The 112,526-nt window shown below is 63.6% G+C and carries 108 protein-coding genes and 1 pseudogene (1 of these 109 cut by a window edge); 51 read left to right on the forward strand and 58 right to left on the reverse strand.

Annotated elements, in window-relative coordinates:
• Positions 1 to 36: 36 nt before the first annotated feature.
• Together R9B85_RS08180 and rhlB are read left to right on the forward strand one after the other, a co-directional pair.
• On the forward strand, positions 37 to 693 hold the full coding sequence (locus tag R9B85_RS08180; RefSeq protein ID WP_112250269.1) for an alpha/beta hydrolase: 657 nt from the start codon (positions 37 to 39) through the stop codon (positions 691 to 693).
• Positions 694 to 794: 101 nt separating this feature from the next.
• Complete coding sequence (gene rhlB / locus R9B85_RS08185; protein WP_207877960.1) at positions 795 to 2,252, forward strand: ATP-dependent RNA helicase RhlB; 1,458 nt, start codon at positions 795 to 797, stop codon at positions 2,250 to 2,252.
• Positions 2,253 to 2,382: 130 nt separating this feature from the next.
• Here rhlB and moaE read toward each other — a convergent pair whose 3' ends face one another.
• From moaE to R9B85_RS08210, 5 genes are all read right to left on the reverse strand, one after another.
• Entirely contained in the window at positions 2,383 to 2,829 is a 447-nt protein-coding gene (gene moaE / locus R9B85_RS08190; RefSeq protein ID WP_025340575.1) for a molybdopterin synthase catalytic subunit MoaE, read from the reverse strand.
• A gap of 2 nt (positions 2,830 to 2,831) precedes the next feature.
• On the reverse strand, positions 2,832 to 3,077 hold the full coding sequence (gene moaD / locus R9B85_RS08195) for a molybdopterin converting factor subunit 1 (RefSeq protein ID WP_061552451.1): 246 nt from the start codon (positions 3,075 to 3,077) through the stop codon (positions 2,832 to 2,834).
• The gene (moaC, locus tag R9B85_RS08200; RefSeq protein ID WP_112250263.1) at positions 3,077 to 3,547 is read right to left on the reverse strand and encodes a cyclic pyranopterin monophosphate synthase MoaC; all 471 of its coding nucleotides are present in this window, start codon (positions 3,545 to 3,547) and stop codon (positions 3,077 to 3,079) included. Before moaC ends, moaD begins: the two co-directional genes overlap by 1 nt.
• Before the next feature lie 198 nt (positions 3,548 to 3,745).
• Positions 3,746 to 5,140 carry a PhoH family protein gene (locus tag R9B85_RS08205; protein ID WP_013974146.1) on the reverse strand — a complete coding sequence of 465 codons (1,395 nt, stop codon included), beginning with the start codon at positions 5,138 to 5,140 and terminating at the stop codon, positions 3,746 to 3,748.
• A 307-nt stretch (positions 5,141 to 5,447) separates the two neighbouring features.
• Positions 5,448 to 6,575: a polysaccharide deacetylase family protein gene (locus R9B85_RS08210; RefSeq protein WP_423770960.1), complete on the reverse strand. Its 1,128-nt coding sequence runs from the start codon at positions 6,573 to 6,575 to the stop codon at positions 5,448 to 5,450.
• Between the two features lie 137 nt (positions 6,576 to 6,712).
• Here R9B85_RS08210 and yaaA point away from each other — a divergent pair, with 137 nt between their 5' ends.
• Positions 6,713 to 7,492, forward strand: coding sequence for a peroxide stress protein YaaA (yaaA, locus tag R9B85_RS08215; RefSeq protein ID WP_112250259.1), 780 nt, complete (start codon positions 6,713 to 6,715; stop codon positions 7,490 to 7,492).
• Positions 7,493 to 7,602: 110 nt separating this feature from the next.
• On the opposite strand, the gene R9B85_RS08220 is transcribed toward yaaA, so the two are convergent.
• From R9B85_RS08220 to R9B85_RS08245, 6 genes are all read right to left on the reverse strand, one after another.
• Positions 7,603 to 8,784 (reverse strand): efflux RND transporter periplasmic adaptor subunit, encoded by a 1,182-nt coding sequence (locus tag R9B85_RS08220; RefSeq protein WP_181457304.1) that lies wholly within the window; start codon positions 8,782 to 8,784, stop codon positions 7,603 to 7,605.
• A gap of 28 nt (positions 8,785 to 8,812) precedes the next feature.
• Complete coding sequence (locus R9B85_RS08225; protein WP_423770961.1) at positions 8,813 to 10,276, reverse strand: TolC family protein; 1,464 nt, start codon at positions 10,274 to 10,276, stop codon at positions 8,813 to 8,815.
• Entirely contained in the window at positions 10,269 to 11,441 is a 1,173-nt protein-coding gene (locus R9B85_RS08230) for an ABC transporter permease (RefSeq protein WP_423770962.1), read from the reverse strand. Before R9B85_RS08230 ends, R9B85_RS08225 begins: the two co-directional genes overlap by 8 nt.
• The gene (locus R9B85_RS08235) at positions 11,434 to 12,081 is read right to left on the reverse strand and encodes an ABC transporter ATP-binding protein (protein WP_112250251.1); all 648 of its coding nucleotides are present in this window, start codon (positions 12,079 to 12,081) and stop codon (positions 11,434 to 11,436) included. The genes R9B85_RS08230 and R9B85_RS08235 overlap by 8 nt, the downstream gene beginning before the upstream one ends.
• Before the next feature lie 14 nt (positions 12,082 to 12,095).
• The gene (locus tag R9B85_RS08240; protein ID WP_146742821.1) at positions 12,096 to 12,884 is read right to left on the reverse strand and encodes a hypothetical protein; all 789 of its coding nucleotides are present in this window, start codon (positions 12,882 to 12,884) and stop codon (positions 12,096 to 12,098) included.
• Between the two features lie 85 nt (positions 12,885 to 12,969).
• Positions 12,970 to 13,410 (reverse strand): hypothetical protein, encoded by a 441-nt coding sequence (locus R9B85_RS08245; RefSeq protein ID WP_112250247.1) that lies wholly within the window; start codon positions 13,408 to 13,410, stop codon positions 12,970 to 12,972.
• Between the two features lie 93 nt (positions 13,411 to 13,503).
• On the opposite strand from R9B85_RS08245, the gene R9B85_RS08250 reads away from it, so the two are divergent.
• From R9B85_RS08250 to R9B85_RS08320, 15 genes are all read left to right on the forward strand, one after another.
• Positions 13,504 to 13,818: a hypothetical protein gene (locus R9B85_RS08250; protein WP_207877947.1), complete on the forward strand. Its 315-nt coding sequence runs from the start codon at positions 13,504 to 13,506 to the stop codon at positions 13,816 to 13,818.
• A gap of 527 nt (positions 13,819 to 14,345) precedes the next feature.
• Entirely contained in the window at positions 14,346 to 15,662 is a 1,317-nt protein-coding gene (locus R9B85_RS08255; RefSeq protein WP_112250245.1) for a nucleotide sugar dehydrogenase, read from the forward strand.
• Between the two features lie 73 nt (positions 15,663 to 15,735).
• The gene (locus R9B85_RS08260; protein ID WP_085614376.1) at positions 15,736 to 17,217 is read left to right on the forward strand and encodes a glycosyltransferase family 2 protein; all 1,482 of its coding nucleotides are present in this window, start codon (positions 15,736 to 15,738) and stop codon (positions 17,215 to 17,217) included.
• Positions 17,218 to 17,253: 36 nt separating this feature from the next.
• Positions 17,254 to 18,420, forward strand: coding sequence for an alginate biosynthesis protein Alg44 (locus tag R9B85_RS08265; protein ID WP_112250243.1), 1,167 nt, complete (start codon positions 17,254 to 17,256; stop codon positions 18,418 to 18,420).
• Positions 18,421 to 18,432: 12 nt separating this feature from the next.
• On the forward strand, positions 18,433 to 19,860 hold the full coding sequence (algK, locus tag R9B85_RS08270) for an alginate biosynthesis TPR repeat lipoprotein AlgK (protein WP_423770963.1): 1,428 nt from the start codon (positions 18,433 to 18,435) through the stop codon (positions 19,858 to 19,860).
• Positions 19,857 to 21,335 (forward strand): alginate export family protein, encoded by a 1,479-nt coding sequence (locus R9B85_RS08275; RefSeq protein ID WP_013974153.1) that lies wholly within the window; start codon positions 19,857 to 19,859, stop codon positions 21,333 to 21,335. Before algK ends, R9B85_RS08275 begins: the two co-directional genes overlap by 4 nt.
• A 22-nt stretch (positions 21,336 to 21,357) precedes the next feature.
• Positions 21,358 to 22,917: a mannuronan 5-epimerase AlgG gene (gene algG / locus R9B85_RS08280; protein WP_207877941.1), complete on the forward strand. Its 1,560-nt coding sequence runs from the start codon at positions 21,358 to 21,360 to the stop codon at positions 22,915 to 22,917.
• 13 nt (positions 22,918 to 22,930) lie between these two features.
• Positions 22,931 to 24,373 carry an alginate O-acetyltransferase gene (locus R9B85_RS08285; RefSeq protein WP_112250239.1) on the forward strand — a complete coding sequence of 481 codons (1,443 nt, stop codon included), beginning with the start codon at positions 22,931 to 22,933 and terminating at the stop codon, positions 24,371 to 24,373.
• 7 nt (positions 24,374 to 24,380) lie between these two features.
• Positions 24,381 to 25,484: a mannuronate-specific alginate lyase gene (locus R9B85_RS08290; protein ID WP_112250237.1), complete on the forward strand. Its 1,104-nt coding sequence runs from the start codon at positions 24,381 to 24,383 to the stop codon at positions 25,482 to 25,484.
• 184 nt (positions 25,485 to 25,668) lie between these two features.
• Positions 25,669 to 27,126, forward strand: coding sequence for an MBOAT family O-acyltransferase (locus R9B85_RS08295; protein WP_112250235.1), 1,458 nt, complete (start codon positions 25,669 to 25,671; stop codon positions 27,124 to 27,126).
• Positions 27,127 to 27,136: 10 nt separating this feature from the next.
• Positions 27,137 to 28,294: an alginate O-acetyltransferase gene (locus R9B85_RS08300; RefSeq protein ID WP_112250233.1), complete on the forward strand. Its 1,158-nt coding sequence runs from the start codon at positions 27,137 to 27,139 to the stop codon at positions 28,292 to 28,294.
• 19 nt (positions 28,295 to 28,313) lie between these two features.
• Positions 28,314 to 28,961: an alginate O-acetyltransferase AlgF gene (locus R9B85_RS08305; RefSeq protein WP_087500486.1), complete on the forward strand. Its 648-nt coding sequence runs from the start codon at positions 28,314 to 28,316 to the stop codon at positions 28,959 to 28,961.
• A gap of 35 nt (positions 28,962 to 28,996) precedes the next feature.
• Positions 28,997 to 30,451: a mannose-1-phosphate guanylyltransferase/mannose-6-phosphate isomerase gene (locus R9B85_RS08310; protein ID WP_112250231.1), complete on the forward strand. Its 1,455-nt coding sequence runs from the start codon at positions 28,997 to 28,999 to the stop codon at positions 30,449 to 30,451.
• 235 nt (positions 30,452 to 30,686) lie between these two features.
• Positions 30,687 to 31,151 carry a multidrug transporter gene (locus R9B85_RS08315; protein WP_215520829.1) on the forward strand — a complete coding sequence of 155 codons (465 nt, stop codon included), beginning with the start codon at positions 30,687 to 30,689 and terminating at the stop codon, positions 31,149 to 31,151.
• A 150-nt stretch (positions 31,152 to 31,301) separates the two neighbouring features.
• On the forward strand, positions 31,302 to 32,114 hold the full coding sequence (locus tag R9B85_RS08320) for an SDR family oxidoreductase (protein ID WP_207877936.1): 813 nt from the start codon (positions 31,302 to 31,304) through the stop codon (positions 32,112 to 32,114).
• Between the two features lie 130 nt (positions 32,115 to 32,244).
• On the opposite strand, the gene R9B85_RS08325 is transcribed toward R9B85_RS08320, so the two are convergent.
• From R9B85_RS08325 to R9B85_RS08345, 5 genes are all read right to left on the reverse strand, one after another.
• Complete coding sequence (locus R9B85_RS08325) at positions 32,245 to 33,039, reverse strand: SDR family NAD(P)-dependent oxidoreductase (protein WP_423770964.1); 795 nt, start codon at positions 33,037 to 33,039, stop codon at positions 32,245 to 32,247.
• 140 nt (positions 33,040 to 33,179) lie between these two features.
• Entirely contained in the window at positions 33,180 to 34,628 is a 1,449-nt protein-coding gene (locus R9B85_RS08330) for an efflux transporter outer membrane subunit (RefSeq protein WP_112250224.1), read from the reverse strand.
• Positions 34,625 to 35,686 (reverse strand): HlyD family secretion protein, encoded by a 1,062-nt coding sequence (locus R9B85_RS08335; protein ID WP_112250223.1) that lies wholly within the window; start codon positions 35,684 to 35,686, stop codon positions 34,625 to 34,627. Before R9B85_RS08335 ends, R9B85_RS08330 begins: the two co-directional genes overlap by 4 nt.
• Before the next feature lie 28 nt (positions 35,687 to 35,714).
• The gene (locus R9B85_RS08340) at positions 35,715 to 37,256 is read right to left on the reverse strand and encodes an MFS transporter (protein ID WP_112250222.1); all 1,542 of its coding nucleotides are present in this window, start codon (positions 37,254 to 37,256) and stop codon (positions 35,715 to 35,717) included.
• 235 nt (positions 37,257 to 37,491) lie between these two features.
• Positions 37,492 to 38,400, reverse strand: a complete 909-nt coding sequence (locus R9B85_RS08345) for a LysR family transcriptional regulator (RefSeq protein ID WP_112250221.1) — start codon at positions 38,398 to 38,400, stop codon at positions 37,492 to 37,494.
• 271 nt (positions 38,401 to 38,671) lie between these two features.
• On the opposite strand from R9B85_RS08345, the gene R9B85_RS08350 reads away from it, so the two are divergent.
• Positions 38,672 to 39,121: a universal stress protein gene (locus R9B85_RS08350; protein WP_207877933.1), complete on the forward strand. Its 450-nt coding sequence runs from the start codon at positions 38,672 to 38,674 to the stop codon at positions 39,119 to 39,121.
• A gap of 85 nt (positions 39,122 to 39,206) precedes the next feature.
• Here the strand turns inward: R9B85_RS08350 and R9B85_RS08355 are convergent, their stop codons facing one another.
• The 4 genes from R9B85_RS08355 to R9B85_RS08370 are packed head-to-tail and all read right to left on the reverse strand — an operon-like array spanning position 39,207 to position 43,986.
• A complete protein-coding gene (locus R9B85_RS08355) occupies positions 39,207 to 40,067 on the reverse strand; it encodes an HlyD family secretion protein (protein ID WP_133975355.1) in 861 nt (286 codons plus the stop codon).
• 10 nt (positions 40,068 to 40,077) lie between these two features.
• The gene (locus R9B85_RS08360) at positions 40,078 to 40,278 is read right to left on the reverse strand and encodes a DUF1656 domain-containing protein (RefSeq protein WP_008097766.1); all 201 of its coding nucleotides are present in this window, start codon (positions 40,276 to 40,278) and stop codon (positions 40,078 to 40,080) included.
• Between the two features lie 4 nt (positions 40,279 to 40,282).
• Entirely contained in the window at positions 40,283 to 42,460 is a 2,178-nt protein-coding gene (locus R9B85_RS08365) for an FUSC family protein (RefSeq protein WP_423770965.1), read from the reverse strand.
• Complete coding sequence (locus tag R9B85_RS08370; protein WP_207877930.1) at positions 42,457 to 43,986, reverse strand: efflux transporter outer membrane subunit; 1,530 nt, start codon at positions 43,984 to 43,986, stop codon at positions 42,457 to 42,459. The genes R9B85_RS08365 and R9B85_RS08370 overlap by 4 nt, the downstream gene beginning before the upstream one ends.
• 190 nt (positions 43,987 to 44,176) lie before the next feature.
• Between R9B85_RS08370 and R9B85_RS08375 the strand changes: the two genes are divergently transcribed.
• Together R9B85_RS08375 and R9B85_RS08380 are read left to right on the forward strand one after the other, a co-directional pair.
• Positions 44,177 to 45,124 (forward strand): LysR family transcriptional regulator, encoded by a 948-nt coding sequence (locus tag R9B85_RS08375; protein WP_112250215.1) that lies wholly within the window; start codon positions 44,177 to 44,179, stop codon positions 45,122 to 45,124.
• A gap of 179 nt (positions 45,125 to 45,303) precedes the next feature.
• Complete coding sequence (locus R9B85_RS08380) at positions 45,304 to 46,278, forward strand: 2-hydroxyacid dehydrogenase (protein ID WP_207877928.1); 975 nt, start codon at positions 45,304 to 45,306, stop codon at positions 46,276 to 46,278.
• Positions 46,279 to 46,414: 136 nt separating this feature from the next.
• On the opposite strand, the gene R9B85_RS08385 is transcribed toward R9B85_RS08380, so the two are convergent.
• A complete protein-coding gene (locus R9B85_RS08385; protein ID WP_112250213.1) occupies positions 46,415 to 47,317 on the reverse strand; it encodes a DMT family transporter in 903 nt (300 codons plus the stop codon).
• Positions 47,318 to 47,581: 264 nt separating this feature from the next.
• On the opposite strand from R9B85_RS08385, the gene R9B85_RS08390 reads away from it, so the two are divergent.
• Positions 47,582 to 48,457: a helix-turn-helix domain-containing protein gene (locus R9B85_RS08390; protein WP_112250211.1), complete on the forward strand. Its 876-nt coding sequence runs from the start codon at positions 47,582 to 47,584 to the stop codon at positions 48,455 to 48,457.
• A gap of 90 nt (positions 48,458 to 48,547) precedes the next feature.
• On the opposite strand, the gene R9B85_RS08395 is transcribed toward R9B85_RS08390, so the two are convergent.
• The 6 genes from R9B85_RS08395 to R9B85_RS08420 form a co-directional block, all read right to left on the reverse strand.
• Entirely contained in the window at positions 48,548 to 50,938 is a 2,391-nt protein-coding gene (locus R9B85_RS08395) for a TonB-dependent siderophore receptor (RefSeq protein WP_112250209.1), read from the reverse strand.
• A gap of 218 nt (positions 50,939 to 51,156) precedes the next feature.
• The gene (locus tag R9B85_RS08400; RefSeq protein ID WP_423770966.1) at positions 51,157 to 52,140 is read right to left on the reverse strand and encodes a FecR family protein; all 984 of its coding nucleotides are present in this window, start codon (positions 52,138 to 52,140) and stop codon (positions 51,157 to 51,159) included.
• Positions 52,137 to 52,712, reverse strand: a complete 576-nt coding sequence (locus R9B85_RS08405; RefSeq protein WP_252378686.1) for an RNA polymerase sigma factor — start codon at positions 52,710 to 52,712, stop codon at positions 52,137 to 52,139. The genes R9B85_RS08400 and R9B85_RS08405 overlap by 4 nt, the downstream gene beginning before the upstream one ends.
• A gap of 4 nt (positions 52,713 to 52,716) precedes the next feature.
• Positions 52,717 to 53,043: a DUF3325 domain-containing protein gene (locus R9B85_RS08410; RefSeq protein ID WP_112250203.1), complete on the reverse strand. Its 327-nt coding sequence runs from the start codon at positions 53,041 to 53,043 to the stop codon at positions 52,717 to 52,719.
• Positions 53,043 to 54,620, reverse strand: coding sequence for a PepSY-associated TM helix domain-containing protein (locus R9B85_RS08415; protein WP_423770967.1), 1,578 nt, complete (start codon positions 54,618 to 54,620; stop codon positions 53,043 to 53,045). Before R9B85_RS08415 ends, R9B85_RS08410 begins: the two co-directional genes overlap by 1 nt.
• The gene (locus R9B85_RS08420; protein WP_112250199.1) at positions 54,617 to 54,922 is read right to left on the reverse strand and encodes a DUF3649 domain-containing protein; all 306 of its coding nucleotides are present in this window, start codon (positions 54,920 to 54,922) and stop codon (positions 54,617 to 54,619) included. The genes R9B85_RS08415 and R9B85_RS08420 overlap by 4 nt, the downstream gene beginning before the upstream one ends.
• A gap of 232 nt (positions 54,923 to 55,154) precedes the next feature.
• Between R9B85_RS08420 and R9B85_RS08425 the strand changes: the two genes are divergently transcribed.
• Positions 55,155 to 55,502, forward strand: coding sequence for an HPF/RaiA family ribosome-associated protein (locus R9B85_RS08425; RefSeq protein ID WP_003260689.1), 348 nt, complete (start codon positions 55,155 to 55,157; stop codon positions 55,500 to 55,502).
• Positions 55,503 to 55,625: 123 nt separating this feature from the next.
• Positions 55,626 to 55,916, forward strand: coding sequence for a DUF3509 domain-containing protein (locus R9B85_RS08430; protein WP_112250197.1), 291 nt, complete (start codon positions 55,626 to 55,628; stop codon positions 55,914 to 55,916).
• A 3-nt stretch (positions 55,917 to 55,919) separates the two neighbouring features.
• Here R9B85_RS08430 and R9B85_RS08435 read toward each other — a convergent pair whose 3' ends face one another.
• Positions 55,920 to 56,390 (reverse strand): phosphate-starvation-inducible protein PsiE, encoded by a 471-nt coding sequence (locus R9B85_RS08435; protein WP_112250195.1) that lies wholly within the window; start codon positions 56,388 to 56,390, stop codon positions 55,920 to 55,922.
• 448 nt (positions 56,391 to 56,838) lie between these two features.
• On the opposite strand from R9B85_RS08435, the pseudogene R9B85_RS08440 reads away from it, so the two are divergent.
• The 3 genes and pseudogenes from R9B85_RS08440 (at position 56,839) to R9B85_RS08450 (ending at position 57,877) form a co-directional block, all read left to right on the forward strand.
• Positions 56,839 to 57,082 (forward strand): annotated as a pseudogene (locus tag R9B85_RS08440) (hypothetical protein).
• A 157-nt stretch (positions 57,083 to 57,239) separates the two neighbouring features.
• Entirely contained in the window at positions 57,240 to 57,503 is a 264-nt protein-coding gene (locus tag R9B85_RS08445; protein ID WP_112250191.1) for a DUF3077 domain-containing protein, read from the forward strand.
• Positions 57,504 to 57,613: 110 nt separating this feature from the next.
• The gene (locus tag R9B85_RS08450) at positions 57,614 to 57,877 is read left to right on the forward strand and encodes a YebG family protein (protein ID WP_112250189.1); all 264 of its coding nucleotides are present in this window, start codon (positions 57,614 to 57,616) and stop codon (positions 57,875 to 57,877) included.
• 124 nt (positions 57,878 to 58,001) lie between these two features.
• Here the strand turns inward: R9B85_RS08450 and R9B85_RS08455 are convergent, their stop codons facing one another.
• Complete coding sequence (locus R9B85_RS08455; protein ID WP_112250187.1) at positions 58,002 to 59,021, reverse strand: Leu/Phe/Val dehydrogenase; 1,020 nt, start codon at positions 59,019 to 59,021, stop codon at positions 58,002 to 58,004.
• Between the two features lie 125 nt (positions 59,022 to 59,146).
• Here R9B85_RS08455 and R9B85_RS08460 point away from each other — a divergent pair, with 125 nt between their 5' ends.
• Positions 59,147 to 59,953, forward strand: a complete 807-nt coding sequence (locus tag R9B85_RS08460) for a SirB1 family protein (protein ID WP_112250184.1) — start codon at positions 59,147 to 59,149, stop codon at positions 59,951 to 59,953.
• Here R9B85_RS08460 and maiA read toward each other — a convergent pair.
• The 3 genes from maiA to hmgA are packed head-to-tail and all read right to left on the reverse strand — an operon-like array spanning position 59,947 to position 63,189.
• Complete coding sequence (maiA, locus tag R9B85_RS08465; RefSeq protein ID WP_112250182.1) at positions 59,947 to 60,579, reverse strand: maleylacetoacetate isomerase; 633 nt, start codon at positions 60,577 to 60,579, stop codon at positions 59,947 to 59,949. The two genes, R9B85_RS08460 and maiA, sit on opposite strands and share 7 nt — an antisense overlap.
• A 12-nt stretch (positions 60,580 to 60,591) precedes the next feature.
• A complete protein-coding gene (fahA, locus tag R9B85_RS08470) occupies positions 60,592 to 61,884 on the reverse strand; it encodes a fumarylacetoacetase (RefSeq protein ID WP_423770968.1) in 1,293 nt (430 codons plus the stop codon).
• 3 nt (positions 61,885 to 61,887) lie between these two features.
• Positions 61,888 to 63,189: a homogentisate 1,2-dioxygenase gene (gene hmgA, locus R9B85_RS08475; protein ID WP_112250179.1), complete on the reverse strand. Its 1,302-nt coding sequence runs from the start codon at positions 63,187 to 63,189 to the stop codon at positions 61,888 to 61,890.
• A 174-nt stretch (positions 63,190 to 63,363) separates the two neighbouring features.
• Here hmgA and R9B85_RS08480 point away from each other — a divergent pair, with 174 nt between their 5' ends.
• Positions 63,364 to 64,146: an IclR family transcriptional regulator gene (locus R9B85_RS08480; RefSeq protein ID WP_112250177.1), complete on the forward strand. Its 783-nt coding sequence runs from the start codon at positions 63,364 to 63,366 to the stop codon at positions 64,144 to 64,146.
• Between the two features lie 353 nt (positions 64,147 to 64,499).
• Here R9B85_RS08480 and R9B85_RS08485 read toward each other — a convergent pair whose 3' ends face one another.
• From R9B85_RS08485 to R9B85_RS08500, 4 genes are all read right to left on the reverse strand, one after another.
• A complete protein-coding gene (locus R9B85_RS08485; protein WP_112250175.1) occupies positions 64,500 to 65,414 on the reverse strand; it encodes an SDR family oxidoreductase in 915 nt (304 codons plus the stop codon).
• A 120-nt stretch (positions 65,415 to 65,534) separates the two neighbouring features.
• Positions 65,535 to 66,440 (reverse strand): alpha/beta fold hydrolase, encoded by a 906-nt coding sequence (locus R9B85_RS08490; RefSeq protein ID WP_112250174.1) that lies wholly within the window; start codon positions 66,438 to 66,440, stop codon positions 65,535 to 65,537.
• Between the two features lie 176 nt (positions 66,441 to 66,616).
• Positions 66,617 to 67,303, reverse strand: coding sequence for an LrgB family protein (locus R9B85_RS08495; protein WP_024087732.1), 687 nt, complete (start codon positions 67,301 to 67,303; stop codon positions 66,617 to 66,619).
• Entirely contained in the window at positions 67,293 to 67,679 is a 387-nt protein-coding gene (locus R9B85_RS08500; protein ID WP_112250172.1) for a CidA/LrgA family protein, read from the reverse strand. Before R9B85_RS08500 ends, R9B85_RS08495 begins: the two co-directional genes overlap by 11 nt.
• A 96-nt stretch (positions 67,680 to 67,775) precedes the next feature.
• Here R9B85_RS08500 and R9B85_RS08505 point away from each other — a divergent pair, with 96 nt between their 5' ends.
• Entirely contained in the window at positions 67,776 to 68,672 is an 897-nt protein-coding gene (locus tag R9B85_RS08505; protein WP_112250170.1) for a LysR family transcriptional regulator, read from the forward strand.
• Positions 68,673 to 68,800: 128 nt separating this feature from the next.
• On the opposite strand, the gene R9B85_RS08510 is transcribed toward R9B85_RS08505, so the two are convergent.
• The gene (locus R9B85_RS08510) at positions 68,801 to 69,256 is read right to left on the reverse strand and encodes a flavodoxin (RefSeq protein ID WP_112250168.1); all 456 of its coding nucleotides are present in this window, start codon (positions 69,254 to 69,256) and stop codon (positions 68,801 to 68,803) included.
• 129 nt (positions 69,257 to 69,385) lie between these two features.
• Between R9B85_RS08510 and R9B85_RS08515 the strand changes: the two genes are divergently transcribed.
• A complete protein-coding gene (locus R9B85_RS08515; RefSeq protein WP_112250166.1) occupies positions 69,386 to 69,814 on the forward strand; it encodes a PAS domain S-box protein in 429 nt (142 codons plus the stop codon).
• A 56-nt stretch (positions 69,815 to 69,870) separates the two neighbouring features.
• Positions 69,871 to 70,488 (forward strand): hypothetical protein, encoded by a 618-nt coding sequence (locus tag R9B85_RS08520; protein WP_112250164.1) that lies wholly within the window; start codon positions 69,871 to 69,873, stop codon positions 70,486 to 70,488.
• On the opposite strand, the gene R9B85_RS08525 is transcribed toward R9B85_RS08520, so the two are convergent.
• On the reverse strand, positions 70,473 to 71,408 hold the full coding sequence (locus R9B85_RS08525; protein WP_423770969.1) for a MerR family transcriptional regulator: 936 nt from the start codon (positions 71,406 to 71,408) through the stop codon (positions 70,473 to 70,475). The two genes, R9B85_RS08520 and R9B85_RS08525, sit on opposite strands and share 16 nt — an antisense overlap.
• 216 nt (positions 71,409 to 71,624) lie before the next feature.
• On the opposite strand from R9B85_RS08525, the gene R9B85_RS08530 reads away from it, so the two are divergent.
• The 4 genes from R9B85_RS08530 to R9B85_RS08545 are packed head-to-tail and all read left to right on the forward strand — an operon-like array spanning position 71,625 to position 73,596.
• Entirely contained in the window at positions 71,625 to 72,185 is a 561-nt protein-coding gene (locus R9B85_RS08530) for an antibiotic biosynthesis monooxygenase (protein WP_423770970.1), read from the forward strand.
• A gap of 33 nt (positions 72,186 to 72,218) precedes the next feature.
• Entirely contained in the window at positions 72,219 to 72,956 is a 738-nt protein-coding gene (folM, locus tag R9B85_RS08535; RefSeq protein WP_112250158.1) for a dihydromonapterin reductase, read from the forward strand.
• A gap of 9 nt (positions 72,957 to 72,965) precedes the next feature.
• Positions 72,966 to 73,262 (forward strand): DUF1244 domain-containing protein, encoded by a 297-nt coding sequence (locus tag R9B85_RS08540; RefSeq protein ID WP_423770971.1) that lies wholly within the window; start codon positions 72,966 to 72,968, stop codon positions 73,260 to 73,262.
• The gene (locus R9B85_RS08545) at positions 73,255 to 73,596 is read left to right on the forward strand and encodes a HopJ type III effector protein (RefSeq protein ID WP_112250156.1); all 342 of its coding nucleotides are present in this window, start codon (positions 73,255 to 73,257) and stop codon (positions 73,594 to 73,596) included. The genes R9B85_RS08540 and R9B85_RS08545 overlap by 8 nt, the downstream gene beginning before the upstream one ends.
• Positions 73,597 to 73,722: 126 nt before the next feature.
• Here the strand turns inward: R9B85_RS08545 and R9B85_RS08550 are convergent, their stop codons facing one another.
• The 4 genes from R9B85_RS08550 to R9B85_RS08565 all read right to left on the reverse strand — a co-directional run bounded on the left by R9B85_RS08550 (position 73,723) and on the right by R9B85_RS08565 (position 77,052).
• Positions 73,723 to 74,631 (reverse strand): alpha/beta fold hydrolase, encoded by a 909-nt coding sequence (locus R9B85_RS08550; protein ID WP_313856487.1) that lies wholly within the window; start codon positions 74,629 to 74,631, stop codon positions 73,723 to 73,725.
• 167 nt (positions 74,632 to 74,798) lie between these two features.
• Positions 74,799 to 76,010, reverse strand: a complete 1,212-nt coding sequence (fabV, locus tag R9B85_RS08555; protein WP_112250152.1) for an enoyl-ACP reductase FabV — start codon at positions 76,008 to 76,010, stop codon at positions 74,799 to 74,801.
• A 245-nt stretch (positions 76,011 to 76,255) separates the two neighbouring features.
• Complete coding sequence (locus R9B85_RS08560; protein WP_112250150.1) at positions 76,256 to 76,789, reverse strand: cytochrome b/b6 domain-containing protein; 534 nt, start codon at positions 76,787 to 76,789, stop codon at positions 76,256 to 76,258.
• Positions 76,786 to 77,052 carry a PepSY domain-containing protein gene (locus R9B85_RS08565; protein WP_085692244.1) on the reverse strand — a complete coding sequence of 89 codons (267 nt, stop codon included), beginning with the start codon at positions 77,050 to 77,052 and terminating at the stop codon, positions 76,786 to 76,788. The genes R9B85_RS08560 and R9B85_RS08565 overlap by 4 nt, the downstream gene beginning before the upstream one ends.
• Positions 77,053 to 77,228: 176 nt before the next feature.
• On the opposite strand from R9B85_RS08565, the gene R9B85_RS08570 reads away from it, so the two are divergent.
• Positions 77,229 to 78,407, forward strand: coding sequence for an acetyl-CoA C-acetyltransferase (locus R9B85_RS08570; RefSeq protein WP_112250148.1), 1,179 nt, complete (start codon positions 77,229 to 77,231; stop codon positions 78,405 to 78,407).
• 147 nt (positions 78,408 to 78,554) lie between these two features.
• On the opposite strand, the gene R9B85_RS08575 is transcribed toward R9B85_RS08570, so the two are convergent.
• Together R9B85_RS08575 and metE are read right to left on the reverse strand one after the other, a co-directional pair.
• On the reverse strand, positions 78,555 to 79,274 hold the full coding sequence (locus R9B85_RS08575) for an SDR family NAD(P)-dependent oxidoreductase (RefSeq protein ID WP_112250147.1): 720 nt from the start codon (positions 79,272 to 79,274) through the stop codon (positions 78,555 to 78,557).
• A gap of 177 nt (positions 79,275 to 79,451) precedes the next feature.
• Positions 79,452 to 81,743: a 5-methyltetrahydropteroyltriglutamate--homocysteine S-methyltransferase gene (gene metE, locus R9B85_RS08580; protein ID WP_112250146.1), complete on the reverse strand. Its 2,292-nt coding sequence runs from the start codon at positions 81,741 to 81,743 to the stop codon at positions 79,452 to 79,454.
• Between the two features lie 334 nt (positions 81,744 to 82,077).
• Here metE and R9B85_RS08585 point away from each other — a divergent pair, with 334 nt between their 5' ends.
• The gene (locus R9B85_RS08585) at positions 82,078 to 83,565 is read left to right on the forward strand and encodes a methylenetetrahydrofolate reductase C-terminal domain-containing protein (protein ID WP_423770972.1); all 1,488 of its coding nucleotides are present in this window, start codon (positions 82,078 to 82,080) and stop codon (positions 83,563 to 83,565) included.
• Here the strand turns inward: R9B85_RS08585 and yjiA are convergent.
• The 3 genes from yjiA to R9B85_RS08600 form a co-directional block, all read right to left on the reverse strand.
• A complete protein-coding gene (gene yjiA / locus R9B85_RS08590) occupies positions 83,525 to 84,502 on the reverse strand; it encodes a GTPase (RefSeq protein ID WP_207879359.1) in 978 nt (325 codons plus the stop codon). The two genes, R9B85_RS08585 and yjiA, sit on opposite strands and share 41 nt — an antisense overlap.
• 185 nt (positions 84,503 to 84,687) lie before the next feature.
• The gene (locus R9B85_RS08595) at positions 84,688 to 84,885 is read right to left on the reverse strand and encodes a YbdD/YjiX family protein (protein ID WP_016713459.1); all 198 of its coding nucleotides are present in this window, start codon (positions 84,883 to 84,885) and stop codon (positions 84,688 to 84,690) included.
• A 13-nt stretch (positions 84,886 to 84,898) separates the two neighbouring features.
• Positions 84,899 to 86,926, reverse strand: coding sequence for a carbon starvation CstA family protein (locus R9B85_RS08600; protein WP_423771059.1), 2,028 nt, complete (start codon positions 86,924 to 86,926; stop codon positions 84,899 to 84,901).
• Between the two features lie 217 nt (positions 86,927 to 87,143).
• On the opposite strand from R9B85_RS08600, the gene R9B85_RS08605 reads away from it, so the two are divergent.
• Complete coding sequence (locus R9B85_RS08605) at positions 87,144 to 87,506, forward strand: PilZ domain-containing protein (RefSeq protein WP_207879366.1); 363 nt, start codon at positions 87,144 to 87,146, stop codon at positions 87,504 to 87,506.
• 263 nt (positions 87,507 to 87,769) lie between these two features.
• Entirely contained in the window at positions 87,770 to 89,287 is a 1,518-nt protein-coding gene (locus R9B85_RS08610; protein WP_112250140.1) for a nucleobase:cation symporter-2 family protein, read from the forward strand.
• 177 nt (positions 89,288 to 89,464) lie between these two features.
• Here R9B85_RS08610 and radA read toward each other — a convergent pair whose 3' ends face one another.
• The gene (gene radA / locus R9B85_RS08615) at positions 89,465 to 90,835 is read right to left on the reverse strand and encodes a DNA repair protein RadA (protein WP_003251626.1); all 1,371 of its coding nucleotides are present in this window, start codon (positions 90,833 to 90,835) and stop codon (positions 89,465 to 89,467) included.
• A gap of 176 nt (positions 90,836 to 91,011) precedes the next feature.
• On the opposite strand from radA, the gene mscL reads away from it, so the two are divergent.
• Positions 91,012 to 91,431 (forward strand): large-conductance mechanosensitive channel protein MscL, encoded by a 420-nt coding sequence (gene mscL / locus R9B85_RS08620; RefSeq protein ID WP_112250138.1) that lies wholly within the window; start codon positions 91,012 to 91,014, stop codon positions 91,429 to 91,431.
• Positions 91,432 to 91,642: 211 nt separating this feature from the next.
• Here mscL and R9B85_RS08625 read toward each other — a convergent pair whose 3' ends face one another.
• On the reverse strand, positions 91,643 to 92,419 hold the full coding sequence (locus tag R9B85_RS08625) for a ferredoxin--NADP reductase (protein ID WP_207879368.1): 777 nt from the start codon (positions 92,417 to 92,419) through the stop codon (positions 91,643 to 91,645).
• Positions 92,420 to 92,631: 212 nt separating this feature from the next.
• On the opposite strand from R9B85_RS08625, the gene R9B85_RS08630 reads away from it, so the two are divergent.
• Both R9B85_RS08630 and R9B85_RS08635 read left to right on the forward strand, forming a co-directional pair.
• Complete coding sequence (locus tag R9B85_RS08630) at positions 92,632 to 93,339, forward strand: autoinducer binding domain-containing protein (protein ID WP_112250136.1); 708 nt, start codon at positions 92,632 to 92,634, stop codon at positions 93,337 to 93,339.
• 96 nt (positions 93,340 to 93,435) lie between these two features.
• Positions 93,436 to 94,560, forward strand: coding sequence for a methyltransferase (locus R9B85_RS08635; protein WP_085664462.1), 1,125 nt, complete (start codon positions 93,436 to 93,438; stop codon positions 94,558 to 94,560).
• 117 nt (positions 94,561 to 94,677) lie between these two features.
• Here the strand turns inward: R9B85_RS08635 and R9B85_RS08640 are convergent, their stop codons facing one another.
• From R9B85_RS08640 to R9B85_RS08650, 3 genes are read right to left on the reverse strand one after another with little or no spacing between them, the layout of a single operon-like run.
• Complete coding sequence (locus R9B85_RS08640) at positions 94,678 to 94,833, reverse strand: DUF2474 domain-containing protein (protein ID WP_008094148.1); 156 nt, start codon at positions 94,831 to 94,833, stop codon at positions 94,678 to 94,680.
• 9 nt (positions 94,834 to 94,842) lie between these two features.
• On the reverse strand, positions 94,843 to 95,850 hold the full coding sequence (gene cydB / locus R9B85_RS08645) for a cytochrome d ubiquinol oxidase subunit II (RefSeq protein WP_207879370.1): 1,008 nt from the start codon (positions 95,848 to 95,850) through the stop codon (positions 94,843 to 94,845).
• 3 nt (positions 95,851 to 95,853) lie between these two features.
• Positions 95,854 to 97,290, reverse strand: coding sequence for a cytochrome ubiquinol oxidase subunit I (locus R9B85_RS08650; RefSeq protein WP_112250130.1), 1,437 nt, complete (start codon positions 97,288 to 97,290; stop codon positions 95,854 to 95,856).
• A 344-nt stretch (positions 97,291 to 97,634) separates the two neighbouring features.
• Between R9B85_RS08650 and R9B85_RS08655 the strand changes: the two genes are divergently transcribed.
• From R9B85_RS08655 to trmA, 3 genes are all read left to right on the forward strand, one after another.
• On the forward strand, positions 97,635 to 98,855 hold the full coding sequence (locus tag R9B85_RS08655) for an MFS transporter (protein WP_423770973.1): 1,221 nt from the start codon (positions 97,635 to 97,637) through the stop codon (positions 98,853 to 98,855).
• A gap of 280 nt (positions 98,856 to 99,135) precedes the next feature.
• Positions 99,136 to 100,431: an NCS2 family permease gene (locus R9B85_RS08660; protein WP_015271803.1), complete on the forward strand. Its 1,296-nt coding sequence runs from the start codon at positions 99,136 to 99,138 to the stop codon at positions 100,429 to 100,431.
• Positions 100,428 to 101,513: a tRNA (uridine(54)-C5)-methyltransferase TrmA gene (trmA, locus tag R9B85_RS08665; protein WP_112250126.1), complete on the forward strand. Its 1,086-nt coding sequence runs from the start codon at positions 100,428 to 100,430 to the stop codon at positions 101,511 to 101,513. Before R9B85_RS08660 ends, trmA begins: the two co-directional genes overlap by 4 nt.
• Before the next feature lie 140 nt (positions 101,514 to 101,653).
• Here trmA and pcaG read toward each other — a convergent pair whose 3' ends face one another.
• Together pcaG and pcaH are read right to left on the reverse strand one after the other, a co-directional pair.
• A complete protein-coding gene (pcaG, locus tag R9B85_RS08670) occupies positions 101,654 to 102,259 on the reverse strand; it encodes a protocatechuate 3,4-dioxygenase subunit alpha (protein WP_015271805.1) in 606 nt (201 codons plus the stop codon).
• Positions 102,260 to 102,269: 10 nt separating this feature from the next.
• Positions 102,270 to 102,989, reverse strand: a complete 720-nt coding sequence (pcaH, locus tag R9B85_RS08675; protein WP_003251597.1) for a protocatechuate 3,4-dioxygenase subunit beta — start codon at positions 102,987 to 102,989, stop codon at positions 102,270 to 102,272.
• A gap of 224 nt (positions 102,990 to 103,213) precedes the next feature.
• On the opposite strand from pcaH, the gene ypfJ reads away from it, so the two are divergent.
• Both ypfJ and R9B85_RS08685 read left to right on the forward strand, forming a co-directional pair.
• Complete coding sequence (gene ypfJ / locus R9B85_RS08680) at positions 103,214 to 104,101, forward strand: KPN_02809 family neutral zinc metallopeptidase (RefSeq protein WP_025340648.1); 888 nt, start codon at positions 103,214 to 103,216, stop codon at positions 104,099 to 104,101.
• Positions 104,102 to 104,398: 297 nt separating this feature from the next.
• Positions 104,399 to 106,318 carry a HAMP domain-containing methyl-accepting chemotaxis protein gene (locus R9B85_RS08685; RefSeq protein ID WP_423770974.1) on the forward strand — a complete coding sequence of 640 codons (1,920 nt, stop codon included), beginning with the start codon at positions 104,399 to 104,401 and terminating at the stop codon, positions 106,316 to 106,318.
• Between the two features lie 117 nt (positions 106,319 to 106,435).
• Here R9B85_RS08685 and ggt read toward each other — a convergent pair whose 3' ends face one another.
• The 3 genes from ggt to R9B85_RS08700 all read right to left on the reverse strand — a co-directional run bounded on the left by ggt (position 106,436) and on the right by R9B85_RS08700 (position 109,829).
• Complete coding sequence (gene ggt, locus R9B85_RS08690) at positions 106,436 to 108,103, reverse strand: gamma-glutamyltransferase (protein WP_375149741.1); 1,668 nt, start codon at positions 108,101 to 108,103, stop codon at positions 106,436 to 106,438.
• A 117-nt stretch (positions 108,104 to 108,220) separates the two neighbouring features.
• Positions 108,221 to 109,117: a LysR family transcriptional regulator gene (locus R9B85_RS08695; RefSeq protein WP_112250120.1), complete on the reverse strand. Its 897-nt coding sequence runs from the start codon at positions 109,115 to 109,117 to the stop codon at positions 108,221 to 108,223.
• Between the two features lie 121 nt (positions 109,118 to 109,238).
• Positions 109,239 to 109,829: an NAD(P)H-dependent oxidoreductase gene (locus R9B85_RS08700; RefSeq protein WP_112250118.1), complete on the reverse strand. Its 591-nt coding sequence runs from the start codon at positions 109,827 to 109,829 to the stop codon at positions 109,239 to 109,241.
• Positions 109,830 to 109,984: 155 nt separating this feature from the next.
• Here R9B85_RS08700 and R9B85_RS08705 point away from each other — a divergent pair, with 155 nt between their 5' ends.
• On the forward strand, positions 109,985 to 110,299 hold the full coding sequence (locus R9B85_RS08705; protein ID WP_112250116.1) for a putative quinol monooxygenase: 315 nt from the start codon (positions 109,985 to 109,987) through the stop codon (positions 110,297 to 110,299).
• Here the strand turns inward: R9B85_RS08705 and R9B85_RS08710 are convergent.
• Positions 110,289 to 111,053: a sulfite exporter TauE/SafE family protein gene (locus tag R9B85_RS08710; RefSeq protein ID WP_112250114.1), complete on the reverse strand. Its 765-nt coding sequence runs from the start codon at positions 111,051 to 111,053 to the stop codon at positions 110,289 to 110,291. The two genes, R9B85_RS08705 and R9B85_RS08710, sit on opposite strands and share 11 nt — an antisense overlap.
• Positions 111,054 to 111,130: 77 nt before the next feature.
• On the opposite strand from R9B85_RS08710, the gene R9B85_RS08715 reads away from it, so the two are divergent.
• The gene (locus tag R9B85_RS08715; RefSeq protein ID WP_423770975.1) at positions 111,131 to 112,012 is read left to right on the forward strand and encodes a LysR substrate-binding domain-containing protein; all 882 of its coding nucleotides are present in this window, start codon (positions 111,131 to 111,133) and stop codon (positions 112,010 to 112,012) included.
• Positions 112,013 to 112,292: 280 nt separating this feature from the next.
• Positions 112,293 to 112,526, forward strand: partial view of a CDP-alcohol phosphatidyltransferase family protein gene (locus R9B85_RS08720; RefSeq protein WP_313856516.1) — the 5' end (the start) only. 372 nt of this gene lie beyond the right edge of the window; 234 of the gene's 606 nt are visible here — the first part of the coding sequence; it begins with the start codon at positions 112,293 to 112,295; the stop codon falls past the right edge of the window.

Consider the following 112,526-nt stretch of genomic DNA (forward strand, 5'->3'; position numbering starts at 1 on the left):
ACGCCATAACAAGACCCGCACACTTTCGGAGCAGTCATGACCAACCCGCTGATTCTCGAACCGCAGAAAACCGCAGATGCCTGTGTGATCTGGTTGCACGGCCTGGGTGCCGACCGTTACGACTTCCTACCAGTCGCCGAATTCATGCAGGAGCGCCTGCTTGGTACCCGTTTCGTCATGCCCCAGGCTCCCACCCGCCCGGTAACCATCAACGGCGGCTACGCCATGCCTAGCTGGTACGACATCAAGGCCATGACCCCGGCCCGCGCCATCGACGAAGCGCAGCTGGAAGAATCGGCCGAGCAGCTCATTGCCCTGATCAAGGCCGAGCAGGCCAAAGGCATCAGCTTGTCGCGGATCTTCCTGGCCGGCTTCTCCCAAGGTGGCGCGGTGGTACTGCACACTGCGTATATAAAGTGGCAGGAAGCGCTGGGTGGCGTGATCGCCCTGTCCACCTACGCCCCCACTTTCAACGACCAGCATCAGTTGAGCGCCTGCCAGCAACGCACCCCGGCCCTGTGCCTGCACGGCGTGCACGACCCGGTGGTCATCCCTTCCATGGGCCGCACCGCCTTCGAGTACCTGAACACCTGGGGCGTCGCCGCCCGCTGGCATGAATACCCGATGGAACATGAAGTGGTGGTGGAAGAGCTGAACGACATCCACCACTGGCTGGCCGAACAACTGCAATAAGCCGCAGCCGCCTGTAGTTGTAAGGCTATTCCACTACGCCGCGCCCGAAACTTGCATTACACTGCCCGGCGTACATTCCTTAACCAGTTGACGAGACGATCGTGCTCAAGGCACTCAAGAAAATTTTCGGCAAGGGAGACGCCGCGCCACAGGCCGTCGCTCCTGCTGCCAGCGTGTCGCCGCCTGCGCCCGCCAGCGATGCCAGGCCTGCGGCAAAACCGGCCGCGCCACGCGCCAACCCCGCTCCCCTGGCCGAACAGCCTGCCGCCGTTACGCCAGCCGCCGACAAGCCGGCCAAGGACAAACCGCGTCGCGAGCGCAAACCCAAACCACAGGCCAGCCTGTGGAAACCGGAAGACTTCGTGGTCGAGCCGCAGGAAGGCAAGACCCGCTTCCACGACTTCAAGCTGTCCAACGAACTGATGCACGCCATCCACGACCTGGGCTTCCCGTACTGCACGCCGATCCAGGCACAGGTGCTGGGTTACACCCTGCGTGGCCAGGACGCCATCGGCCGGGCCCAGACCGGTACCGGCAAGACTGCGGCGTTCCTGATCTCGATCATTTCCCAGCTGCAGCAGACGCCGCCGCCGAAGGAACGCTACATGGGCGAGCCACGCGCGCTGATCATCGCGCCCACCCGCGAGCTGGTGGTACAGATCGCCAAGGATGCCGTCGCCCTGACCAAGTACACCGGCCTGAACGTGATGAGCTTCGTCGGCGGCATGGACTTCGACAAGCAGCTCAAGGCCCTGGAAGCGCGCCATTGCGACATCCTGGTGGCCACTCCGGGCCGCCTGCTGGACTTCAACCAGCGCGGTGAGGTGCACCTGGACATGGTCGAGGTGATGGTGCTGGACGAAGCCGACCGCATGCTCGACATGGGGTTCATCCCCCAGGTGCGCCAGATCATTCGCCAGACGCCGCCGAAAAGCGAGCGCCAGACCCTGCTGTTCTCCGCCACCTTCACCGACGACGTGATGAACCTGGCCAAGCAGTGGACCACCAACCCGGCCATCGTCGAAATCGAGCCGGAGAACGTTGCCAGCGAAACGGTGGAACAGCACGTCTATGCGGTGGCCGGCAGCGACAAGTACAAGCTGCTGTACAACCTGGTGACCCAGAACAAGTGGGAACGGGTGATGGTGTTCGCCAACCGCAAGGACGAAGTGCGGCGCATCGAGGAAAAACTCGTGCGCGATGGCATCAACGCCGCGCAGTTGTCGGGCGATGTGCCGCAGCACAAGCGTATCCGTACCCTGGAGAGCTTCCGCGAAGGGCGCATCACCGTGCTGGTGGCCACCGACGTGGCGGGGCGTGGCATTCACATCGATGGCATCAGCCACGTGATCAACTTCACCCTGCCGGAAGACCCGGACGACTACGTGCACCGCATTGGCCGGACCGGCCGTGCAGGCACCAGTGGTGTTTCGATCAGCTTTGCCGGTGAAGACGACTCGTACCAGCTGCCGGCGATCGAAGAGCTGCTGGGGCGCAAGATCAAGTGTGAAATGCCGCCGGATGAGCTGCTCAAGCCGGTGCCGCGCAAGCACCATTAACTTGTGCCGGCCTCTTCGCGGGTAAACCCGCTCCCACAAAGTACTCCACAGCTTTCGAAACCTGTGCAGTACCTGTGGGAGCGGGTTTACCCGCGAACCGGGGCAAAGCCCCGGCCATCAAACGAAGAACTCACCAGCGCCCAGCGGCATCCTGGTCACTCTGCTTCCCTTCTACCCACCGCGCCCCTTCCTGGGTATTTTCCTTCTTCCAGAACGGCGCCCGGGTCTTCAGGTAATCCATGATGAAGTTGCAGGCATCGAACGCCGCCTGCCGATGAGCACTGGCCACGCCGACGAACACGATTGGCTCGCCCGGTTCCAGCGCACCGATGCGGTGCAGCACCTCCACCTTGAGCAGCGGCCAGCGCTGCTCGGCCTCGACCACGATCTTGGCCAGGGCCTTTTCGGTCATGCCCGGATAGTGCTCGAGGAACATCCCCGCCACTTCGCGGCCATCATTGAAATCCCGCACGTAGCCGACAAAACCGACCACCGCGCCCACGCCGACATTTGCCGCGTGCATGGCATTGGTCTCGGCCCCCGGGTCGAACGCGCCCTCCTGTACTCGCACAGCCATGTTCAGCCTCCGGTCACCGGTGGGAAGAACGCCACTTCATCGCCCTCTTCCAGAGGCTCATCGAGCTTGCACAGCTCTTCGTTGCGCGCACACATCAGGTTCTGCTCGGCCAGCACTTCGTAATGCCCACCCTTGGCCACCAAGGCCTGGCGCACATCGTCGAGCACCTTGAACGCGCCCTCCACCCGCTCGGCATCCACGCCCAGCAGTTCGCGGTAACGGGCGAAGTACATCACCTTGACCTTCATCACGCCTCCACCTTGTAGTGACCGCTCTTGCCGCCGAGTTTTTCCAGCAGGCGCACCTGCTCGATGACCATGCCCTTATCCACAGCCTTGCACATGTCATAGATCGTCAGTGCGGCCACGCTGGCGGCGGTCAGCGCCTCCATCTCCACGCCGGTCTGCCCGGCCAGCTTGCAGCGGGCGACGATGCGCACGGCGTCCAGCCCCTCGGCGCTGAGCTCGACCTTGACGCTGGTCAGCATCAACGGGTGGCACAGCGGGATCAGATCGCTGGTCTTCTTCGCCGCCTGGATCCCGGCAATGCGCGCCACGGCGAACACGTCGCCCTTGGGGTGTTCACCGTCGACGATCATCTGCAAGGTCTGCGGCAACATGCGCACCCGCGCCTCGGCGGTGGCCTCACGCTCGGTCACGGCCTTTTCAGTGACGTCGACCATGTTGGCCCGCCCCTGGGAATCAAGATGTGTCAGCACTGCTCTGCTCCTGTGAAGGGAACTCGCAGTGTAAACCTGTGAGTCAGGTTTGAGCAGAAGTATGTTTCGGCAGGTTCGGCCACTTCGCGGGCACGCCCGCTCCCACAGGTACAACACGGGACTCGAGGACAGCGCATTACCTGTGGGAGCGGGCGTGCCCGCGAAGAGGCCGGGCGGCGAACCGCCCGGCGGTGAGGGTTACAGATGCGACTCGGCGTACTCGGCCAGCACCGAGCGTGGCACGCCCTGCAGGGTGATGTGCACGCCATGGGGGAAGTCCTTGAAGCGCTCGGTCAGGTAGGTCAGGCCCGAGCTGGTCGCGGACAGGTAAGGGGTGTCGATCTGCGCCAGGTTGCCCAGGCAGACCACCTTGGACCCGGAGCCGGCACGGGTGATGATGGTTTTCATCTGGTGCGGCGTCAGGTTCTGGCACTCGTCGATCAGGATCAGGCTCTGCTGGAAGCTACGACCTCGGATGTAGTTCAGCGACTTGAACTGCAACGGCACGCGTTCGAGGATGTATTCCACGCTGCCATGGGTGCTTTCGTCATCCATGTGCAAGGCTTCGAGGTTGTCGGTGATGGCGCCCAGCCAGGGCTCCATCTTCTCGGCCTCGGTGCCCGGCAGGAAGCCGATCTCCTGGTCCAGCCCCTGCACGCTGCGGGTGGCGATGATGCGCCGGTAGCGCTTGCTGACCATGGTCTGTTCGATGGCTGCGGCCAGGGCCAGGATGGTTTTGCCGGAACCGGCGGCGCCGGTCAGGTTGACCAGGTGGATATCCGGGTCGAGCAGGGCGAACAGCGCCAGGCTCTGGTGGATGTCCCGCGGTTTCAGGCCCCAGGCTTCCTGGTGCAGCAGCGGTTCCTGGTGCAGGTCGAGCAACAGCAGCTCATCGTTGCGGATACCCTTGATCCAGCCGACGAAGCCCTGTTCATCGATGATGAACTCGTTGACATGAACCGCCGGCAGGTTGTCGATCAATTGCACGCGATGCCAGGTGCGGCCGCGCTCCTGGCGGGTATCGACCTTGCTCACCCGGTCCCAGAACGAGCCGGTGACCGAATGGTAGCCCTTGGACAGCAAGGACACGTCATCGACCAGTTGGTCGGTGCTGTAGTCCTCGGCCGCGATGCCACAGGCACGCGCCTTCAGGCGCATGTTGATGTCTTTGGTGACCAGCACAACGTCCAGGTCGGTGCGCCGGGCCCGTACTTCGAGCAACTGGTTGATGATGATGTTGTCGTTGAGGTTTTCCGGCAGCAGCTTGTTCGGCTCGTTGCGCGGAGTCATCAGGATTGACAGGAAGCCCTTGGGCCCGCTCTTGCCACGCTGGATCGGCACGCCCTGCTCGACATCGCTGGGAGAGGCGTCACCAAGGGTCTGATCGATCAGGCGAATGGCCTGGCGGCATTCGGCGGCGATGGTCTGTTTGCCGGTCTTGAGCTTGTCGAGTTCCTCCAGCACCGTCATCGGGATGGCGACATGGTGCTCCTCGAAGTTCAGTAACGCGTTGGGGTCGTGAATCAGGACGTTGGTATCGAGCACATACAGGATAGGCTTGCTGGAGGAAGGGTTGCGTCCTTGGTCATCCATACTCGGTCACCTTATGTCGAAGCCACACGGCGTGGTCTGTTACGCCGCAGAGTGACTGCCGCTGTCCCCGTATCCGCGTTGTTACGGGCGGGAAGCGAACCTGGCTAGGTGGGCCTGGATGACGCCACCTGTGCTGCAGGAATCGGCTGTCTGGTTTCTTCATACAGCAAAAATGATGACTAAAAAAAGTCTTTTTACGTGCAGGTGAAGTTTATTTTTCCAAATGACGAACAGGGGTTGGCGAGGGGGCGCGTGGGGGCTACAGTAAAAATTCAGGCTGGCATTGATGGGGGCCGCTTTGTGGCCCCTACCCACTCAAGCCATAAGCTTGGCAATCTTCCCAACCAATCCCGCTCTGCGCCGTATTGCGCAACAACCACTCCACCGCTGGCTGCGCCTTGGGCAAGCTGTCATGGAACTGGATCACCCCCTTGCGCCACAGCAGCATCAAGGTCAGCACCCGCTGGGCCGAGGCCTCGGCGCTCAGTGCGCCATCGTCCTGGGCATCGATATCCCACAACGACACCTGCAACTGCTGGCTGGCCATGAACGCTTCGCCATCGGCCCGGCGCTGCCCGTAAGGCGGGCGGAACAACGGCACAAATTGCTGCGGCAGGTCGGCCTGCACCAGCGCCTGGCTGCGCCGCAACGAGTCCTGCCAGCCGGTCCACTGCGCATGGGAGCGGTACTCCCAACCCTGGATCCCCACGCACTGCCCGCCATAGAGCTGGCGCAAGGCATCTGCCGAGCCGGCATCGCGGCGTTGCTGCAGACGGTTGCCAAGCACGAAGAACGTACCTTCAAGCTTTTGCCGACGCAGGTAATCAGCCAGCAGATCTGTGCTGCCGCCATCCGGCCCGGGGCCGCCGACGAAGGTCAGCAGGAACATGCGGTCGTTCAGTTCATCCCCATTGCGCTCGCCCGGGGACAACCGCTCCACCTCGCTGCTGGTCTGTGGCAGCAACGCAGCCTTGCGCAGTTGGTCGTCCAGATAACGGACATGGAACTGATGGCTAGGCTCGATCCAGCCCGTATAGAACGTGCCGACATCAGCGGCGAACGTCGCTGCCTGCGTACGCAATTCCGCCATCGACGTAACCGGATAGCAGAACGACGCATCCTGTTCGCAACTGCGCTGCGCCTGTTGATACCCTTCCCACAAACGCTGCCACATGCGCGCCCGCACCTGGCGCACCTTCTGCAGGTTGACCTGCCGTAGCCCCAAGCGTGCCGCCAGCGTCGCGTCGTCAAGCAGTTCGCTTTCGTGCAGTACCTGGGCGAACGAGAGGATCTCGGCCCGCGAGGCCACATCGAACAACGCCGGGCTGTCCAGCTGTTCAGGCCACAGGCTGCGGTCCAGGCTCAGCTGGGGTGAAGGGGCGGCTTGCGCGGCCAGGCTCAGCAGAGCGGCCAGCAAGGCAGAGGCAATACGCACGGTTGAAGGCTCCGCAACGGCGAAACGCGCACTATAGCCTCTGCATCGGCCATGGTCTGTGACTATCGTCGCCATAGTTTGGAGTTGAACTGTCCAGCCCGTAGAATTCCCGGCCAACGATGCCAGGAGCCGACCCGATGCTGACGGTGATTTCACCCGCCAAGACCCTCGACTACGACACCAAGCCTGTGACCGAGCGTTTCACCCTGCCCCAGTACCTGGACGACTCCCAGGAGCTGATTCAGCAGCTGCGCGACCTGTCGCCGGCGCAGATCAGCGAACTGATGCATCTGTCCGACAAGCTCGCCGGCCTGAATGCCGCGCGCTTCGGCAGCTGGACCCCGGATTTCACCCCGGCCAATGCCAAGCAGGCGCTGCTGGCGTTCAAGGGTGACGTGTACACCGGCCTCGACGCCGAGAGCTTGAGCGAGGATGACTTCAGCTACGCCCAGCAGCACTTGCGCATGCTTTCGGGCCTGTACGGCCTGCTGCGCCCACTCGACCTGATGCAACCCTACCGCCTGGAAATGGGCACCAAGCTGGCCAACGCCCGCGGCAAGGACCTGTACGCCTTCTGGGGCACGCGCATCAGCGAATGGCTGAACCAGGCCTTGGCCGAGCAGGGCGATGACGTCCTGCTGAACCTGGCCAGCAACGAGTATTTCAGCGCGGTAAAACGCAGCGCATTGAAGGCTCGGGTGATCAACGTCGATTTCAAAGACTTGAAGAACGGCCAGTACAAGATCATCAGCTTCTATGCCAAGAAGGCACGGGGGATGATGAGCCGCTTCGTGATCCAGCAGCGCATCAGCGAACCGGAACAACTCAAGCAGTTCGATGTGCAGGGGTACTACTACAGTGCCGAGCAGTCGAAGCCGGACCACCTGGTGTTCCTGCGCGATCATCCTGCCGAGTGAGCCTGGAACGCCCTCTTCGCGGGTAAACCCGCAAGTTCCCCATTGCACTCGAGGCCAGTGCAATACCTGTGGAGCGGCGTGCCCGCTCCCACAGGCTGCCCCGCGGGCCTTCAGGGTAATTGCACGAACCCCGACTGCAGCCCGTTCACCTCGACACCTTGCGCAACGGTAATACCAACAGTGACCGGAACCTTGCGCGGCGCCTGCTCATCTCCCTCGCGAAACACCACATAAGTCCTGCCTGCCTCATCCCGCCGCAGCGCCTCGGGTGGAAGCACTATCGCCTGCTCTCGGCGCTGCAATAACAGCGCCAGCTGCGCGCCCATGCCCAGCCGTAAACCTAGTTCCGAGGACACTACAGGCAAATTCAGGTCCACCACGACGTCATACCATGCCCCCTGCCCTGTATCGTTTCGCGGCTGCTGCCCAATCTGACTCAGCCGACCGACAAGCAGATGACCAGCGATGATGGCCCCGACTTCCATGCCTTCACGCAAGCTTCCCACATCGCGCTCCTCCACGCCGGCATTCACCTGCAACCGCTCAAGGTCGCTCAAGACCAGCAGTGGCATGCCTTGCGTCAGTGCCTGCCCCTCCTGCAGTGGCAGCGCCGTGCTCGCACCACCATTGCCTACACGTGCCAGCAGGCCATCGAACGGCGCCCTGAGCACTCTCTGTTCGCGCATTGCCGCCAATGCCTGCCACCGCGCTTCGGCGTTCTCCAGCTCCATTTCGGCAATAGCCAGTACATCGCCCTGCCCCCGTGCCCGGGTCAGTTGCAGCTCCTGCTGCGCATCCAGCACCGCTTCACGTTGCGCTTGCTGCAACTGCTCAAGGCTATCGACTTCCATGCGCGCAACGATCCCGCGCTCGAACAGCCGTCGGGTTTCATCCAGCGCCGCCTGGCCAGCAGCAAGCGCGGCGCGCGCCGCGCCTAGCACACGCAGACTGCGAGCGACTTCGGGGCTGGCAGGCCATGTTCGCAACTGAGTAACCAGGGCTCTGGTCCTCAGGCGCTCAGCCTCGGCCTGGCGCAACTGGATGTCGATTTGCCTGGTATCGAGCCGCATCAGGGGCTGGCCCGCAATAACCCGCTGCCCCTCCTGCACCAGAACCGACGCCAACGCGCCATCGAACGGCGCGCTTAGGATCACCTGACGGCCCGACTGCACCTTGCCGACCAAGCCCAGGCGACTTTCCAGCCGCTGCGGCTGGACCTGCACCCAGTGTTGCGTACCCTGCCCGGCAGCATCGGGCCATACCTGCCAGAGCGACACACCCAGCAGGCTCAAGAGCCCACCCAGCGCCAACCAGCCTCTCCTAGTCATTGAGTGCCACATCCCAGCGTTCCAGCGTGGTCCCCAGTACCTGATCCAGAACCACCTGGGCATCGAGGTAATCGAGGGAGGCATCGAGATGGGTACTTTGCGCATGCCGCAGGTCGCCCTCGAAACTCAACACTTGAAAGTTGCTGGAGCGTCCCGCAGCAAGTTTCTCCTGCTCGATATCCAGCTTGCGCTGCGACAAGGCCAGGGCACGCTCGGCAATTTCCAGTTGCCGCCAGCGCACCTGGATATCGCGCACGGTGCTGATCACCTCGCGTTGCAGTTGCTGACGGGATTCGGCCAGGCTCAATGCCTGGCTATCCACCGCCACCTGCGCACGTACCTTGGCCTGACGCCGGCTGAGGTCGCCAATCGGCACATCCAGTTCAAGACCCAGATAATGCTCCCAGGAGGCCTGGTCGCCTGGTCGTTCGCGCAACTGGCTGGCACCGCCGACCAGCGACAGATCCCACCACTGCGCATTGCGCGCCACCCGCAAGTCGATTGCTGCCTGTTCACCAGCCAGCAACTGCATCAGATAGGCCGGTTGAAGCGCCTGCGCCCGAGCCAGTGCCTGTTCGGTGTCCACCTGTACATGCTCGATGCGTAAAGACTCCGCTGCTCTGAGTTGCGTCGAAAGGTCTATCCCCAATAGCTGTGCCAGCGCCAGACGGCTTTGCTGCAACTGGTTGCGGCTGCCTTCGCGGGCCAGTTCCTGGCTTGCGACTTCGGCCTCTGCCTGGACGATTTCAAACGCGGCCATACGCCCGGCAGCAATCAGCGCCCTGTTCACCTCGACCAGCTTGCGTGAACGAGCCAGACCATCGTCAGCGATGCGCAACTGCTCCTGAGCACGTAACAGACCGCGATACAGCAGGATGGTGCGGGTGATGACATGGGCCACGTTGTCCTTGAGCGCCAGGCGGTGCAACTGTTCGGCCAGCTGCGCCTGGCGCAGCGGCGCGCCGGCGATCTCGCGCCCGGCGCCACGTAACAAGGGCTGGATAACCATCAGGTTGGCGCCATCCCGGTAGCGCCGGCCCGCGCTATCGGCGCGGGTATTGCCGTAAGCCCAGTCAAGGCTCAAGCGTGTACCGTAGGGTGTGAGCAAGCTGGCTGCGGGCGCCAGCTGCGCCTCCCGATAGCGGTCCGCGTGATTGCGGTTGCCCAGGTAACGCGCCTTCAACGACAGCTGCGGGGCGAACTGGTCACGGGCTACGCGCAAGTCGAATTTCTGCGCGATACGCTCAAGGTAGGCACTGCGAATTGCCCGGTTGTCGCGCAAAGCCAAGGCAATGGCATCGGCCAGCTCGATATCCATGGGCTCGCCGTGCATGGCTGACAGGGCACTCACTGGTAAACGGTTCTGCACAGCCGGACGGGACGGCCGCAGGCCGTTTTCGGCCATGGCCACCCACGGTAGCGATAATGCGCAGGTCATCGCCAGCCACCTAGTCATCACGCAATGCCACTACCGGCTGTAGCCGCGCGGCGGCCAGCGCAGGCTGCAGGCCGAAGAAAAGTCCCAGCACCAATGAAATGCCCATGCTCACAGGCAGCGACCCTGCATCGAGTGCGAAACTCCAGCCGGAAGCCAGGGTGAACAGCCAGGCACCGGCCAACCCGAGCAGCACACCCAGCAGCGCCCCGGCTACCGAGAGCAACAGCGCTTCAAGCACGAACAGCCAGGCGATATCGCAACCACGCGCCCCAAGGGCCATGCGTACGCCGATCTCACGGCGGCGCTGCACCACGTTCATCACCATGACATTCATCACGCCGACACCACCAAGCAGCAGCGCGATGACAGCTGTGCTCGCCAACATCCAGGTCATCATCCGTGACTGCCCGGCCAGGCTCTCCAGCATTTGCCGCGGCAGTTGAACATTCACTTCATGCCTCGGCAACCGTGATTGCAGGTACTGATACAGCGAACGAGCGGCCTGGGGCAGGCTCATCGCATCCACACCCAGCGCGACCAGCGTCCCGACATCCGGCGGAGGGTTCAGACGACGAACGCCGGGCAGTGGCATCAGCACGGCGTCGTCGAAATTGACCGGCAACATCGGGTTGTACCCCTGCGGCGCAAGCACACCCACTACATCGAACCCATAGGCGCCCAGCTGCAAGCGATCGCCGCTGCTCACACGCAGCTGGCGCGCCAGAGAAGCCCCCAGCAGAACATGCGTGGCCAGTTCATCGTAACCGGACAGCAATCGGCCCTGATCTACCTGCAACCGCAGCACTTCGTTCAGGTACGTGGTGCTGCCGACGACCATCGTCTCGATGCTCTCCCCGTTGAATCGCACGGTGGCCACGCTGACCGCCAACGGCGCTGCGGCACGTATGCCCGGCGGCAGATCGACAGGCTCCAGCGCCATCGGCTCAAAGCCCCGTTCGACCGTCGCCTCAAGGTTGGCAACCAACAACTCGCTACCCAAGCCCTGGAACAACTGCCGGGTATGCTGCGCCGCACTGTGGCCGATGTTCATCAAGGCCACCAATGCGGCACAACCGACAGCGATGCCAAGCAGCGCCAGCACGGCCCGAGCGCCTGATTGCCTCACGCTGCCCAGCGCCTCGCCGATGCGTTGTGGCCAGCTTGGTCCATAGGCTTCAGGCATCGAACACGGCACCGTCACGCACCCGCAGGCGCCGGTCAAGGCACTGCGCCATGCCCGGGTCATGGGTGACCATGAGCAAGGTCATTGCTTGCTCGCGGTTCAGGCTCGATAGCAGCGCCATGATGTCTTGCGCCGTATCGCCATCCAGGTTTCCCGTTGGCTCATCGGCAAGCAGTATTCGCGGCCCGGTAACCAGCGCCCGAGCGATCGCCACACGCTGGCGCTGGCCGCCGGACAGATCAGCGGGCCGGCTCAAGGCACGATGGGCCAGGCGGACTTTTTCCAGTTGAGCCTTCGCGGCCTGCCGTGCCGAGGCCAGGCGGATACCCCGGTAAGTCAGCGGCAGCGCGACATTGTCCAGAACGGACAGGCGTGGCAGCAGGTTGAAGCTCTGGAACACGAAGCCCAGCGAGCGATTGCGGGCGATGGCGCGTTGGTCCGCATTTGCCTGCGTCATGTCACAACCGTCCAGTATCAGACGTCCCCGACACGGCTGGTCGAGCAGGCCGATCAGGTTGAGTAGCGTGCTTTTACCTGAACCAGAGGCGCCGACGATGGCGCATGACTGGCCTGCGGGGAGCGAAAACGATACATCACACAAGATTGCTTCGTTGCCCAGCAGACGTGTAATGCCTTGCATGGCGATAATCGGATTCACTCTTTTCCGCCCTCCATAATAGCTACCCCCTCCCTGCGCTCGAACGGCACCGACGACGTTTCCTCCGCCCTCCATTCTTTTGCGACCATGTCGATCAATGACGTATTGAATTCTGGCCATTCAACTTCGGACTGGGAAAGCAGCATCATGTAGTCAATTTCCCAGTTACTTTTAATCTGCGCCTCTTCTATAGGTGGGAGCGCCCTGTAATAGTCCATGATTTCGTAAATACCATGCTCTGCCCGCCCCGTTTGCTGACGCTCGCCATCCATTTTATGGGTGATGTAGAACTGCCACTCCGAGCGTCGATCTGCCAATTCAAACCTCGCCGCCCGTCGCTCATTAACTGTAAAATCTCCCCCTTCATCATAGGTAATCAAACTCAATTGATCCGCGGACAAACCCGCAAATGGGTTTGGGCCTCGACCATTGGTAAAGTCCGTGGCTCGCCGAGCTCGATCAAGCAATTCAGCATCATCTGTATTCGGTAAGAAAGCATCATGCGATGATTTGCTAAATGAGTAGCTTGCCCCTGAAAGCCGGTCCAGGATTCGCGCAGCCAGGGCTGATAACTCGCTTCGCGAAAGTTGGCTATCCCGCAAAGCCGCGCGTTGAGCCGCCGCGCTGAGCTGGCGAGATAGGCTGGAAAGCTCCGAATTTTCATGCTTCTGATCGCCTTCAACCTTGAGGCCCTGCGTATTCACTTCAACATCTGGTACATGCCTGACCGGTGTTGTTCCGGTGATATCCGTTTTTGCGAAGCCCATACTTTTTGGAAAGTGCACTGTTCACCTCGGCGTCCGATACAACCGACCCGACAACAGCACGCAACAAAGGCATCGTGCTGTTGCCCACCTCAAAGCGTCATCATTACTTCATGGTAAATTCAACAGCCCATGAATTATCTGCATTCATACGGGTGATGTTGGCCGTGCACGTAGCACCGCCACTGGGTGTTGCAGTTTTAGTCCACTCAGGCACTTTGATCCCACCCGGCATCAACCTCATCTGAAAAGTTGTGCCGAATGCGCAAGTCTTACGTCCTTGGGTATAACGCACCATTGCCGCATTCACATCGGGACTCACAATGCGTTGCACATCGAAATTTATTGTCTTTGTCGATGGCACCGTGTTGTCAGGTTTCGGGCTCGCTATCTGGTAGGTGCTGCTCTCATTGGAAGTGACGATTTTTAGTATGGCGTCTTCCGCGCCAAGATTTTTGAACGTCACGTTAACCTTCGGCCCTGCCTGGACCATGCCAGCAATCAGCAACGAAACACTGGCCATCAGGACCTGCGATGTCTTCTTCATTTTTAGCTATCTCTCATCTCTTCCATGTGGTTTATGGATGAGACGCCCTTGGTGACCTAGGGTCCCAAGGCTGCCCAAGACGCTCCTTCGTTCATGGACGGCTCCATAGAGCGCCCAGATGGGGTAACGGCAGGCAACGGCAAAGCCTTAGCTTTCTTGTGGTCTTGGTATATTTCTGCATGTGTCGTCGCGTTGGCCCCAGAAAGGGGCACACCTCATATCGCCATCACGCCACAAATCCGACGCCAAAAAATCGACACATCGCAACTTATAGCCAAACGCCATAAGACCGTTCGTAGCTTTTTTGACGAATTTTTCAAAATATTTTTTGATGCTGGCACAAAAATATCTCGCAACAGTTTCGCCCTTTATATATCGGGGCAAAACACCCGTGTGCTATCAGATTGAAATTGTCGGCCACTGAAAAAATATTTAGAAATCTTTCATCCGCGCCGAACCCACCCCGGAACTTCTGCTACGACGAATCGCTCATAGTGCCGTAACGATTTTCCTGCCTCCGGGCTGTGAGAGATGACTTACAGATGACAACGGCAGGTATCCACTACCAGCCCCAACAACTTCGACAGGTATGACGGCAACCCCCGAAGACCCTGTCCACGCAGGAGAGACGCGTCCCTTACAATTCGTCCTAGTGGTTGATTTCAAAGGATTTTTCCACTTGAAAAAACAAGCACAGCAAAGCGCCATGTAGCGCATTGCAATAAAGACGGCTGCATTCCAGGGCACGTTTTTTAATTAATGGCTTTTTACTGCCACATTTGAGTGCATAACTTTTTGCGCTCCGGATTTATTTTGCCTGCGCTCGGCGAAGTGTGCATTTCGCCATGGATCCGTGCGCCCGAAAACTGTTGTTAATCAACCCAGCTCGGCTCTCTCCGGAGGCGCCGGCGTGATAAACACATGAGGTGATAGCGATGCGTATCAGCATCTTTGGTTTGGGTTATGTGGGTGCAGTCTGTGCAGGCTGCCTGACGGCGCGAGGCCATGAAGTGATCGGTGTGGACGTATCCAGCACCAAGATCGACCTGATCAATCAGGGCAAGTCGCCCATCGTCGAACCTGGCCTGGAAGCACTGCTGCAACAGGGCATCGCCAACGGCCGCCTGCGCGGTACTACCGATTTCGCCGAAGCCATCCGTGCCAGCGACGTATCGATGATCTGCGTGGGTACCCCAAGCAAGAAGAACGGCGACCTGGGCCTCGAATACATCGAGTCGGTTTGCCGCGAGATCGGCTACGTGCTGCGTGACAGCGAGCGCCGCCACACCATCGTGGTGCGCAGCACCGTGCTGCCGGGCACCGTGAAGAACGTGGTCATCCCGATCCTCGAAGACTGCTCGGGCAAGAAAGCCGGTGTCGACTTCGGCGTCGCGGTCAACCCGGAATTCCTGCGTGAAAGCACCGCGATCAAGGACTACGACCAGCCACCGATGACCGTCATCGGCGAACTGGACAGCGCCAGCGGCGACATCCTGCAGGCCCTGTACGAAGAGCTCGACGCACCGATCATCCGCAAGCCGATCGAAGTGGCCGAGATGATCAAGTACACCTGCAACGTGTGGCACGCCACCAAAGTCACCTTCGCCAACGAGATCGGCAACATCGCCAAGGCCGTAGGCGTGGATGGTCGTGACGTGATGGACGTGGTCTGCCAGGACAAAGTGCTGAACCTGTCCCAGTACTACATGCGCCCTGGCTTCGCCTTCGGCGGCTCGTGCCTGCCCAAGGACGTACGTGCCCTCACCTATCGTGCCGCCAGCCTCGATGTACGCGCACCGCTGCTCGACTCGCTGATGCGCAGCAACGAATCGCAGGTGCAGAACGCCTTCGAGCTGATCGAAGCCCACGACAAGCGCAAGGTCGCACTGCTCGGCCTGAGCTTCAAGGCCGGTACCGACGACCTGCGTGAAAGCCCGCTGGTGGAGCTGGCCGAACGCCTGATCGGCAAGGGCTACCAGCTGGACATCTACGACGAGAACGTCCAGTACGCCCGCGTCCACGGCGCCAACAAGGACTACATCGAGTCGAAGATCCCGCACGTGTCGTCGCTGCTCAACGCCGACTTCCAGAAGGTGATCGACAACGCCGACATCATCGTCCTGGGCAACCGTGACGAGCAGTTCCGTGAACTGGCCCAGCAAGCGCCGGCCGGCAAGCACGTGATCGACCTGGTCGGCTTCATGAGCAAACCGACCTGCGCCACCAGCCGTACCGAAGGCATCTGCTGGTAAGTGCTGGCCGGGCAGCGGGGGCCTCCCCACCCCCGCTGCCCACCTTTTCCCGAATTCTCGACGGATGCTGAACATGCAAAGGATCCAGACAGTGCTGTTGCAGTGCGCCGGTTGGCTGCTCTACATGAGTCTGCTCATGCTGATCGCCCTGGCCCTGCCAGCCGATATCTTCGACTCGCAGTCGAAGCACTTCATCTTCCTGGTCGGCGCAGTCGGCATCTGGCGCTATTCCATGGGCGCCACCCATTTCATCCGCGGCATGATCTTCCTCTACGGCGTGTACCCGTACCTGCGCCGCAAGGTGCAGAAGATGGGCAAGGACGCCGACCCGTCCCACGTGTACCTGATGGTGACCAGCTTCCGCATCGAAGCACTCACCACCGCCCAGGTGTACAGCTCGGTGATCCGCGAGGCGATCAACTGTGGCTTCCCCACCACCGTGGTCTGCTCGCTGGTGGAGATGTCGGACGAACTGCTGGTGAAAAGCCTGTGGGCCAAGTACAACCCGCCAGCCCACGTGAAGCTGGACATCGTGCGCATCGCCGGTACCGGCAAGCGTGACGGCCTGGCCTACGGTTTCCGTGCGATCTCGCGCATGCTGCCGGACGAGAACGCCGTGGTGGCGGTGATCGACGGCGACACCGTGCTGGGCGATGGCGTGGTACGCAAGACCGTGCCGTGGTTCAAGCTGTTCCCCAACGTCGGCGGCCTGACCACCAACGAGTTCTGCGAAGTGCGTGGCGGCTACATCATGAGCGAGTGGCACAAGCTGCGCTTTGCCCAGCGCCACATCAACATGTGCTCGATGGCCCTGTCCAAGCGCGTGCTGACCATGACCGGGCGCATGTCGATGTTCCGCGCCAGCGTGGTGACCAACCCCGAGTTCATCGCCGACGTCGAAAGCGACTCGCTGATGCACTGGCGCCTGGGCCGCTTCAAGTTCCTCACCGGTGACGACAAGTCCAGCTGGTTCAGCCTGATGCGCCTGGGCTACGACACCTTCTACGTGCCGGACGCCGCCATCAACACCGTCGAGCACCCGCCGGAGAAGAGCTTCCTCAAGGCCAGCCGCAAGCTGATGTACCGCTGGTACGGCAACAACCTGCGGCAGAACTCCCGTGCGCTCGGCCTGGGCCTGCGCCGCCTGGGGCTGTTCACCAGCATCGTGCTGTTCGACCAGCGCGTGTCGATGTGGACCAGCCTGCTGGGCCTGACCGTGGCGGTGATCGCCAGCCTCAAGTTCGGCCTGGGCTTCCTGCTGGTGTACCTGCTGTGGATCGGCATCACCCGCCTGATCCTAACCATCATGCTGCTGTGCTCCGGCCACAACGTCGGCCCGGCCTACCCGCTGATTCTCTATTACAACCAGATCGTCGGCGCGCTGATGAAGATCTACGTGTTCTTCCGCCTCGACAAGCAGTCCTGGACGCGTCAGCCCACTGCCCTCAAGCGTGACCTCGCCAGCTTTCAACAATGGTTCAACACCTGGTCCTCGCGGACCATGACCTTCTCGGCTGCCAGCATCTTCGTTGCTGTGCTGTTCATGGTCGTGTGAGCCCAACCCGGATCGGAACTAACAGGAACAAAACACATGAATACCGCCGTGAACGTCAACGTCGTGCATGAGTCCGAAGCCCAGCGCCAGCATGCCCGGGTACGCATCCCCGCCAAGCTGCGGTTCCTAGACCCTCAGCGCCAGGCCCACGATGTGAAGGTCGACGACCTCTCCGCCGGTGGCCTGAGCTTCCACACCAAGCAACCACTGTCGGTTGGCGACGTGCTCCGCGGACGGCTGCAGTTCACGGTCGACAACCTCGGCCTGTCGATGGACATCGAGTTCCAGGTGCGCTCCTTCCACCCGGACAGTGGCCGCACCGGCGCGCAGTTCCAGAACCTCGAGCCACGTGACATCGCCACCTTGCGCCACATCATCACTTCGCACCTGTCGGGTGAGCTGATCACCGCTGGCGATGTGCTCAGCACCTTGCAGCGCGACAACTTCACCAAGGCACGCAAGCAGAAGGACGGCGGTGCCGGCCTGAGCGCCTTCGGCCGCCTCAAGGCGGTCACCGTCACCCTCGGCGTGTTCGTGGTCGGTGTAGCCGCCTTCGGCTTCATCGCCAAGTCGCTGTACGGCATGTACTTCGTCAGCCATGCCGAAGCCGGCGTGGTCGCGGTACCCACCACCAACGTCACCATGCCGCGCGACGGCACCGTGAACAGCTTGGTCGAAAGCGGTGGGCAGATCGCCAAGGGCGCGCCACTGGCCAGCTTCACCACCAGCATGCTGGACATGCTCAAGGGCAACCTGGAAGACGCGCAGCTGGAACCGGCGAAGATCGAGGAACTGTTCGGCAAGCAGCTGTCCGGCACCCTCACCAGCCCCTGTGATTGCGTGGTTGCCCGCCAGCTGGTGGACAACGGCCAGTACGCTGCCAAGGGCCAGCCGATCTTCCAGCTGATCCCACGCACCACCAACCCGATGATCGAGGCGCGCTTCACCTACCGCCAGTTCGACGAGGTCAAGCCAGGTACCCAGGTCAACTTCCAGGTAGCCGGCGAAGACGAAGTGCGTACCGGCCAGATCGTCAGCAGCGCCAGCCTCAACAGCGAAGACCTGGCCGCCGACATCCGCGTGCAGATCAAGCCCGACAGCGCCCTGCCCGCCGAACTCGCCGGCCGCCCGGCTTCGGTCAACAGTGACCGTGGCCCATCGCTGAACTGGCTGATCGACAAAGCCATGGCCCGTGGGCTGTAAGAGGATCACGACATGATTCCCCACAAGAAAAGCGCCAGCCTGGGCCTGTGTGCCCTGGCTGCAGCCATCACCCTGGCGGGCTGCGCAGGCCTGCCGGACCAGCGCCTGGCCAACGAAGCCATGAAGCGCGGTGACACGGCACTGGCCGAGCGCAACTACAAGGCGCTGGCCGACCTGGGCTACAGCGAAGCGCAAGTGGGCCTGGCCGACATCAAGGTCGCCACCCGCGATCCGGCGAAAATCAAGGAAGCCGAGGCCACCTACCGCGCCGCGGCCGCCATTTCGCCGCGTGCCCAGGCGCGCCTTGGCCGCCTGCTGGTGGCCAAGCCTGACAGCACCCAGGCCGAGCGCGAAGAAGCCGAGACCCTGCTCAAGCAAGCCGCCAAGCAGGGCGAAAGCAACACCCTGATCCCGCTGGCGATGCTCTACCTGAGCTACCCGCAGAGCTTCCCCAAGGTCAACGCGCAGCAGCAGATCGACCAGTGGCGCGCCGCCGGCAACCCGGAAGCGGGCCTGGCCCAGGTGCTGCTGTATCGCACCCAGGGCACCTACGACCAGCACCTGGGCGAAGTGGAGAAAATCTGCAAGGCCGCACTGAACACCACCGACATCTGCTACGTCGAACTGGCCACCGTGTACCAGAAGCGTGGCCAGGCCGACCAGCAGGCTGCCCTGCTTGGCCAGCTCAAGGCGGCCTACGCCCGTGGCGCAGTACCGGCCACCAGGGTCGACAGCGTTGCCCGGGTACTGGCTGACCGCAGCCTCGGCCAGACCGACGAGAAAACCGCCAAGGACCTGCTTGAACAGGTGGCCCCGGTCAACCCTGCGTCCTGGGTCAGCCTGGCGCAACTGGTGTACGACTTCCCCGAGCTGGGCGATACCGACCAGTTGATGGCCTACATCGACAAGGGCCGCGAAGCCGAGCAGCCACGCGCCGAACTGTTGCTGGGCCGCCTGTACTACGAAGGCAAGACCCTGCCTGCGGATGCGGCCAAAGCCGAACAACACCTGCAGGCCGCCGCCGACGCCGGCGAAGTCAGCGCCCATTACTACCTTGGCCAGCTGTACCGCCGCGGCTACCTGGGCAACGTCGAGCCGCAGAAGGCCGTCGACCACCTGCTGGCCGCCGCCCGTGGCGGGCAGAACAGCGCCGACTATGCCCTGGCCCAGCTGTTCAGCGAAGGCCACGGCATTCGCCCGCAACCGGGCAACGCCTGGGTATTCGCCCAGCTGGCCCAGGTCAACCCGACTCCGCAGTCCGCTGAACTGCTGCAGCAGCTCGACCAGCAACTCACGCCTGACCAGCGCAGCCAGGCGCAAACCCTGCTCGCGCAAGAGAAGCAGGCCCGCGGCAGCATGAGCCAGGGCGCCAACAGCACCCTGGCCATCGAAGCCCTGCAAGACGACGAAAAAGAAGTAACCGGTGAGGACTCGCTATGACGCTCAATCCCTTCGTGAAAGCCGGCATCGGCCTGAGCTTCGCCCTGCTGTGGTCTTGCCCGACCCTGGCGGAAATGACCGCTGAAAAGAACTTCGGCCTGGATGTGAAAATCACCGGCCAGTCGGAAGACGACCGTGACCTGGGCACCCGCTCCGGCGGCGACGTCAACGGCCTGGGTCTCGACCTGCGCCCCTGGGTATATGGCGAGCGTGGCAACTGGAGCGCCTATGCCATGGGCCAGGCTGTCACCGCGACCGACACCATCGAAACCGACACCCTGCGCCAGAACGACGACGGCACCAGCACCGACACCGCTGCCGACGGCCGTGAACAGGACAAGAGCTACCTGGCCATGCGTGAATTCTGGGTCGGCTACAGCGGCCTCACTGCCTACCCCGGCGAACAGCTGCGTTTCGGCCGCCAGCGCCTGCGTAGTGATGATGGCATGTGGCGTGACACCAACATCGAGGCGCTGAACTGGACCTTCGATACCACCCTGCTCAAGGCCGACCTGGGCGTGGCCCAGCGCTTCAGCGAATACCGCACCGACCTCACCGAGCTGGCCCCGGAAGACAAGGACCGCACGCACCTCTACGGCAACGTTGCCACGCAATGGACCCCTGGCCACTGGGTCGGCGTACGCGCCCACCACACCCACGACGGCGGCAGCCTGAAGAACCCGGGCGAAACCGTCGATGCGCTGGACAAGACCCGCACCGGCGACCTCACCTGGCTGGGCCTGGAAGCGAACAGCGACGCCTACAACTGGCGCAACGACCACACCGTCAACTACTGGGGCAGCGTCACCTGGCTGACCGGTGATCGCGACACTCTCAGCAGCCAGGTCGTCGGTGACGAAACTGTGGCCACCGGCAAGCAGAGCGGTGACGTCAACGCCTGGGCCACCGACCTCGGCATCCGCCTGCGCCTCGACCCGCAGTGGCAGGTCGGTGCGGCCTACGCCCGTGGCAGCGGCGGCGGTGGCGACGACGGTTCGAGCAACTACGAGCAGACCGGCCTCGAGAGCAACCGCTCCAACTACACCGGTACCCGTTCGCGCGTGCACCGCTTCGGTGAAGCCTTCCGCGGCGAGCTGGGCAACCTGCAGGCGGCCACCCTGTTCGCCTCCTGGCAGCTGCGCGACGACTACGACGCCAGCTTCATCTACCACAAGTTCTGGCGTGTCGATGGCAACCAGAACATCGGTTCCAGCGGCATCAACGCGGTGGTCAACGACAACGGTGTGAACCGCCCGCTGGTCGATGGCGAGAAGGACCTTGGCCAGGAAATGGACGTGGTCGTGACCAAGTACTTCAAGCAAGGCCTGCTGCCGGCTTCGATGAGCCAGGCCATCGACGAGCCATCTGCCCTGGTGCGCCTGCGCGCCGGCGTGTTCAAGCCGGGCGATGCCTACGGCAAGGAAGCGGACTCGTACATGCACCGCGCCTTCGTCGACGTGATCTGGCGCTTCTGAGGCCGGTAGAGGACTTACCGTTATGAACCTTCACCCGCACTTACGTCACAGCCTGTTGGCCAGCGCCTTGCTGCTGGCCAGCGGCCTGGTGGCTGCAGCAGAGCCCAAGGTGATCGCCAAGGAGCTGCAGCAGGCCAAGACCTACACGGTCTCCAGCGCACCGGTCGAGCCGCTGCACATGGACCCGCCGAAGCTGCCCGACCTGACCGGCTACACCGCCGAGGCGGTGCAGAAGAAAATCGACCGCCGCCACAAGGGCAAGGTCAGCCTGCGCCGCATGTTCCAGGAGGACACCCTCAAGGAATTCGTCGGCGGCGACAACAAGGCGGCCGAATGGGTCCAGCGCCAGCATGGCATTCCGCAGGCGATCTTCGTCGATGACGGCCATGTCGACCTGGTCGAACTGAGCAAGAAGGTACCCAAGCAGTACCTCAGCGAAGTCGAGCCGGGCGTCTACCTGGCGCGTCTGCCGATCGTGGTCGGGCAGAAGGGCATCCTCGAGATCGACGGCAAGGTCAAGCAGCTGCGCCTGTCCCAGGAAGGCGGTTCGTTCCTGGTCAACGACGGCAAGCTGTTCGTCACCGACACCCAGGTGACCGGCTGGAGAGAAAAGGACAACGGCCCGGCGACCTTCCGCTCGCCCAAGGAATTTCGCCCGTTCCTGTTGTCGTGGGGCGGCACCGAGACCTACATCGTCAACACCAAAATGGCCAGCTTCGGCTACGCCAAGTCCAAGTCGTACGGCGTGAGCATTTCGCAGTACACGCCGAACATGGCCAAGCGCATGGGCCGCCCGGAACCCACCGGCTGGATCATCGGTTCTGAATTCAGCGACATGTGGTACGGCTTCTACTGCTACGAAACCCAGGACTTCGTGGTCAAGGACAGCACCTACCGCGACAACATCGTCTACGGCATCGACCCGCACGACCGCTCGCACCGGCTGATCATCGCTGGCAACACGGTGTACGGCACCAAGAAGAAGCACGGCATCATCGTCTCGCGTGAAGTCAACGACAGCTGGATCATCAACAACAAGAGCTTCGACAACAAGCTCTCGGGCGTGGTGATCGACCGTAACAGCGTCAACAACCTGATTGCCTACAACGAGATCTACCGCAACCACACCGACGGTATCACCCTGTACGAAAGTGGCGACAACCTGATCTGGGGCAACAAGCTGATCAACAACCGCCGCCACGGCATCCGCGTGCGTAACAGCGTGAACATCCGCCTGTACGAAAACGTCGCCATGGCCAATGGCCTGGTCGGCGTGTACGGGCACATCAAGGACCTGTCCGACACCGACCGCGACATCGCCCTCGACCCGTTCGACACCAAGGTGTCGCTGATCCTGGTCGGTGGCGAACTGGCGGCCAACGGCTCCGGCCCCTTGTCCATCGACTCGCCGCTGTCGGTCGAGCTGTACAAGGTAAGCATGCTCGCCCCGCGCAAGGCCAGCGGCATCAGCCTCAACGGCATCCTCGGCGAACGCCAGGACGAAATCCTCGACCTGCTGGTACGCCAGCAAAAGGCTGTGCTGATCGACCCGGTCGAACGCCAGACCGAAATGATCGATTAAGGAAGCCCAGACCATGACTCCACATCTGATGAAACTGCTGGGCCTGTCCGCTGCCCTCCTGGCAATCAGCCAGGGCGTGCGCGCCGAAGACGTCAAGGCCCCTACCTTCAGCGCCGAGCCTTGCTGCCAGCTGTGCCCTGAAGCGCATGACGCCAGCCGCTACACCACCCGTTACCAGCAGAACTTCACCACGCTGGTGCAAGCCCAGGGCGACTGGCTGTTCCGTACCCGCGAAGACCTGCGCACCGAGTTCAATACCACCCCGGCCGGCTACAAGCGCCTGCAGCAAGTGCACGACGCGTTCAAGAAACGCGGCGTGGAACTGGTGGTGGTGTACCAGCCGACCCGTGGCCTGGTAAACCGCAACATGCTCAACCCGGCGGAAAAAGCCGCCTTTGACTACCAGAAGGCCCTGGGCAACTACCAGGCCATGCTCAAGCGCTTTGCCAGCATGGGCTACAACGTGCCAGACCTGTCGCCGCTGACCAACGAACAGCTGGCCGCTGCCGATCAGGGCAAGGACTTCTACTTCCGTGGCGACCAGCACTGGACGCCTTACGGCGCCGAGCGCGCGGCAAAGATCGTGGCCGATACCGTGCACAAGATGCCGGCCTTCGAAGGCATCCCGCGCAAGGAATTCGAAACGAAAAAGTCCGGGCGCATGGGCAAGACCGGCACCTTGCATAACGTCGCCGGCCAAATCTGTGGCACCAGCTACGCAGTTCAGTACATGGACCAGTTCGCCACCGAGCCGAAAGGCTCCGACGGTGGCGGTGACGACCTGTTCGGTGACGCCGGCAACGCGCAGATCACTTTGGTAGGTACCAGCCACAGCGGCAAGAACTACAACTTTGCGGGCTTCCTGCAACAGTACATTGGTGCCGATGTCCTGAACGTGGCCTTCCCTGGCGGTGGCCTGGAAGGCTCGATGATCCAGTATCTGGGCAGCGAGGAATTCCAGAAGAACCCGCCGAAGATCCTGATCTGGGAATTTTCCCCACTGTATCGCCTGGACCAGGAAACCATCTGGCGGCAAATCCTTGGCCTGCTCGACGACGGCTGCGATGACCGCCCGGCCCTGATGAGCGCCAGCGCCACCCTCAAGCCCGGCAAGAACGAGCTGATGGTCAACGGCAAGGGCGGTGTGATCAAAGACCTGATCAACCGCAACATGCAGATGGACGTCAAGTTCGAAGACCCGTCGGTCAAGGTGCTGCAGGCCACCCTCTGGTACCTCAACGGCCGCCATGAGGACATCAAGCTGGAAAAACCGGAAACCTCCGACACCGACGGGCGCTTCGTCTTCCAGATGCGCGAAGACGAGGACTGGGCCAGCCAGAGCCTGCTGGCGTTCGAGGTACAGGGGCCGGAAAGCGGTACCCAGAAAGTCGAAGCCAAGCTCTGCAAACGCAACAACTTCGCCGTGCCCGCGCAGACTGCGCAGGCCGGCCAGTGAGGCGACCATGATCCCGTTCAAGCGAATTTCCCGCCCCGCCCTGCTTGCCCTGGCGTTGTGCGGCGGTGCCGCGCACGCCGCGCTGGTACCGCCCCAGGGTTACTACGAGGGGATCGAAAAGCTCAAGACCGGCGACGGCAACTTCCGCTGCGAGGCTGCCCCCAAGCCGTACACCGGTGCCCTGCAGTTCCGCAGCAAGTACGAAGGCTCGGACAAGGCGCGGGCAACGCTCAATACCGACTCGGAAAAGGCCTTTCGCAAGTCCACCGAAGACATCACCACCCTTGAGAAAGGCGTGAGCAAGATGATCGGCCAGTACATGCGTGACGGCCGCCCGGCGCAGCTCGACTGCACCCTGGCCTGGCTGGGCAGCTGGGCCCGCGCCGATGCGCTGATGTCCACCGACTACAACCACACCGGCAAGTCGATGCGCAAATGGGCGCTGGGCAGCATGAGTGGTTCGTGGCTGCGCCTGAAGTTCTCCAATTCGCAGCCGCTGGCCGCGCACCAGGCCGAGGCCGAGCTGATCGAAAAATGGTTCGCCCGCCTGGCCGAGCAAACCGTGCGCGACTGGAGCGACCTGCCACTGGAGAAGATCAACAACCACAGCTACTGGGCGGCCTGGGCGGTAATGGCCAGCGCCGTGGCCACCGACCGTCGCGACCTGTTCGACTGGGCCGTGAAGGAATACCGGGTTGGCGCCAACCAGGTCGACGAGCAGGGCTTCCTGCCCAACGAACTGAAGCGCAAGCAACGCGCCCTGGCCTACCACAACTACGCCCTGCCGCCGTTGGCGATGATCGCCAGCTTCGCCCAGGTCAATGGTGTGGATGTGCGCGGCGAGAACAATAACGCCCTGCAGCGCCTGGCGCAGCGGGTGCTGAACGGGTCGAAGGACCCCAGCGAGTTCAAAGCCCGCAATGGCGAGAAACAGGACATGAAAGACCTGAAGATCGACAGCAAGTACTCGTGGATGGAGCCCTACTGCAGCCTGTATGCGTGCAATGGCGACACCCTGCAACGCAAGCGCGGCATGCAACCGTTCAACAGCTTCCGGCTGGGCGGCGACCTGACCCGGGTCTATGACCCGAGCGCGGAATCGAAAAAGTAACGCAAAACCCTGTGGGAGCGGGTTTACCCGCGAAAAGGCCAGACCTGCCATGCGCGGTGCCTGTGCCGGCCTCTTCGCGGGTAAACCCGCTCCCACAGGAATCTAGGTAGCCCGCCACACTTGTTGTGTGGGGGGTTTGGGGGGCGCTTTGCCCCGGATGCTGTGAACAAAAAGGAGAACCGGGATGGTCTTCTCGTCCAACGTGTTCCTGTTCCTGTTCTTGCCGATCTTCCTCGGCCTGTACTACTTGAGCGGGCAACGTTATCGCAACCTGCTGCTGCTGGTCGCCAGCTACATCTTCTACGCCTGGTGGCGGGTGGACTTCCTGGCCCTGTTCGCCGGGGTCACCCTGTGGAACTACTGGATCGGCCTGAAAGTCGGCGCCGCCGGTGTACGCACCAAGCCCGCGCAGCGCTGGCTGCTGCTCGGCGTCGGTGTCGACCTGGCGATCCTCGGCTACTTCAAGTACGCCAACTTCGGCGTCGACAGCCTGAACGCGATCATTTCCTCGTTCGGCCTGGAGCCGTTCATCCTCACCCACGTGCTGCTGCCGATCGGTATCTCGTTCTATATCTTCGAGTCGATCAGCTACATCATCGATGTGTACCGCGGCGACACCCCGGCCACCCGCAACCTGATCGACTTCGCGGCGTTCGTGGCGATCTTCCCGCACCTGATCGCCGGCCCCGTGCTGCGCTTCAAGGACCTGGTCGACCAGTTCAACAACCGCACCCACACCTTGGACAAGTTCTCCGAAGGCTGCACCCGCTTCATGCAGGGCTTCATCAAGAAAGTGTTCATCGCCGATACCCTGGCGGTAGTGGCCGACCACTGCTTCGCCCTGCAGAACCCGACCACCGGGGATGCCTGGCTCGGCGCCCTGGCCTACACCGCGCAGCTGTACTTCGACTTCAGCGGCTACAGCGACATGGCCATCGGCCTGGGCCTGATGATGGGCTTCCGCTTCATGGAGAACTTCAAGCAGCCGTACATCAGCCAGTCGATCACCGAGTTCTGGCGGCGCTGGCACATCAGCCTGTCGACCTGGCTGCGCGACTACCTGTACATCACCCTGGGCGGTAACCGCAAAGGCACCTTCAACACCTATCGCAACCTGTTCCTGACCATGCTGCTGGGTGGCCTGTGGCACGGCGCCAACTTCACCTACATCATCTGGGGTGCCTGGCACGGCATGTGGCTGGCAATCGAGCGCGCGCTGGGCCTGGACACCAACCCGCAGCGCTTCAACCCGGTGAAGTGGGCCTTTACCTTCCTGCTGGTGGTGGTCGGCTGGGTGATCTTCCGCGCCGAGAACCTGGAAGTGGCCGGTCGCATGTACGGCGCCATGTTCAGCTTCGGCGACTGGCAGCTGTCGGAACTCAACCGCGCCCAGCTCACCGGCCTGCAGATAGCCACCCTGGTGGTCGCCTACATCACCCTGGCGTTCTTCGGCCTGCGCGATTTCTACCGCAACGCCCGGCCAACGCCCAAGGCCACCCCGGTGGAGATCAACAGCGACGGTTCGATCGGCCTGGACTGGACCCGGGTGATGACCCGCGCCCTGGTGCTGCTGCTGTTCGTGGCCTCGATCCTCAAGCTTTCGGCGCAGAGCTATTCGCCGTTCCTTTACTTCCAGTTCTGAGGTTGATGACATGACCCGGACATTACGCATTACCTATTCGCTGTCGTTCCTGGGCCTGCTGGTGGGCATGGGCGTCTGGTCCACCGGTGGCCTGCAAAGCTTCCAGCGTACCGAGCAGATGACCCTGCTCAACGGCAAGCTGGCCAAGGCCGCCGAGACCCATTACGACGAGCAGTTCCCGATCAAGCGCCTGGGCACCAACCTGTGGGCGGCAATGGACTTCAAGCTGTTCAACGAAGGCCGCCCCGGCGTGGTGCTGGGCCGCGACCAGTGGCTGTTCAGTGACGAAGAGTTCAAGCCCACCGCCGGTGCCGAGCAGCTGATGCAGGAAAACCTGGCGCTGATCCGTGGCGTGCGTGACACCCTGCAGCAGCACGGCAGCCAGCTGGTGCTGGCGATCGTGCCAGCCAAGGCGCGGGTGTACGCCGAGTACCTGGGCAAGGAGCTGCCGACCAGCCTGCATGACGACCTGTACAACCAGTTCCATGCCCAGGCACGCCAGGCCAACGTGTTCGCCCCGGACCTGATGGCCCCCATGGAGCAGGCCAAGGCCCGCGGCCAGGTGTTCCTGCGCACCGACACCCACTGGACGCCGATGGGCGCCGAAGTGGCGGCGCAGGCACTGGCTGAAGCAGTCAGCCGCCAGAGCCTGCTCAACGGCGACCCGCAGGCGTTCATCACCGAAGCCGGCAGCACCGCGCCATACAAGGGCGACCTGACCAACTTCCTGCCACTGGACCCGCTGTTCAGCAACCTGCTGCCGGCCCCGGACAACCTGCAGCAGCGCACCACTCGCCCGGTAGAAGCCGAAGGTGAAGCCGGTGACGCACTGTTCGCCGACACGCAGATCCCGGTTGCACTGGTGGGCACCAGCTACAGCGCCAACCCGCACTGGAACTTCCTCGGCGCGCTGCAGCAGGCCCTGCGCAGCGACGTGGCCAACTACGCCGAAGACGGCCATGGCCCGCTACTGCCGATGCTCAAGTACCTGCAAAGCGATGCCTTCAAGAATGCCGCACCCCAGGTGGTGGTGTGGGAATTCCCCGAACGTTATCTGCCAATGAAGAACGACCTCAGCAGCTTCGACCCGCAGTGGATCGCGCAGCTGAAGAACTCCCGTAAATCCGAAGAAAACCTGGCCTTGTCGTCCACCCGGACGAACCATTGATAAAGAGAGGAACACGCAAATGACTACCAAGACTTCCATTGCCAAAGCCCTCACCCTCGCGGCCGGCCTGTCCCTGGCCTCGATGCAGGCCTTCGCCGGCGCCGACGCCGCGCTGTACGGCCCGAGCGCACCGAAAGGCTCGACCTTCGTGCGCCTGTACAACGCCTCCAGCGCACCGACCGCAGCGTCGGTCGGCAACACCCAGATCAAGCAGGTTGGCGCCCAGGCCAGCAGCGACTTCAGCTTCCTGCCAGGGGGTGACTACACCGCCCAGGTCGGCGGCAAGAGCGTGCCGGTCAAGCTGGCTGCGGACAAGTACTACACCTTGGTCAACAGCGCCAGCGGCAACCCGCAGCTGATCGAAGAGCCGCCGTTCAAGAACAAGCAGAAAGCCCTGGTTCGCGTGCAGAACCTGAGCGACCAACAACTGACCCTGAAGACCGCCGACGGCAAGACCGAAGTGGTCAAGCCGGTGGCCGCCAACGGCCGTGGCGAACGCGAAATCAACCCGGTCAAGGTCAACCTGGCGCTGTACCAAGGAGACAAGAAAGTGGGTGACGTGAAACCCGTCGCCCTGGAGCGCGGCGAAGCCGCAGTGCTGTACGTAACGGGTTCCGGCAACGCCTTGTCGCCGGTGTGGGTAACTCGCCCCGTGGCTAGCAACTGATTCCCCTGCCTCTCAACGACTATTGGAGAAACATGATGATCCCGGTAATTCTTTCTGGTGGTAGCGGTTCCCGTCTGTGGCCTCTGTCGCGCAAGCAGTTCCCCAAACAGTTCCTGGCCCTGACCAGTGAACACACACTGTTCCAGCAAACCCTCGAGCGCCTGGTATTCGAAGGCATGGAGACGCCGATCGTGGTCTGCAACAAGGACCACAAGTTCATCGTCCAGGAGCAACTGGCCGCGCTGAAGCTGGAAACCCAAGGCATCCTGATGGAACCGTTCGGCCGCAACACCGCGCCGGCCGTGGCCATGGCTGCCATGAAGCTGGTCAACGAAGGCCGCGACGAGCTGATGCTGGTGCTGCCCGCCGACCACGTGATCGATGACCAGAAGGCCCTGCAACGCGCCCTGGCCCTGGCCACCGTGGCCGCCGAGCGCGGCGAGATGGTGCTGTTCGGCGTGCCGGCGACCAAGCCGGAAACCGGCTACGGCTACATCCGTTCCAGCCAGGACGCCCTGCTGCCTGAAGGCGTGGCGCGCGTGGCACAGTTCGTCGAGAAGCCCGACGAAAAACGCGCCGCCGAGTTCGTCCAGGCCGGTGGCTACTTCTGGAACAGCGGCATGTTCCTGTTCCGTGCCAGCCGCTTCCTCGAAGAGTTGAAGAAGCACGACGGCGACATCTACGACACCTGCGTACTGGCGCTGGAGCGCAGCCAGGAAGACGGTGATGTGCTGAGCATCGACGAAGCCACCTTCGCCTGCTGCCCGGACAACTCCATCGACTACGCGGTGATGGAAAAGACCCAGCGCGCCTGCGTGGTGCCGATGTCGGCCGGCTGGAGCGACGTGGGCTGCTGGTCGTCGCTGTGGGAAGTGCACGAGAAGGACGACAACGGCAACGTCACCAAGGGCGACGTGGTGGTGCAGGACAGCCACAACTGCATGATCCACGGCAACGGCAAGCTGGTGTCGGTGATCGGCCTGGAGAACATCGTGGTGGTCGAGACCAAGGACGCCATGATGATTGCCCACAAGGACAAGGTCCAGGGCGTCAAGCAGATGGTCAAGACCCTCGACGAGCAGGGCCGCAGCGAAACCCAGAACCACCTGGAAGTGTATCGCCCGTGGGGCTCGTACGACTCGGTGGACATGGGTGGCCGCTTCCAGGTCAAGCACATCACCGTCAAGCCGGGCGCCAGCCTGTCGCTGCAGATGCACCACCACCGTGCCGAGCACTGGATCGTGGTGTCCGGCACTGCCGAGGTGACCTGCGACGAGAACGTGTTCCTGCTGACCGAGAACCAGTCCACCTACATCCCGATCGCGTCGGTGCACCGCCTGCGCAACCCGGGCAAGATCCCGCTGGAGATCATCGAAGTACAGTCCGGCAGCTATCTGGGCGAGGATGATATCGAGCGGTTCGAGGATGTGTACGGCCGTACCTCCACGCCGATCGAGCGTGGTGTTTCGGTGAAGACCATCGCGCAGTAAGCAAGACCCGGGGGCCGCTTCGCGGCCCATCGCCGGCAAGCCAGCTCCCACAAGTACCGCGCAGAACTCAGGAATGTGCGATCCCTGTGGGAGCTGGCTTGCCGGCGATGGGCTGCGTAGCAGCCCTGTCAGCGCTATCTGACAGGCATTACGACAAAGCCCTCCCCGCTTTTGAGCCCACTCCCATTTCGGGCTACGATGGTCAGACCCCGCGCAATCAAGGTCTGCCCGCCCCATGATCATCGGTGCCTTCCTCATACTCACCTGGCTGGTGCTGCTGTTGCGCTACCCGGCCAAGGCCCTGCCGATCTCGCTGGCTGCCGTTTGTGGCCTGGGCCTGGTGGCCCTGTTCGTGGTCTGGCAGGACACCCGCGAAACCTCGCAACTGGCCCGCCTGGACCTGCGCCTGACGTATGCCCCCGAACACTGCCCTGCCGACCGAGCCCTGCAAGCAAGCGTAAGGAACGGCAACGAAGTGCCGCTCACCGAATTGCGCTGGCGGGTGGCGGCGTATGCGCCGGGCGATACCGTGAACCTGGCGGAGAACACCTACAACGCCCCGCGCTACCGTGGGCCGGGTGAACTGCAGCCAGGCGCCGAGTGGAAGGACTGTTTGCCATTGCCGCCACTGCGCTCCGGGTACCGGCCGCAGACTCTGGAGTTTCGCGCAGAGCACCTGCAAGGTGCGTTCGCCAATTAATGTATCGCCTGTGCCGGCCTCTTCGCGGGTAAACCCGCTCCCACAGATACTCCACAGCCTTCAAATTCTGTGGGGACTCTGTGGGAGCGGGTTCACCCGCGAATAGGCCAGCACAGGAAAAAACCAATCCCCTGACAACAGGCCCCAACCATGCCCACCGTCCTGATCACCGGTTGTTCCAGCGGCATCGGCCGCGCCCTGGCCGACGCCTTCCGAGATGCCGGCCACCACGTCTGGGCCACCGCCCGCAAACCTGAGGATGTCGAGCAACTGAACGCCGCCGGCTTCACTGCCCGGCAACTGGATGTGAACGATAGCGAAGCGCTGGACCGCCTGGCCGAGGAACTGGAAAACCTCGATATCCTGATCAACAACGCCGGCTACGGCGCCATGGGCCCGCTGCTCGATGGCGGTGTGGATGCCCTGCGCCAGCAGTTCGAAACCAACGTATTCGCCGTGGTCGGCGTTACCCGCGCATTGTTTCCACTGCTTCGCCGCTCACGGGGCCTGGTGGTGAACATCGGCAGCGTATCAGGCGTGCTGGTCACCCCGTTCGCCGGCGCCTACTGCGCCTCGAAAGCAGCCGTGCATGCCCTGAGCGATGCCTTGCGCCTGGAACTGGCGCCATTTGGTGTGCAGGTAATGGAAGTGCAGCCAGGAGCGATTGCCTCGCAGTTCGCCAGCAATGCCCAGCGCCAGGCCGAGCAGGTGCTGGCGGCGGATTCGGCATGGTGGCCGTTGCGCGAGCATGTGCAGGCACGGGCGCGGGCATCGCAGGACAAGCCGACCTCGGCGGCGGTGTTTGCCCAAGGCGTGTTGGCGGCGGTCGGGAGGTCGCCGGTGCCGGCGGTGGTGCGGTTGGGGAATGGCAGCACGGCGTTGCCGTTGATGGCCCGGCTACTGCCGCGGCGGGTGCTGGATTGGGCGTTGCGCAAGCGGTTTGGATTAATGCGCCCGCTCTGATTGATTGGTTGCCTGTGCTGGCCTCTTCGCGGGTAAACCCGCCCCCACAGGTACCCCACAGAGTTTGACACCTGTGCGATCCCTGTGGGAGCGGGTTTACCCGCGAAGAGGCCGGTACAGGCAAACCAGATCAGGCAATGGAACGCAGCACGCCGCCGTCAACCCGCAAGGCAGCCCCGGTAGTGGCACTGGCCTGCATCGACGCCAGATACACCACCATGTTCGCCACCTCCTCCACCGTCGCCAGCCGCTTGATCAGCGAGGTCGGCCGGTGCTCCGCCAGGAAGTTGGCTTCCAGCTCTGCAGTCGACACCCCCTGCTCCTCGGCCAGCTTGGCAAAGAAGTCGCCCACACCTTCCGAACGTGTAGGCCCCGGCAACACCGCATTCACCGTCACCCCTGTGCCTGCCAGGGTCTCGGCCAGCCCGCGCGACACCGCCAGCAACGCCGTCTTGGTCATGCCGTAATGAATCATCTCGGTCGGGATCTGCAGCGCCGACTCACTGGACAGGAATACCACCCGTCCCCAATTGCGCTCGGCCATGCCTTGGGCATAGTGGCGCGACAGGCGAACCGCACTGAGCACATTGACGTCGAAGAAACGCTGCCAGTCCTCATCCTCGATCTCGAAGAACGGCTTGGGCTCGAAGATGCCCAAGTTGTTGACCAGGATGTCGGTATGCGGCACCTGGTCGAACAGCGTCTGCGCCCCGGCCTGGGTACCCAGGTTGGCAGCGATGCCGATGATGCGCGCCTGTGGCAGACGCTCGCGCACAACTTTGAGGGCTTCGTCGACCCGGGCCTGGGTACGACCGTTGAGGACCACTTCGGCCCCCGCCTCGGCCAGGCCGATGGCGATGGCCAGGCCGATGCCCGCGGTGGAGCCGCTGACGATGGCGCGCTTGCCGTTCAGGGAAATGTGCATCTGTGCCTCCTCGTCTGTCTGGGAAATCGCAGGGGTCTGCTTTGCAGCCCATCGCCGGCAAGCCAGCTCCCACAGGAATGCCAGCGCTGTACCTGTGGGAGCTGGCTTGCCGGCGATGGGCCGCAACGCGGCCCCCGTCTTTATGCTTTCGCTGGCTGCTCATCAAACGCCTGCCAGCCACCACCCAGAGCCTTGTACAGCCCCACCAACGCCTGCGACACCGCCGCCGAACTGTCGATCCACTGCTCCTCGCTGGCCAGCAGGGCACCCTGCACCGTCAGCACATTGAGAAAGTCCACCGCCCCTTCCACATACTGGCGCTGGGCAGTTTCCAGGGCGATGCGGTTCTGCCGCACCGCCTCGGCCAAATGGTCGCGGCGCAACTGGCTGGCGTTGTACAGGCGTAGCACATCGTCGATTTCATGCCAGGCCCCCAGCACCACCTTGCGGTAGTTCAGCGCCGCTTCCTGCTGCTGCGCCTCGCGCAGTTCCAGGGTGCCCTTGAGCCGGCCACCCTCGAAGATCGGCAGCGACAGCTGCGGCCCGAAGGCGAAGCGGCGCGAATCCCAGGCGCCGAAATCGGACAGCTGCATGGCCTGGAACCCGACACTGCCCGACAGCCGGATGCTGGGGTAGAAGTCGGCCTTGGCCACGCCAATGCTGGCGGTGGCGGCATGCAGGCGGGCCTCGGCCTGGCGAATGTCCGGGCGGCGTTCGGCCAGTTCGGACGGCAGGCCAATGGCGAACTTCTGCTGCGGCGCAGGCAGTTCGCCGCCCTGCAGCAACTCGGCCTGCAGGCTGCGCGGCGGTTCGGCGGCGAGCAGGCTGAGGGCGTTGATCAAGTCATCGCGCCGCGCTTCCAGGCTTGGCAGGCGCGACTCGATCGAGGCGACCTGGGCACTGGCCTGGGCCACGTCCAGGCGCGTGGCGACCCCTTCGGCCTGGCGGTTCTCGGACAACTTCAGGCTGTGCTGGGCGACCTTGAGGTTGTCGCGGGTCACATCGATGGTGTGCTGCACGGCGCGCAGCTGGATGTAGTTGCCGGCGGTTTCCGAAAGCAATGCCAGCAGCACGCCGCGGCGGTCGTTCTCGGCCACTTCGACCGTGGCATCGGCAGCTTCGACCTGGCGCCGCACACGGCCCCACAGGTCCAGCTCCCAACCGGCCACCAAGTCGCCCTGCCAGAGGTTGAAAGCTTGCTTGCCCGCCTTGCCGGACGGGTCACTCAGGCCTTCGGCGCTGTTGCGCGCGCGGCTGTAGCCGGCGTTCACGTCCACCGCTGGTACTTCGTCGGCAGCCACGGTGCTGCGCAGGGCGCGGCTTTGCAGCAGGCGGGCACTGGCCATCTGCAGGTCGAGGTTGCGCTCGGCTACACGCTGGATCAAGGCACTCAGGCGGGCGTCGTGGAAGCTCTCCCACCAGCGCAGTTCCAGCGGTTCGGCCTGCGGCTGGCTGGCCGCCGCCTCGCCTTGCAGCGGCGCCCACTGTTGCGGTGCCTGGCTGTCAGGGCGCTGGAAGTCTGGGCCCAGGGTGCAGCCAGCCATCAACACGGCCAGCAGCAACGGGCTCAAGCGTAATGCCGGTTTCATCGTGCGCTTACCTCTTTGCCGTCCAGCTTGTCGCCACGGGTGTCGATGGTCGCTTCCACCGACATGCCCACGCGCAGGCGGGCAAGCAGCGGCTGGCCGTCATCGAAAACGATCTTCACCGGAATGCGCTGCACCACCTTGGTGAAATTGCCGGTGGCGTTATCCGGCTTGACCGCGGCGAAGGTCACGCCGGTGGCCGGGGCGATGCTTTCCACATGGCCTTGCAGCTTCTCACCGGCAAAGGTGTCGACGCTGATGCTCACGGCCTGGCCAGGCTGTACGTGGGTCAGCTGGGTTTCCTGGAAGTTGCCGACCACATAGGCTTGTTGCAACGGCACCACCGACAGCAGGCGGGCGCCCGGGTTGACGTAGGCACCGACACGCAAGGCGCGCTCGCCGACCATGCCGTCCACGGGCGCGGTGATGCGGGTATAGGACAGATCGAGCTGGGCCTTTTCCAGCCCCGCCTCTGCCCGCTTCAACTGCCCGTCGGCACTGGCCACCTGGGCGGTAAGGATATCCACCTGCTTGCGCGCCGCTACCAGTGCCGCCTGGGCATTGGCCAGGCGTGCGCGGGCCTGGTCGACCCCGCTGCGCGCCTGCTGGGCGTTCTGCACGGTGCCGGCACCCTGCTCGGCCAGGCGGCTGTAGCGGTTGACCTCATGATCAGCGAACGCTGCTTCGGCCTGGGCTGCTTTCACTGCAGCCTCAGCCTGGGCAATCAGCGACGCCTGGCGCTCGAGGGTGGCGCGGGCATCGGCGCTTTGCGCCTGGGCCACCAGCAACTGCGCCTGCGCGGCATCCAGCGCGGCCTGGTAGTCACGGGCATCGATGGTCGCCAGCAACTGGCCGGCCTTGACCTGCTGGTTGTCCTCCACCAGCACCTCCTTGATGAAGCCGGCGACCTTGGGCGCGACCACGGTGTAGTCGGCGACTACATAGGCGTCGTTGGTGCTCTGGCGGTGGTCGCTGCCGAACATCCAGGGGCCGACGATGCCGGCCAGGACAGCCACGGCAAGCACCGAGCCGATGAACAGGGTTTTGCGGTTGTTGGTCATTTCAGTGGTTCTCGAATTCATCCAGGGTTCAGGCCACCGCGCGCGGCGGATAGACCCGGGTAGGCACGAAAGGAATCAGGCAGATCAGGGCCACGGCAATGCAGGCCATGACCAGGTAGAGGTCGGCTGAGGTCAGCACCAGCGCCTGGTCGTGGATGCGCCTGGCCAGGCCGGCTGCGTTACCGTCGACCAGCGGGGCGTTGCCCAGGCTGTCCACCAGGTGGTTGGAATGAAAGTGCCGGCGCAGGGTGCCAAGGGCGTCCAGCAGGCCACCGGCGATCACCGCGGCCAGGCCCTTGACGGTGTTGAACCAGCTGGAGGCGAACGGGCCTTCCTGCGGGGTCATGCCGTTGGTGGACAGCATCAGCAGCGGCAGCACTGCCATTGGCTGGCCGAACACCTGCAGCAGGTAGAACGGGTAGAAGTCGCCACGGATCCACTCGCTGGTCAGCAGGCTGCTGCCGACACAGGACACCGCCAGCATCGCCAGGCCGATGCCCAGCACCCAACGGCAGTCCACCGCGCGGATGTTGCACAGCGCCGCCGTCAGCGGCAGGGCGATCAGCTGGGGCATGGCTACCAGCATCATCAGCGGGCTGGTCTGCGCCGGCCGGTAGCCCTGGATCTGCGCCAGGTAGGCCGACGGAATGCTGCCCACGCCCGAGAGCACGATCAGCACGCCGGCCAGCGTCACCAGGGCGAAACTCAGGTTGCGCCGCGACAGCATGCGCAACTGGAAGAACGGCAGCGGCTCGGACCATTCGTTGTACATGAACAGCACCAGCAACAGCAGGCCACCGCCAAGCAGCCAGCAGATCAGTGGCGAATCGAACCAGCCCCAGCGGTCACCCAGCGACAGGCCCAACACGATGCAGCTGATGGCGGGCAGGCCGAGCAGCACGCCGCGCCAGTCGAACTGCTTGAAGCGCTCCAGGCGCAGCGGGTCCTGCGGCAGGCCCCAGCCGACACAGAACATGGCCAGCAGCGAGGGCAGGATGATCTGCCAGAATGCCCACTGCCAGCCGACGTATTCGGTCCACAGCCCTGCCAGCGGCGTGCCGAGGTTGGGGCCGAAGGTGGCGGTGAGGGCATAGCAGGCCAGGCCATATACCTTGATGCCCGGTGGCAGGAAGCGCAGGGCCACGCTCATCAACATCGGTGGCAAGGCGCCAGAGGCGAAGCCCTGGAGTACACGCAGCAGCATCAGGCTGTGCAGGTTGGGGGCGAACGGTTGCAGCAGGCCGAGCACGGCGAACAGGCCGATGGCGCTCATGGTGAAGCGCCGCAGCGAGAACGTGGTGGCCAGCCATGGCGCGAAAGCCATGGCCGAGACCGAGGCGGCGCTGTAGACCGCCAGCAGCCAGGCGCCTTCGTCGGCGCCAATGCCCATGGCCCCACGGATATCGGCCAGGGAGATCTTGGTTACCGACTCGTTGAGACCCGCGCACAACACGGCCAGCAGCACACCGAACAGCCCGACCACTACCTGCAGGCCGAACGCAGTCTGCGCAGGCGCGGCCGGCGCGGGCGCGGCGGCAACCACAGCAGACGGGGCGGACAGGGAACTCATGGGCAGACATCTCCAGCAACAATTTGCGACTGGAGCAAGTCTAAGAAGGTCGAATGCTGACGAAAACTGACTTATCGGTAGGTTTATGTTGCGTCAGGCGCAATCCAGAGTAATACCGCATCGCCCTCTTCGCGGGTAAACCCGCTCCCTCAGGTACAGAGCCTCTCCCAAGACCTGTGATATCCCTGTGGGAGCGGGTTCACCCGCGAAAAGGCCGGCCCAGGCAGACCATCACTCAAGGGTCGACACTGCAGCAAGCCTTCAGGGTCTGCCGCAACCACCGATGCGCCGGGTCATTGTGAAACCGTGGGTGCCATGCCTGCAGCACGGTCACCCGCTCCAGCGGCACCGGGATCTCGAACGAGCGCAGCGGCAGCCCGAGCTTGTGCACGCTGTTGAGGATGTTGGCCGGCATCGGCAGGATCAGGTCGGAATCCGGTAACGAGAACAGCGCCGAGTGGAAACTCGGGGTGATCAGCGCCACCCGCCGCTGCACCTTGAAGTTGGCCAGTTCCACATCGATCGGCCCATTGGCCCGTCCACGACGGGACACGCTGATCTGTGGATAACTGGCAAAACTGTGCGGCGTGATCGGCTGCTCGAAAATCGGGTGGTCGCGCCGCGCCAGCCCCACGTAGTAGGTCTGGAACAGGCTCTGCACCTTGATCTCCGGCCCCAGGTCCACGGTCGAACTGATGATCAGGTCGGTACGCCCGTCGCGCAGCACGCTGTCATCATCACCGCCGGGGCTTTCCGGCACGAAGCGCAGCACCGTGCGCGGTGCCTGCTCGTGCATGCGCCGCAGCAGCTGCGCGCCGTACAGGGCGATGAACAGGTCGTTGGTGCGGATGTTGAAGGCCCGGTCAAGCTTGGGCAGGTCGACTTCGTCGGCACTGCGGAACACCTCGCCCGCCTGTTCCACCAACGCGGCCACCTGCTCACGCAGCGCCAGCGCCCGCGGTGTCGGCACCAGGCCGCGACCGGCGCGCACCAGGATCGGGTCACCCAATGCATCGCGGATACGCCCCAGGGTCCGGCTCATCGCCGCCGGGCTGAGGTTCATGCGCTGCGCCGCGCCGACCACGCTGCCTTCATCGAGCAGGGCGTCGAGGGCGACGAGCAGGTTCATGTCCGGGAGTTGCATGGCTGTTTTCCGTTACAGCTGTGGGGAATGGCGATGGTAGCAGGTTGCTGGATTGCACCAGACGCAATGCGCTCGTGCGTGGTGGGGCATTTATCCTGAGGGTGGGTTGAGCCAAGAATGAGGAACGGCAGGTTCGGCCTCTTCGCGGGTGAACCCGCTCCCACAGAGACTGCACAGATTCTGAATATTGTGGCGCACCTGTGGGAGCGGGTTTACCCGCGAAGAGGCCAGAACAGACAACCCCTCAGCCAGCCTGGAACAAGGATTCCACATGCCCAGCCCCGTCCTGATCGCCATCGATGCCTCCCCTGCATCCACCGCCCTGCTCACCCTCGCCCGCCGCTACTGCCGCCCCGACGAGCACGAACTGCACGTGCTGCTGACCATCGACTCTACCTTCGCCGTCCACGACCAGCCCGCGCCCTACACCGCCGAGGAACTGGAAGAATACCCCGCCGCCTGCGAAGAGCAGCACCAGGCCGACCAGGCCGTGGCCAAGGCGGTGCGCGAGCTGCAGCAAGCCGGCTTCGCCAGCCAGGGCTGCATGGTAGCCGGGCAGCCGGTCGAGGCGATCGTGGCCAAGGCGCAGGAACTGAATTGTGAACTGATCATCATGGGCCACCGCCACCTGTCGCGGCTGGGGCGGTTGCTGGACCCGTCGATCAGCGCCAAGGTGATTGATCGGGTGAAGGTGCCAGTGTTGGTAGGGGCTGCGAGCTAACTGCTCTGCGAGAAGTGTTCATTGCTCCTGGCCTCTTCGCGGGCAGCCCGCGAAGAGGCCAGGAGCCGCACTTCCTCACCCCGGCTCATCCCTCGCTCGGCTTCACCACCACCGTACAAGTCGTACCCGCCGCCAGCAAGAACCCGTCCGGCACTTCATCGATATGAATGCGCACCGGCACCCGCTGCGCCAGCCGCACCCAGTTGAAGGTCGGGTTCACATCCGCGATCAATTCGCGGCTCTGCGGGTTGTCGCGGTCGTAGATGCCGCGGGCGATGCTTTCCACATGGCCCCTGATTCGCTCGCCGCTCATCATCTGCAGCTCGGCCTGGTCGCCCACCTTCACATGCGGCAACTTGGTCTCCTCGAAGAACCCGTATACCCAGAACGAATTCTCGTCGACCACCGCCATCACCGCTTCACCGGTACGCGCATAGTCACCCTTGTGGATATTCAGGTTGGTCACGTAGCCGTCCACCGTGGCCACGATATGCGTGCGCTTGAGGTTCAGCTCGGCCGCCGCCAGTTCGGCAAGGGCCTGCTGGTAATCCGCCTGGGCGGAGTTGGCGATGTTGCTGGCGTCGTCGCGGTTTTCCTTGGAGATCACCAGGTTGTCCATGTCGGCACGGCGCTTGGCGTTGACCTTGCGCATCTCCCAGGTGGCCTTGCGCGATGCAACCTGCGCCTTGGCCTGGTCGACCGCCAGCTGGTAGTGCTCAGGGTCGATCTGGATCAGCAGGTCGCCCTTCTTCACCCGCTGGTTGTCCTTGACCGGCACGTCCACCACATAGCCAGGCACGTCGGCAGCGACGTTGATGATGTCGGCACGCACACGGCCGTCGCGGGTCCATGGCGTGGTCATGTAGTGCAGCCACAACTGGCGACCGATCACCACGGCAGCGGCAAGCACCAACAGGGTGGCGACCAGGCTGAAGAACTTTTTCATCGAAGGATTCTCACCAGTAGAGCGACAGCGCCAGGGCGCCGAACAGGCAGACGAACAGGCTCAGACGCAGCAGCGCCGGGTGCCAGAAGAAGCGGTAGCCATCATGGCTGGCAATGAACCGGTCCAGGCCCCAGGCCAGGCCCAGGGCGAACAGGAACATCAAGGTCATGGTGGGCATGTACACGCCATGGAAGGCGATTTCACGGGGCATGGTTTCACGGAGCATCGTGCAGTCCTTTCGCCGGTGCCAACGGCGACTGTGGGTCGAGCAGGGAAGAACGGATGAAGTGCAGGTAGCTTTGTGCGCGGCGCAGCACCGACGTGTCGAAGTGGCGGGCGAAGGGCTCGTCGGTGGCCTGCACGCGGGCGATGGCGTGGTCCACGGCCACCAGCGCGCGTTCGTGGTTGCTGGCGCTGGGCTGCAGGAACAGCCGGGCCAGGGCACGGCCCATCACGCGGATTGCCTGGCGCCAGGGCTGCGATTCGGCGTAGGCCGGGTGCACCGGCGCACGGGCCTGCTCCTTGCGCAGCTCGATGATGGCATGGCCGATTTCCAGCACGGTGAACATCCAGCCCATCAACTGGCTCTGTACCTGCGGCTTGCCGGCTGCCAGGCCATAGGCCTGGTGCAGCAGGTCGCGGGTGCGGCTTTCGAAGGCCGTGCCGATGCCGCGCAGGCGGCCGCTGATGGCGAACAGCACCTGCTCGCGCAGCTCCTGCTCCAGGCGGCTCCACAGCCAGCGGCTGTTGGGCGGCAGGATGATCGCACCGGCAGCGGCACAGACGAACATGCCGATGACCATGCCGATGTAGTCGTTGATGAAGGTGTACGGGTCATACACGGTGAGGTTGTTCGGCACCGAACCGATGGCGAAGAACACCAGCAGGCCGATGCCGTAGCCGGCGTAGGCCGGCCGTGACGAAAGGAACGCGCCCAGCACGAACACCGGCGCCAGCACCATGCACAGCAGCGGGAAACCGTCGATCCAGGGGAACACGAAGAAGGTTTCGAAGAAGCCGACGAAGGCACCGATCGCCGTGCCGCAGGCCATCTGGAACGACATGCGCTTGGGGTTCGGCGAGGCCGCCGACAGGCCCACGGTGACGGTGGCGATCAGGGTCATCATGGCGCCGCTGGGCCAGTCGCTGAACAGCCAGTAGCTGCCCAGCAGCAACAGCACCGCCGAGGCGCGCACACCGGCGGCCAACGATACCAGCCAGCTGGTCTGCGCCACGTAGGGCTCATCCCACTGTTCGCGTTCGTGCCGGTGCGCTGCCAGCGAGGCGTGGGTTTCGGCGTAGCTGTACATCTCGTCGACGAAGCGGTAGAGCAGCTCGAAGGCGGTGTGGAAGTCGAGCAGGTCGGACTCGCTCGGCTCGGTTGCCAGGTACTCGGCGCGCAGGCCGCGCACCTGTGCCTGCAGGCCTTCTTTGTAGGCGGCCAGCTCCAGGGTCAGGCGCAGCGCATCGGCGTCGGTCAGCGCCCGGCCCACATAGGGCTGCAACAGCTCCACCAGGGTGTTCAGGCCCGGCTCGATCGCGCCGACGATCTGCAGCGGGCCGCGGGCGCGCAAGCGCTCCAGCAAACGGTGCAGGGCATTGAAGCGCGTGGTGATGGCCATGAACTCGCCGTTCATGCGCACCAGGCGACCAGAGCGCCGGCGCATGTGCGGGTCTTCGAAAGCGGTGACGTTGCGCAGGCTCTCGAGGCCCACTGCTTCAGCGACGAAGCGCACGTTGCTGCTCTCGAAACGGTCCCGCTGGCTTTCGCCGCGCAGGGCCTCGACCACCACCCCGGCGAACACGCCGAAGCGCTGGTACAAAGCGTTGCGCATGGCGGCACTGGCCGACTGCGGCAGGATCGCGGCGCTGACGAAGGTCGACACCAGAATGCCCAGGGCGATTTCCAGTACTCGCCATACCGCCGCCATGAACGCCTGGTCAGGGTGCTCCAGCACCGGCAGGCCGATCATTGCCGCGGTGTAGCCGGCCAGCACGAAACCATAGGCGCGGAAGGTGCGGTAGCGCATGGCTCCAGCCGAGCACAGGCCTACCCACAGGGCCAGGCTGGGCAGGAACAGCTCGGTGTTTTGCGGGAAGATGGCGATCAGCGCCACCATCATCGCCGAACCGGCCAGGGTGCCGAGCACCCGGTAGAAGCTCTTGGCGAACACATGCCCGCTTTGCGGCTGCATGACGATGAACACGGTGATCATCGCCGTGCGCGGTTGCGGCAGTTCCAGGCGCATGGCCAGCCACAGGGTGATGAACGCAGCGGCCAGCACCTTGAAAATGTACACCCAGGTCACCCCGTCGGTGCGCGCCCAGGCAAAGAAGCCCCGGCGCCATTCCAGGCTCTGCAGCCAGCGCACGGGCAAACTGGAAGTGCTCATTCAGCGTTATCCGGCTTCTTGTCGAAAATGGCCAGGGTGGCCGGGGTTTTCGGTGCGGCCTGGCGCTCCTCTTTCGGCACGTCCTGACCAGCCTGCAAGCCGCCGCCCAGGGCGGTGACCAGCTCGGCATGGGCAATCAGGCGGTTGGCCTGCACCTGCTGTTGCACCTGCTGCTGGCGGAACAACAAGGTCTGGGCGTTGAGTACGTTGAGGTAGTCGGTAAGGCCACGCTGGAACGCGACCATGGCGATGTCGTAGGTTTTCTGCGCGGCCGCGACCGATTCGGCGGCGAAGTGCGACTGCTCCTTCATCGACTCACGGCGGATCAGCTGGTCGGAGATGTTCTTTAGCGCACCGACAACGGTCTGGTTGTAGCGCGCCACGGCCACGTCATAGCCCGCCGAGGCCACGCCGAGCTGCGAGCGCAGGCGGCCACCGTCGAAGATCGGCAGGCTGATGGCCGGGCCGACGTTGTAGTTGAACTTGCGCCCGGTGAGGAATTCCAGCGGGCCACCACCGGTTGCCATGAAGCCAAGGCTGCCGACCAGGTCTACGTTGGGAAAGAAGCCGGCGTGGGCTACATCGATGCCACGCGCCTGGGCAGCTACCTGCCAACGGCTGGCAACCACATCGGGGCGCTGGCCGACCAGTTCGGCCGGCAGGTTCGACGGCAGTTTCAGCGGCGCGGCCAGGGCCAGGCTCGGGCGCTGCAACTGCGCACCCTCCCCCGGGCCCTTGCCGGCCAGGGCGGCCAGCTGGTTGCGGGCCAGGGCAATTTCTTCGTCGAGGCTGTCGAGCTGGCGGTGGGTTTCCGGCAGCGGTGCTTCGGCCTGGCTGACCTCGAAGTGGGTGCCGATACCGGCATCCAGGCGGCGCTTGGCCAGGGCAAGGATCTGCTCCTGCTGTTCCAGCTCGGCCTTGACGATGTCGCGCTGGGCAAAATGCAGGCTCAGCTGGATGTAGGCGCGCACCACGTTGTTCTGCAGCTCCAGCTGCGCCTGGCGGGCTTCGGCCACGCTCATGTGCGCCTGGTCCACGGCCTGCTCGCTGGCGTTGCGTTCGCGGCCCCACAGGTCGAGCGCATAGCTGAAGCCAATTGCGGCGTTGTTGTCCCAGGTATTGGCGCCGGACAGCGCGCCCGGGCCGTAGAACTGGTCCTCAGGCCAGTTGTGGCGCTTGAGCGTGGCCTGGCCGTTGGCCTGGAGCTTTTCCGCCGACTCGACCACGCCGGCCATGGCCTTGGCTTCGCGTACCCGCGCTGCAGCCATGGCCAGGCTCGGGCTGCCAGCCACGGCCAGGGCAACCCAGCGGTCCAGCTGCGGGTCGCCATAGGCGCGCCACCATTGCTGATCGGGCCAATGGGCGTCGGTCGCGGCTTCGCGTATGGCCGCGTCGGTGGTCAGGGTGTTGGCTTGCAGCGTCTTGCTTTGCGGGGCGATGCCCCAGGTTCCGATACAGCCGCTCAGGGCGAGGGCAAGGGCACAGGCACTGAACGCATTGAGCGTTCTGATGATGCGACGCGGCACAGCTGCGATTTCCCGAGGAAGAGGTAAGAGGCCGGGCAATTCTAGGGGGCGGCAGCACTGGCGATAAGCGTGGATTCCTGCGAATCTTTGTTACCAAAACAGCGATAATCCGCCTTTGGTCGAAGGCAACTTTTCATCTCTTTTACGTTACTTCGTGACACAATTTTGTCCTCTACATCGAGAGTGACCCATGGACACCCTGCAAAACATGCGTGCTTTCAGTTGCGTAGCCCAACTCGGCAGCTTCACCGCTGCCGCCGGGCAGCTGGATACGACCACCGCGAACGTGTCGCGGGCGGTCTCCAATCTGGAAGCCCATCTGCAAACAAGGCTGCTCAACCGTACCACCCGCCGCATTGCGCTGACCGAAGCCGGCAAGCGCTACCTGATGCGTTGCGAACAGATTCTTACCTATGTCGAAGAAGCCGAGGCCGAGGCCAGCGACGCCCATGCCCGCCCTGCCGGGCAACTGAAGGTGCACTCGATGACCGGGGTCGGCCAGCACTTCGTGGTCGACGCCATCGCACGCTACCGCGAATCACACCCGGACGTGACCTTCGACCTGACCATGGCCAACCGCGTGCCCGACCTGCTCGACGAGGGCTATGACGTGTCCATCGTGCTGGCCACCGAACTGCCCGATTCGGGGTTCGTGTCCCAGCGCCTGGGCATCACCTACAGCATCGTCTGCGCCTCGCCTGCCTACATCGCCCGCCACGGCGTGGCGCACAAGCCTGCCGACCTGCTCAAGCACGCCTGCCTGCGCATGGTCAGCCCGGTGATCCCGTTGGAGAAATGGCTGTTCGACGGGCCGGAAGGCCAGGAAATGGTCAACATCACCAGCTCGCCGTTCATGGTCAATACTGCCGATGCCATGAAGACTGCGATCCGTAGCGGCATGGGCGTAGGCGTGCTGCCGATCTATTCGGCCATCGAAGGCCTGCGCGATGGCAGCCTGGTGCGGGTACTGCCCGAGTACCGGCTGCAGGAGCTGAACCTGTACGCCATCTACCCGTCGCGGCAGTACCTGGATGCCAAGATCAAGACCTGGGTGGAGTACCTGCGCAACTCGCTGCCAGAGATTCTGGCGGCCCATGAGGCGGACCTGAAAACCCATCAGGTGATGATCGCCAACTAAAAAGCTGCTGCATTGCGGGGGCGGACAATGGTAGGTTGCTAACCATTGCCGGCCTCTTCGCGGGTAAACCCGCTCCCACAGGTACACCACAGCCTTCCAGGCCTGTGCAATACCTGTGGGAGCGGGTTCACCCGCGAAGAAACCATCACCGCCCCACCGCCTTGCAGAGAAGTTGCCCGATGAAAAAGACCGTCCTGGCCTTCAGCCGTATCACCCCGGCCATGGCCGAGCGCCTGCAGCAAGACTTCAACCTGATCCTGCCCAACCCCAAGCTGGGCGACATCAGCGCCCAGTTCAACGAAGCCCTGCCCGAGGCCCACGGCCTGATCGGCGTTGGCCGCAAGCTCGGCCGGGCGCAGCTTGAAGGCGCGGCCAGGCTGGAGGTGGTGTCCAGCGTTTCGGTCGGCTACGACAACTACGACCTGGACTACCTCAACGAACGCGGCATCGCCCTGACCAACACCCCCGACGTGCTGACCGAAAGCACCGCCGACCTGGGCTTCTCGCTGATCATGGGCTGCGCCCGCCGCACCGCCGAGCTGGATGCCTGGACCAAGGCCGGCAACTGGCAAGCTACCGTAGGCCCGGCGCACTTCGGCAGCGATGTGCACGACAAGACCTTGGGCATCGTTGGCATGGGCAACATCGGTGCCGCCATTGCCCGCCGCGGCCGGTTCGGCTTCAACATGCAGGTGATCTATTCCGGCAACAGCCGCAAGACCGCACTGGAGCAAGAGCTGGGCGCGCAGTTCCGCAGCCTGGAGCAACTGCTGGCAGAAGCCGATTTCGTCTGCATCGTGGTGCCGTTGTCCGATGCCACCCGCAAGCTGATCGGTGCGCGTGAGTTGCAACTGATGAAGCCGAGCGCGTTCCTGATCAACATCGCCCGCGGGCCGGTGGTGGACGAGGCGGCGCTGATCGAGGCACTGCAGAGCGGCACCATTCGCGGTGCGGGCCTGGATGTGTACGAGAAAGAGCCGCTGAGCGACTCGCCGCTGTTCAAGCTGCCCAATGCACTGACCTTGCCGCACGTTGGCTCGGCCACTGCCGAAACCCGCGAGGCCATGGCCAACCGGGCAATCGACAACCTGCGCGCGGCGCTGCTGGGTGAGCGGCCGCGGGACCTGGTGAATCCTCAAGTGTGGAAGGGCTGATAGCCTTTTACTGCCTGCACCGGCCCTTTCGCGGGTAAACCCGCTCCCACAGGTATTGCACAGGCGCTGAGGTCTGTGGGGTACCTGTGGGAGCGGGTTTACCCGCGAAAGGGCCGGCACAGGCAACCCTTCATATCTATTTGGCCACCACAACACCCTCAGCCGCCCTGGCCTTGGGCTTGCGAAACACCAGCACATTCCCCGCCATCACCGCCACCAGCCCCAACAAGGCCGGTGCCGTCCACTGATACCCCTCAGCCACCGCCGACACATTCAGCGCCACCAACGGGAACAGCACCGTGCAGTACGCCGCCCGCTCCGGCCCCATGCGCCCGACCAGGGTAAGGTAGGCGGTAAAGGCGATCACCGAGCCCGGCACCACCAGGTACAGTAACGAGCCGATGTACCGCACGTTCCATTCCATGCTGAACGGCACGCCGCTGACCACGCAGAACACCGCCAGCATCACCGCCCCGTAGACCATGCCCCAGGCATTGGTGGTCATGGGTTTGAGCCCGGCCTTCTGCTGCATGCTCGACAGCATGTTGCCGGCAGAGAAGCACAGCGTGCCGAGCAGGGCCAGGCCGAGGCCGTACAGGGTTTCGCGGCTGGCCGCATGGTGCGCCAGCTCCGGCCAGAACAGCAGGCCCAGGCCAAGTAACCCCAGGGCGCCACCGCCAAGCACATTGCTGGCGATCTTCTGGCCGAAGAAGATCCGCGCGTTGAGCGCGTTCCACAGGGTTGCGGTGGAGAACACCACGGCGATCAGGCCGCTGGCAATCCACTGGCTGGCGCTGAGGAAGCAGATGAAGTTGACGCAGAACAGGCACAGGCCCTGGGCCAGGCAGATCTGGTGGCCACGCCGGTTCATCGGCTGCAGGCGCCGGGTGAGCAGCAGGAAGGCGAACAGGATCAGCCCGGCCAGGGCGAAGCGGTAGACAATCGAGACCGGAATGGCGACCACGCCCAACTGGAGTTTCAGGGCGATCCAGGTGGTGCCCCAGATCAGGACAGTGAGCAGGTAGAGTGACAGGTTCATGGTGGCGGTTCCTTGGGCCTTTCAAGTTCGGTGCCCGGCGCTTCGCGGCTAAAGCCGCTCCCACAGGGACCGTGCTGCTCTCGAAGCTGGCGCGGTCCCTGTGGGAGCGGGTTCACCCGCGAATCGAGGGCGCAGCCCTCGCCGAGGCATTTCAGTGTTCTCCTGTCGAACACCCACGCGCTTGCACAAACTTGCGCATTTGTCCCGCTGATGGCTGTAAGCCTGGCCAAGGCGCAGTAGGATGGCTGGCAAGAGGAACCGCCCATGACCCCACTTACCCAGCTGCAAGTGTTCAACGCCATGCACGCCTCGCCCCACGCCCGGCTGGAGCTGAGCGCGCACCTGGGCGACGGGCTGGCAGCGGCGCTGTGGAGCAACCGCGACGATGCCCGCGATTACCAGGCACCGAGCCATCACACCCTGTCGTGCTACATCGCCGACGGCACCGGCACTTTTCGTCGCCAGCGTCCCGGCGACAAAGGGGCACCCGACAAGCTGTGCGTGATGCCGGCCGGGCATGAATCGAACTGGGTGGTCAATGGCGCGATCCGCCTGGCACACCTGTATGTCAGCGAGGCCCAATTTGCCCTGGGCTGCGTGCGCCTGCTCGACCGAGAACCGCGTGAGCTGCAACTGCAGGAAGCGACCTTTCTTGATGACCCGCAGCAGGCCAAGCGCTTTCGCCAGCTGATAACCCTGGACTGGGACGAACCTGGTGAACGCTTGCTGGCCAGCAGCCTGGCGCACGATATCGTCGACCATGCGCTACTCAACCAGGTCGGGCTGCGCCAGGGCCTGCGCCTGAAAGGCGGGCTGGCTCCGAGCCTGCGCCGGCAAATGGTCGACTACATCGAAGCGCACCTTGACCAGCCCATCACCCTGGGTGAACTGGCCGTGCGCTGCAACCTGTCCGAATACCACTTTGCGCGCATGTTCCGCGCCAGTTTCGGGCTGCCGCCGCATCAATATCTGCTGGCCCGGCGGCTACATCGGGCTTGTCAGCTGTTGCGGTTGGGGGTGATGCCGCTGGGGGAGATTGCCCTGTCGTGCGGGTTTGCCAGTGCCAGCCATTTCAGCAACCGGTTCCGCCAGGCAGTCGGTGCAACGCCTGGCGAGTACCGTTCGGCCATTCGCGGCTAAAGCCGCTCCCACAGGGGCCGCGCCAACCTCAAGGGCAGTGCAGTACCTGTGGGAGCGGCTTTAGCCGCGAAGAGGCCGGTACAGGCTGGCCTAGAACTCGAAGGTACTGGACAAACTCACCTGCCGCGCATCCCCGATAGCGACAAAGTACTGGTTCACCGCCGAGCTGTAGTAAACCTTGTCGAACAGGTTCTTCACGTTCAGCTGCAACAGCACCTTGTGCTCATCGAGCCGGGTCTCGTAGCTGGCAAAGGCATCGGCCACGGTATAGGACGGCAGGTCGAAGGTGTTGGTCGAGTTACCAGCCCGCTCGCCTACGTAGCGTGCCCCAGCGCCAAGACGCAACCGGTCGCCGCCGAACAGGCTGCCGTAGTCATACACCGCCGACAGCGAACCACTGTGCCGGGCTACGTTCTGCAGGCGGTTGCCCTGTAGATCAGGGTCCTTGGTCACCTTGGCATCGGTGAAGGCATAGCTGCCAATCAGGCTCCAGCGGTCGCTGAGCTGGCCAGTCAGGTCCAGTTCGACACCCCGCGAGCTGACCTCCCCGGCATTGCTGTACACAGTCTCGCGGGTGCTGGCATCAAAGTCGGAAACCAGCACGTTGCGCTTGGTAATGTCGAACAGCGCCAGAGTGCCGGTAACGCGGCCTGGCATGTCGAGCTTGGCCCCCAGCTCCCACGACTTCCCTTCCTCTGGCGCCACCGACGAGTCAAGCACCACATTGCCGGTCAGCGGCGCGATCGTCGAGTTGGGCTTGAACGACTCGCTGTAGCTACCATAGAAGGACAGCTGGTCATCGACCTTGTAGACGATACCGGCATGCGGCACCCAGGCCTGACCACTGATGTCGGTGTTGGCCTTGAACGGTCGGCCACGGCCAGCGTACTGGTCGTACTGCTGGAAGCGCGCACCGGCCACCAGGATCCAGTGTTCGTCCAGGTGCAGCGCGTCCTGCACGAACAGTGCATCAGTGCGCAGCTTATCGGTCTGGTCGCTGTCACTGGCCTTTACCGTTGTGCCCTCCACTTCCTGGCCGTAGACCGGGTTCACATAGCTGAAGGTGGATTGTGCCGTCTGCCGGATCAGGTCGCCGCGAAAGATCTTGCGGTCTTCATGATCGACACCGAACAGCAGGTCGTTCTGCATCCCGGCCAGTTCCACATTGCCGGCCAGGCTCAGCGTGGCGAACTGGTCACGGCTCATGGCGTTGTGGGTGCCGTCGATGCTGCGCGACAGCGTGCCGCTTTTTTCATTCACGCCGGTCACCCGCACCTGGCTGGCATCATAGGTTTCGCGGTTGAAGCTGTAGCCGAAGTGCAGCTTCCAGTCATCGGCCAGCTGGTGGTCGACTTCCAGACGGTACAGGTCGGAACGCCCTTCCATGTCGTTGAAAGGCTCGTCCAGGCGACGCGTGGCAGGGATGTCCAGCGGGTGGCCGTTGCTGCCGAACGCCGTGCCACGGTCGAAGGGGTAGAGAAACTCGCGGTGCTCGTAGGCCAGGACCACCTGGGTGTCTTCGCCCAGCCAGGCCAGCGACGGCGCCACCAGCGACTCACGGTGCACGCCGTAGTTGCGCCAGTAGTCCTCATCTTCGTGGTCGACGATCAGGCGATAGGCAAAGTTGCTGTCGCCCAGCGCGCCGGTACTGTCGAAGCCGCCACCGCTGCCGTTCTTGCCGCTGCCGTAGGTGGACCCGCGCACGTTCAGGGCGTTGTACTGCTCGAGTTGCGGGCGCTTGCTGACCACGTTGATCACCCCGCCCGGGTCCTGGATGCCGTACAGCAGCGAGGCCGGGCCCTTGAGCACTTCGACCCGCTCGGTGCTGGCGTTGAGGCTGCGGCCCTGCACGATGGGCATGCCATCGCGCATGATCGAGCCGTCGCGGTTGTCGCCGAAGCCGCGCTTCATCACCGTGTCGGAGGTGCCACCGAAATTGTTGCCCTGGGTGATGCCGCTGACATTGGCCAGGGCGTCATCGAGGTTGCGGGGGGCCTGGTCCCGGATGACCTGGGCCGGTACCACGTTGATCGCCTGGGGGATGTCCTGGCTAGGGCCCTGCCCGCGCATGATCGAGGCGGTAGCCGGTGGCTGGTAGCTGTAGTCGTCCAGTTGCGAGGTCACGGTGATGGCCTGCAGGTTGAGGGCACCGGAGGTGTCCACCGCTTCGACGGTGAAGGTGCGTGCATCGACGCGGCGCCAGGCCAGCCCGGTAGTGGCCAGCAGCTGTTGCAGAGCGTGTTCGGCGCTGAACCTGCCGTTCAGCGCTGGCGCCTGCAGGCCAGGTAGTTCCAAGGTGTAGACCACGCTCTGGCCTGTGGTGCGGCTGAAGGCATCGAGTGCCTGGGCCAAGGGTTGCGCCGGCTGGGCGAAGGTATACGCCTGCTGTTGCTCGGCGGCGCAGGCCAGGGGGGCAACAGTGAATGCCGGGAGCGCGCAAAGGCCGAGCCAGAGAGGGACGCAACGCGGGGTGAACTTCATGGACGCTGACCTGTGAGAGGGATATGACTGCGAATGAATCGCACTTCCACTCATTACACGGATGCCACGTCCTGTTACCTCACCCGCTATCTGAAAATATTTTTGCCTGTGCGGGCCTCTTCGCGGGTGAACCCGCTCCCACAGGTACTGCACAGGATTTGAAACTTGCGCCCTTCCTGTGGGAGCGGGTTCACCCGCGAAGAGGCCGGCACAGGCGACTACCGGATGACAGTCAACCGCCCCAGCACTGTCTGCCGCGAAAAGCCCATCACCTTGCCCAGCGAATCCAGCGCCAGCAACGGCTCGGCCACGGGGAAACTGCCACTGACCTTGCGCTGCCCCAACTCATCATCGAGCAACAGGATGCGCCCCGGGTAATAACGCCCCAGGTCCTCGACCACCTGCGCCAGCGGCACCTGGTAGTAATTCAGCCAGCCCTGGCGCCATGCCAGGCGGTTGTCGCTGTCCACCACCAGGGTGTCGCCGACTCGGCCGGCAGCATAGGCCGCCTGCTGGTTGGCCGTCAGTTCACGCGCTGCGGCGCCTGGTGCCGGGCTCACCGCCACCCGCCCGCTGCGCACCGTGACCTGGGCGCCCTCGCCCCGCTCGCGCACCTCGAACAGGGTGCCGAGCACACGCACCTCGCCACCGGCGGCTTCCACCAGGAACGGCGCGCCGGTATGCGTGACCTGGAAGAATGCCGCGCCATGCAACAACCGCACACGGCGCTCGCCCTGCACAAAATCGACTGCAATCGCGCTCCCTGCATCCAGCGTCACTTGTGACTGGTCGGCCAAGGTCACTTGGCGAACTTGATCAGCACTGCTGTAGTCGGCCTGCAGGTCCTGCAGCCACAGGCCCGGGCGCCAACCACCGGCTACGCCAACGGCCATTACCAAGCACGCGGCCACCGCCAGCGCCGCGACCCGTTGCAGCCAGGGGCGCCCGGCCGGCGGCCTGGCCATCGCATCCAGGTAACGTTGCAGGTTTGCCTGGTCTTCAGCGGCCAGGCGCGCCGCCGGGGCGGCGCTGTTCAGCCACAGCGCCTGGGCCTGGGCGTAGGCCTCACGGTGCCCAGGGTCAGCCAGCAGCCATCGCTTGAACGCCGCGCCCTCGGCTTGCGCAGGCTGCTCGTTGATGCGGCTAAGCCATTGCAGTGCAGCCCGGGATTGCGCCTCGGTGATCGGCGGTAAACGGCTCATCGACGGGCACTCCCTGGCCGGCGTGGGGTGGTCGCGGGCTCGGCAACACTCGCCTTGCACGCTTCGAGGGCGCGCATCATATGCTTTTCCACAGCACTCTGGGACAGCTGCATGGCCTTGGCGATCTCGCCGTACTTGCAGCCATGGATACGGTTGAGCAGGAAAATCTGTCGCGTGCGCTCGGGCAAGGCGCGCAAGGCAGCATCGATGCGTTGCAAGTCGTGATCGACCTCCACGGCCTGCTCCGGGGCCTGGGCCATCGCCACCTCGCCCAGCGGCAGCACAGCTTCGGCCACGCGTTCGCGGCTACCCTCGCTGCGCAGGTGGTCGATGGCCAGGTTGCCGGCGCAACGCAGCAGGTAGGTATCCAGCGCCTCGACCTTGACCTCGGGCCGACGCCAGAAGCGCAGGAACAGTTCCTGGACCAGGTCCGATGCCGTGGCCCGGCAGCCGACCCGGCGGCTCACCAGCGCCTCCATGCGCGCCCGCTGGGCCTGGAACACCTGGACGAAGCGCGCACGCCCACCGCCGCTTTCGGCATCCACCTCGGTCATGTCGCCCGGCTCGCTCATCGGCTCACGCGGCGAACACGGCCAGTAACGGCCCCAGCACCACGCTGGCGGCGGCCAGGCCCAGCAACAGGCGGGGCTGGTATGGCAGGCCGAACACCCACAGGGTCACCCCGGCCATCATCACTGCGGTCCACTCCACCAGGCCATGGGCCCAGCCACGCAGGTGCACGCTCAGCACCAGCGACAGCACCAGCAGCAGCCAGCCGGCGCTGCGCAACAGGCGCAACTGCCCGTGGCGCGGCTTGCGCCCGAGCAGGTCGACGAAGTGTTTCTCCATCGCTAGGCACAGGGCAACGAAGCCGGCGTAAGCGATCAGCGCATTACCCAGCATCAGCTCGCCTCCGCCGTTTCAGTGCTTGGCTTCTTTGCTGCACGAGGGGCCCGCTTGGCCACAGGCTTCGGGCTGCGCAACATCTTGCCGGCCAGCCAGCCCAGGAACAGGCCGGTGCCCAGCGCTGTCAGGTCGAAGCCGGCCATGGCCCAGTCACCCGCCGGCAGCGAATGATTCAGGCCCTGGCCGGTGGTCAGGCCGTTGAGCAGCGGCAGCAAGGCAAAGGCCAGCGCGCCCAGTGCCAGTTGCTCGCCCCAGGCCCGGCGCCCGCTACGCAGCACAGCGTGTACCAGCGACAGGCCCCAGGCGATGAAGAAGGCGTTGACCTCCCAGTCGGCTCGGCCTTCGCCCCCCATCGGGATCAGGCGGTTGGCCCAGAAGAAGCCCGCCACGGCCAGCAGCAGACCGCTCATGCTGGCGATATTGAGCACTTCGACCAGGCGCAGTTCGCCCGGCAGGCGTTCGCTCCCGGCATGCTTGAGCTGGCGTTTGCCCAGCCACATCACCAGCCCGGTGCCGATCACCGCGGTACCGGCCAAGCCAAAGAAGAAGTACAGCCAGCGCAGCCAAGGCCCGGCGAAGTTGCCCATGTGCAGGCCGGCAAAGCTGAAGGCGGTCATCATGACACCGCTCTCCGGCTTGCCCTGGCTCAGCAGCACACCGCTGGCGCCATCGAAGGTCCAGTTGGCGCTGCGCCGATAGGCCACATGATCGGCCGCGGACTGGGTGAAGGTGACGCGGGCATTGCTGTCGCCGGCGTTCTCTACCTGGATACGGCCGATACGCGCGCCCGGTTGCAGGTCCTGCACCTTGGCGTACAGGCTCGGCAACGGTACCAGCGGCGCGGCCACGTGGGCCGCCTTGGGCGCATCGTTACGGCCGAACAGGTCGTTGAAGTACTTGCCGGTGTCATTGCCGTAGCCGGCCATGATGCCAGCCGGCATCACCATGTACATGAACAGCACCAGGCTGCTGTAGCTGATCATCAGGTGGAACGGCAGCACCAGCACGCCAATGGCGTTGTGCCCATCCAGCCAGGAGCGCTGGCCCTTGCCGGGGCGGAAGGTGAAGAACTCCTTGAAGATTTTCTTGTGAGTGATGATGCCGGTAACCAGCCCCAGCAGCATGATCAAGGCGCAGAACGTAGACAGCCAGCGGCCGAAGGGGTATGGCATCTGCAGCTGGAAGTGGAAGCGGTAGAAAAACTCGCCACCGCGGCTGTCGCGAGCCTCTACCGGTCGGCCGGTCTGGGTATCGAGGGTCTTGGTGACGAAGCCGCGTGGCCCGCCATTGGGGTCGCGGTAGCCCACGCTCAGGGCGGCCTCGCGCGCGTTGGGCATGCGGATCAGCCAGGTGCCCGAATGCCCGGCATTGTCCTGCAGGTAACGCTGGGCCACCTCCAGGCTATGGGTCGGCTCCAGGGCATGGCTGCGCACCTCAGGCTGCGACCAGTGGGTGATTTCTTCCTTGAAATACGACAGCGTGCCGGTGAGGAAGATGGCAAACAACAGCCAGCCGAAGATCAGGCCGGTCCAGGTGTGCAGCCAGGCCATGGCCTGGCGGAAGTCTTCTTTCATGGGTTTTTCATCCAGTAGGCCAACCCGCTGATCCCCCCCAGCAGCACGCTTGGCGCCAACACGCCCAGCCAGGCGCGCAAAGCGCTGCGGCAGGCAAAGCACCAGATGAACGCCAGCAGGTAGAAGACGAATGACAGCAGCAGGCCGGTGAGCGTGGCATCGACCCGTGGCAGCGGCGCAACCAGGGCAATGCAAACGCTGGCCGCAGACGCCAGCAGGTAGCCGCCCAGCAGCGCGGCCAGGCTGCGTGAAGCCACGGCCAGGCGATAGCTGGGCGAGAGACCGGCAGTTTTGCGCGTCATGGCGAAGGTCCGGGCGTTTTCGGGCCTGCAATAATAATGATTTCAATTCTCATAAGCAAAGGCCGAGCGATGAGCCGCCTGCCGCCCTGAATGCAACAAGAAATTTATTTTCAAAAAGGGCTTGAATTCGTTTCGCCGTTGCCTGACCTTAGAGTCAAGAGACGCAGAAATACCAAGGGTCTCAAAGGCCTAGGCGCGTCTCCATGCGAGCAAGCTGAATAAGGATTGAATCATGCAAATCCAGGTCAACAGCAGCAACCATTTCGAAGGCAACGCCCGGCTCGACCAGTGGGTCCGCAGCACACTGCAGAACTCGCTGGAACGTTACGAAGACGACCTCACCCGCATCGAGGTTCACCTGCGCGACGAGAACGGCGCCAAGCCCGGACCGCATGACAAACGCTGCCAGATGGAGGCTCGCCCCAAAGGCCACCAACCGATTTCCGTGACCCACACCGCCACTTCGCTGGACCAGGCGGTCGATGGTGCCGCCACCAAGCTCAACCACGCGCTGGAACACTTCTACGGCAAGCTGCGCAGCAAGCGCGGCGCCTTGGAGCTGAGTGACCCAGACGCCTGATCGGCACCGCAGACAACGCCCGGCCCCGTGCCGGGCGTTTTCGTTTGGGTCGATCAATGGCGCTGAACCAACTGGCGATCGCGCCGGTCAACCTCTGCAGTCATTCACCGCAGAAGCAAGACCATGAACAACCCATTCGAACGAATCAGTGCTGCATTCGCCCCCGAATACCGGGTCAATCTGAGCATCACCAACCTCGACGGCAGCATCATGCTGACCCTGTCAGACGACGCCGGCGTGGTCGCCAAGCGGCTCATCACCCAAGCTCAGCGCAATGACCCGGTGCGCCTGCAGCGGGTGATCGACAGCATTCGCCTGGGCCTGGCCATCGAGCACAGCCAGAACCCCATGCAGGTGCTGGCCGCGCTGACCCGCGATGCCCGCCAGGAGCCGCGCCACTTCGTCGCCAACTGAGGCTTACTTGCCCTCTTCCACTTCCTTGCCGTTGGCGTCCAGCGCCTTGGTCGAGGGGTAGCGGTAGGAGGCGTAGCGCACCACCAGGATCGAGAACGCCAGCAACAGGATGCCGCCGCACACGTACAGCAGCCCTGCGTCCGGCGCCTTGTGGTGCGAGACATCGCCGATCAGCAGGCGGGTCAGCGCGGTGATGGCCACGTACAGCAGGAAGCGGATCGGCATGTGATTGGTCTTGAAGTAGATCCCGACCATCGCCCCCAGCTCCAGGTAGATGAACAGCAGCAGGATGTCATCGACACTGACCCCGCCCTTGCCGAGCATGTCGATGAAGGTCATCACCGCCGCATAGGCAGTGATCGCGCCAATCCCGAACAATGCCAGGTAATGGAATGCCTCGACGCACAGGTTGCCCAGCGAGTCGGCGGAGCCATGCAGGCCCTTGCGCAGCTTTTCTGCCCATTTGGTGTTCACGATGTTCCATTCCCCGATACGTCTTGAAGGATGATGCATCACCGGTGTGACGCTTGTGCCATGCAGTTAAAGGGCCAGGCCCCTGGCTTGGAAGGCGACCGATTGCCGCAAGGCACGTTGAGGCGTGGCAAGTTGCCAGAAACACGGCCATGCGCTGGAGAAAATCAGATTTAACCCCTTCCTTGCAGGGCATTTCCCAAAGATACTCCCTGCCATTGTGGTGTTCGGGGATGAGCACTAGTCTCGGATCGTCGCTGCCAATCAGCGACCGGCTTTGACAGGCCGCCCTGAACTAACCACATGGCTTTGCCTTTATGGCAGCTGTCATGGGGCACCTCGTGTGCGCCGGCTTTTGGTTCTGTTCACCGGTCTGTCAACCCATGCACAGCTGCCGCCTTCCTGTTTGACAGCAGGAGGCGGGGGCCCCAACTTTGAACAGGCCTTAATCATGCTGAAAGTAGTCCCCGATCCACCCCACACACCCCATTTCCTTGAAGACACCCTGATCCAGGCATACGGACTATGCGTTGTGCGCAGCCACCGTGGTGCATCAGGCCTTGTTGCTTCAGCCCAAGTCGCCGGCATCGATTTTGATGATGACCTCAATGCATGAGCTGGAGACGTTGCGGGCTTTGCTTGAGTCGGCACTGGTTCAGGTGCAGATGCCCGCTGAGCCTCGGACTTTGCACTGAGGTTTGAGTGTTGCGTTGTCTGGGCTGGCCTCTTCGCGGGTAAACCCGCTCCCACAGGATCTCCACAGGCCTTTGAGGTAGATGCAGTACCTGTGGGAGCGGGTTCACCCGCGAAAGGGCCCGTTCAGGCAGTCGAGAATTTTGAGGGGATTCAAAAATGACTACAGAAGACACCCAATTCACCGTCGGCAAAACCATCTTCTTCCAAGGTGAAAACGGTACCCACCCACTCTTCCGTATCGAGCCAGGCATCCCTTGCCGGGACGCCCGCGAGCAGTCCTCAGAGCTGATGGGCTATGTACGCGAACTGACCATCACCGGCCTGATGGACGAGAAACCGATGATGATCTGGGCTGCGCATTACTTGAGCGCGATGGCCAAGGCGCTGATGGATGATGCTGAGTTGGGCATGAAGCAGTAAGCCCTCTGCACCACGCTACAATTTCTGCTTGCGAAGCAATCAACATTGCCATTACTGTATATAGATACAGTAAATCGAAACGCAACCAGCAAAAGGCATAGAGGTGATGAATGGCCGTCGAAGTGGTATACCGCAGCAGCCGCGACCCGGAGCGCTTGTTCATGGATAAGGCCGAAGCAGACCGTCACGACAAGATGCTCGAACTGGCCGAGCGTCTGGCCGAAGTACTGCACAAGGCAGTGCCTTCGCTGAGCGAGAAACAGGTCGAGGAAGCCGGTATCTACATGGCCAAAAACCGCGATGTGTTCGCCCGGGCGTTCAAGAGCCAGCCGGATGCGTTGGCCGAGTTGCTCGAGGGTGGCGCTGCCGAGTGATGTCGGCGGCGCCTGCTTCGCGGGTAAACCCGCTCCCACAGGTACTCCACAATGTTCAAGACCTGTGCGATACCTGTGGGAGCGGGCTTGCCCGCGAAGAGGCCAGCAAAGCCAGTATCAACCCTCAGCCGTAGAGCAACCGCTCCGCCAGCATCTGCGCAACCCGCGCCGGCGAGCGCTTCTCTGCCTGGGCATGGCCAAACACTTCGGTCAGCCGTGAAGGTATCCGCGCCAGGTGCGCAGTGATGGTACCCAGGTCTTCGCCACGATGGGTAAGTGCCACGTAGATCAGCCCGCCGGCATTGATCACGTAATCGGGAGCATACAGTATCCCGCGCGATTCCAGCTGGTCGGCTACCTGCAAAGTGGTCAGCTGATTGTTGGCCGCCCCCGCCACTGCCGCGCAACGCAACTGCATCACGCTCTGCCCGTTCAACACCGGCCCCACGCCGCAAGGAGAAAAGATGTCGCAAGGGGTGCTGATCAACGCATCGTTGGTCACCGGATGGGCATTGAACTGCTCCACCGCCAGCCGCACCCGCCCAGGGTCCAGATCGCTCACCAGCAGGTCTGCACCCGCCGCATGCAGTTGCTCCGCCAGCGCATAACCGACATTGCCCAGCCCTTGCACCGCCACTCGCAACCCTTGCAGGTCATCACTGCCAAGGCGGAACGAAGTGGTGGCACGAATGCCGGCAAAAACTCCCATCGCCGCATGCGCAGAGGGGTCTCCCGAGGCCGTGGTGCTGGTCACATGCGGCGTGGTCTGAGCAATGCAGTCCATGTCCAGGGTCGAGGTGCCGCTGTCCACGGCGATGATGAAGCGCCCTTGCAAGGTATCGATGAAGCGGCCAAAGGCTTCGAACAGCGCGGCCCGGTTTTCCACATGCGGGTTGCGCATGATTACCGCCTTGCCGCCCCCCAGTGGCAGGCCGGCCAGCGCCGCCTTGTAGCTCATGCCCTGGGCCAGGCGAATGGCATCGATCATGGCGCTTTCATCATCGGCATAAGGCAGGTAGCGGCAACCGCCCATGGCCGGGCCCAACTGCTCGCTGTGGATCGCCACCACGGCCTTCAGGCCGGTGGGCGGGTCGGTGAACAGGTGCAGCGACTGGGTTCGGGTGCTTTGCATCAGCGCGAACATCGACAGGCTCCCCTACGAGGTGCTCCTTCCAGTATAGGCGCGGCCCTTGGGCTGGCGCCGCCGCCGGACCACTGGACGAAACCGCCGGCTGCGGCTAATACTCAAGCGTGTGTGGAGATGCCCCCATGAAGCCACGTCAAGCCTGCCTGGCCTGCCTGGAACGCGAGCCCGTCGCCCTGCTGGAAGCCGCATTATGGATTGCCGCCGAGCACGACCGAAGCGTCGAGCCCGCGGACAGCCTTGCCATGCTGCATGGCCTGCAGCGCGAGATCAGCGCCAACCTGCCGATGCTGCCGCTGTGCGAACTGGCCCAGCCACTGCTGCGCCAACTCAATGCCCTGGGCTTCCAGCAGGATGAACACCACCCGCTACGCCCGCATGCCGCGATGATGGACAAAGTGCTGCAGCGCCGCCGTGGCCAACCGCTGACCCTGGCCATCCTCGCCCTGGAACTGGCCCGGCGCCTGTCCATTCCCCTTGAGGGCGTAGGTTTCCCGGGCCATTTCCTGGTGCGCGTGCCGGGTGCCGATCATCTGCTCGACCCCTGTGGCGGCCGGCGCCTGTACCCCAACGATTGCCGTGAGCTGCTGGCTCGCCAGTTTGGCCCGCACGTAGCGCTGACTGCCGAGCACATGCGCAGTGCCAGCCCGCTGCAGATGCTGCAACGCCTGTCACGCAACCTGCGCCAGTTGCATATCAGCAACGACAACCACCTGGCGGCGCTGATCGATGCCGAGCGGGTCATGCAACTTGGCCCGGTGCAGGTCAGTGACTATGTGACCCGTGCTTCGCTCTACCAGCATCTGGATTGCCCACAGGCCGAGCGCTTCGACCTGGAGCATGCGTTATTGCTGACAGAGGACCCGGTCCAGCGCCTGAAACTGTCCGAACGTATCGGCAAGCTTCCGGCGACGAACCGTTCCATTCACTGAGCCGGGCTGTCCGGCTGCCGGGCAGGATGGGCCTGGACGAACGCCGGGTGCCCCGCCGCCAGCGCGGCAACCCGCAGGATCCGCGGGTAGCTGTCGAGGTCGATATTGAAGCGTTCAGCCGCGTACAGCTGCGGGATCAGGTAGATATCCGCCAGGCCCGGGTCATCACCGAAGCAGAAGCCGTGATCGCCAATCAGTTGCTCCACTGCCGCCAGCCCCTGGCTGATCCAGTGGCCAATCCACTGGTTGACCTGGCTCTCGTCCTGGCCGGCCTGGCGCAGCCGGTTGAGCACGCTGACGTTGTGCAGCGGGTGGATGTCGCAGCCGATGATCGCCGCCACGCCCCGCACCTTGGCGCGCGCCTCGGCCGTGGCAGGCAGCAGCGCGGGCTGTGGATAAACCTCTTCCAGGTACTCGATGATCGCCGGCGACTGCACCAGCAGCTCACCGCCATCGGTGCGCAAGGCCGGCACGCGGCCCTGCGGGTTGACTGCGACATAGCCCGCACCGCGCTGCTCACCCTGCAACAGGTTGACCGGCAAGGACTGGTAGGCCAGCCCCTTCAGTGCCAGAGCAATGCGCACCCGGTAGGACGAGGTGGAACGGTAATAGGTGTACAGCTCCATGCCCTTGCCTCCTCAGTTGGCGGCGATGACCGTGCCGCGGCATTCGCCGAAACCGATGCTGGCCACGCCATCACGCGCGCAGCGGGCACGCAGGATGATCTCGTCGCCGTCTTCGAGGAACTTGCGCACCTCGCCACTGGCCAGTTCCACCGGCTGCTTGCCGCCTTCGGTGATCTCCAGCAGGCTGCCGAACGAACCTGGCGTGGCGCCCGACAGCGTGCCCGAACCGAACAGGTCGCCCGGTTGCAGCTGGCAGCCGTTGACGCTGTGATGCGCAACCAGCTGCGCGACGGTCCAGTACATGTTGCGGGTATTGCTCAGGGCCAGGCGGTGCGGGGCAAGGCCTTGCTCGCGCATGCGCTCGGTCAGCAGCAGTACCTCAAGCTCGATATCGAAAGCACCGGCGGCCTGGTCGCGCTTGTCCAGCAGGTACGACAGTGGCTGTGGGTCACCTTCCGGGCGTGCCGGCTGCGCACAGCGGAACGGTTCCAGCGCTTCGGCGGTAACCACCCAGGGCGAGATGCTGGTAATGAAGCTCTTGGACAGGAACGGCCCCAGCGGCTGGTATTCCCAGGCCTGGATATCGCGCGCCGACCAGTCGTTGAGCAGGCACAGGCCGGCCACGTGCTCGGCGGCATCGCCTACCGGGATCGCCTGGCCCATGTCGTTGCCCTGGCCGATCCAGATACCCAGCTCCAGCTCGTAGTCCAGGCGCGCGCAGGGACCGAAGCTTGGCTCGGTGTGCCCGGCCGGCAGGGTCTGGCCCTTGGGCCGGCGCACGTCGGTGCCGGACGGGCGAATGGTCGAGGCGCGGCCGTGATAACCGATCGGCACGTACTTGTAGTTGGGCAGCAGCGGGTTGTCGGGGCGGAACAGCTTGCCCACGTTCTTGGCGTGCTCGATGCCCACGTAGAAATCGGTGTAATCACCGATCTGCGCCGGTACATGTAGCTGGCAAGCGCTAGCCGGATACAGTGCGGCCTGCAGCGCCGCCTGGTGCTCGCTGTGTTCGCCCAGCAGTACCAGCAGGCGCTCGCGCAGGGCAACGCGGGCATTGCGGCCGAGGGCGAAGAATGCGTTCAAGACCCCACCGCGGGTGGCCTCGACAGCGGCCTTGGCGGCACCGTCGAACAGGCCGGCGGCCAGCACCGCTTCCAGGTCGAGGATCGCGTCGCCGATGGCCACACCACAGCGTCTGGCTTCACCCGGCCGGCTGAAGATGCCCAGCGGCAGGTTCTGCAGCGGGAAGTCGCTGTGCCCGTTGGCGTGCTCGACCCAGCTACGGGCAATGGCAGTGTGATTCATGGGTTATCTCCGGTTCGGGTTGAAGGTGCTCGGCAAGGTGGCCCAGCAACTATCGTAGTCGGCCTGCAACTGCGGGCATTCAAGGGCTTGCAGGCTCGGGCGCAGCACCTGGCTGGTCTCGAACATGAAGGCCATGGTGTTATCGATCTTGTGCGGCGCCAGGTCGGCGGCAATGGCCTTTTCGCAGGTTTCGGCGTCGGGGCCATGGGCGCTCATCACCCCGTGCAGCGAGGCACCGCCCGGCAGGAAACCCTCGGCCTTGGCGTCGTAGGCACCGTTGATCAGGCCCATGAACTCGTTCATCAGGTTGCGGTGGAACCATGGTGGACGGAAGGTGTTCTCGGCCACCATCCAGCGTGGCGGGAAGATCACGAAGTCCATGTTGGCCAGGCCATGCACGCTGGTCGGCGAGGTCAGCACGGTGAAGATAGACGGGTCCGGATGGTCGAAACTGACGGTGCCGATGGTGTTGAAGCGGCGCAGGTCGTACTTGTACGGCACGTTGCTGCCGTGCCAGGCGACCACGTCCAGTGGCGAGTGCTGCAGTTCGCAGGCCCAGTGTTCGCCCAGGAACTTCTGCACCAGCTGCACCGGGCCATTGGCCTCTTCGTAGTGCGCCACCGGGGTGAGGAAGTCGCGCGGGTTGGCCAGGCCGTTGCTGCCGATCGGGCCCAGGTCCGGGATGCGCAGCGGCGCGCCGTGGTTTTCGGCGATGTAGCCGCGGGCCTCGCCGTCGAGCAGTTCGACGCGGAACTTCATGCCACGCGGGATTACCGCGATTTCCAGCGGCTCGACTTCCATCACCCCCAGCTCGGTGGCAAGGCGCAGGCGGCCCTGTTGCGGCACCAGCAGCAGTTCACCGTCGGCGTTGAAGAACACCCGCTCCATGGAACGGTTGGCGCGGTAGATGTAGATGCTCACGCCGGCCGGTTTTTCCGCAGCGGCGTTGGCCACCATCGGCAGCCAGCCTTCGATGAAATCGGTCGGTTCGACGGGGATCGGCTGGGGGTTCCAGCGCAGGCGGTTGGGGGTGATGGCCCCCAGCGGGCCGGTAAGTGGCTGGCGCGCCAGGCGCTCGAAACGCGGGTGCAGGGCAGACGGGCGAATACGGTACAGCCAGGTGCGGCGCAGCTCGCTGCGGGTCATGGTGAACGCCGTGCCCGAGAGCAGCTCGGCATACAGCCCATAGGGTGCCTTCTGCGGCGAGTTCTGCCCGACCGGCAGGGCCCCTGGCAGCGCTTCGCTGGCAAACTCGTTGCCGAAGCCGCTGAGGTAGTGAAGGTCGGGTGACGTATCGCGATTCATCGATGCCTCCGGGCTCTGACCGAGCCGTTGCTGGCAGCTGGCTGCTGGCCCGGGGCGGGGTGGCAGCGCGTCTGCATTGTTTTTATCGTAATCAGATTACGAATAACGTAATTTGCTACGGGCAATGCGTCAAGCTATAAAGGCGCGACTCGACGAATCCGGAAGAAGATGTCCATGGCCAAAGCCAGCTCCCCCGCCGACAACGGCAAGCAGAAAGTCCGCTCGGCGGAGGTCGGCACCGACATCCTCAAGGCCCTTGCCGAACTCTCCCCGTCCACCTCCCTGTCGCGCCTGGCGGAACATGTGCAGATGCCAGCGAGCAAGGTGCACCGTTATTTGCAAGCATTGATCGCCAGCGGTTTTGCCGAACAGGATGCGGCCACCAACCATTACGGCCTGGGGCGCGAGGCACTGCGGGTGGGGCTGGCGGCGCTGGGCAGCATCGATGTGCTGAAGATTGCCGCGTTGCCGTTGTCGCAGCTGCGCGATGAACTTAACGAGAGCTGTTTCGTTGCCGTATGGGGCAACCAGGGCGCGACAGTGGTCAGTATCGAGCCGGCAGTACGCGCGGTCACCGTGGTAACGCAGATCGGCTCGGTACTGCCGCTGCTCACATCGTCCACCGGGCTGGTATTCGCCGCCTACCTGCCCGAGCGCGAGACCGTGGAGTTGCGTGACCGGGAACTGGCCGCCCTGCAGCACAACGCCGCTGACTACCAGGCGGTGTTGGCGGGCATTCGCGAACGTGGCCTGCACCATGTGCACGGGCTGTTGATGCCGGGCGTGGATGCGCTGTCGGCCCCGGTGTTCAATGCCATGGGGCAGATCGCCGCGGTGATGACGGTGGTCGGGCCGACGTCGATCTTCCATGCCGACGAGCATGGCCCGGCGGCGCAGCGGCTGCTGGCGGCAACGCGGGAAACCAGCTGGCGCATGGGGTACTCGCCCGCCGACTGAGCGCCTGCGGCACTATTGCCCGAAACGTAAAGGTGAATGTCATAAGCGGCTATTTTTCCTACAGGATTAGGCGCTTATTCTTAACTCACTGGCCGGCATGAAGGGCTCTCCCCCCCGCCTTTCAGGCCTGCGAGGTTCACCGACGTAGATTTTGAAGCTCCTTGATCTGACGTCTCGATTGGCCGCTGCGGCTTGCAGCGGCCTTTTTTATTTGCCCTGAAAAATTTCCGTCGCCTGTGCTGGCCTCTTCGCGGGTAAACCCGCTCCCACAGAGATATCACTCCCCCAGAGGCTTGTGGTGTACCTGTGGGAGCGGGTTTACCCGCGAAGAGGCCGGCACAGGCATAAAAATTTCAGCCCAGCGGATACTTTTGCAAGTTCGCCATCATCTGCTGCAACGCCTGCAAGCTGTCCTGTGGGTGCACTGCCCCGTCGAAGTCGCCAATCCGTGCCCAGTTCTCCGCCACCTGTTCCGGGGTAAAGCCTTCGCGAGGATCGAAGCCTACCCCCAGGCTGCGCTCCCACCGCACCTTGCCCACCCAGCCGCCGCCCACTTCGAACAGCTCACCGCTGCCCTGGCACTGCTCGCTGCCCAGGTACACCACCAGTGGGCTGACCAGCTCAGGCTTGAGCCGCTCGAACACCTGGGGCGGGATCAGCCCTTCGGTCATGCGGGTGCCACCCGTGGGGGCGATGGCGTTGACCAGGATGCCGTGCTTGCGCCCTTCGATTGCCAGGGTACGAGTCAACCCATACAGGCCCAGCTTGGCCATGCCATAGTTGGCCTGACCGAAGTTGCCGTAGATGCCGGACGTGGAAGCGGTGAAGATCACCCGCCCCCAGTTCTGCTCGCGCAGGTGCGGCCAGGCGGCGCGGGTGACCTTGTAAGCCCCCTCGACATGCACCTGATACACCTGCTCCCAGTCGCTGTCTTCCATCTTGTGGAAGGTCTTGTCACGCAGGATGCCGGCGTTGTTCACCAGCACATCGACCCGGCCGAAGCTGTCCAGGGCCTGCTCGACAATACGCGCGCCGTGGCTGACCGAGTCATGGTTGGCAATGGCACTGCCACCAGCGGCGCGGATCTCCTCTACAACCCGGTCGGCGGCGGAGGCGCTGGCACCTTCTCCGTGGGTGGAGCCGCCGAGGTCATTGACCACCACCCGGGCGCCACGCGCGGCGAACAGCAGCGCATGGGCACGGCCCAGGCCGCCCCCGGCTCCGGTGACGATCACCACGCGATCTTGCAGACGGACAGGCTCGCTCATGCTCATGGCTCCAGGCAGGTTCAGGTCAGCCGAGTGTCCGCCGCCAGCGGCGGGCGAACAATCAAGCTCACGCAGGCTGAATGCCTGGCAATAACGCAGCGCGATGGTTGTGGGGCCCTGTCAGGACCACGCCACTTTCTGCTGGAAATAGCTCACAGGTTGTTCACGAAAGGTCAGGTAATGGCGCAGCACCTGCACCGGCGCTTCGGTATGCGGGTAATGGCCGACGCCCTGCAACTGCACTATGTCCGGCTCGGGCACCAGTTGCCGGTAGCGCTCCACCATGTGCGCGCCGGACAGCGGGTCGACCACGCCATTGATGAAGCGCAGCGGCACGCCTTCGTGCTGCATCGCACCAACCCAGCGGTCGCGGTGCAACCTGCGCTCCGGCATGTAACCCACCAGCTTGTGCAGGATACGCGTGCCACCGTTGGCAGCGATCAGGCTCCAGAAGTCATCCAGCGCGCTTTCACTGGGGTGGGTGCACGGGCCGTAGACCTGCGTCACGTTGCGCACCAGATCGTCGCGCCCGAACGAACGCCCTACCAGCCAGCCCAGGCGACTGAGCAGCAGCTTCTGGATCAGCAACATGCGACAGCTTTCGGGGAACAGCCCGCTATTGAGGAATACGCAGCTGGCGATATTGGCGCGCTGTTCATGATGCCGCGCCAGCATTTCCTGGGCCACACTGCCGCCGTAGTCATGAGCCAGCAGGTGCACCGGCTGGTCGACCTTCAGCTCGGCGAGCAAGGCCTGCTGCAGGTCGGCTTGCTCCATCAAGCTGTACACGTGATCGACCGGTTTGGCCGAATCGCCAAAGCCGAGCATGTCGCAGGCGATCACCCTGAAGCGCTGGGCCAAAGGCCCCCACAGGTAGTGCCAATCCCAGCTGGCAGTGGGGAAGCCGTGCAACAGAAGCAGGGGCTCTCCTTGCCCTGCGGTCCAGTAGCGGATGCTCTGGCCCCGGAAAGTGAAACTCTGTCCCCGGGTACGCCAGACGCACAATGGAATTTCGGCCATAGGCATCAGAACGGTCCCGGTGAAGTGGTGTCGGCGGAATAGAGCAAGGCTGCGGTCATTGCATGTCACCTCGGCACTTACATGTGCTCTCTATGTCGAGGCTGAGTCTAGCCAGCAGCCCACGCGCTGGAACTTGCGTTTCCAGCCAGCTTGATGACTTGGCGAGTCAGTGGCACGAACGGTCAGAGCAGCATGGCCAGCAGCGGTGCCGCGAACAGGTTCAACAACCCGGTCAGGACCATGACCAGGCCAGCCACCGAGCCTTCCTCGCGGCCTACCTCCTGCGCCCGGCTGACACCGGCACCATGGGCGCCGACGCCGAACAGCGCACCCCGCGCCAGCGGCGTGCGCAACGGCAACCAGCGCAGCAGCACGCCGCCGAACATGGCGCCCAGCACGCCGGTGAACATCACGAATACCGCCGTGAGCTCCGGTACGCCACCCAGGTCATGGGCCAATGGCATGGCAAAAGGCGTGGTGATCGAACGCGGCACCAGCGACAGGCTGGTCGCGCTGTCGAGCGCCAACATATGAGCCAACCCCCAGGAACTGGCAATCGAAGCGCTGCTGCCTGCGACCATGCCCACCATCAAAGCTGGCCAATGGCGCGCCAGCATGGCCCGTTGCTGCCAGATCGGCACCGCGAATGCCACGGTCACCGGGCCAAGCACGCTCATCAGCCAATGGGTGTTGCGGGCGTATTCGGCATAGGCAGTGTGCAGCGGCACGGCCACCGCCAGCAACAGAACCGGCACCAGGATCAGCGGCGACAGCAGGTAGCGCCCGCTGCGCCGGTACAACCAGCGGCTGCCCAGGTACGCGAGCAAGGTCAGGGCCAGCCAGAACAGCGGCATGGGTTCAAGGCTCACGGCGCAACCTCCAGCGGCACACCAGTTCCACGGTCAACGCGGTCACCACCATTACCATCAAGGTGCTCACGGCAATCACCAGCAAAATACGCCAGCCCTCGTCACGGATCAGGGCGCCGTAATCGAGCAGGCTCATCAGCGCCGGGATGAAGAACAACAGCATCTCAGCCATCAGCCAGCCGGCACCCAGTTGCAGCATGGCCGGCTTGAGCACACCCGAGGCAAACAGCAACAGCAGCAATGCCAGGCCCATCACGCCGCCAGGAATCGGCCAGCCCAGCCAAGTGGCAAGCTGGCCACCGAGCAGGAACAGTGCGCAGAGGATCGCCAGCTCGACGAGCAGGCGCAGGGCTTTTTTCAACAACGCGGGTTTCATGGGGGGTTCCTCGACAGGCCCTCATTTTAAGATTTGGCTACCTAGGCCAAAAGCGAATTGTTAGACTGAATGCCATTCCAGAATGGAATTGCGATCATGGAATTCAAACAGCTGCGCAGCTTTATCGAAGTGGTCCACCGCGGCGGTTTTACCCAGGCGGCGCAGACCCTGCACATCAGCCAGTCGGCGGTGAGCAAACAGGTGGCCCAGCTGGAGCAAGATGTGGGCCAGCCGCTGCTGGAACGCCAGGCTTCGCAGCTGCACCTGACCGCTGCCGGGCGCATTGTGCTGGAGCGCGGCGAAGCCTTGCTGCGCCAGCGTCAGGCATTGCTCAGCGAACTGGACGACCTCAGCCAGATGGGCCGCGGTGAACTGCGCCTGGGCTTGCCGATGCTGGGCAGCGACGCGCTGTTCGCCGGGTTGTTCGCCGAGTATCGGCGGCGTCACCCGAACATTGCGATCCAGTTGCTCGAAGGCGGCAGCCGCAGCATCGAACAGGCGGTCAGGAGTGGCGAGCTGGAACTGGGTGGCAGCCTGACGCCCAGTGACGAGGCGTTTGACTACCAGCCGTTCTGCAACGAACCGCTGGATGCCGTTTTGCCTGCCGGCCACAAGCTTGCGGGCCAGGGCGGAGTGGACTTGCGGCAGTTGGCCGATACGCCGTTCCTGCTTTACCAGCGCAGTTTCGTGCTGAACGATCGGCTACTGAAGGCGTGCCAGCAGGAGGGTTTTACCCCGAGGGAAGGCGGACGCAGTGGCCAGGCGGACTTCCTCGCGGCGCTTGTGGCGGCGGGCCAGGGCGTGGTGCTGCTGCCCCGTGTGGTGGCGAAAGCGCTGGAGCGCCCCGGGGTGGTGCGTTTGCCGCTGCGCTCGCCAGGGGATTTGCGGTGGGATATCGCGTTCATCTGGCGGCGTGGGGCGTATCTGTCACGGGCGGCGCAGGCGTGGTTGGCGTTGGTGAACGAGTGGCCGGTGCTCGACAGCAAGGAATGAGCTGCCCTTGCTGGCCTTTTCGCGGGTAAACCCGCTCCCACAGGTACTACACAGGCTTCAGAAGCTGAGGTTCCCCTGTGGGAGCGGGTTTACCCGCGAAGAGGCCGGTACAGGCAAAAAAAGACCTGTCAGGCTTTCAATGCTGCTGCCAACTCAGCCAACCAAGGCTCTGCATCCGCCTCAGGGGTCACCGTCTCGCTGGCATCCAGGCGCAGCATAGGCTGCACTTCCCGCACGCCCAGTTCGGCAAACAGTTCGCGCATCTGCTCGCCACCACCGCAATAGGTATCGCCATAACTGCTGTCACCCAACGCAATCACCGCACCAGGCAGGCCACGCCAGGCCGCAGGCAGGGTATCGCGAATACTGCTGTACAACGGCATGAGGCTGTCCGGCAGTTCGCCCATGCCAGTGGTCGAGGTCACGGCTAGCAAGGCATCGGGGGCAAAACCTTCAAGGTCCTGCAAGGTGGCGCGTGCCGCGTGCCAGGCCTCCAGGCCCGCAGCCTTGAGCAGCGATTCAGCATGACGGGCGACTTCTTCGGCGGTGCCGTAGACCGATCCGGAAATAATGGCGACTTTCATCGGGTAGAGGATTCCGAAACTGAGTGAAAACGTAGGATACTAGCATCCGGCGCTGGCAAAAGGCCGCCTCTACCAAAGTCACCATCCCCCAGCCCTGCTTCGCACCCTTGTTTACTCAACGGCCCGAACATGATCAACGCGCAACTGCTGCAATCCATGGTCGATGCGTCCAATGACGGCATCGTGGTCGCCGAACAGGAAGGCGACGACACCATCCTCATCTACGTGAACGCGGCCTTCGAACGCCTGACCGGCTACAGCCGTGACGAAATTCTCTATCAGGACTGCCGCTTCCTGCAGGCAGACGACCGCGACCAGCTTGGCCGCGCCCGCATCCGCAAGGCCCTGGCCGAAGGTCGACCGTGCCGCGAAGTACTGCGCAACTACCGCAAGGATGGCAGCGCTTTCTGGAACGAACTGTCGATCACCCCGGTAAGGCACGACGTCGAACAGCGCACCTACTTCATCGGCATTCAGAAAGACGTCACTCGCCAGGTCGAACTGGAGCGCGAACTTGCGCAACTGCGCGTTCGTCCGAAACCCGACGAACGCACCTGAACCAAGTACGCCACGCACGGTCAATCCCGTTGAAGAAATAGCCATCGAGTTCGATCATGCAAGCAGAAGCGCTCCTGACCCAGGACGAGCTGGATTTCATACAGAACATGCAGCATTCGCCGCAATTGAACCTGGCCGACCCCATGTCGAGCCTGCTGGTCAATGGCGACCGCCGCATCCAGAGCTTGCTCACCCGCTTGGTGGCCAACGAACAGGTAACCCTGCAGGCGCAGTTCAACAACCAGCAGATCAGCTTCCCGCTGCAACTGGTGGAAGATGAATTCCACGCCCTGCACCTGCAACTGGGCTCGCCGGAAATCTACGAGGACGGCCCCATGCTGCGCCCCTGGCGCCTGTCGATGGAGCAGCCGAGCGCACTGCTCGATGCCCATGGTCAGGAAAGCGGCCTGTGGGTTCGCGATATTTCGTTCAAGGGTACGTTGCTTGAAGTCCGTGGCCTGCCAGCGGCACCAGCCCGCTTCGAACTGCGCTTCGCCCCTGGCAACATCCCTCCCATCGAACTGCATGGCGTGCTGGGCCGGCGCATCGGCCCGGACCTTGCCGCCTATGATCTCAGCCAAAGCCCGGCCGAAGAGATCGAACGCCTGCGTGACTACATCCTCCAGGCCCATCGCCGGGCCCACCCCGAGCTTCACACTCAGGTATCGAGCTGACCGGCCAGAAACTGCCGCAAACGCTGGCGCATCACGCTACCCTGCGCGCCCAGGCAGGCAATCGGGCTGCCAGCAAGGCTGTCCTGTGCCAGTTCCGCCGCTTCACCAGCCAGTAACAACGGGCATTCCAGCCCTGCCACCAAGCGCGTCAAGCGCCGTGTGAGCTCCATTGTCGGCGGCTGATGGGAAAACAGCACCAGGACATTCGGCGTCAGGCGCTCGCAGACCAGTGCCAGTTCCTCCAGCGGCTGCCCGCTCGCCAATGGCGTTACGCCAACTTCATCGCTGCCCAGGGTCAGGCTGGTCACCAGCAGTTCCAGTTCGTGACACTGCCCCGGCAACGGCGCCAGCAGCACCATGCGGCTGCGCGGTGCACGGGCTAGCTGCAAGCGGGTAGACACCCGGCCACGCAAGAACTGATCGAGGAACAGCCACTCGCTGGCCTGCCCATAGCCGCCATGCCCGGCCGCCAGGTCATGCCACACCGGCATGAACACTTCAGCAAATACCTGGTCCAGGGTGCAGGCGGCAAACACCTCGTCGAACAGGCAGTCCAGGCTGGCCAGGTCAAAACGTTGCAGCGCCTGGCGAGTCTGCTGCTGCCAGCGCCCCCAGGCACCCGCCGCGCCACCTGCCTGGCCGGCAAGGGCATGGTCGCGCGCGAGGATGCTGGCGACCTTGCTTACCGCCACGCCGCGCTCCAGCCAGCCAAGAATGCGGCGGATGTCATCGATATCGGCCTGGGAATACAGGCGGTGGCCGCTGTCGGTGCGGGTTGGCTGGATCAGGCCGTGGCGGCGCTCCCAGGCGCGCAAGGTCACGGCGTTGACGCCGGTCAGGCGGGAAACCTCACGGATCGGAAACAGGTCCTGCTGCGCGAGGCCCGCATCGATTACCGGATTCAGTCCCTGTTCGTTCATCTGCGCGAGTACCTGTTTGCCCAAGTAAACACCTAGTCTACTACGGCAATACCAGACGCTGGGCCGCAACCGTTTGCCGGCTGACAGTTGCGGAAGATCGCGCATGGGTGATAATCCGCGCCCGATTCTTGCATGCCCGCCTGCGTCGCCCACCACCCCGGGCCACACAGCCAAAGGGGCCGGCTACCCGCCAGCCCTGTTGCCAGGAGATACACGATGTCTACCCCACCCGTTACCTTGATGGTGTCGCGCCGCGCCGCCCATGGCCGCTACAAGGACCTGCTGGCCTGGCTGCATGAAGGCGAACAACTGGCAACCGACTTCCCCGGCTACCTTGGCTCGGGCATCCTCGCGCCACCCCGCGACAGCGACGAATTCCAGATCATATTCCGTTTCAGCGACGAGCCGACCCTGCATGCCTGGGAGCATTCCGCCTCGCGCCGGGCCTGGTTGCAACGCGGCAACGGCCTGTTCGAACGCCCCAAAGAGGCGCGCGTGAGCGGCATCGATGACTGGTTTGGCACCAATATGGTGCAAAAACCGCCGCGCTGGAAGCAGGCCGTGGCCATCTGGCTGGCCTTCTTCCCGGTCTCGCTGGTATTCAACCTGGTGTTCGGCCATTGGCTGGCAACCCTGGACCTGGTACCACGGGTACTGCTCAGCACCCTGGGCCTGACGCCGTTGATGGTCTACCTCTTCATCCCCCTGTCCACCCGCCTGCTGGCCGGCTGGCTGCATGCATCTGCGGCCCCCGCTGGCGCCCTGCGCAGCCACTGAGGCCAGGCCGTACACGCGGAAGACAGTTCGGGTATGCTGGGCGGCAACCAAAGGACAGACAAGTTGACCGCCCCGAACATGAACAGCCCCATTCTCGTTACCGGAGCCAGCCAGCGCGTCGGGCTGGCCCTGGCTCTTGAACTGGCGCAGGCCGGCCATAAGGTGGTCAGTGCCAGCCGCAGCATTCAGCCACAGACGGCCCACCCGAACATCGTGCAGTTCCAGGCCGACCTGTGCCAGCTAGCCGACCGCCAGGCTTTGATCGACCACCTGCACAACCATTACGACGGCCTGCGCGCGATCATCCACAACGCCTCGCTTTGGCTCGACGATGGCCTCGACAACCTCGAGACCATGTTCCGCCTGCACGTCGAAGCGCCCTACCATCTCAACCTGGCCCTGGGCGACCTGCTGGCCAAGGTGGAAAAGGCCGACATCATTCACATTTGCGACGAAACCTCTTCGCGCGGGAGCAAAAGCCACATCGGCTACGCCGCGACCAAGGCCGCGTTGCAGAACATGGTGCTGTCATTCGCCGAAAAATATGCGCCCAAGGTGCATGTGAACGGTATCCTGCCGGGGCTGCTGATCCTCAAGGAAGGGGGTGACGAAACCTACCGCCAGCAGACCCTGAAGAAGGCCCTGCTGGAGTTCGAACCCGGCGCCGGCCCGCTGATCGAGACGGTCAAGTACCTGCTCGCCAGCCAGTACAGCACCGGCAGCCAGGTGGTCATCAACGGTGGCCGCCACCTGAAGAACCGCATGACCTGAGAGAAGCCCATGACCCCACAGCAACAGCTCGAACTCGAGGCCGCCGCGTTCCGGCGCCTGGTCGAACACCTGCAAAAGCGCACCGACGTGCAGAACATCGACTTGATGAACCTGTCCGGCTTCTGCCGCAATTGCCTGTCCAAGTGGTACAAGGGTGCGGCCGACGAGCGCCAGCTCGACCTGAGCCTGGATGACGCCCGCGAAGCGGTGTACGGCATGCCCTACGCCGAGTGGAAAGCCCAATACCAGAAAGAAGCCAGCGCCGACCAACAAGCGGCGTTCGAAAAAGGAAAACCCCGTGACTGACCTGAACACCCTGCGCGCCAGCCTGGCCAGCGGCCAACACGTGTTTGCCGATACCCTGGCGTTCATTGCCGAGAACTACAGCTACCAGCCACAGGCCTTCGACAATGGCGGCGTGGCGAATGCGGCCGGGCAGAACGAAGGTTCGTGCAAGACCCTGGGCCTGGCGCTGCTGGAAGGGCTGAGCGACCAGGAAGCGCTGCTGGCCTTCGGCGAGCACTACCGTGACGTGGTGGCCACGCCCGAAGGCAGCGACCATGGCAATATCCGGGCGCTGATCGAGCATGGGCTGGCGGGCGTCAAGTTCGCCGAGCTGCCGCTTGCGCGCAAGGCTTGAGATAGCTGGGGCTGCTTTGCAGCCCATCGCGACACAAGGCCGCTCCTACAGAAGACCGCGTTCCTTGTAGAGCGGCCTTGTGTCGCGATAGGGCCGCAGAGCGGCCCCAAAATCTCGAAACCAACCTCACCTGATGATGGTTCCCGGCACCTCACCCGCCAATCCCCCCTGCCGCAACCACTGCAACGCCACCGGCCACAAACTCTCGCGAAACCGGTCATGGAAGAACGCGAAGTGGCCAATTTCATCGACCGAGATATCCACAGGCGCAATGCGCAGGTGCTTACGTTCGGCGCCCTGCAGATAGCCCAGCAAACGCTCGGTCGCCGCCACGGTACCAAAGGGGTCATCGGTCAGGCTGATGGCCAGCGTCGCCGCCCGCACCTGGGCGAACGGTAGTGCCTCCAGTGCACGCCCGCTGGGTCGGTGCTCATAGCGCGGGGTACGGGTGGTCCAGTCGTGCACCACGCCGGATGGCGTGTCCTCCAGCCAACCCAGGCGCTTGCCGGGAAAATAACCGAACACCCGGGTGAGCAGCGGCATTACCACATGCCACTTGCCGAACAGCTGCCAGCGCTGGCCAGCCGCGTAATCGCGCCAGTAGGCGAATTGTGCGCCAACCATCACCACCCGGCGAACCTTGCTCGCCGACGGTGCCAGCCCCACTGCGCAGCCGCCAAAACTGTGCCCCACCACATCCACCGGCTGGCCGGGGAAATGTTCTGCGGCATGCACCAGCATGGCTTCGAAATCCAGCCGGCCCCAGTCGCTCCAGGATGCCTGGAAGCCGCGCAGCGAGGCCGGGCGGGATTCGCCGATGCCACGGTAGTCGTAGGTCAGCACATCGCAGCCTTGGGCAAACAGGTAGTCGGCGAAACGCGAGTAGTAGCGGCAGCGTACCGAAGTGGCAGCGTTGATGATCACCAGCGGGCGCTGGGGGTCAGGTCGGGCGTGGCGCCAGCGGAAGCCGCCGAGGCTGTAGCCGTCGGCTGCGGTGTGGCGAAAGGCGGTGGCGGGCTGGGTGAGGCTGCTCATGGCACATTCCCTGTTGTTGTGCGCCAAAGCTAGCAAAGTTTTCATAGCCTGTACCGGCCTCTTCGCGGGCTTGCCCGCTCCCACAAGGTCCTCACTGCCTTCAGGCTTGGTGAGATCCCTGTGGGAGCGGGTTTACCCGCGAAGAGGCCGGTACAGGCCGACAGCGATTACAGCTCGACGCAGTCGAACTTCACATCGGTAGCCACGTCTTCGTCGTAGTTGACGTCAGCGCGCTCGAAGCCAAACAGGTTTAGGAACTGCTTCTTGTAACCGGCATAGTCGGTCAGCTCGAACAGGTTCTCGGTGGTCACCTGTGGCCACAGCGCCTTGCAGGCGTCCTGCACGTCATCACGCAGTTCCCAGTCGTCCAGACGCAGGCGGCCCTTCTCGTCGACCTCGGCCGGCGCGCCGTCGGCACGGTACATGCGGTCGCGATACATGCGGTCCAGCTGGTCCTGGGTGCCTTCGTGAACACCCTTCTCCTGCATGATCTTGAACACCATCGACAGGTACAGCGGCATCACCGGGATGGCCGAACTGGCCTGGGTAACCACCGACTTCAGCACCGCCACGTTGGCGCCGCCCTTGACTTCACCGGCCAGTTTCTTGTCCAGGCGCAGGGCGGTTTCGTCCAGGTCCTGCTTGGCCTGGCCCAGCGCACCGTGCCAGTAGATCGGCCAGGTGATGTCGCTGCCGATGTAGCTGAAGGCCACGGTGCGGGCGCCTTCGGCCAGCACGTTGGCGCCAGCCAGGGCGTCGATCCACAGCTGCCAGTCCTGGCCACCCATGACGGTGACGGTGTCGGCGATTTCCTGCTCGGTAGCCGGCTCGATGCTGGCCTCGATGATGCTGTCCTTGTTGGTGTCGATGGCGGTCGACTTGTATGGCTGGCCGATCGGCTTCAGGGCCGAACGCACCAGTTCACCGGTTTGCGGCAGCTTGCGCACTGGCGAGGCCAGCGAGTAGATGACCAGGTCGACCTTGCCGCCCATTTCGTTCTTGATCAGCTCGATGACCTTGGCACGGGCCTCGTCGGAGAAAGCGTCACCATTGATCGACTTGCTGTACAGGCCTTCGGCCTTGGCGAACTTGTCGAAGGCTGCAGCGTTGTACCAGCCAGCGGTGCCGGCCTTGGTCTCGGTGCCTGGTTTTTCGAAGAACACGCCCAGGGTGTCGGCCTTGAAGCCGAACGCCGCGGTGATGCGTGCTGCCAGGCCGTAGCCGCTGGAAGCACCGATGACCAGGACCTTCTTCGGGCCATCCTCGCGCACGCCCAGTTTGCGGGTGGCTTCGATCTGGTCACGGACGTTGAGCTCGCAGCCCTTCGGGTGAGTCGTGGTGCAGATGAAACCGCGGACCTTAGGATGAATGATGGCCAATGTCTGTACCTCGTCAGGTTTATGCCGGGGGAAGCGCCGCCATGGGCGATTCCGGTTGATCAGAGGGTGAGACTACCCCTGCAGGTTATCCGACACATATTACGGGGTGATCAGAGGGATTCAAAACCGAGGTTTTCCTGTGGCGGCCTCTTCGCGGGCTCGCCCGCTCCCACAGGGACGGCGCAAAGCCTGAGGGCTGCGCAATACCTGTGGGAGCGGGCAAGCCCGCGAAGAGGCCGCCACAGTCAATCGCGGTGCCGACGGCGCCCTGTGATCATCGACCAAGGCAGGTTTTCCCGCATGCGCACGCTCTCGTAGATGGCCGCCAGCACATGCACGCAAACCAGCGCCAGCAGCGCATTGGCCAGCCAGCTGTGCAGGTCCATCGGCCAATCGACGCCGAACAGCGCGTCCACCTCCTCCGACGCCCACCCGGTAAGGCCAAGACCGGCGATGCAGGTCAGCATCAGCACCATCACCAGCGCGCCAATGGGCGAATGCCCCATGTGATGGTCAAGCTCCCCATGCAGCAACGCCCGAGCATGCCCGAGCAGGCTTGCCGGGGTTGGCCAGAAATCGGCCCAGCGCGCGCTGCGTGGCCCGACAAAGCCCCAGATCACACGCACCACCACAACGGCGAGTGCGTAGTAACCCAGCCACTGGTGCCAGTCGTCACCTTCTTCGTTGAAGAAGTAATTGGCGAAGAACACCACGGCGATCGACCAGTGGCACAGCCGCAGTAGGGGGTCCCACAGCTGCACCGTGCCGTCGCTGTTCAATCGTGGTACTCGGTCTTGACTGCCTTGCCCGTCACTGGGTCATGGTAGATCTCGACCTTCTTGCCATCCTTGTCGAAACCGTAGATCTCGTAGCAGTTACCCTTGGTGACCTTGAACTTGTTGATCTTGTAGCCCTGCTCCTTGAGCTGCGCCTGGAATTTTTCCTGATCCTGCCAGGTGCTTTTGTCGGCGGTGGTGCATTCGGTGGCGGCTAATGCAGTGCTGCTGCCAATCAAAAGGGTCAGCGCGATCAATGTACGCATGGGCATGTGCTCCCATCCAGATGAGTGTAGTAGCGCATCCATCAGCATAGTTCTGCCGGCCGCTTTACGCCCATTCATTTGTTTTCCACATCAATCGCAAAGAAAAACAAACTTAACAAATGAGCCAAAGCCACCGATGCTTGAGGCATTACGCCCATCGCACGGAGAACAACAACATGAACGACGTGGTCATCGTCGCCGCAACCCGTACCGCCATCGGCAGCTTCCAGGGCGCCTTGGCCACCGTACCTGCAGTAGACCTCGGTGCCGCCGTGATCAAGCGCCTGCTGGAGCAGACCGGGCTGGCCCCGGCGCAGGTCGACGAAGTCATCCTGGGCCAGGTACTGACCGCCGGCGCCGGGCAGAACCCTGCACGCCAGGCCGCGATCAAGGCCGGCCTGCCCTTCAGCGTGCCGGCAATGACCCTGAACAAGGTCTGCGGCTCGGGCCTGAAGGCCCTGCACCTGGCCACTCAGGCCATCCGCTGCGGTGACGCCGAGGTGGTAATCGCCGGCGGCCAGGAGAACATGAGCCTTGCCCCCTACGTGATGCCTTCGGCCCGTACCGGCCAGCGCATGGGCCATGGCCAGCTGATCGACAGCATGATCACCGACGGCCTGTGGGATGCCTTCAACGACTACCACATGGGTATCACTGCCGAAAACCTGGTAGATCAGTACGCTCTCAGCCGTGAGCAGCAGGATGCCTTTGCCGCCGAGTCGCAGCGCAAGGCCGTGGCGGCCATGGAGGCCGGCCGCTTCGATGATGAAATCACCCCGATCGTGCTGCCGCAGAAAAAGGGCGAGCCCAAGGTGTTCGCGCGGGACGAGCAGCCACGCCCGGATACCACCGCCGAATCCCTGGGCAAACTGCGCCCGGCGTTCAAGAAGGATGGCAGTGTCACCGCCGGCAACGCCTCGAGCCTGAATGACGGCGCCGCCGCCGTGCTGCTGATGAGCGCTGCCAAGGCCGAGGCCCTGGGCCTGCCGGTTCTGGCCAGGATCGCGGCTTATGCCAGTGCCGGTGTAGACCCGGCGATCATGGGCATAGGCCCGGTTTCGGCCACCCAGCGCTGCCTGGACAAGGCCGGCTGGCAATTGGCCGAGCTGGACCTGATCGAAGCCAACGAAGCCTTTGCCGCGCAGGCGCTGGCGGTGGGCAAGGCGCTGGAATGGGATGCTGCGCGGGTGAACGTGAATGGCGGGGCGATTGCCTTGGGCCATCCGATTGGTGCTTCCGGCTGCCGGGTGCTGGTGACCCTGCTGCACGAAATGATCAAGCGGGATGCCAGGAAAGGCCTGGCGACCCTGTGCATCGGTGGCGGACAAGGGGTGGCCTTGGCCATCGAGCGTTGAATCAGCGATTGATTTAAGCAGGCCCGGCCTCTTCGCGGGCTTGCCCGCTCCCACAAGTACTGCACACACCTTGAAATTTGTGCTGCAACTATGGGGAGCGGGCAAGCCTGCGAAAAGCCGGGCCTGCTTGCAAAGAAACCTCAGATATCAGAACCGCTCATCGGCAATAGCCGGCAGAGTCAGCTCGCGCACATAACTCGCCGCCGACAACTCCAGCAGCGTGCGCACCATCAGCACCACATCGTGCAGCGGTATCAGCCCTCCTTCCCCCCGCACTGCAGCCTCGGCCAACGGCACCTCCAGACCATCCTCGGTATTCAGGTAGCCCAGGTTCAGGCACGTCACCCCAAGCCCCTGCCCCCGATAACCTTCACGCAAGGCCTCGGCAATGCCGCGCAGGGCGAACTTGGAAGCGGCGAAGGTGACTTCCGGGCGACCGCTCTGGGGCAGGCCCGATGTGGAACCGGTAAGGATGATCCGTGGTTTTTCGCTTTCCAGCAGCAACGGCAGCAGGCGCTTGATCAGCAGGATGGTTGCCGTGATGTTGCAGTCGACCATGCGCTGCAATTGCGCATCGCGGTCGGCGAGGAAGCTGTAGTGCGCTTCGAAGGCCTCGGCCTCCCACAAGCCGAGGTTGTAGATCAGAGTGTCCACCCCGCCATCGGCCAGTGCCCGGGCGATGGCCTCGACGGCCGTAACCGGCTGGCCGAGGTCGGCTTCGATCCAGCGGGTTTCGATGCCCTTGCCGATGTTCATTGCAGCAGGTTTGGCGCGCGACACACCAATCACTGTATCGCCCGGTTTTCCCAGCCCTTCCATGAAGGCCTTGCCCAGGCCTTTGCTGGCGCCGACTACCAGAACTCTCATCGCATCACTCCCTGTCGATTTGAATCGGAGCCGGCATTCTAGGGGGTTTTTAGTGTCTGTGCCGGCCTCTTCGCGGGTAAACCCGCTCCCACAGCAGCACCACTGCATTCAAGTTGTGCACGGTACCTGTGGGAGCGGGTTTACCCGCGAATAGGCCGCGGTACAGGCGGCGAATAATCAGGCGGTAGCGCGCAACTCGCGAGCAGCGGCAACCATATTGATCAGCGCTGCCTCGGTCTCCGGCCAGCCACGGGTCTTCAGCCCGCAATCCGGGTTGACCCACAAGCGCTCGGCCGGGATACGCTGGGCAGCCTTGCGCAGCAGCTTGACCATTTCCTCACGGGTCGGCACGCGTGGCGAATGAATGTCATACACACCCGGGCCGATCTCGTTGGGATAGGCGAACCGCTCGAAGGCAGCCAGCAGCTCCATGTCCGACCGCGAGGTCTCGATGGTGATCACGTCGGCATCCATCGCGGCGATCGACTCGATCACGTCGTTGAACTCGCTGTAGCACATGTGGGTGTGAATCTGGGTTTCGTCACGCACCCCCGAGGCAGCCAGGCGGAAGGCCTCGGTGGCCCACTCCAGGTAATGGGCCCAGGCGCCGTGGCGCAGCGGCAGGCCTTCACGGAATGCCGCTTCGTCGATCTGCACGATCCTGATACCCGCTGCTTCCAGGTCGACCACTTCGTCGCGGATCGCCAGCGCCAGTTGGCGCGCCTGCACCTCGCGGCTCACGTCTTCACGCGGGAACGACCACATCAGCATGGTCACCGGGCCGGTCAGCATGCCCTTCATCACCTTGCTGGTCAGGCCCTGGGCATAGGTGATCCATTCCACGGTCATGGCCTTCGTCCGGCTCAGGTCGCCAACGATCACCGCAGGCTTCACACAACGCGAACCGTAACTCTGCACCCAGCCGAAGCGGGTGAACGCATAGCCATCGATCTGCTCGGCGAAGTACTCGACCATGTCGTTGCGCTCGGCCTCGCCGTGCACCAGTACATCCAGGCCCAGGTCTTCCTGGATTTTCACCGCATGGCGGATCTCGCTGTGCATGGCCTCGGCGTAATCGGCCTCGGTTAGCTTGCCCTGCCTGTAGGCCTGGCGTGCCAGGCGGATCGCCGAGGTCTGCGGGAACGAACCGATGGTGGTGGTCGGGAACGCCGGAAGGTCGAGCCCCGCACGTTGCTTGGCGATACGTTGGGCAAACGCCGACCGACGCTGGCTGTCAGCGGGCTTGATGGCCGCCAGGCGGGCCTGCACGGCCGGCTTGTGAATACGCGGCGAAGCGGCGCGGCTGGCCTGCACGGCCTGGCTCAGGGCCAATGCGGCGGCCACGTCGTCGGCTTTTGGGGCATTGATGGCCTTGGCCAGCAGCGCCACTTCCTGGCACTTCTGCACGGCGAAGGCCAGCCAGCTATGCAGTTCGGCATCGAGCTGGTCTTCGCGGTCCAGGTCCACCGGGCTGTGCAACAGCGAACAGGACGGCGCCACCCACAGCCGTTCCCCCAGGCGCTCATGGGCATGGCGCAATACCTCCAGCGCCTTTTCCAGATCGCAGCGCCAGACGTTGCGGCCGTTGACCAGGCCAAGCGACAGCACCTTGTAGGCCGGCAGGCGGTCGAGAATGGTCGGGTACTGCTCGGGCGCCCGCACCAGGTCGATATGCAGGCCATCGACCGGCAGGTTGGCGGCCAGGCCCAGGTTGTCTTCCAGGCCGCCGAAGTAGGTGGCGATCAGCTTCTTCAGTGGCGCCCGCTGAAGGATGTTGTAGACGCGCTCGTAGGCATTCTTCCAATCCTGAGGCAGGTCCAGGGCCAGGATCGGCTCATCGATCTGCACCCATTCCACGCCTTGGGCAGCCAGGCGGTTGAGGATCTGGTCATACAGCGGCAACAGGCGGTCGAGCAGCTCCAGCTTGTCGAAATCGCCACCCTTGGCCTTGCCCAGCCACAGGTAGGTCAGCGGGCCGATTACCACCGGCTTGACCGCGTGGCCCAGGGCCTGGGCTTCTGCCACTTCTTCGAACAGCTGCTCCCAGCTCAGGGCAAACTGCTGGTCGGCAGTGAATTCGGGGACCAGGTAGTGGTAGTTGGTGTCGAACCACTTGGTCATTTCCTGGGCGTGCGCACCACCGCAGCAGCTGTCACCCACGGCGCCACGGGCCATGGCGAACAGGGTCTGCAGGGTGGGCCTGGCAGCGTCGTGCCTGCGGAAACGCTGCGGGATCACACCGAAGGTCAGCGAGTGGGTGAGCACCTGGTCGTACCAGGCGAAGTCGCCGACCGGCAGCAGTTCGATGCCGGCATCTTTCTGCACCTGCCAGTGGCGGGCACGCAGCTCGCGGCCGACCGCGCGCAGGCCGGCTTCGTCGAGTTCACCCTTCCAGTAGGCTTCCTGGGCCTTTTTCAGCTCGCGGTCGCGGCCGATACGCGGAAAGCCCAGGTTGTGTGCCAGTGCCATGTCTTGTCCCTCAGCATGCATAAATGAATGAGGGGGATTTTCCGGGCGCCGGCATCTTGAGACAAACTCATTAAATTTGAGATGAACTCAAGGTTTACTCATGTTCGTGATTTTGTATTGCCTGTTCGGGCCCTTTCGCGGCTAAAGCCGCTCCTACAGGTACCGCGCCAGCCTGAAGAGTATGCGATCCCTGTGGGAGCGGCTTTAGCCGCGAAAGGGCCGGCACAGACAAACCCGAATGTCTCATTCAGAGCATCACCCTGCGCATCCGGACATGACCCCACCCGCCTTCTGCCGCACAATGCCATCCTGACCAAACCAGGTACCCGGCCCCATGAGCCTGCTGAAAACCGCGCTGCGCGAAAACACCTTCGTCTGCGTCATGGAGTTCGTCCCCAAGCCCTCCGCAGAACGCTTCGCCGCCATGGACGAGATCCTGGCCCGTGCGCACCTCTGCGGCTGGCCAATGACCGTGGCCATCGGCGACCGCGTCGGCAGCCCGCTGGACATGTCACCACTGGACGCCCTCGCCTCGTTCAGCAAGCCGGTACCCGCCCTGCCGCACTTCTCCGGCAAAGACCGCGAACGCCACCACCTGCTCGCCCAACTGCAACGCATGGACGCCGCCGGCCTCGACCAGTTGCTGTTGCTCACCGGCGACCGCCTGCCCGGCCACCAGCCTGGCCAGCGCCCGGTGCGCTACCTGGAATCGGTCGCAGCCCTGCAGATCGCCCGCCTGGCCTGCCCGCACTGGCTGCTTGGCGCTGCGCTAAACCCGTTCAAGTACTGTGAGGAAGAAGGCGGCGCCCAATACTTCAAGGCCGAGAAAAAACTGGCGGCGGGTGCCGACTTCTTCACCCTGCAACTGGGTTTCGATGCCGGCAAACACCAGGAAGCCATGCACTGGATGAGCCGCCAAGCCACGCCCAGGCCGATGCTGGCCTGCCTGATGAGCCTCACCCACGGGCGTGCGACGATGCTCGAGCACGTGGCCGGCGTGACCGTCACGCCGTCCATGCGCGACATGCTGGAAGCGGAAGCGGCGCAGTCCAAGGCCTTTGCCCAGGCGCGCAGCGTCGACCGGCTTGCCTTGCAGATCATCGGCGTGAAGCTGATGGGCTACGCCGGCGTGCATCTGTCGGGGGTTCATGAACTCAAGCAACTGCTGGCCCTGGAGGCACGCATCGAGCACTGGCAGGCGCAAGTCCACACGCTGGAACAATGGGCGCCGGCCTGGCAGGCCAGCTGGCAGATGCCCGGCCTGCCGGCAGTCAGCTTCAATCCGCCGCAGGCAAGCTGGCGCCTGGGCGAATCACGGGTCGATGCCTCGTTCAAGGAGAAAGCGCGCTATCACCTGATGCATGGCATGCATTCGCTGCTGTTCAGCCGCCGCAATGGCCTGAGCAAGGCATTTGGCTGGGCCGTACGCCAGCCGATGTGGGCCACCCGCCTTGGCGCGCAGGTGCTGCACAAGGTGGAACACGCGGTGAAGAAACCGCTGGTAGGCTGTGACACCTGCGGCCGCTGCCGCCTGGACGACACCCTGTACGTCTGCCCGGAAACCTGCCCCAAGGGCCTGGCCAATGGCCCCTGCGGTGGCACCTCGCTGAACCGCTGCGAGTTCGGCGACCGCGAGTGCATCCACAGCGTCAAGTACCGCACCGCCAAGGCGGTGCGGCAGACGGCGCTGCTGACCGAGCGCCTGATCCCGTGCATCGAGGTCGAAACACGCCACTGCAGCTCATGGCCGCAGTGGTTCGCGCCCCAGACCCCACGCCGGCTCAGCCCGCAGCCAGCGCCTCGAACCCAGCCCGAATCGTAGCTTCGGGCAGTTCGTCTGCGATGAACACCATCACGCTCTCGCGGGTTTCACCCTCGGCCCACTCGGCGTCCCAGTCGAAACCGTAGAGCTTGAGCACACCCTGGAACACCAGCTTGCGCGCCTCACCGGCAATGTTCAGCACGCCCTTGTAGCGCAGCAACTGCTTGCCGTGGGTTTCCAGCAGTTCGTTCATGAAGTCGCTGAGGCGGTCGATGTCCAGCGGGCTTTCCGTGCGCAGCACCAAGGTGGAGATCCGGTCCGGCGTAGCGGGCTTGAGCAGCGGGCGTAGCGCTGGCTTCAGGTTCGCGCCCAGATCAGGGTTGAGGTTGAAACCACGCACATCAAGCAGCTCGGCCAGGTCGATGCGACCATGCTCGACCACGCGGGCCGCGGCTCGGCCATTGATGCGGGCCAGGCGCTCGCGCAGGGCCTCGACTGCAGCGGGCTCGACCAGGTCGGTCTTGCTCAGCAGCAAGCGATCGGCAAAGCCGACCTGGGCCTGGGCGATGGTCTGGGTCAGGTGCAGCTCGGCGTGGGCGGCGTCGACCAGGGTGATGATGCCGTCGAGGATGTAGCGCTCACGCAGTTCCTCGTCGATGAAGAAGGTTTGTGCCACCGGCGCCGGGTCGGCCAGGCCGGTGCATTCGATTACCAGGCGGTCGAAGGCGATTTCGCCGGCATCCAGGCGTTCGAGCAGCAGGTACAAGGCACGGGTCAGGTCGCCGTGGATGCTGCAGCACACGCAGCCATTGGCCAGGGTCATCACCTGCACCGGCTCGTCGCCCAGCAGTTGGCTGTCGATGCCGGCCTCGCTGAACTCGTTTTCGATCACGGCGATCTTCAGGCCGTGCTCGGCCTTGAGCATGTGCTTGAGCAAGGTGGTCTTGCCGGCACCGAGGAAGCCAGTGAGTACGGTTACGGGAATAGGCGTCTGCACGCAGAACATCTCCTGTGCAGTGAAATGGACGGGGGGAGCGCGATTCCTGTAGGAGCGGCCTTGTGTCGCGATCGGGCCGCAAAGCGGCCCCGGATTTTCAGCTTCGCAGCCAAAATTGCCGGGGCCGCGTTGCGGCCCGATCGCGACACAAGGCCGCTCCTACACAGTACCGCGCTAGCCTGGACTTAGCAGCACTTCGGCCCGGACTTGCCACCGTATCGAGCTTCCTGCCGTTCGCGGAAGAACTCCTCGTACGTCATGACCGGCTTGTCCGGGTGCGTCTTCTGCATGTGCTCGACATAGTTGTCGTAGTCGGGCATGCCGACCATCAGGCGGGCTGCCTGCCCCAGGTATTTACCCAGTCGACCCAGGTCGTTGAACATCGCAGCAGTCCTCTCAAGCGTCAGGCAGGGCCTGGAACGGGGTTTCCTTGTCGGTGCGCTCCTTGCGGCCGAGGGCGGCGAAACCGACCTTGACAGCGAAGAACAGCACGCTGAACACCACCACCAGGAACAGCACGGTCAGGCCGGCGTTGGTGTAGGCGTTGAAGATCACGTGCTGCATCTGCCCGATATCCTTGGCCGGGGCCAGTACCTGGCCGGCGTCCAGTGCGGTGCTGTACTTCTTGGCCAGGGCCAGGAAGCCGACTGCCGGGTTCGGGTCGAACAGCTTGATCAGGCCTGCGGTGGTGGTGCAGATCAGCAGCCACACGGCCGGCAGCAGGGTGACCCAGACGTAGCGCTGGCGCTTCATCTTGATCAGCACCACGGTGCCGAGCATCAGGGCGATACCGGCCAGCATCTGGTTGGAGATACCGAACAGCGGCCACAGGGTGTTGATGCCACCCAGCGGGTCGATCACGCCCTGGTACAGCAGGTAGCCCCACAGGGCCACGCAGCCGGCGGTACCGATCAGGTTGGCAGTCCACGATTCGGTGCGCTTGAGCGCCGGCACGAAGCTGCCCAGCAGGTCCTGCAGCATGAAGCGCCCGGCACGGGTGCCGGCGTCTACCGCGGTGAGGATGAACAGGGCCTCGAACAGGATCGCGAAGTGGTACCAGAAGGCCATGGTGTTTTCACCCGGCAGTACCTGGTGCAGGATCTGCGCAATACCCACCGCAAGGGTCGGTGCACCACCGGCACGGGCCAGGATGGTGTGCTCGCCAATGTCGCGGGCGGTAGCCTCGAGCTGCTCAGGGGTGATCAGGAAGCCCCAGCTGCTGACCGTTTGCGCCACAGACGCCACATCGGCACCGACCACCGCGGCCGGGCTGTTCATGGCGAAGTACACGCCTGGTTCGATCACCGAGGCGGCGACCATGGCCATGATGGCAACGAACGATTCCATCAGCATGCCGCCGTAGCCGATGTAGCGGGCGTTGGTTTCGTTGTCCAGCAGCTTCGGCGTGGTCCCCGAGGAGATCAGCGCGTGGAAGCCGGATACCGCGCCACAGGCGATGGTGATGAACAGGAACGGGAACAGGGTGCCCTTCCACACAGGGCCGGTGCCGTCGGTGAACTGGGTCAGCGCCGGCATCTTCAGCTCGGGGGCAATGATCAGGATACCGATGGCCAGGCCGACGATGGTGCCGATCTTGAGGAAGGTCGAGAGGTAGTCACGTGGCGCCAGTACCAGCCATACCGGCAGTACCGCAGCGACGAAGCCATAGCCCACCAGCATCCAGGTGATCTGCACGCCGGTGAAGGTGAACGCCGGGCCCCAGGTCGGATCTGCAGCGATCTGGCCCCCCAGCCAGATCGAAGCCAGCAGCAGCACCACGCCGATGACCGAAATCTCACCGATATGGCCCGGGCGGATGTAGCGCATGTAGATGCCCATGAACATCGCGATCGGGATGGTCGCCATCACCGTGAACATGCCCCAGGGGCTTTCGGCCAGGGCCTTGACCACGATCAGCGCCAGCACCGCAAGGATGATGATCATGATCAGGAAGCAGCCGAACAGGGCGATGGTACCCGGGATGCGGCCCATCTCCTCACGCACCATGTCGCCCAGCGAGCGGCCGTTGCGGCGGGTGGACAGGAACAGGACCATGAAGTCCTGCACCGCACCGGCCAGCACCACGCCGGCTATCAGCCACAGCGTACCGGGCAGGTAGCCCATTTGCGCGGCGAGTACCGGGCCGACCAAGGGCCCTGCGCCAGCGATGGCGGCGAAGTGGTGGCCGAAGAGGATGTGTTTGTTGGTCGGGACGTAGTCCAGGCCGTCGTTGTTGAGCACCGCCGGGGTGGCGCGGCGCGGATCGAGTTGCATCACCTTGGTGGCGATGAACAGGCTGTAGTAGCGATAGGCGACCAGGTAGAGGGCCACTGCCGCGACCACGATCCACAAGGCATTGATCGCCTCGCCGCGACGCAGGGCAACCACACCCAGCGCGCAGGCTCCTAGGACTGCCAGCGCCAGCTACGGAATGTGGCGTAGCAGGCTATTATTGTTGTTCATGGTTTGCTTCCAGCTGGTGGATTGGAAAAGACCGCCCACCGAGTCTAGGGCGAGTCATCGCGCATTGCCATACTTGCTTTGGTCTAGAGCCTCTGCAGCCAGATTGCGGTACCTGATGTACATACCACTCTAACTATAGTCAGGATGTCACCTGAAGACCCATGCGAGGATCTACCCCATGAGCGATCACGACGAACGCCGCCGTTTCCAGCGCATCGATTTCGATGCCCCCACCGAGCTGCGCCAGGGCGACCGCCGCTGGCCGGTAAAGCTGCTGGATCTGTCGTTAAAAGGCCTTCTGGTCAATCGCCCCGAGCCGTGGGACGCCGATCTGACCCAAGACTTCGATGCGATCATCCATCTCGACCGCGATGTACGCGTGCAAATGCAGGTGGAGTTGCGCCATGAAGAAGCTACCCGCCTGGGCTTTATCTGCCTGTATATAGACGTCGATTCGATGAGTCATTTGCACCGTCTTGTGGAATTGAACCTCGCCGATAGCACCGAAATGATGCGTGAGCTGCGCGAACTCATCGAATAATAAAATCTCTTAGCTAGCTAATAGCTTCCCCACCTCGTGTTTCTTGTCTACCCAGACAGCTTTAAGCCTGGGTAGCAGCGTTTTGTACACACCCCTCTAGCACAGCCTCTGTAGTGTTGGTACGCCTTCTGCATTGGGTCCTCGCACACCTTGCGGGCGCTCCTGTGCGCGCTCCGATCAAAATATTGTATACAATTTTAGTGGCAATCATTTGTAGGAAGTGTCTACAGTAGCGCCACAACAATAAACAGAGAGCCTGCTCCATGACTACGTCCCCTAGCACGTCTCCCGCCAAGCGCCCGGAGGATGAAAACCTCGGCCTTGGTGCCAACCTGGCCTATGGTCTGCAGCATGTGCTGACCATGTACGGGGGGATCGTCGCGGTACCCCTGATCCTGGGGCAAGCCGCGGGCCTGAACGGCGCCGAAATCGGCATGCTGATCGCCGCGTCGCTGTTTGCCGGTGGCTTGGCCACCCTGCTGCAAACCCTTGGCCTGCCGTTCTTCGGCTGCCAGTTGCCGCTGGTGCAGGGCGTTTCGTTCGCCGGTGTGGCAACCATGGGTGCAATCCTCAGCAGCGAGGGCGGCGGTGGCTTGCCGGGCGTGCTCGGCGCGGTAATGGCAGCGTCGCTTATCGGCTTTCTGATCACTCCGGTGTTCTCGCGCATCACCAAGTTCTTCCCACCGCTGGTAACCGGCATCGTCATCACCACCATCGGCCTGACCCTGATGCCCGTGGCCGCTCGCTGGGTGATGGGTGGCAACAGCGCCTCACCGGAATTCGGCAGCGTGGCCAACATCGGCCTGGCAGCCCTGACCTTCGCCATCGTGCTGTTGCTGAGCAAGCTGGGCAGCGCGGCGATCTCGCGCCTGTCGATCCTGCTGGCCATGGTGGTCGGCACACTGATCGCCTGGGCGCTGGGCATGGCCGACTTCAGCAAGGTCACCGAGGGCCCGATGTTTGCCTTCCCTACGCCGTTCCATTTCGGCATGCCGGAATTCCACATCGCCGCGATCCTTTCGATGTGCATCGTGATCATGGTGACGCTGGTGGAAACCTCGGCGGACATCCTCGCCGTGGGTGAGATCATCGATACCAAGGTCGACTCCAAGCGCCTGGGCAACGGCCTGCGCGCCGACATGGCCTCGAGCATCCTGGCGCCGATCTTCGGCTCGTTCACCCAGAGCGCGTTCGCCCAGAACGTCGGCCTGGTAGCCGTGACCGGGGTCAAGAGCCGCTACGTGGTGGCCACCGGTGGCGTGATCCTGGTGGTGCTCGGCCTGCTGCCGATCATGGGCCGGGTGATTGCCGCTGTCCCTACTCCGGTACTGGGTGGCGCAGGCATCGTGCTGTTCGGCACCGTGGCGGCCAGCGGTATCCGCACCCTGTCCAAGGTCAGCTACAAGAACAACGTCAACCTGATCATCGTCGCTGCCTCGCTGGGCTTCGGCATGATCCCGATTGCCGCACCGACCTTCTACCACCACTTCCCGAACTGGTTCGAGACCATCTTCCATTCGGGCATCAGCTCGGCGGCGATCATGGCCATCCTGCTGAACCTGATCTTCAACCACTTCACCGCCGGCAACTCGGACCAGCAGTCGGTGTTTGCCGCCGCGTACGAGCGCACCATCCAGTACTCGGACATTTCAGCGCTGCGTGATGGCGACTACTTCAAGGATGGCAAGCTGTTCGATGCCGAGGGTAATGAAGTGCCGATGCTGGAGCTGGATGAGCATGGCAATGAGACGGTCAGGCGCACGCCGGTTGCCGAACATTGACTGCTGACTGAGCGGTGAGGTGGGGGGGCCGACGCGCATCGTCGGCCCCTTTTTCGTTTTGCCTGTGCCGGCCCTATCGCGGGTAAACCCGCTCCCACAGGGTTTGCGCAATCCCGAAGCTGATGCGGTACCTGTGGGAGCGGGTTTACCCGCGAAGAGGCCGGTACAGGCCACGAATTACTCGAACAGCGCATCCAGCGCCTGCTCCAGCCGGGTAACGGCAATCACCTGCAACCCTGCCGGGGCCTCTTTAGGCGCATTGCCCTTGGGCACGATAGCCCGCTTGAAACCATGCTTGGCGGCTTCCTTCAAACGCTCCTGACCACTGGGCACCGGCCGCACCTCGCCGGACAGGCCGATCTCGCCAAACACCAGCAGGCCATGGGCCAGGGGACGGTTGCGCAGGCTGGACATCACCGCCGCCAGCAACGCCAGGTCCGAGGCGGTTTCCAGCACCTTCACCCCGCCCACCACGTTGAGGAACACGTCCTGGTCATGGGTGGGAATACCACCGTGGCGGTGCAGCACCGCCAGCAACATGGCCAGGCGGTTCTGGTCCAGGCCCAGGGTCACCCGCCGTGGGTTGGCCAGGTGGCTATCGTCGACCAGCGCCTGCACCTCTACCAGCATCGGCCGAGTGCCCTCCCAGGTCGCCATCACCACGCTGCCCGGTACTTCCTCCTGGGTGCGGTTGAGGAAGATCGCCGAGGGATTGGACACCTCCTTCAGGCCACGGTCGGTCATGCCGAACACACCCAGCTCGTTGACCGCGCCAAAACGGTTCTTCACCGCCCGCAGCAGACGCAGGCGGCCATCGGACTCGCCTTCGAAATACAGCACGGTATCGACCATGTGCTCGAGTACCCTCGGGCCGGCGAGCGAGCCTTCCTTGGTCACATGGCCGACCAGGAAGATCGCCGTGCCGCTCTGCTTGGCGTAGCGCACCAGTAACGCAGTGCTTTCGCGCACCTGGGCCACGCCGCCGGGTGCCGACTGCAGTTGCTCGGTGAAAATGGTCTGGATCGAGTCGATTACCATGACTCGCGGTTTCTCGACACGGGCCGTGGCGATGATGGTCTCGATACAGGTTTCGGTCATCACCTTGAGCTGGTCCTGGGGCAGGCCCAGGCGCCGGGAGCGCATGGCCACCTGCTGCTGCGACTCCTCGCCGGTGACATACAGCGCCGGCATGCCCACGGCAATGTTGCACAAGGTCTGCAGCAGGATGGTCGACTTGCCGATGCCAGGGTCACCACCGATCAACACCACCGAGCCATCCACCAGGCCACCGCCCAGCACGCGGTCCAGTTCGGTGCTGCTGGTGGTGAAACGCGGGATTTCCTCGACGCTGACTTCGGCCAGGGTCTTGATCTGCGCCTGCTGACCGGTCCAGCCGGCACGGCCGCTACTGGGCGCAGCGGCACCGCCGCTTTCGATCATGGTCTCGACCAGGGTGTTCCAGGCCCCGCATTCGCCACACTGGCCGGCCCATTTGGGAAAGGTCGCACCGCACTCGGTGCAGCCGTACAAGCGCTTGGCCTTGGCCATGGCTGGGGTCTCCTGGGAAAAACCGCCATGATAGCCGAGCTGGATGTGCCTCGAACGCCTTGGGATGCGACAAAACTATTCGTTCTAACAGCAGTCTCTGGCCCTGAGCACAACGCATGAAGCGTTTGAGTGGCTTACACTGCGTAAACCTTACCTTTTGTTACAAGGAACCAAACATGGGCATGATCAGTGAGTTCAAGGCCTTCGCGGTCAAAGGCAATGTCGTCGACATGGCGGTCGGTATCATCATTGGCGCGGCCTTCGGCAAGATCGTCTCGTCTTTCGTCGGTGACGTGGTCATGCCGCCACTAGGCCTGTTGATCGGTGGCGTGGACTTCAGCGACCTGGCAATTACCCTGAAGGCTGCCGAAGGTGACATTCCGGCGGTGGTGCTGGCGTATGGCAAGTTCATCCAGACCGTGATCGACTTCGTGATCGTGGCCTTTGCCATCTTCATGGGGGTCAAGGCGATCAACCGCTTGAAGCGCGAAGAAGCCGTGGCGCCGTCTACGCCGCCAGTGCCTTCGGCTGAAGAGACCTTGCTGACCGAGATTCGCGATTTGCTCAAGACGCAGAACCAGAACCGCTTGCCCTGAGGCTGTATAGGGAACGCTGTGGGAGCGGCCTTGTGTCGCGAAAGGGCCGCAACGCGGCCCCAGGATTGATGCGCAACAGTGAAATTGCTGGGGCTGCTTTGCAGCCCTTTCGCGACACAAGGCCGCTCCCACAGATACAGCGACAATTTCGAAATCACCGCTGTACCTGTGGCCTTGTGTCGCGATGGGCCGCAAAGCGGCCCCAACGGCCTTACCAGTAGTTTTCCACAGCCACCTGCCCCGGCCGCTTGCTCAGGCTCAACTGCAGGTCGCGCGCCTTAAGTACCTTGCGCGTTTCATCAATCATCTCCGGGTTGCCACACAGCATCACCCGCGAGTGCTCCGGCGACAGTTCCAGCCCCGCCGCCGCCTCCAGCCCGCCATTCTCGATCAGCGTGGTAATACGCTGGTTCAATGCCCCTGGGTGCTGTTCACGAGTCACCACCGGAATGAACTGCAACTTGCCGGCGAATTCGGCCAGGTAATCACGCTGTTCCAGCCCGGCGATCTCGTCCACATAGGCCAGCTCTTTCGCTTCACGCACCGAGTAGACCAGCTTGATGTTGTCGAAACGCTCCCAGGCCTCGAAGTCCTGCAGGATCGACATGAATGGCGCAATGCCAGTGCCGGTCGCCAGCAACCACAGGTCGCGGCCACCAACGAAGCGGTCGAGAGTCAGGAAGCCGAAGGCCTGGCGGTCGATCAGCAGGGTATCGCCTGCCCCCAGCCGGCTCAGCTCGCTGGTGAACTCCCCTCCTGGCACCACGATCGAGAAAAAATCGAGGTGCTCGTCATGGGGCGCGCTGACCATGGAATAGGCGCGCCACACCACGCTGCCATCGGCCTTGGTCACACCCAGGCGGGCAAACTGGCCGGAACGGAAGCGGAATCCCGCATCGCGCGTAACCCGCAGGCTGAAGAGGTTCGGCGTGAGCGGCTGAACATCGAGCAGGGTCTGGCGGGTGAACTTTTCGGCGCTAGCGGTCATATCGGGCTCCAGGTTTGGCGTGCGCACAGTGTCGCGCAAAGTGGCGCGGATAAAAACCACTGCTTTGTAGGGCCTCATCTGCGGCGATCCTGCCGAAGTCGCATCGGATCCTGACCGCTATAACAAAAAAATCTCAGCACATTGGTAGGTCTTTTCCTACAATCATGCGGGCACCCAAACGGACTGGACCTGAGGCTCAAGGAGTATTTCAGATGCGCCACTGGAAACCCGAGTATCTTCGAGCGTTCGACGCCGAACGCTGCCCACAGAAGTTGTTCGGCATGGCCGTGGATATGGCGCAGGATCTGGGCATGGAGTACCTGGGGCTGAACATTCGCATCCAGATCGCTACGCAAACACCCCACCTGTTCATGTACAGCAATTACCCCCGTGAATGGATCGAGCGCTACCAGCGCGATGACCTGCACAAGCAGGACCCGGCTGCCGATTTGAGCCACAAATCCACCATGCCTGTGCTATGGACCGATGACCTGTATCGCGAGGCTCCGCAATTTCGTGAAGCTGCCTGCCAGAGCGGTTTGCGCCATGGCTGGACGCAGTCATTGCACGACCAGCAGCACAACGAAAGCCAGATAAGCGTGGCCAGGTCCACCAAGCCCATCAGTATTGTCGAACTCTACAGAAAGGCCGGCAGTGTGCAGTGGCTGAGCCACAAACTGCATGAGGTGATCAGCGCACATCACCTCACTGCACTATGCCCGCCGCAGCCGAAAATGAGCGAGCGGGAGCTGGAAGTGCTGAAATGGTCGGCCGCCGGCAAGACCGCCGCCGACGTTGCCTGCATCCTGTCACTGTCGCAAAGCACGGTAAACTTCCATATCCGCAGTGTCATCACCAAGACCAACGCCGCCAACAAGGCCGCCGCCATCGCCATCGCCGTCATGCGTGGCTGGATCTGACCTTCAAACCTGCGACCTTGGGCAAAGCCCTGTAGAATCGCCCGGCAAAGCCCGGTGCGAACCGCAACGGGCAGTTTCGTACCCGAGCCAGACGCCATGCCCCTGTTGACCACCCCATACGCCGAACTCGACCTGATCCGCCAGCCGGAACAGGCCAACGACCCGCTGCAGGCTTTCGATGCCGCCGACGAGTACCTGCTTGCGCAACTGCACGAACAGGCTCCAGGGGCCGACTGCCGGGTGCTGGTGCTCAATGACAGCTTCGGCGCCCTGGCCGCCAGCCTGGCGGGCAAGCTGCAGGTGGTCAGCAGTGGCGATTCGCACCTGGCGCACCTGGCCCTGGAAAAGAACCTGGCACGCAATGGCCTGCCATTCGACAGCGTGCCGTTCGTACCGGCCAGCGAACACTGGCAAGGCCCGTTCGACCGAGTACTGGTGCGCGTGCCCAAGACCCTGGCCCTGCTCGAAGAACAGCTGATCCGCCTGCAAGGCCACCTGGCGCCCGGTGCGCAGGTGATTGCCGGGGCGATGATCAAGCACCTGCCACGGGCGGCCGGTGACCTGATGGAGAAATACATCGGCCCGGTGCAGGCCTCGCTGGCGCAGAAAAAGGCCCGCTTGCTGACCGCGACGGTGGCCGAACGGCCGGTCGCCCGCTCGCCCTACCCTAGCCGCTACCGCCTCGACGTGCCGGCGCTGGAGTTGCTCAACCACGCCAACGTATTCTGCCGTGAGGGGCTGGATATCGGCACGCGGGCGTTCCTGCCGCACCTGCCCCGCGAACTGGGCCGCGCGCGGGTGGCGGACCTGGGCTGTGGCAACGGCGTGCTGGCGATCGCCAGCGCCCTGGCTAACCCGGATGCCCAATACACCCTGGTCGACGAGTCGTACATGGCGGTGCAATCGGCGCGGGAGAACTGGCAGGCCGCGCTGGGCGAGCGCCCGGCGGTGTTCGAGGCAGCCGATGGGTTGGCGGGGGTAGAGAAGCAGTCGCTGGACGTGGTGCTGTGCAATCCGCCGTTTCACCAGCAGCAGGTGGTGGGCGATTTCCTCGCCTGGCGCATGTTCCAGCAGGCGCGTGAGGCGTTGGTGGTGGGCGGGGCGCTGTATATCGTGGGTAACCGCCACCTGGGCTATCACAGCAAGCTGGCGCGGTTGTTCCGGGGGGTGGAGCAGGTGGCGGCAACGCCCAAGTTCGTTATCCTGAAAGCCCGCAAGTAAGCCTGTACCGGCCCTATCGCCGGCAAGCCAGCTCCCACAGGTACTGCACTGCATTCAAGGGCAGTGACTTACCTGTGGGAGCTGGCTTGCCGGCGATAGGGCCAGAGCAGGCTTACCTCAATGGGTGGTCAGCCCCGCAGCCCCCATGAACAGGCGCATCACGTAGGCCGCCACGCCCAGGGCCGCCACGCTCATCGCCCAGATCAGCAGCAGCCAGCCCAGCCGCTGCCACAGTGGTTTCTTCTCGTCCAAGCCATGCTTGCCGGTCATCATGCTGCCCTCCTAGTGATAGCCGTCTTCATGGGTCACCTTGCCGCGGAACACGTAGTAGCTCCAGAAGGTATACATGAGGATGAACGGCAGGATGAACAGTGTGCCCACCAGCATGAAGCCCTGGCTCTGCGGTGGTGCCGCGGCATCCCAGATCGAGATCGACGGCGGGATGATGTTCGGCCACAGGCTGATGCCCAGGCCGCTGTAACCGAGGAAGATCAGCACCAACGTCAGCAGGAACGGCGTGTAGTGCGCATTGCGCGCCACCGCCTTGAGCAACCCGTAGAAGGTTACCAGCACCAGGATCGGCACCGGCATGAACCAGACAAGGTTAGGCATGCTGAACCAGCGGTCGGCGATCTGCGGGTAGGCGATCGGTGTCCACAGGCTGACGATGCCGATCACTACCAGCAGCACCAACGCCAGCGGCCGGGCGATGTCGTGCATCTTCTGCTGCAGCGACCCTTCGGTCTTCATGATCAGCCAGGTGCAGCCCAGCAGGGTGTAGGCAACGATCAGCCCCAGGCCGCAGAACAGGCTGAACGGGGTCAGCCAGTCAAGGGTGCCACCGGCGAAATGCCGGTCGACCACCTTGAAGCCTTCGAGGAAAGCACCCAGCGCCACCCCCTGGAAGAAAGTGGCAACCAGCGAGCCCCCAATGAACGCCTTGTCCCAGATATGGCGCTTGTCGGCGGTGGCCTTGAAACGGAACTCGAAGGCCACGCCGCGGAAGATCAGGCCGATCAGCATCAGGATCAACGGCAGGTACAGCGCCTCCAGCACTACCGAGTAAGCCATCGGGAACGCCCCGAACAACCCGGCACCGCCCAGCACCAGCCAGGTTTCGTTACCGTCCCATACGGGGGCGACGGTGTTCATCATTACATCGCGGTCCCGCTCGCCCTTGACGAACGGGAAGAGCATGCCGATGCCCAGGTCGAAACCATCCATCACCACATACATCATGACGCCGAAGATGATGATCACGGCCCAGATCAGCGAAAGGTCGATACCCATGGCTCAGTGTTCCTTGCTCAGGCTGGCGGAATTGGCCTCATGGCCATCATCGGCGGCGGACAGCGGCCGCGCCGGCGTGCGTTTGGTGCCAGGGCCACCCGGGTTGTGCTCGTCACCCTCACCGGTCTGCGGGCCTTTGCGCACCAGGCGCATCATGTAGCCAAGGCCGGTGCCGAACAGGGCGAAATACACCACCACGAAAGCCACAAGGGTGAAGCCGAGCTGGGCGTAACTGTGGTTGGACACGCCGTCCGCCGTGCGCATCAGGCCATACACAACCCAGGGCTGACGGCCGATTTCAGTGGTAAACCAGCCGGCCAGCAACGCGATCAACCCGGAAGGGCCCATCCACAAGGCCAGGTAAAGGAACGGCCGCGAGGTGTAAAGCGTGCCGCGCTTGCGCAGCCAGAGGCTCCACAGGCCAACGAAGATCATCAGGAAGCCCAGCCCGACCATGATCCGGAACGACCAGAAGACGATGGTCGAGTTAGGCCGGTCTTCGGGCGGGAACTCTTTCATCGCCGGCACCTGCTTGTCCAGGCTGTGGGTCAGGATCAGGCTGCCGAGCGCCGGGATCTCAAGCTTGAAGCGGGTGGTTTCGGCCTGCATGTCGGGGATGCCGAACAAGATCAGCGGGGTCGGCTCGCCGGGCACGTTCTCCCAGTGGCCTTCGATCGCGGCGATTTTCACCGGTTGGTGCTTGAGGGTGTTGAGGCCATGGAAGTCACCGATCACCGCCTGGATCGGGGCGACGATCAGCGCCATCCACATGGCCATCGACAGCATCTTGCGCACCGCCGGGTTGTCACGCCCGCGCAGCAGGTGCCAGGCCGCCGAGGCACCGACGAAGAACGCGGTGGCAACGAACGCGGCAGTGGCCATGTGCATCAGGCGGTAAGGGAACGAGGGGTTGAATACCACCGCCAGCCAGTCCACCGGCACCACCCGGCCATCGATGATCTCGTGGCCTTGCGGGGTCTGCATCCAACTGTTGGAGGCAAGGATCCAGAAGGTCGAGACCAGGGTGCCGAGCGCCACCATCACCGTGGAAAAGAAGTGCAGACCACGGCCGACACGGTTCCAGCCAAACAGCATGACCCCCAGGAAGCCAGCCTCGAGGAAGAATGCGGTCAGCACCTCGTAAGTGAGCAACGGGCCGGTAATGGCGCCGGCGAAGTCGGAGAAGCGGCTCCAGTTGGTACCGAACTGGTAGGCCATGACCAGGCCGGAAACCACGCCCATGCCGAAGTTGACGGCGAAGATTTTCGACCAGAAGTGATAAAGGTCACGGTAGACCTGGTTGTTGGTCCGCAGCCAGAGCCCTTCGAGGACTGCCAGGTAACTCGCCAGGCCAATGGTGATGGCCGGGAACAGGATATGGAACGATACGGTAAAGGCAAACTGCATTCGGGCGAGCTCTAAGGCCTCTATTCCGAACATGGTGCTTCCTCTTCAGATAATCCGGCGTCCGGGCCGCTGGCCCAATCGCCCACTGCCCCCACGGTAGTCGAGTGCGGCGCGTTGGAATTGTTCTGTTCGATCGCAGGGATTTCAGCCCAAGGGCCCGATCGTTACATCTGGAACGATTGATCCAGATCAACGATTGCTAGGAAGCATAGTCCTGAATGGGCCGCCGGGCCGTGTGGTTGATTGCCGCGTGACCGGTTGCCCCACCCCCTTTCCCAGCGCGTGAAAAAGTGCCGACCTCGGCAAACAGTAACTGTTTGTTACAAACAGATGATACGCTGCGTCCCCCTCTACTGCGCCGAGGCCCCTGGTTTCCGATGTCCGATTCCGCACCGCAGTTGTTGCGTCACCACCGCCCTTTCCTGGCCTTCTGGCTGGCCCGCGTATTCACCGCCAGCGGCTTCCAGATGCTCACCGTGGCCATCGGCTGGCACCTCTACCAGTTGACCGGCAATGTGCTGGACCTGGGCCTGGTCGGCCTGGTCGAGTTCGCCCCACGGGTGCTGTTCATGCTGCACACCGGGCATGTCGCCGACCGCTATGACCGGCGCAAGGTCGCTGCGCTGTGCCAGAGCCTGCAGGGGTTGATAGCCTTGGCACTGGCGCTGGGCAGTGCCACCGACAACGTCACCCGCGAGCTGATCTTCGCCCTCGCCTTCCTGCTCGGTGCCACGCGTTCCTTCGAAATGCCAGCGACCCAGGCGCTGCTGCCCAACGTGGTACCGGCCGGGCTGTTCCCACGCGCGGTGGCGGCTTCGGCCTCGGCCACCCAGTCGGCAACCATTGTGGCGCCGGCGGTGGGCGGCTTCCTGTATGCCTTCGGCAGCATCTGGGTATACGGCCCCACCGTGGCCCTGTACGCCATCGCCTGCGTGCTGACCCTGAGCCTGCAGGCACGCGGCCAGGTGGCCCAGCGCGGGCGCGCCAGCCTCGAATCGCTGCTGGCCGGCATCCGCTTCATCCGCAGCCGGCCCGACATCCTCGGCGCCATCTCGCTGGACCTGTTCGCCGTACTGCTGGGCGGGGCCACCGCGCTGCTGCCGGTGTTCGCCAAGGACATCCTGCTCACCGGCCCGCTGGGCCTGGGCCTGCTGCGCTCGGCGCCAGCGGTGGGTGCGTTGCTGATGTCGCTGTGGCTGGCGCGCTTCCCGTTCGAGCGCAACGTGGGGCGGACCATGTTCACGGCGGTGGGCGTGTTCGGCGTGGCGACCATCACCTTCGGCCTGTCGACCTCGTTCTGGTTTTCGCTGGCAGTGCTGGTGGTACTGGGCGCGGCGGACATGATCAGCATGGTCATCCGTGGCGCCTTCGTGCAGCTGGAGACGCCGGATGAAATGCGCGGACGGGTGAGTGCAGTGAACGGCTTGTTCATTGGTGCCTCGAACCAGCTCGGCGAGTTCGAATCGGGGGTGACCGCGCACTGGTTTGGCACAGTGCCAGCGGTGGTGCTGGGTGGGGTGGGCACTTTGCTGGTAACTGGGGTGTGGATAAAACTGTTCCCGACACTGGCCAAGCGGGACCGGTTGCATAATGGTTGATCTGTAGCCTGTACCGGCCCTTTCGCGGGTAAACCCGCTCCCACAAGGACCGCGCTGCCTTCAGATCTGGTGGAGTACCTGTGGGAGCGGGTTCACCCGCGAAGAGGCCGGCACAGGGAAAAAATTACCATTCCCCAACGGCCATAGGCCCCCGCCAAGCATGCTGGTATGATGCGCGGCTTTTTTCCTCCCCACACAAAACCACGGCAACCGGTACGGTCTGTGCTTTGCTGATGGGGTCGATACATTCATGGCGCCGGGGGCGCCTTGGGGAGCGGGCATGCTGGAAAGGCTGTTTCAACTAAAAGCACACAACACCAATGTGCGCACCGAGATTCTCGCGGGCGTCACCACCTTCCTGGCCATGGCCTACATCCTGTTCGTCAACCCGAGCATCCTCGGCGAGACCGGCATGGACAAGGGCGCGATCTTCGTCGCCACCTGCCTGGCCGCAGCCATCGGCTCGGTGACCATGGGCCTGATCGCCAACTACCCGATCGCCCTGGCGCCGGGCATGGGCCTGAACGCGTTCTTCACCTACACCGTGGTGCTGCACATGGGCCACACCTGGCAGGTGGCACTGGGCGCGGTGTTCCTGTCGGCGGTGATGTTCTTCCTGCTGTCGATCTTCCGCATCCGCGAATGGATCGTGAACAGCATCCCGCTGCCGCTGCGTTCGGCCATTGCCGCGGGTATCGGTCTGTTCCTGGCGCTGATCGCGCTGCATAACGCAGGCATCGTCGTCGATAACCCGGCCACCCTGGTGGGCCTGGGCGACCTCAAGCAGCCAGCACCGATCCTCGCCACCCTGGGCTTCTTCCTGATCGTCGGCCTCGAGTCGCTGAAAGTGCGCGGCGCCGTGCTGATCGGTATTCTCGCCGTGACCATCGCCTCGATCCTGATGGGCGTGACACCCTTCGGCGGCGTGGTCTCGATGCCGCCATCGCTGGCCCCGACCTTCCTGCAGCTGGACATTGCCGGCGCGCTGGACGTGGGCCTGGTCAGCGTGATCTTCGCCTTCCTGTTCGTCGACCTGTTCGACAACTCCGGCACCCTGATCGGCGTGGCCAAGCGCGCCGGGCTGATGGGCAAGGACGGCCACATGCCGAAGATGGGCCGTGCCCTGATCGCCGACAGTACCGCAGCCATGGCCGGCTCCCTGCTGGGCACCTCGACCACCACCAGCTACATCGAATCCGCCGCGGGCGTAAGCGCCGGTGGCCGCACCGGCCTGACTGCCATCGTGGTCGCCGTGCTGTTCCTGCTGGCGCTGTTCTTCGCCCCGCTGGCCGGTAGCGTGCCGGCCTTCGCCACCGCCCCGGCGCTGCTGTTCGTCGCGGTGCTGATGGCCTCGGGCCTGGCAGAAATAAACTGGGACGACGTCACCGAAGCCGCACCGGTGGTAGTGACCGCCCTGGCCATGCCGCTGACCTACTCGATCGCCAACGGCATCGCCTTCGGTTTCATTTCCTGGACCGCCGTCAAGCTGATCTCCGGCCGCCATCGCGACCTGAACCCGGCCCTGGTGATCCTTTCCATCCTGTTCGTCATCAAGCTGGGCTGGTTCAACGCATGAGTGCTGCTTTCGACCCCTCCTCCTACACCACGCAGCTGGACGCCAAGGTGGCTCGGTTGCGCGAGCTGCTGGCACCGTTCGGCGCGCCGGAGCCGGCTGTTTTCGACTCGCCGCGCGAGCATTACCGCCTGCGCGCCGAGTTCCGCCTGTGGCGCGAGGATGGCCAGCGCCACTACGCCATGTTCGCCCCGGGCGAAAAGCACAAGGCGATCCTGATCGACGACTTCCCCATCGCCAGCCAGCGCATCAATGCACTGATGCCGCGCCTGAAGGCGGCCTGGCAGGCCAGCGAGGAGCTGGGCAACCGCCTGTTCCAGGTGGAGTTCCTGACCACTCTGGCCGGCGATGCCATGATCACCTTGTGCTACCACCGCCCGCTGGACGAGGCCTGGGAAACGGCCGCACGGCAGCTGGCCGAAGAGCTGGGCGTGAGCATCATCGGCCGCTCCAAGGGCAAGCGACTGGTCATCGGCCGTGACTACGCGGTGGAAAAACTCGACGTCGCTGGCCGTGTGTTCAGCTACCGCCAGCCGGAAGGCGCGTTCACCCAGCCCAACGGCGCAGTGAACCAGAAGATGCTGAGCTGGGCCTTCGAGGCCATCGGCGAGCGCGACGACGACCTGCTGGAGCTGTACTGCGGCAACGGCAACTTCACCCTGCCGCTGGCCACCCGCGTGCGCCAGGTGCTGGCCACGGAAATCAGCAAGACCTCGGTCAATGCCGCGCTGAGCAACCTCGACGAGAACGCTGTGGATAACGTGCGGCTGGTGCGCCTGTCGGCAGAGGAGCTGACCCAGGCGCTGAATGAAGTGCGGCCGTTCCGTCGGCTGGAAGGCATCGACCTGAAGAGCTACGAGTTCGGTACGGTGTTCGTCGACCCGCCACGGGCGGGGATGGACCCGGATACCTGCGAGCTGACCCGGCGTTTCGAGCGGATCCTGTACATCTCGTGCAACCCGGAGACGCTGGCAGCGAACATTGCCCAGTTGCAGGACACTCACCGCATCGAGCGTTGTGCGTTGTTTGACCAGTTTCCGTATACCCACCATATGGAGAGTGGGGTGCTGCTGGTTCGGCGTTGACCTTCAGATCGCCGGGGCTGCTTTGCAGCCCATCGCCGGCAAGCCAGCTCCCACAGGTATTGCACAGGCCTTGAGGGCAGCGCGGTCGGTGTGGGAGCCGGCTTGCCGGCGATGGGCCGCAAAGCGGCCCCAGGCTTCACTCAGAAGTCGAAGAACACCGTCTCCCCTTCCCCCTGAATACGGATATCGAAGCGATACGCCGTCTTCCCGTCCACCTCGCAACGCTTGGCCACCAGGGTCTCGCGCCGCTGCGGCTGCTCGATCAGGTTGAGCACCGGGCACTTGGCATTGGCCTCGGCCTCGTCATCGAAATACAGCCGCGTGTGCAGGTGGATGTTGATCCCCCGGGCAAACAGGCTGATGTTGATGTGCGGCGCCATCGGCACGCCCGCAGCGTTGTTCACCACGCCCGGCTTGACCGTGTGCAGGGTCCACTCACCGGCATCGAAGGTGGTGGCGGTGCGGCCGAAGCTGTTGAAGGCGTTTTCCAGGTTGTAGGCATCCTGATACTCGCCGTTGGCATCGGCTTGCCACACTTCCAGGAACGAGTCGCGCACCAGGTGGCCGTTACCGTCATACACCTGGCCGATCAGCAGGATGTGCTCGCCCGGCGCGTCCGGCTTGGCCAGGCGGTTCCAGATTTCCTGGTCGCGGGTCGGGTTGCCGGCCGCTTCCAGGGCCAGGCCGATGTGCACGTAGGGGCCGGCGGTCTGCGAAGGGGTTTCCGGCAGCAGTTCGATTGGCATGGCGGGGTCCTCAGCAGTTTTCGAAGTGGGTCTTGCGCTGGCCGCGCAGCACGATGTCGAAGCGGTAGGCCAGGCAGTCCATCGGGTTGGCGTTGCTCATGTCGAGCTTGGCGATCAACTGCTGCACGGCTTGCGGGTTGGCGATCGACTTGACGATCGGGCACATCGGAATCAGCGGGTCACCCTCGAAGTACAACTGGGTGATCAGCTTGGTGGCGATCGACGGACCGCTGATGGCGAAGTGGATGTGCGCAGGGCGCCAGTCGTTCGGGCCGTTGCGCCATGGGTACGGGCCCGGCTTGATGGTGCGGAAGCTGTAGTAGCCATCACGGTCGGTCAGGCAGCGGCCGACGCCACCGAAATTCGGGTCCAGCGGTGCCAGGTAGCGGTCATTCTTGTGACGGTAGCGGCCGCCGGCGTTGGCCTGCCACATTTCCACCAGGGTGTTCGGCACAGGCTTGCCGTACTGGTCGACGACACGGCCGGCGACGATGATGCGCTCGCCGATCGGCAAGCCGCCGTTGTTGAAGTTCAGCAGCAGGTCATGGTCATGGGCGCCGAAGCCCAGGTGGGAAAAGTCCGGACCGGTGGTTTCGCTGATCGACTGCGGGATGCTGACCAGTGCCTGGCGTGGCGAGCGGGCAATGGACGTCTTGTAATCAGGCGTAAGGGCTTTAGGGTGCCAGTTGCGATCACGGATCACGAAGCGGCTGTTGTCCTGGGCGGGCATGCCGGTTTCCTCTCTTGGAATTATGGAAATGCGAGGGGGGTCTTGAAACCCTGTCGCGGGCAAGCCCGCTCCCATATGCAGTTTCAGGCAGGTAACCCGCAATGAATATTGAATTCAGCCACAGTGAACATAACCATTTGGTTATGTATGAACACCTTGGCCTGACACTGGCCGCCTTCGTGGACTAATCTTTGTCTTCTTGTTTCACGCTTCGGAGAGCATTCATGGATTGGCGAAAAGGCCGACGCAGCGACAATGTGGTCGATGCCCGAGGCGAAGGTGGCGGCGGCGGCATGCGTTTCGGCGGTGGCAAAGGGCTGGGGCTTGGTGCGGTGCTGCTGATTGTCGGCATCGGCTGGCTCACCGGCCAGGACCCGTTGCAGATTCTTGGCCAGCTCGCCGGCCAGATGGAGCAGCAACAACAGCAGGCACCCAGCAGCGCGGGCGGCAAGGCCCCGCCGGCCAACGACCAGCAGGCCGAGTTCGTCGCCTCGATCCTGGGCGACACCGAAGACACCTGGAAAGCCCTGTTCGCCGAGGGCGGCAAGCAGTACCGCGACCCCAAGCTGGTGCTGTTCAGCGGCCAGGTCAATTCGGCCTGTGGCTTTGCCTCGGCGGCGGTGGGGCCCTTCTACTGCCCGGCAGACCAGCGGGTCTACCTGGACATGTCGTTCTTCCGCGAAATGGAAACCCGCTTCGCCGCAGCCGGCGACTTTGCCCAGGCCTACGTGATTGCCCACGAAATCGGCCATCACGTACAGACCCTGCTGGGCGTGTCGGCCAAGGTCGATGCCGCGCGTCGTAGTGGCCAGCGCATGGAAGGCGACAATGGCCTGCTGGTGCGCCAAGAGCTGCAGGCCGACTGCCTGGCCGGGGTATGGGCCTACCAGGCGCAGAAGCGCCTGAACTGGCTGGAACCTGGCGACGTCGAAGAGGCGCTGAACGCGGCCAATGCCATTGGCGATGACCGCCTGCAGCAGCAAGGCCGCGGGCGCGTGGTACCAGACTCGTTCACCCACGGCACCTCGGCGCAGCGGGTACGCTGGTTCAAGGCCGGGTTTGCCGAGGGTGAGGTGAACCGCTGCGATACCTTCAGTGCGCGCAACCTTTAAATAGCCGCCACAGCCGACGCAATCCCTGTGGGAGCGGGCATGCCCGCGAAGAATCCAGCGCGGTGGATGGCACCGGCTCCGCCGGTGTTCGCGGGCACGCCCGCTCCCACGAGGACTGCGCTAGCTTTTAGATTCTGAGCAAGGCACTTGCTCCCTCAATTCTGCTTTTTTGCTGAAAAAGCGTTTCAGCTTCCTCCATCACTGCCGATAACCCCTGCACGAATCAGCGGGCATCCAGAACAACAACGCCTGGCGATCGAAGATCAAGCGAGCGAAAACAACTTCTGGAGAGCGTGCATGAACAGCTGGTTCGCCAACATCAGCGTCAACCTCAAACTCGGCCTGGGCTTCGGCCTGGTACTGATCCTCACCGGCCTGCTGGCCCTGACCGGCTGGACCAGCCTGGGCAGCCTGATCGACCGCAGCAACTGGATGGGTGATATTGGCCAGCTCAACAAGGACCTGACCGACCTGCGCATTGCGCGCCTGCAGTACATGATCGCCAACGGCGACGATGCCGCCGCCGCCAACACCCAGGCCAAGCTGGACGCCTTCAGCAAGCAGCAGGCCTACCTGGCCAGCACCTTCAAGAGCCCGGAAAACATCAAGCTGCTGGGTGAGCTGGGCGAGACCATCAGCGCCTACAAGGTGTCGCTGAACAAGATGCGCCAGGGCTACGACGCCACCCGCACTGCGCGCACGGCCATGGACGGCTCGGCCAGCCGTGCCGACCAGGCCATGGACGCCCTCAGCCAGGAAGTCATGGCACGCCCCGAAGCCGACAGCGTGCGCCTGGCCCAGTATCAGCTGATCAGCAAGGCCCGCCAGCAACTGCTGCAGGTACGCATCGACGTACGCGGCTACATTGCCGAAAACAGTGCTGCCAACGAACAGGCCGCCCTGCGCCAGCTGGACGCCGCGCTGGCCGAAATCGACAACCTCAAGCGCCAGCTGCCGGCCGAAGACACGCGCCTGCAACAGTTCGAAGGCTCGGTGCTGGCCTACCGTGACGCCGTGCGCCAGTTCCGCGATGCGGTCGCCAACATCACCACTGCGCGCGCCGAAATGACTGTACAAGGTGCCGACATCGTCAAGCGCAGCGACGCGCTGTACCAGATCCAGCTGCAGCGCCGCGACATCGAGAGCACCCAGGCCCGCAGCCTGCAGGCCATCGCCACGCTGCTGGCACTGCTGGTCGGCGTGCTGGCGGCAGTGCTGATCACCCGGCAGATCACCCGCCCGCTGCGCGACACCATGGTGGCAGTGGAAAAGATCGCCAGCGGCGACCTCACCCAGCACCTGCGCGTCACCCGCCGCGACGAACTGGGCGTGCTGCAACAAGGCATCGCCCGCATGAGCACCACTTTGCGCGAGCTGATCAGCGGCATCCGCGATGGCGTCACCCAGATCGCCAGCGCTGCCGAGGAACTTTCGGCGGTGACCGAGCAGACCAGCGCCGGCGCCAACAGCCAGAAGGTCGAGACCGACCAGGTGGCCACCGCCATGCATGAAATGGCCGCTACCGTTCAGGAAGTGGCGCGCAATGCCGAACAGGCTTCACATGCCGCCACCGGCGCCGATGACGAAGCCCGTGCCGGCGACCGCGTGGTGGGCGAAGCCATTGGCCAGATCGAGCGCCTGGCCGAGGACATGCACCGCTCCACCGAAGCCATGAACCTGCTGCAGCAGGAAAGCCAGAAGATCGGCAGCGTGATGGACGTGATCAAGTCGGTGGCCGAACAGACCAACCTGCTGGCGCTGAACGCAGCGATCGAGGCGGCGCGTGCCGGCGAGGCCGGCCGTGGCTTTGCGGTGGTTGCCGACGAAGTGCGCGGCCTGGCCCAGCGCACACAGAAATCCACCGAAGAGATCGAAGAGCTGATCGCCAGCCTGCAGCATGGCACCCAGCAAGTCGCGAACGCCATGCAGGGCAGCCGTAGCCTGACCGACAGCAGCGTCGAGCTGGCGCGCAAGGCCGGGGCTTCGCTGGAGAGCATCACCAGCACGGTGTCGAGCATCCAGTCGATGAACCAGCAGATTGCCGCGGCGGCAGAGCAGCAGAGTGCGGTGGCGGAGGAAATCAGCCGCAGCATCCTGAATGTGCGCGATGTGTCGGAGCAGACGGCGGCAGCCAGTGACGAGACGGCGGCGTCTAGCGTGGAGCTGGCACGCCTTGGCGGGCAATTGCAGACGTTGGTCAGCCAGTTCCGCGTCTGACCGATAGATAGGATTCGCGGGTAAACCCGCTCCCACAGGTACAGTGCAAGTTTCGAAGGCTGCACCAATCCTGTGGGAGCGGGTTTACCCGCGAATGCGTCTGCACTGCCTATACAATCATTTGACGATCATCCCTACCCCACGCCCACGCGGATCCGAAGCGGTCTCCAGCTTCGTCCCATCAACCCGGATCGCCTGGATATCACCCATCTCCCAACCCTGGTCCTCCAGCACATAGCCCATCTTCTTCAGTTCATCAGCCACCGGCCCGGTCAGCGGCGCATAGCTGTCGAAGTAGATGGTGTCCTTGGGCAGCAACTGATGGTGCACGCGCTGCGCCGCCACTGCCTTGTCCAGCGGCATGCCGTAATCGTACAGGTTGTTCATCACCTGGAAGATCGAGGTGAAGATTCGCGAACCGCCCGGGGTACCGATGACCAGTTCGACCTTGCCATCACGGGTCATCAGGCTGGGGCTCATGGACGACAGCATGCGCTTGCCCGGGGCGATGGCATTGGCATCGCCGCCAACCACACCAAAGGCGTTCGCCGCCCCCGGCTTGGCGCTGAAATCGTCCATCTCGTCGTTGAGCAGGAAGCCGGCGCCTTTCACCACCACACCACTGCCGTAATCGAGGTTGAGGGTGTAGGTGTTGCTGACCGCATTGCCCTGCTTGTCGACGATCGAGAAGTGCGTGGTCTGGTGCGGTTCCAGGCCCGGCTTGACCTTGTCTGTATCGGAAATGGCCTTCGGGTTGACCTGCGCGGCGCGCTTGGCCAGGTAGTCCTTGGCCACCAGCTGATCCACCGGCACTTTGGTGAAGGCCGGGTCGCCAAGGTAGTCGGCGCGGTCGGCGAACACGCGCTTCTCGATCTCGGCCAACAGGTGTATGTACTGCGCCGAGTTGTGCGCCACACCCTTGAAGTCCGCCGCGCGGTTTTCCTTGATGGCCAGCAACTGGGCCAGGGCGACGCCACCGGAGCTTGGCGGTGGCGCGGTATAGACCACGTTGCCACGCCAGCTCACGGCCATCGGCTCACGCCAAACGGCCTTGTAGTCCTTGAGGTCCTGTTTGGTGATCAGGCCCTTGTCGGCCTGCATCTGCGCCACCAGCAGGTCGGCGGTCTTGCCCTGGTAGAACTCACTCACGCCCTTGTCGGCGATGCGCTCCAGGGTCTGGGCCATTTCCGGTTGCTTGAACAGCTCGCCGACCTTCATGTTGCCGAAGTAGTCGTTGAAATTGGTCGCGGTCTTGAACATGCCCTGGGCATCGTTGCGGTACTGGTACTGCTTTGCCGCCACCTTGAAGCCGTTTTTCGCATAGCCGATGGCCGGGGTCAGCAGTTCGCTCCAGGGCAGCTTGCCGAACTTCTGGTGCGCCTCCCACAACCCCATCACCGTGCCCGGTACGCCAGCAGCGCGTGCCCCGACCAGGCTGAGGTTCTCGATGACCTCACCCTTTTCGTCCAGGTACATGTTGCGCGTGGCGGCCTGGGGCGCGACTTCGCGGTAGTCGAGGAAGTAGGGTTTGCCGTCGACGAACAGGGTCATGAACCCGCCACCGCCGATGTTGCCAGCCTCGGGATAGGTCACCGCCAGGGTGAATGCCGTAGCCACTGCCGCATCCACCGCGTTGCCGCCTTTCTTGAGGATGTCGGCGGCCACCTGTGCACCATATTGATCGGGGGCGGCTACTGCGCCGCCCTCAAGGTTGGCGGCATGAACCGAGGAACAGCTCAGGATCGCGGCTGCGAGAGCCAGGTACTGGAACGGAGCAATACGCATGACACTTCCTTGGTGTTGTTTTTGTTGAGCAGTCAGTAAGGCCGAAGCGTTCCGACTGTGCAAACAACCGCAGGAAGTTTCGCCGCCTGTGGACAGGATCTGTCGCGTTCAGGCAACTCAGCTGGCGTACATCGCCAGCTTGCGCTGAATGAAATCGAGGAAGCACTGGATACGCAGCGCCAGCTGGGTGTTGCGGTAGTACACCGCATGGATCGGCTGGCGGTAGCCGTTGTTGGCTTCGCTCAGCAGCACTTGCAGGCGCCCGGTGCGGATGTCCTCGTGGGTCATGAAGTGCGACAGGCTGACGATGCCCTCGCCGGCCAGCGCCAGTTGGCGCAAGGTCTCGCCGCTGGAGGCGATCAGCGACGGGCGGATGCTCCAGCGGTCACCTTGGGCATGGCGCAATGGCCAGTGGTTGAGCGATTCGGGCTGGCTGAAGCCGAGCAGGCAGTGCTTGGCCAGGTCCTCGACCCGCTGCGGCGTGCCGTGCTGCTCGAGGTAGGCCGGGCTGGCCAGCACCTGTACCGGGCTGCACCCCAGGCTGCGCGCGTGCAGGCTGGAGTCGGCCAGTTCACCGATGCGGATCGCCACATCGGTGCTCTGCTCGAGCAGGTCGATGATCAGGTCGTCGGTATTGAGTTCCAGTTCGATGCCAGGGTATTGGCGGCGGAATTCGCCGATCCACGGCAGGATGGCATGCAGCATGAACGGCGCGGCGGCGTTGATGCGCAGGCGCCCGGTAGGGGTCTGGCGGTTCATCGACAGGCGCTCTTCCATCTCGTCCATCTGCTCCAGGATCAACCGAGCGCGTTCCAGGAAGAAGCGGCCCTCCTCGGTCAGGTCCATGCGCCGGGTGGTACGGTTGACCAGCGTGGTGCCCAGCTTGCCTTCAAGACGCGACAGGGTACGACTGACGGCGGACGGGGTCTGGCCCATCTGCTCGGCAGCAGCGGAGATCGAGCCGCAGTCGATGACGGCGACGAATACCTGCAGTTCTTCGGATCGGGTTTTCACATCTGCGCCTGTGGTTGGTCTCTGCTGGGATTAGATAGCCGGTTGTCGAGGCCAAGTCCAGCGGTGCTTGTACGGGCCTCTTCGCGGGTGAACCCGCGAAGAGGCCAGCACAGGAAAAATCTTACTGCGCCTTGCCGAACACCTTGTCCAGATGCGCCTCATAGGCCGCCAAAGCAGCCGGCACATCCGGCCGCTTCATCACATCCACCGCCAGGAACGTCGGCAGCCCGGTCATGCCAAGGAACTGGTTGGCCTTGTGGAACGGGAAGTACACCGCGTCCACCCCCTTGCCCTCGAAGAAGTCGCTCGGGTCGTCGAATGCCTGCTGCGGCGCATTCCAGGTCAGCGAAAGCATGTACTGCTTGCCATGCACCAGGCCACCGCTGCCGTACTTCTGCGAATGGTCCGCACGGGTACGGCCGTCGTTGGCATACAGGCTGCCGTGGCCTGCGGTGAATACGTCATCGATATATTTCTTCACAGTCCATGGCGCGCCCATCCACCAGCCGGGCATCTGGTAGATGACCACATCGGCCCAGAGGAACTTCTCAACCTCTTCCCTGGCGTCGTAGCCGCCGTCGATGAAGGTTTGCCGCACATCGAACCCCGCCCGGTCCAGGTGAGCGATGGCCGCTTCGTGCAAGGTCGCGTTTAGGCGACCATCAGAGTGAGCGAACTGTTTACCACCGTTGAGCAAAAGGATCTTCTTCATGCGGGCCTCCGGAAAATTCAGGCCAGCAGGTTAGGAGCTCGCGGGCGCGGGATACAGTAATGCATGGGCAAAATACAATTGACCTGAAGTCACGAATAAATAACCCATTATTGCCTTAGAATCGTATCACCCTCCCCATCACCGAGTAGCGATCCATGAGTGAGCAGTACGCCTTCATCCTCAAAGCCAAGACCCGCCCGGAAATGGCTGAAGCGTTCGAAACCCTGTTCCGCGCCTACGTCGAACCAAGCCGCCAGGAGCCGGGCTGCATCGAGTACCACATGCTGCGCGACAAGCAGGACCCGAGCCTGTTCGTGTTCTTCGAGGTCTGGGCCGACAAGGCCGCGCTGGATGTGCATTCGGCCCTGCCGCACATGACCGCGTTCTTCGAAAAACGCATGGACTACCTGGAACGCGACTTCGACATCCAGATGATCGACATGCTCAGCGTATCAAGCGCTAACCGCTGATCAGCAAATGGCCGCCGAGTGCGGCCAGGCCGATGAAGAAGCAGCGTTTGAAGAGCAGCGCGCTGATGCGCTGACGCAGCCACTGGCCGGCCAGCATGCCGAGCAAGGCCGGCGCCAGCATCAGCAGCGAAGCACCCAGTGCCTGGCCACCCAGGGCATCCTGCCCGGCCAGGCCAACGGCCAAGGCCAGGGTCGAAACCGTGAACGACAGGCCCAGGGCCTGGATCATCTGTTCCCGGCTCAAACCCAAGCTCTGCAGGTAGGGCACCGCCGGTATCACGAATACCCCGGTCGCCGCCGTGACCACGCCCGTAACCAGCCCGCAAAGCGGCCCCGACCAACGCTCCCGCCCGGGTGCCAGGCGCAAGCCCGGGCCGACCAGCCCGTACAGCGCATACACCACCAAGGCCGCGCCCAGTGCATGTACGGCCCAAGGGCCGCTGTTGATCCCCAGCCAGGTACTGCCCAGCAAGGTACCGACGAAGATCATCGCCAGCATTGGCCACAGGCGCACCAGCAACCCCCGCAGGTGCCCACCGCTGGCCAGCTGCCACAGGTTGGTAAGGGTCGACGGCACGATCAGCAATGCCGCAGCCTGCGCCGGTGACATAGCCAGGCCCAACAGGCCCATGGCGATGGTCGGCAGGCCGAGGCCGATCACCCCCTTCACCGCACCGGCCAGCAGGAAGGTCAGTACCACCAGCAGCGACAGCGCTGGGCCAATGTTCTGGTAGAAAGCGAGCAAGGTGTTCATGGGCCGATGATGGCGTGCGCCGGCCGGGGTGAAAATCTGCCATATACTCAGCCAGACTCTTGCCAGGACAGAGCCACATGCATTTCGACCTGATCGACCTCAGGCTGTTCCAGCACACCCTGGAGTGCGGCAACATCACCGCCGGTGCCAGCCGCAGCCATCTGTCGCTGGCAGCAGCCAGTGCGCGCATCCGCGCCATGGAGGCATCGCTGGGCATCCCTTTGCTGGAACGCAACCGCCGTGGCGTGCAAGCAACTCCGGCCGGCCAGGCACTGCTGCAGCATGCCCGGCTGATATCGCAGCAGGTCGAACGCCTGCAGTTCGACCTGGGCCAGTACGCACAAGGGCAGCAGGGCCAGGTGCGCCTGCTGTGCAACACGGCTGCGCTCACGGAGTACCTGCCGGAACTGCTGGCCGGCTACCTGGCTGAAAACCCTGGAGTCAGCGTGGATGTGCAGGAGTTGCCGAGCCTGCGCATCGTGCAATCGATTACCCAAGGCATGGCAGACCTGGGCATCGTTTCGACCGCCGCACCCAGCGCGCACCTGCAGACCCGGCCGTTTCGCGAAGACCCGTTGGTGCTGGTAACGCCGCTGCGCCACCCGCTGGCCAGTGAGGTCGCGCCGAGCTTTATCGATAGCCTGGCCCATGGCTATGTCGGCCTGGGAGCCGGCAGTGCATTGGCGTTGTACCTGGAAGAGCAGGCGCTGCGCGAGGGGCGGCGCATGCGGGTTCGGGTACGTGCCGAAGGGTTCGATGGCGTGATCCGCATGGTTGCGGGCGGAGCCGGAGTGGGGATTGTGCCGCTGGCTGCAGTGAAGCGTTGGCAAGGGGTGTTGCCGTTGCACTGGGTGGCGCTGAGGGAACCATGGGCCAATCGCCGGTTGCTGGTGTGTGCACGCGATTTTGCAGCACTGCCGGGGTATGCCGCAGGGTTGGTAACCGCCCTCACCCGCTGACTGAGTGGATGGCACGGGCTTCGCCCGTGTTCGCGGGTGAGCCCGCCCCACAGGATATGTGATATCTCTCGGATGGGCGCTGTGCCTGTGGGAGCGGGCAAGCCCGCGAAGCAGCCACCGCGATGGATGGCACGGGCTTCGCCCGTGTTCGCGGGCGGGCCCGCTCCCACAGGATATGTAATATCTCTCGAGTAGACGCGGTGCCTGTGGGAGCGGGTTTACCCGCGAAGAAGGCTCGCACACAATGGCGCCATAACGACCCACCGAAAAGGACCTTCCAGTGGCATCGATCTACCAGCTCAAACCGCGCTTCCAGGCCCTGCTCCGCCCTGCTGTGCAGCGCCTCCACGACCGCGGTATCACCGCCAACCAGGTCACCGTCGCCGCAGCCCTGCTGTCAGTCCTGCTGGGCCTGCTGCTGGCTGCCCTGCCGCATCTCACCTGGTTGTTCATCCTGGTGCCGGTCTGGATGCTGCTGCGCATGGCATTGAACGCCGTCGACGGCATGCTCGCC

Source organism: Pseudomonas sp. NLJ1 (assembly GCF_049486705.1).
GTDB classification, from domain to species: domain Bacteria; phylum Pseudomonadota; class Gammaproteobacteria; order Pseudomonadales; family Pseudomonadaceae; genus Aquipseudomonas; species Aquipseudomonas inefficax.

Bases quoted from the DNA above. Each gene is read 5' to 3' on its own strand.
- R9B85_RS08505 (WP_112250170.1), top strand. From the start codon at position 67,776: ATGGAATTCAAACAGCTGCGCAGCTTTATCGAAGTGGTCCACCGCGGC.
- R9B85_RS08705 (WP_112250116.1), top strand. From the start codon at position 109,985: ATGAGTGAGCAGTACGCCTTCATCCTCAAAGCCAAGACCCGCCCGGAA.
- R9B85_RS08455 (WP_112250187.1), bottom strand. From the start codon at position 59,021: ATGTTCGCGCTGATGCAAAGCACCCGAACCCAGTCGCTGCACCTGTTC.
- moaD (WP_061552451.1), bottom strand. From the start codon at position 3,077: ATGAAGGTCAAGGTGATGTACTTCGCCCGTTACCGCGAACTGCTGGGC.
- R9B85_RS08235 (WP_112250251.1), bottom strand. From the start codon at position 12,081: ATGCAAGGCATTACACGTCTGCTGGGCAACGAAGCAATCTTGTGTGAT.
- R9B85_RS08275 (WP_013974153.1), top strand. From the start codon at position 19,857: ATGACGCTCAATCCCTTCGTGAAAGCCGGCATCGGCCTGAGCTTCGCC.
- R9B85_RS08570 (WP_112250148.1), top strand. From the start codon at position 77,229: ATGAACGACGTGGTCATCGTCGCCGCAACCCGTACCGCCATCGGCAGC.
- algG (WP_207877941.1), top strand. From the start codon at position 21,358: ATGAACCTTCACCCGCACTTACGTCACAGCCTGTTGGCCAGCGCCTTG.
- R9B85_RS08245 (WP_112250247.1), bottom strand. From the start codon at position 13,410: ATGAAGAAGACATCGCAGGTCCTGATGGCCAGTGTTTCGTTGCTGATT.
- R9B85_RS08700 (WP_112250118.1), bottom strand. From the start codon at position 109,829: ATGAAGAAGATCCTTTTGCTCAACGGTGGTAAACAGTTCGCTCACTCT.
- R9B85_RS08350 (WP_207877933.1), top strand. From the start codon at position 38,672: ATGCCCAGCCCCGTCCTGATCGCCATCGATGCCTCCCCTGCATCCACC.
- R9B85_RS08715 (WP_423770975.1), top strand. From the start codon at position 111,131: ATGCATTTCGACCTGATCGACCTCAGGCTGTTCCAGCACACCCTGGAG.
- R9B85_RS08445 (WP_112250191.1), top strand. From the start codon at position 57,240: ATGACTACAGAAGACACCCAATTCACCGTCGGCAAAACCATCTTCTTC.
- R9B85_RS08310 (WP_112250231.1), top strand. From the start codon at position 28,997: ATGATCCCGGTAATTCTTTCTGGTGGTAGCGGTTCCCGTCTGTGGCCT.
- R9B85_RS08415 (WP_423770967.1), bottom strand. From the start codon at position 54,620: ATGAAAGAAGACTTCCGCCAGGCCATGGCCTGGCTGCACACCTGGACC.
- R9B85_RS08205 (WP_013974146.1), bottom strand. From the start codon at position 5,140: ATGGATGACCAAGGACGCAACCCTTCCTCCAGCAAGCCTATCCTGTAT.
- R9B85_RS08540 (WP_423770971.1), top strand. From the start codon at position 72,966: ATGACCCCACAGCAACAGCTCGAACTCGAGGCCGCCGCGTTCCGGCGC.
- R9B85_RS08335 (WP_112250223.1), bottom strand. From the start codon at position 35,686: ATGACCAACAACCGCAAAACCCTGTTCATCGGCTCGGTGCTTGCCGTG.
- R9B85_RS08630 (WP_112250136.1), top strand. From the start codon at position 92,632: ATGCGCCACTGGAAACCCGAGTATCTTCGAGCGTTCGACGCCGAACGC.
- R9B85_RS08430 (WP_112250197.1), top strand. From the start codon at position 55,626: ATGAACAACCCATTCGAACGAATCAGTGCTGCATTCGCCCCCGAATAC.
- R9B85_RS08380 (WP_207877928.1), top strand. From the start codon at position 45,304: ATGAAAAAGACCGTCCTGGCCTTCAGCCGTATCACCCCGGCCATGGCC.
- R9B85_RS08420 (WP_112250199.1), bottom strand. From the start codon at position 54,922: ATGACGCGCAAAACTGCCGGTCTCTCGCCCAGCTATCGCCTGGCCGTG.
- R9B85_RS08525 (WP_423770969.1), bottom strand. From the start codon at position 71,408: ATGAACGAACAGGGACTGAATCCGGTAATCGATGCGGGCCTCGCGCAG.
- R9B85_RS08295 (WP_112250235.1), top strand. From the start codon at position 25,669: ATGGTCTTCTCGTCCAACGTGTTCCTGTTCCTGTTCTTGCCGATCTTC.
- R9B85_RS08635 (WP_085664462.1), top strand. From the start codon at position 93,436: ATGCCCCTGTTGACCACCCCATACGCCGAACTCGACCTGATCCGCCAG.
- maiA (WP_112250182.1), bottom strand. From the start codon at position 60,579: ATGGAGCTGTACACCTATTACCGTTCCACCTCGTCCTACCGGGTGCGC.
- folM (WP_112250158.1), top strand. From the start codon at position 72,219: ATGCTGGGCGGCAACCAAAGGACAGACAAGTTGACCGCCCCGAACATG.
- R9B85_RS08365 (WP_423770965.1), bottom strand. From the start codon at position 42,460: ATGAGCACTTCCAGTTTGCCCGTGCGCTGGCTGCAGAGCCTGGAATGG.
- R9B85_RS08550 (WP_313856487.1), bottom strand. From the start codon at position 74,631: ATGAGCAGCCTCACCCAGCCCGCCACCGCCTTTCGCCACACCGCAGCC.
- R9B85_RS08355 (WP_133975355.1), bottom strand. From the start codon at position 40,067: ATGAAAAAGTTCTTCAGCCTGGTCGCCACCCTGTTGGTGCTTGCCGCT.
- R9B85_RS08515 (WP_112250166.1), top strand. From the start codon at position 69,386: ATGATCAACGCGCAACTGCTGCAATCCATGGTCGATGCGTCCAATGAC.
- R9B85_RS08255 (WP_112250245.1), top strand. From the start codon at position 14,346: ATGCGTATCAGCATCTTTGGTTTGGGTTATGTGGGTGCAGTCTGTGCA.
- R9B85_RS08510 (WP_112250168.1), bottom strand. From the start codon at position 69,256: ATGAAAGTCGCCATTATTTCCGGATCGGTCTACGGCACCGCCGAAGAA.
- R9B85_RS08325 (WP_423770964.1), bottom strand. From the start codon at position 33,039: ATGCACATTTCCCTGAACGGCAAGCGCGCCATCGTCAGCGGCTCCACC.
- R9B85_RS08330 (WP_112250224.1), bottom strand. From the start codon at position 34,628: ATGAAACCGGCATTACGCTTGAGCCCGTTGCTGCTGGCCGTGTTGATG.
- R9B85_RS08460 (WP_112250184.1), top strand. From the start codon at position 59,147: ATGAAGCCACGTCAAGCCTGCCTGGCCTGCCTGGAACGCGAGCCCGTC.
- R9B85_RS08490 (WP_112250174.1), bottom strand. From the start codon at position 66,440: ATGCCTATGGCCGAAATTCCATTGTGCGTCTGGCGTACCCGGGGACAG.
- mscL (WP_112250138.1), top strand. From the start codon at position 91,012: ATGGGCATGATCAGTGAGTTCAAGGCCTTCGCGGTCAAAGGCAATGTC.
- R9B85_RS08565 (WP_085692244.1), bottom strand. From the start codon at position 77,052: ATGCGTACATTGATCGCGCTGACCCTTTTGATTGGCAGCAGCACTGCA.
- algK (WP_423770963.1), top strand. From the start codon at position 18,433: ATGATTCCCCACAAGAAAAGCGCCAGCCTGGGCCTGTGTGCCCTGGCT.
- ggt (WP_375149741.1), bottom strand. From the start codon at position 108,103: ATGCGTATTGCTCCGTTCCAGTACCTGGCTCTCGCAGCCGCGATCCTG.
- R9B85_RS08375 (WP_112250215.1), top strand. From the start codon at position 44,177: ATGGACACCCTGCAAAACATGCGTGCTTTCAGTTGCGTAGCCCAACTC.
- R9B85_RS08520 (WP_112250164.1), top strand. From the start codon at position 69,871: ATGCAAGCAGAAGCGCTCCTGACCCAGGACGAGCTGGATTTCATACAG.
- R9B85_RS08405 (WP_252378686.1), bottom strand. From the start codon at position 52,712: ATGAGCGAGCCGGGCGACATGACCGAGGTGGATGCCGAAAGCGGCGGT.
- R9B85_RS08530 (WP_423770970.1), top strand. From the start codon at position 71,625: ATGTCTACCCCACCCGTTACCTTGATGGTGTCGCGCCGCGCCGCCCAT.
- R9B85_RS08315 (WP_215520829.1), top strand. From the start codon at position 30,687: ATGATCATCGGTGCCTTCCTCATACTCACCTGGCTGGTGCTGCTGTTG.
- yaaA (WP_112250259.1), top strand. From the start codon at position 6,713: ATGCTGACGGTGATTTCACCCGCCAAGACCCTCGACTACGACACCAAG.
- R9B85_RS08180 (WP_112250269.1), top strand. From the start codon at position 37: ATGACCAACCCGCTGATTCTCGAACCGCAGAAAACCGCAGATGCCTGT.
- R9B85_RS08225 (WP_423770961.1), bottom strand. From the start codon at position 10,276: ATGACTAGGTGGCTGGCGATGACCTGCGCATTATCGCTACCGTGGGTG.
- R9B85_RS08605 (WP_207879366.1), top strand. From the start codon at position 87,144: ATGAGCGATCACGACGAACGCCGCCGTTTCCAGCGCATCGATTTCGAT.
- R9B85_RS08655 (WP_423770973.1), top strand. From the start codon at position 97,635: ATGTCCGATTCCGCACCGCAGTTGTTGCGTCACCACCGCCCTTTCCTG.
- R9B85_RS08485 (WP_112250175.1), bottom strand. From the start codon at position 65,414: ATGAGCGAGCCTGTCCGTCTGCAAGATCGCGTGGTGATCGTCACCGGA.
- R9B85_RS08640 (WP_008094148.1), bottom strand. From the start codon at position 94,833: ATGATGACCGGCAAGCATGGCTTGGACGAGAAGAAACCACTGTGGCAG.
- ypfJ (WP_025340648.1), top strand. From the start codon at position 103,214: ATGGATTGGCGAAAAGGCCGACGCAGCGACAATGTGGTCGATGCCCGA.
- trmA (WP_112250126.1), top strand. From the start codon at position 100,428: ATGAGTGCTGCTTTCGACCCCTCCTCCTACACCACGCAGCTGGACGCC.
- R9B85_RS08685 (WP_423770974.1), top strand. From the start codon at position 104,399: ATGAACAGCTGGTTCGCCAACATCAGCGTCAACCTCAAACTCGGCCTG.
- R9B85_RS08400 (WP_423770966.1), bottom strand. From the start codon at position 52,140: ATGAGCCGTTTACCGCCGATCACCGAGGCGCAATCCCGGGCTGCACTG.
- R9B85_RS08385 (WP_112250213.1), bottom strand. From the start codon at position 47,317: ATGAACCTGTCACTCTACCTGCTCACTGTCCTGATCTGGGGCACCACC.
- R9B85_RS08285 (WP_112250239.1), top strand. From the start codon at position 22,931: ATGACTCCACATCTGATGAAACTGCTGGGCCTGTCCGCTGCCCTCCTG.
- R9B85_RS08480 (WP_112250177.1), top strand. From the start codon at position 63,364: ATGGCCAAAGCCAGCTCCCCCGCCGACAACGGCAAGCAGAAAGTCCGC.
- R9B85_RS08425 (WP_003260689.1), top strand. From the start codon at position 55,155: ATGCAAATCCAGGTCAACAGCAGCAACCATTTCGAAGGCAACGCCCGG.
- R9B85_RS08410 (WP_112250203.1), bottom strand. From the start codon at position 53,043: ATGCTGGGTAATGCGCTGATCGCTTACGCCGGCTTCGTTGCCCTGTGC.
- hmgA (WP_112250179.1), bottom strand. From the start codon at position 63,189: ATGAATCGCGATACGTCACCCGACCTTCACTACCTCAGCGGCTTCGGC.
- R9B85_RS08395 (WP_112250209.1), bottom strand. From the start codon at position 50,938: ATGAAGTTCACCCCGCGTTGCGTCCCTCTCTGGCTCGGCCTTTGCGCG.
- cydB (WP_207879370.1), bottom strand. From the start codon at position 95,850: ATGGGTATCGACCTTTCGCTGATCTGGGCCGTGATCATCATCTTCGGC.
- R9B85_RS08660 (WP_015271803.1), top strand. From the start codon at position 99,136: ATGCTGGAAAGGCTGTTTCAACTAAAAGCACACAACACCAATGTGCGC.
- fahA (WP_423770968.1), bottom strand. From the start codon at position 61,884: ATGAATCACACTGCCATTGCCCGTAGCTGGGTCGAGCACGCCAACGGG.
- R9B85_RS08625 (WP_207879368.1), bottom strand. From the start codon at position 92,419: ATGACCGCTAGCGCCGAAAAGTTCACCCGCCAGACCCTGCTCGATGTT.
- R9B85_RS08305 (WP_087500486.1), top strand. From the start codon at position 28,314: ATGACTACCAAGACTTCCATTGCCAAAGCCCTCACCCTCGCGGCCGGC.
- R9B85_RS08250 (WP_207877947.1), top strand. From the start codon at position 13,504: ATGGACGGCTCCATAGAGCGCCCAGATGGGGTAACGGCAGGCAACGGC.
- R9B85_RS08575 (WP_112250147.1), bottom strand. From the start codon at position 79,274: ATGAGAGTTCTGGTAGTCGGCGCCAGCAAAGGCCTGGGCAAGGCCTTC.
- R9B85_RS08500 (WP_112250172.1), bottom strand. From the start codon at position 67,679: ATGAAACCCGCGTTGTTGAAAAAAGCCCTGCGCCTGCTCGTCGAGCTG.
- R9B85_RS08710 (WP_112250114.1), bottom strand. From the start codon at position 111,053: ATGAACACCTTGCTCGCTTTCTACCAGAACATTGGCCCAGCGCTGTCG.
- R9B85_RS08230 (WP_423770962.1), bottom strand. From the start codon at position 11,441: ATGCCTGAAGCCTATGGACCAAGCTGGCCACAACGCATCGGCGAGGCG.
- R9B85_RS08360 (WP_008097766.1), bottom strand. From the start codon at position 40,278: ATGCCCCGTGAAATCGCCTTCCATGGCGTGTACATGCCCACCATGACC.
- R9B85_RS08320 (WP_207877936.1), top strand. From the start codon at position 31,302: ATGCCCACCGTCCTGATCACCGGTTGTTCCAGCGGCATCGGCCGCGCC.
- R9B85_RS08290 (WP_112250237.1), top strand. From the start codon at position 24,381: ATGATCCCGTTCAAGCGAATTTCCCGCCCCGCCCTGCTTGCCCTGGCG.
- R9B85_RS08300 (WP_112250233.1), top strand. From the start codon at position 27,137: ATGACCCGGACATTACGCATTACCTATTCGCTGTCGTTCCTGGGCCTG.
- radA (WP_003251626.1), bottom strand. From the start codon at position 90,835: ATGGCCAAGGCCAAGCGCTTGTACGGCTGCACCGAGTGCGGTGCGACC.
- R9B85_RS08345 (WP_112250221.1), bottom strand. From the start codon at position 38,400: ATGCAACTCCCGGACATGAACCTGCTCGTCGCCCTCGACGCCCTGCTC.
- R9B85_RS08260 (WP_085614376.1), top strand. From the start codon at position 15,736: ATGCAAAGGATCCAGACAGTGCTGTTGCAGTGCGCCGGTTGGCTGCTC.
- R9B85_RS08595 (WP_016713459.1), bottom strand. From the start codon at position 84,885: ATGTTCAACGACCTGGGTCGACTGGGTAAATACCTGGGGCAGGCAGCC.
- R9B85_RS08585 (WP_423770972.1), top strand. From the start codon at position 82,078: ATGAGCCTGCTGAAAACCGCGCTGCGCGAAAACACCTTCGTCTGCGTC.
- R9B85_RS08340 (WP_112250222.1), bottom strand. From the start codon at position 37,256: ATGAGTTCCCTGTCCGCCCCGTCTGCTGTGGTTGCCGCCGCGCCCGCG.
- pcaG (WP_015271805.1), bottom strand. From the start codon at position 102,259: ATGCCAATCGAACTGCTGCCGGAAACCCCTTCGCAGACCGCCGGCCCC.
- R9B85_RS08450 (WP_112250189.1), top strand. From the start codon at position 57,614: ATGGCCGTCGAAGTGGTATACCGCAGCAGCCGCGACCCGGAGCGCTTG.
- moaE (WP_025340575.1), bottom strand. From the start codon at position 2,829: ATGGCTGTGCGAGTACAGGAGGGCGCGTTCGACCCGGGGGCCGAGACC.
- R9B85_RS08390 (WP_112250211.1), top strand. From the start codon at position 47,582: ATGACCCCACTTACCCAGCTGCAAGTGTTCAACGCCATGCACGCCTCG.
- R9B85_RS08265 (WP_112250243.1), top strand. From the start codon at position 17,254: ATGAATACCGCCGTGAACGTCAACGTCGTGCATGAGTCCGAAGCCCAG.
- R9B85_RS08610 (WP_112250140.1), top strand. From the start codon at position 87,770: ATGACTACGTCCCCTAGCACGTCTCCCGCCAAGCGCCCGGAGGATGAA.
- metE (WP_112250146.1), bottom strand. From the start codon at position 81,743: ATGGCACTGGCACACAACCTGGGCTTTCCGCGTATCGGCCGCGACCGC.
- R9B85_RS08650 (WP_112250130.1), bottom strand. From the start codon at position 97,290: ATGTTCGGAATAGAGGCCTTAGAGCTCGCCCGAATGCAGTTTGCCTTT.
- pcaH (WP_003251597.1), bottom strand. From the start codon at position 102,989: ATGCCCGCCCAGGACAACAGCCGCTTCGTGATCCGTGATCGCAACTGG.